Annotated in this window: 90 protein-coding genes, 1 tRNA gene and 5 pseudogenes (2 of these 96 running past the window's edge); 37 read left to right on the top strand and 59 right to left on the bottom strand. The window is 40.1% G+C overall.

Going from position 1 to position 115343, the window contains the following annotated elements; translation table 11 throughout:
- The 3 genes in view from CLIN57ABFB40_RS09960 to CLIN57ABFB40_RS09970 are tightly spaced (at most 4 nt apart) and all read right to left on the bottom strand, a layout consistent with a single transcriptional unit that may run on beyond the window.
- A protein-coding gene (locus tag CLIN57ABFB40_RS09960; RefSeq protein WP_175629918.1) for a type IA DNA topoisomerase crosses the window boundary here: on the bottom strand, window positions 1-1344 show its 5' portion. Its footprint begins 744 nt before the window's first position; only the first 1344 of its 2088 coding nucleotides appear in the window; its start codon is at window positions 1342-1344; the stop codon falls past the left edge of the window.
- On the bottom strand, window positions 1341-1535 hold the full coding sequence (locus CLIN57ABFB40_RS09965; protein ID WP_123486797.1) for a hypothetical protein: 195 nt from the start codon (window positions 1533-1535) through the stop codon (window positions 1341-1343). The genes CLIN57ABFB40_RS09960 and CLIN57ABFB40_RS09965 overlap by 4 nt, the downstream gene beginning before the upstream one ends.
- 4 nt (window positions 1536-1539) lie before the next feature.
- Window positions 1540-2850, bottom strand: a complete 1311-nt coding sequence (locus CLIN57ABFB40_RS09970) for a DUF4099 domain-containing protein (RefSeq protein WP_175629919.1) — start codon at window positions 2848-2850, stop codon at window positions 1540-1542.
- 248 nt (window positions 2851-3098) lie between these two features.
- On the opposite strand from CLIN57ABFB40_RS09970, the gene CLIN57ABFB40_RS09975 reads away from it, so the two are divergent.
- Window positions 3099-3800 (top strand): DUF6088 family protein, encoded by a 702-nt coding sequence (locus tag CLIN57ABFB40_RS09975; RefSeq protein WP_175629920.1) that lies wholly within the window; start codon window positions 3099-3101, stop codon window positions 3798-3800.
- Window positions 3801-3809: 9 nt separating this feature from the next.
- Complete coding sequence (locus CLIN57ABFB40_RS09980; protein WP_175629921.1) at window positions 3810-4808, top strand: nucleotidyl transferase AbiEii/AbiGii toxin family protein; 999 nt, start codon at window positions 3810-3812, stop codon at window positions 4806-4808.
- A gap of 161 nt (window positions 4809-4969) precedes the next feature.
- Here the strand turns inward: CLIN57ABFB40_RS09980 and istB are convergent, their stop codons facing one another.
- The 3 genes and pseudogenes from istB to CLIN57ABFB40_RS09995 form a co-directional block, all read right to left on the bottom strand.
- Entirely contained in the window at window positions 4970-5743 is a 774-nt protein-coding gene (gene istB, locus CLIN57ABFB40_RS09985; protein WP_065539093.1) for an IS21-like element helper ATPase IstB, read from the bottom strand.
- Window positions 5733-7298: an IS21 family transposase gene (istA, locus tag CLIN57ABFB40_RS09990; RefSeq protein WP_175628403.1), complete on the bottom strand. Its 1566-nt coding sequence runs from the start codon at window positions 7296-7298 to the stop codon at window positions 5733-5735. Before istA ends, istB begins: the two co-directional genes overlap by 11 nt.
- A gap of 183 nt (window positions 7299-7481) precedes the next feature.
- Window positions 7482-7862 (bottom strand): annotated as a pseudogene (locus CLIN57ABFB40_RS09995) (antirestriction protein ArdA); the annotation flags it as partial.
- A gap of 418 nt (window positions 7863-8280) precedes the next feature.
- Between CLIN57ABFB40_RS09995 and CLIN57ABFB40_RS10000 the strand changes: the two are divergent.
- A complete protein-coding gene (locus tag CLIN57ABFB40_RS10000) occupies window positions 8281-8469 on the top strand; it encodes a hypothetical protein (RefSeq protein WP_175629922.1) in 189 nt (62 codons plus the stop codon).
- Window positions 8470-8496: 27 nt separating this feature from the next.
- Here the strand turns inward: CLIN57ABFB40_RS10000 and CLIN57ABFB40_RS10005 are convergent, their stop codons facing one another.
- The 3 genes from CLIN57ABFB40_RS10005 to CLIN57ABFB40_RS10015 all read right to left on the bottom strand — a co-directional run bounded on the left by CLIN57ABFB40_RS10005 (window position 8497) and on the right by CLIN57ABFB40_RS10015 (window position 10705).
- A complete protein-coding gene (locus CLIN57ABFB40_RS10005; RefSeq protein ID WP_007566738.1) occupies window positions 8497-9027 on the bottom strand; it encodes an ORF6N domain-containing protein in 531 nt (176 codons plus the stop codon).
- An 84-nt stretch (window positions 9028-9111) separates the two neighbouring features.
- Window positions 9112-10347 (bottom strand): site-specific integrase, encoded by a 1236-nt coding sequence (locus CLIN57ABFB40_RS10010; protein ID WP_175629923.1) that lies wholly within the window; start codon window positions 10345-10347, stop codon window positions 9112-9114.
- A gap of 273 nt (window positions 10348-10620) precedes the next feature.
- Window positions 10621-10705, bottom strand: a tRNA-Ser gene (locus tag CLIN57ABFB40_RS10015).
- A 133-nt stretch (window positions 10706-10838) separates the two neighbouring features.
- Between CLIN57ABFB40_RS10015 and CLIN57ABFB40_RS10020 the strand changes: the two genes are divergently transcribed.
- The 3 genes from CLIN57ABFB40_RS10020 to CLIN57ABFB40_RS10030 all read left to right on the top strand — a co-directional run bounded on the left by CLIN57ABFB40_RS10020 (window position 10839) and on the right by CLIN57ABFB40_RS10030 (window position 15708).
- Entirely contained in the window at window positions 10839-13340 is a 2502-nt protein-coding gene (locus CLIN57ABFB40_RS10020) for an endonuclease MutS2 (protein ID WP_175629924.1), read from the top strand.
- 86 nt (window positions 13341-13426) lie between these two features.
- Window positions 13427-14479: a magnesium/cobalt transporter CorA gene (gene corA / locus CLIN57ABFB40_RS10025; protein WP_175629925.1), complete on the top strand. Its 1053-nt coding sequence runs from the start codon at window positions 13427-13429 to the stop codon at window positions 14477-14479.
- A gap of 20 nt (window positions 14480-14499) precedes the next feature.
- Window positions 14500-15708: an L-serine ammonia-lyase gene (locus tag CLIN57ABFB40_RS10030; RefSeq protein ID WP_175629926.1), complete on the top strand. Its 1209-nt coding sequence runs from the start codon at window positions 14500-14502 to the stop codon at window positions 15706-15708.
- A gap of 78 nt (window positions 15709-15786) precedes the next feature.
- Here CLIN57ABFB40_RS10030 and CLIN57ABFB40_RS10035 read toward each other — a convergent pair whose 3' ends face one another.
- From CLIN57ABFB40_RS10035 to CLIN57ABFB40_RS10210, 36 genes and pseudogenes are all read right to left on the bottom strand, one after another.
- Complete coding sequence (locus tag CLIN57ABFB40_RS10035) at window positions 15787-16290, bottom strand: PepSY-like domain-containing protein (RefSeq protein WP_175629927.1); 504 nt, start codon at window positions 16288-16290, stop codon at window positions 15787-15789.
- A 41-nt stretch (window positions 16291-16331) separates the two neighbouring features.
- A complete protein-coding gene (locus tag CLIN57ABFB40_RS10040) occupies window positions 16332-16778 on the bottom strand; it encodes a PepSY-like domain-containing protein (protein ID WP_175629928.1) in 447 nt (148 codons plus the stop codon).
- Between the two features lie 155 nt (window positions 16779-16933).
- Window positions 16934-18106, bottom strand: a complete 1173-nt coding sequence (locus CLIN57ABFB40_RS10045; RefSeq protein ID WP_175629929.1) for an acyltransferase family protein — start codon at window positions 18104-18106, stop codon at window positions 16934-16936.
- A 96-nt stretch (window positions 18107-18202) separates the two neighbouring features.
- Window positions 18203-18766, bottom strand: a complete 564-nt coding sequence (locus tag CLIN57ABFB40_RS10050) for a Crp/Fnr family transcriptional regulator (RefSeq protein ID WP_175629930.1) — start codon at window positions 18764-18766, stop codon at window positions 18203-18205.
- A gap of 19 nt (window positions 18767-18785) precedes the next feature.
- Window positions 18786-20351: an ATP-binding protein gene (locus CLIN57ABFB40_RS10055; protein ID WP_175629931.1), complete on the bottom strand. Its 1566-nt coding sequence runs from the start codon at window positions 20349-20351 to the stop codon at window positions 18786-18788.
- 840 nt (window positions 20352-21191) lie between these two features.
- Window positions 21192-21587, bottom strand: a complete 396-nt coding sequence (locus tag CLIN57ABFB40_RS10060; RefSeq protein WP_175630366.1) for a WbuC family cupin fold metalloprotein — start codon at window positions 21585-21587, stop codon at window positions 21192-21194.
- Window positions 21577-22566: an MraY family glycosyltransferase gene (locus CLIN57ABFB40_RS10065; RefSeq protein WP_175629932.1), complete on the bottom strand. Its 990-nt coding sequence runs from the start codon at window positions 22564-22566 to the stop codon at window positions 21577-21579. Before CLIN57ABFB40_RS10065 ends, CLIN57ABFB40_RS10060 begins: the two co-directional genes overlap by 11 nt.
- A 340-nt stretch (window positions 22567-22906) precedes the next feature.
- Window positions 22907-23899, bottom strand: a complete 993-nt coding sequence (locus CLIN57ABFB40_RS10070) for an acyltransferase family protein (RefSeq protein WP_175629933.1) — start codon at window positions 23897-23899, stop codon at window positions 22907-22909.
- 90 nt (window positions 23900-23989) lie between these two features.
- Window positions 23990-24310 (bottom strand): annotated as a pseudogene (locus CLIN57ABFB40_RS10075) (IS66 family transposase); the annotation flags it as partial.
- 21 nt (window positions 24311-24331) lie between these two features.
- Window positions 24332-25417 (bottom strand): glycosyltransferase, encoded by a 1086-nt coding sequence (locus CLIN57ABFB40_RS10080; protein WP_175629934.1) that lies wholly within the window; start codon window positions 25415-25417, stop codon window positions 24332-24334.
- Window positions 25414-26304: a glycosyltransferase family 2 protein gene (locus CLIN57ABFB40_RS10085; protein WP_175629935.1), complete on the bottom strand. Its 891-nt coding sequence runs from the start codon at window positions 26302-26304 to the stop codon at window positions 25414-25416. Before CLIN57ABFB40_RS10085 ends, CLIN57ABFB40_RS10080 begins: the two co-directional genes overlap by 4 nt.
- Before the next feature lie 264 nt (window positions 26305-26568).
- On the bottom strand, window positions 26569-27534 hold the full coding sequence (locus CLIN57ABFB40_RS10090) for a glycosyltransferase family 2 protein (protein WP_175629936.1): 966 nt from the start codon (window positions 27532-27534) through the stop codon (window positions 26569-26571).
- 12 nt (window positions 27535-27546) lie between these two features.
- On the bottom strand, window positions 27547-28512 hold the full coding sequence (locus tag CLIN57ABFB40_RS10095) for a glycosyltransferase family 2 protein (RefSeq protein ID WP_175629937.1): 966 nt from the start codon (window positions 28510-28512) through the stop codon (window positions 27547-27549).
- Between the two features lie 12 nt (window positions 28513-28524).
- Window positions 28525-29652 (bottom strand): polysaccharide pyruvyl transferase family protein, encoded by a 1128-nt coding sequence (locus CLIN57ABFB40_RS10100; RefSeq protein ID WP_175629938.1) that lies wholly within the window; start codon window positions 29650-29652, stop codon window positions 28525-28527.
- 5 nt (window positions 29653-29657) lie between these two features.
- Window positions 29658-30611, bottom strand: coding sequence for a Coenzyme F420 hydrogenase/dehydrogenase, beta subunit C-terminal domain (locus CLIN57ABFB40_RS10105; protein WP_175628354.1), 954 nt, complete (start codon window positions 30609-30611; stop codon window positions 29658-29660).
- A 54-nt stretch (window positions 30612-30665) separates the two neighbouring features.
- A pseudogene (locus tag CLIN57ABFB40_RS20605) lies at window positions 30666-30827 on the bottom strand (4Fe-4S binding protein); the annotation flags it as partial.
- 4 nt (window positions 30828-30831) lie between these two features.
- Window positions 30832-32403, bottom strand: a complete 1572-nt coding sequence (locus CLIN57ABFB40_RS10115; protein ID WP_175629939.1) for a DUF1919 domain-containing protein — start codon at window positions 32401-32403, stop codon at window positions 30832-30834.
- 16 nt (window positions 32404-32419) lie between these two features.
- Window positions 32420-32974, bottom strand: a complete 555-nt coding sequence (locus CLIN57ABFB40_RS20255) for a serine acetyltransferase (protein WP_254871734.1) — start codon at window positions 32972-32974, stop codon at window positions 32420-32422.
- Window positions 32975-32980: 6 nt separating this feature from the next.
- A complete protein-coding gene (locus CLIN57ABFB40_RS10125) occupies window positions 32981-33964 on the bottom strand; it encodes a glycosyltransferase family 2 protein (RefSeq protein WP_175629940.1) in 984 nt (327 codons plus the stop codon).
- Window positions 33951-35132, bottom strand: a complete 1182-nt coding sequence (locus CLIN57ABFB40_RS10130; RefSeq protein ID WP_175629941.1) for a Coenzyme F420 hydrogenase/dehydrogenase, beta subunit C-terminal domain — start codon at window positions 35130-35132, stop codon at window positions 33951-33953. The genes CLIN57ABFB40_RS10125 and CLIN57ABFB40_RS10130 overlap by 14 nt, the downstream gene beginning before the upstream one ends.
- Window positions 35133-35143: 11 nt before the next feature.
- Window positions 35144-36199 carry an acyltransferase gene (locus CLIN57ABFB40_RS10135; RefSeq protein WP_175629942.1) on the bottom strand — a complete coding sequence of 352 codons (1056 nt, stop codon included), beginning with the start codon at window positions 36197-36199 and terminating at the stop codon, window positions 35144-35146.
- 7 nt (window positions 36200-36206) lie between these two features.
- A complete protein-coding gene (locus tag CLIN57ABFB40_RS20510) occupies window positions 36207-36875 on the bottom strand; it encodes an acyltransferase (RefSeq protein WP_303876446.1) in 669 nt (222 codons plus the stop codon).
- 6 nt (window positions 36876-36881) lie between these two features.
- Window positions 36882-38402 (bottom strand): oligosaccharide flippase family protein, encoded by a 1521-nt coding sequence (locus CLIN57ABFB40_RS10145; RefSeq protein WP_175629943.1) that lies wholly within the window; start codon window positions 38400-38402, stop codon window positions 36882-36884.
- The gene (locus tag CLIN57ABFB40_RS10150; protein ID WP_175629944.1) at window positions 38399-39571 is read right to left on the bottom strand and encodes a polysaccharide pyruvyl transferase family protein; all 1173 of its coding nucleotides are present in this window, start codon (window positions 39569-39571) and stop codon (window positions 38399-38401) included. Before CLIN57ABFB40_RS10150 ends, CLIN57ABFB40_RS10145 begins: the two co-directional genes overlap by 4 nt.
- Window positions 39572-39592: 21 nt before the next feature.
- Window positions 39593-40585: a glycosyltransferase family 2 protein gene (locus CLIN57ABFB40_RS10155; RefSeq protein WP_175629945.1), complete on the bottom strand. Its 993-nt coding sequence runs from the start codon at window positions 40583-40585 to the stop codon at window positions 39593-39595.
- A gap of 2 nt (window positions 40586-40587) precedes the next feature.
- On the bottom strand, window positions 40588-41163 hold the full coding sequence (locus CLIN57ABFB40_RS10160; RefSeq protein WP_175629946.1) for a serine O-acetyltransferase: 576 nt from the start codon (window positions 41161-41163) through the stop codon (window positions 40588-40590).
- On the bottom strand, window positions 41151-42272 hold the full coding sequence (locus CLIN57ABFB40_RS10165; RefSeq protein ID WP_175629947.1) for a glycosyltransferase: 1122 nt from the start codon (window positions 42270-42272) through the stop codon (window positions 41151-41153). The genes CLIN57ABFB40_RS10160 and CLIN57ABFB40_RS10165 overlap by 13 nt, the downstream gene beginning before the upstream one ends.
- 1 nt (window position 42273) lies before the next feature.
- Complete coding sequence (locus CLIN57ABFB40_RS10170; RefSeq protein ID WP_175629948.1) at window positions 42274-43329, bottom strand: EpsG family protein; 1056 nt, start codon at window positions 43327-43329, stop codon at window positions 42274-42276.
- Between the two features lie 42 nt (window positions 43330-43371).
- The gene (locus CLIN57ABFB40_RS10175; RefSeq protein WP_175629949.1) at window positions 43372-44463 is read right to left on the bottom strand and encodes a glycosyltransferase family 4 protein; all 1092 of its coding nucleotides are present in this window, start codon (window positions 44461-44463) and stop codon (window positions 43372-43374) included.
- Window positions 44464-44506: 43 nt separating this feature from the next.
- Window positions 44507-46438: a polysaccharide biosynthesis protein gene (locus CLIN57ABFB40_RS10180; RefSeq protein WP_175629950.1), complete on the bottom strand. Its 1932-nt coding sequence runs from the start codon at window positions 46436-46438 to the stop codon at window positions 44507-44509.
- Window positions 46439-46443: 5 nt separating this feature from the next.
- Window positions 46444-48768 (bottom strand): GumC family protein, encoded by a 2325-nt coding sequence (locus CLIN57ABFB40_RS10185; protein ID WP_175629951.1) that lies wholly within the window; start codon window positions 48766-48768, stop codon window positions 46444-46446.
- A gap of 4 nt (window positions 48769-48772) precedes the next feature.
- Complete coding sequence (locus CLIN57ABFB40_RS10190) at window positions 48773-49573, bottom strand: polysaccharide biosynthesis/export family protein (protein ID WP_175629952.1); 801 nt, start codon at window positions 49571-49573, stop codon at window positions 48773-48775.
- 39 nt (window positions 49574-49612) lie between these two features.
- Window positions 49613-50191, bottom strand: a complete 579-nt coding sequence (locus CLIN57ABFB40_RS10195) for a UpxY family transcription antiterminator (protein WP_175629953.1) — start codon at window positions 50189-50191, stop codon at window positions 49613-49615.
- 343 nt (window positions 50192-50534) lie between these two features.
- Window positions 50535-51482, bottom strand: a complete 948-nt coding sequence (locus CLIN57ABFB40_RS10200; protein WP_175629954.1) for a tyrosine-type DNA invertase cluster 3b — start codon at window positions 51480-51482, stop codon at window positions 50535-50537.
- Window positions 51483-51682: 200 nt separating this feature from the next.
- The gene (locus tag CLIN57ABFB40_RS10205) at window positions 51683-52861 is read right to left on the bottom strand and encodes a heparin lyase I family protein (protein WP_175629955.1); all 1179 of its coding nucleotides are present in this window, start codon (window positions 52859-52861) and stop codon (window positions 51683-51685) included.
- A 123-nt stretch (window positions 52862-52984) separates the two neighbouring features.
- Window positions 52985-53536: a DUF4738 domain-containing protein gene (locus CLIN57ABFB40_RS10210; protein WP_175629956.1), complete on the bottom strand. Its 552-nt coding sequence runs from the start codon at window positions 53534-53536 to the stop codon at window positions 52985-52987.
- Between the two features lie 143 nt (window positions 53537-53679).
- Between CLIN57ABFB40_RS10210 and CLIN57ABFB40_RS10215 the strand changes: the two genes are divergently transcribed.
- From CLIN57ABFB40_RS10215 to galB, 3 genes are all read left to right on the top strand, one after another.
- Window positions 53680-54984, top strand: coding sequence for an AAA family ATPase (locus CLIN57ABFB40_RS10215; protein ID WP_175629957.1), 1305 nt, complete (start codon window positions 53680-53682; stop codon window positions 54982-54984).
- A gap of 6 nt (window positions 54985-54990) precedes the next feature.
- Window positions 54991-55812, top strand: a complete 822-nt coding sequence (locus tag CLIN57ABFB40_RS10220; protein ID WP_175629958.1) for a hypothetical protein — start codon at window positions 54991-54993, stop codon at window positions 55810-55812.
- A gap of 218 nt (window positions 55813-56030) precedes the next feature.
- Complete coding sequence (gene galB / locus CLIN57ABFB40_RS10225) at window positions 56031-58478, top strand: beta-galactosidase GalB (RefSeq protein WP_410489593.1); 2448 nt, start codon at window positions 56031-56033, stop codon at window positions 58476-58478.
- 233 nt (window positions 58479-58711) lie between these two features.
- Here galB and CLIN57ABFB40_RS10230 read toward each other — a convergent pair whose 3' ends face one another.
- Window positions 58712-59398, bottom strand: a complete 687-nt coding sequence (locus CLIN57ABFB40_RS10230; RefSeq protein ID WP_175629960.1) for a potassium channel family protein — start codon at window positions 59396-59398, stop codon at window positions 58712-58714.
- Window positions 59399-59402: 4 nt separating this feature from the next.
- On the bottom strand, window positions 59403-61232 hold the full coding sequence (locus tag CLIN57ABFB40_RS10235) for a TrkH family potassium uptake protein (RefSeq protein WP_175629961.1): 1830 nt from the start codon (window positions 61230-61232) through the stop codon (window positions 59403-59405).
- A 133-nt stretch (window positions 61233-61365) separates the two neighbouring features.
- On the opposite strand from CLIN57ABFB40_RS10235, the gene CLIN57ABFB40_RS10240 reads away from it, so the two are divergent.
- From CLIN57ABFB40_RS10240 to nfo, 15 genes are all read left to right on the top strand, one after another.
- The gene (locus CLIN57ABFB40_RS10240; protein ID WP_175629962.1) at window positions 61366-62736 is read left to right on the top strand and encodes a TrpB-like pyridoxal phosphate-dependent enzyme; all 1371 of its coding nucleotides are present in this window, start codon (window positions 61366-61368) and stop codon (window positions 62734-62736) included.
- Window positions 62737-62870: 134 nt separating this feature from the next.
- Window positions 62871-66932 (top strand): two-component regulator propeller domain-containing protein, encoded by a 4062-nt coding sequence (locus CLIN57ABFB40_RS10245; protein ID WP_175629963.1) that lies wholly within the window; start codon window positions 62871-62873, stop codon window positions 66930-66932.
- 591 nt (window positions 66933-67523) lie between these two features.
- On the top strand, window positions 67524-69659 hold the full coding sequence (hepC, locus tag CLIN57ABFB40_RS10250; RefSeq protein WP_175629964.1) for a heparin-sulfate lyase HepC: 2136 nt from the start codon (window positions 67524-67526) through the stop codon (window positions 69657-69659).
- Between the two features lie 423 nt (window positions 69660-70082).
- The gene (gene hepC / locus CLIN57ABFB40_RS10255; RefSeq protein WP_175629965.1) at window positions 70083-72179 is read left to right on the top strand and encodes a heparin-sulfate lyase HepC; all 2097 of its coding nucleotides are present in this window, start codon (window positions 70083-70085) and stop codon (window positions 72177-72179) included.
- Between the two features lie 32 nt (window positions 72180-72211).
- Window positions 72212-74491, top strand: a complete 2280-nt coding sequence (locus CLIN57ABFB40_RS10260) for a surface glycan-binding family protein (RefSeq protein WP_175629966.1) — start codon at window positions 72212-72214, stop codon at window positions 74489-74491.
- 15 nt (window positions 74492-74506) lie between these two features.
- Window positions 74507-77656, top strand: a complete 3150-nt coding sequence (locus tag CLIN57ABFB40_RS10265; RefSeq protein WP_175629967.1) for a SusC/RagA family TonB-linked outer membrane protein — start codon at window positions 74507-74509, stop codon at window positions 77654-77656.
- Between the two features lie 14 nt (window positions 77657-77670).
- A complete protein-coding gene (locus CLIN57ABFB40_RS10270; protein WP_175629968.1) occupies window positions 77671-79371 on the top strand; it encodes a RagB/SusD family nutrient uptake outer membrane protein in 1701 nt (566 codons plus the stop codon).
- 187 nt (window positions 79372-79558) lie between these two features.
- Window positions 79559-80845, top strand: coding sequence for a DUF4995 domain-containing protein (locus CLIN57ABFB40_RS10275; RefSeq protein WP_175629969.1), 1287 nt, complete (start codon window positions 79559-79561; stop codon window positions 80843-80845).
- 28 nt (window positions 80846-80873) lie between these two features.
- Window positions 80874-82874, top strand: a complete 2001-nt coding sequence (gene hepC / locus CLIN57ABFB40_RS10280) for a heparin-sulfate lyase HepC (protein ID WP_175629970.1) — start codon at window positions 80874-80876, stop codon at window positions 82872-82874.
- Window positions 82875-82976: 102 nt separating this feature from the next.
- Window positions 82977-84587, top strand: a complete 1611-nt coding sequence (locus CLIN57ABFB40_RS10285) for a sulfatase (protein WP_175629971.1) — start codon at window positions 82977-82979, stop codon at window positions 84585-84587.
- A 24-nt stretch (window positions 84588-84611) separates the two neighbouring features.
- Window positions 84612-86240 (top strand): Tat pathway signal sequence, encoded by a 1629-nt coding sequence (locus CLIN57ABFB40_RS10290; protein ID WP_175629972.1) that lies wholly within the window; start codon window positions 84612-84614, stop codon window positions 86238-86240.
- A gap of 44 nt (window positions 86241-86284) precedes the next feature.
- Window positions 86285-87256, top strand: a complete 972-nt coding sequence (locus tag CLIN57ABFB40_RS10295) for an ROK family protein (protein WP_175629973.1) — start codon at window positions 86285-86287, stop codon at window positions 87254-87256.
- Window positions 87253-88521 (top strand): sugar MFS transporter, encoded by a 1269-nt coding sequence (locus CLIN57ABFB40_RS10300; RefSeq protein ID WP_175629974.1) that lies wholly within the window; start codon window positions 87253-87255, stop codon window positions 88519-88521. The genes CLIN57ABFB40_RS10295 and CLIN57ABFB40_RS10300 overlap by 4 nt, the downstream gene beginning before the upstream one ends.
- Before the next feature lie 41 nt (window positions 88522-88562).
- On the top strand, window positions 88563-91184 hold the full coding sequence (locus CLIN57ABFB40_RS10305; RefSeq protein WP_175629975.1) for a DUF4962 domain-containing protein: 2622 nt from the start codon (window positions 88563-88565) through the stop codon (window positions 91182-91184).
- Between the two features lie 82 nt (window positions 91185-91266).
- The gene (gene nfo / locus CLIN57ABFB40_RS10310) at window positions 91267-92100 is read left to right on the top strand and encodes a deoxyribonuclease IV (protein WP_175629976.1); all 834 of its coding nucleotides are present in this window, start codon (window positions 91267-91269) and stop codon (window positions 92098-92100) included.
- 281 nt (window positions 92101-92381) lie between these two features.
- Here nfo and CLIN57ABFB40_RS10315 read toward each other — a convergent pair whose 3' ends face one another.
- The 6 genes from CLIN57ABFB40_RS10315 to CLIN57ABFB40_RS10340 form a co-directional block, all read right to left on the bottom strand.
- Window positions 92382-93953, bottom strand: coding sequence for a ClC family H(+)/Cl(-) exchange transporter (locus CLIN57ABFB40_RS10315; RefSeq protein ID WP_175629977.1), 1572 nt, complete (start codon window positions 93951-93953; stop codon window positions 92382-92384).
- Between the two features lie 89 nt (window positions 93954-94042).
- A complete protein-coding gene (locus tag CLIN57ABFB40_RS10320; protein WP_410489594.1) occupies window positions 94043-94312 on the bottom strand; it encodes a hypothetical protein in 270 nt (89 codons plus the stop codon).
- A gap of 32 nt (window positions 94313-94344) precedes the next feature.
- A complete protein-coding gene (locus CLIN57ABFB40_RS10325) occupies window positions 94345-94908 on the bottom strand; it encodes a hypothetical protein (RefSeq protein WP_175629978.1) in 564 nt (187 codons plus the stop codon).
- A 33-nt stretch (window positions 94909-94941) separates the two neighbouring features.
- Window positions 94942-95286: a hypothetical protein gene (locus CLIN57ABFB40_RS10330; protein ID WP_175629979.1), complete on the bottom strand. Its 345-nt coding sequence runs from the start codon at window positions 95284-95286 to the stop codon at window positions 94942-94944.
- 4 nt (window positions 95287-95290) lie between these two features.
- Complete coding sequence (locus CLIN57ABFB40_RS10335; RefSeq protein ID WP_060451175.1) at window positions 95291-95830, bottom strand: RNA polymerase sigma factor; 540 nt, start codon at window positions 95828-95830, stop codon at window positions 95291-95293.
- A gap of 302 nt (window positions 95831-96132) precedes the next feature.
- On the bottom strand, window positions 96133-96309 hold the full coding sequence (locus CLIN57ABFB40_RS10340) for a DUF4250 domain-containing protein (RefSeq protein WP_004316890.1): 177 nt from the start codon (window positions 96307-96309) through the stop codon (window positions 96133-96135).
- A gap of 291 nt (window positions 96310-96600) precedes the next feature.
- Between CLIN57ABFB40_RS10340 and CLIN57ABFB40_RS10345 the strand changes: the two genes are divergently transcribed.
- From CLIN57ABFB40_RS10345 to CLIN57ABFB40_RS20265, 3 genes and pseudogenes are all read left to right on the top strand, one after another.
- Window positions 96601-97248 carry a DUF47 domain-containing protein gene (locus CLIN57ABFB40_RS10345; protein ID WP_175629980.1) on the top strand — a complete coding sequence of 216 codons (648 nt, stop codon included), beginning with the start codon at window positions 96601-96603 and terminating at the stop codon, window positions 97246-97248.
- A gap of 15 nt (window positions 97249-97263) precedes the next feature.
- A complete protein-coding gene (locus tag CLIN57ABFB40_RS10350; protein WP_175629981.1) occupies window positions 97264-98280 on the top strand; it encodes an inorganic phosphate transporter in 1017 nt (338 codons plus the stop codon).
- 105 nt (window positions 98281-98385) lie between these two features.
- Window positions 98386-98988, top strand: a pseudogene (locus CLIN57ABFB40_RS20265) (sodium:proton antiporter); the annotation flags it as partial.
- A gap of 375 nt (window positions 98989-99363) precedes the next feature.
- On the opposite strand, the gene CLIN57ABFB40_RS10355 reads toward CLIN57ABFB40_RS20265, so the two are convergent.
- On the bottom strand, window positions 99364-101046 hold the full coding sequence (locus CLIN57ABFB40_RS10355; protein ID WP_175629982.1) for a hypothetical protein: 1683 nt from the start codon (window positions 101044-101046) through the stop codon (window positions 99364-99366).
- Between the two features lie 327 nt (window positions 101047-101373).
- Window positions 101374-102217: pseudogene (locus CLIN57ABFB40_RS10360) on the bottom strand (phage integrase SAM-like domain-containing protein); the annotation flags it as partial.
- Window positions 102218-102531: 314 nt separating this feature from the next.
- Between CLIN57ABFB40_RS10360 and CLIN57ABFB40_RS10365 the strand changes: the two are divergent.
- The 10 genes from CLIN57ABFB40_RS10365 to CLIN57ABFB40_RS10410 all read left to right on the top strand — a co-directional run bounded on the left by CLIN57ABFB40_RS10365 (window position 102532) and on the right by CLIN57ABFB40_RS10410 (window position 112619).
- Window positions 102532-104031, top strand: coding sequence for an RNA-binding domain-containing protein (locus CLIN57ABFB40_RS10365; protein ID WP_032595111.1), 1500 nt, complete (start codon window positions 102532-102534; stop codon window positions 104029-104031).
- 4 nt (window positions 104032-104035) lie between these two features.
- Complete coding sequence (locus CLIN57ABFB40_RS10370; RefSeq protein ID WP_099146268.1) at window positions 104036-104743, top strand: hypothetical protein; 708 nt, start codon at window positions 104036-104038, stop codon at window positions 104741-104743.
- 138 nt (window positions 104744-104881) lie between these two features.
- Window positions 104882-105088 carry a helix-turn-helix transcriptional regulator gene (locus CLIN57ABFB40_RS10375; RefSeq protein ID WP_032595260.1) on the top strand — a complete coding sequence of 69 codons (207 nt, stop codon included), beginning with the start codon at window positions 104882-104884 and terminating at the stop codon, window positions 105086-105088.
- Window positions 105089-105096: 8 nt separating this feature from the next.
- Complete coding sequence (locus tag CLIN57ABFB40_RS10380; RefSeq protein ID WP_175629983.1) at window positions 105097-106221, top strand: DNA cytosine methyltransferase; 1125 nt, start codon at window positions 105097-105099, stop codon at window positions 106219-106221.
- A 3-nt stretch (window positions 106222-106224) separates the two neighbouring features.
- Entirely contained in the window at window positions 106225-107802 is a 1578-nt protein-coding gene (locus CLIN57ABFB40_RS10385) for an McrB family protein (protein WP_254871735.1), read from the top strand.
- 26 nt (window positions 107803-107828) lie between these two features.
- The gene (locus CLIN57ABFB40_RS10390; protein ID WP_175629984.1) at window positions 107829-110027 is read left to right on the top strand and encodes a DUF2357 domain-containing protein; all 2199 of its coding nucleotides are present in this window, start codon (window positions 107829-107831) and stop codon (window positions 110025-110027) included.
- A gap of 33 nt (window positions 110028-110060) precedes the next feature.
- Window positions 110061-111164 (top strand): hypothetical protein, encoded by a 1104-nt coding sequence (locus CLIN57ABFB40_RS10395; protein ID WP_175629985.1) that lies wholly within the window; start codon window positions 110061-110063, stop codon window positions 111162-111164.
- Between the two features lie 7 nt (window positions 111165-111171).
- The gene (locus tag CLIN57ABFB40_RS10400; RefSeq protein WP_175629986.1) at window positions 111172-111510 is read left to right on the top strand and encodes an STAS-like domain-containing protein; all 339 of its coding nucleotides are present in this window, start codon (window positions 111172-111174) and stop codon (window positions 111508-111510) included.
- The gene (locus CLIN57ABFB40_RS10405) at window positions 111488-112093 is read left to right on the top strand and encodes a hypothetical protein (RefSeq protein ID WP_254871736.1); all 606 of its coding nucleotides are present in this window, start codon (window positions 111488-111490) and stop codon (window positions 112091-112093) included. The genes CLIN57ABFB40_RS10400 and CLIN57ABFB40_RS10405 overlap by 23 nt, the downstream gene beginning before the upstream one ends.
- A gap of 7 nt (window positions 112094-112100) precedes the next feature.
- Window positions 112101-112619 (top strand): very short patch repair endonuclease, encoded by a 519-nt coding sequence (locus tag CLIN57ABFB40_RS10410; RefSeq protein ID WP_175629987.1) that lies wholly within the window; start codon window positions 112101-112103, stop codon window positions 112617-112619.
- Window positions 112620-112646: 27 nt separating this feature from the next.
- Here CLIN57ABFB40_RS10410 and CLIN57ABFB40_RS10415 read toward each other — a convergent pair whose 3' ends face one another.
- From CLIN57ABFB40_RS10415 to CLIN57ABFB40_RS10430, 4 genes are all read right to left on the bottom strand, one after another.
- Complete coding sequence (locus tag CLIN57ABFB40_RS10415; RefSeq protein WP_175629988.1) at window positions 112647-113300, bottom strand: hypothetical protein; 654 nt, start codon at window positions 113298-113300, stop codon at window positions 112647-112649.
- Complete coding sequence (locus CLIN57ABFB40_RS10420; RefSeq protein ID WP_175629989.1) at window positions 113300-114199, bottom strand: relaxase/mobilization nuclease domain-containing protein; 900 nt, start codon at window positions 114197-114199, stop codon at window positions 113300-113302. Before CLIN57ABFB40_RS10420 ends, CLIN57ABFB40_RS10415 begins: the two co-directional genes overlap by 1 nt.
- Window positions 114189-114551 (bottom strand): MobC family plasmid mobilization relaxosome protein, encoded by a 363-nt coding sequence (locus CLIN57ABFB40_RS10425; protein ID WP_175629990.1) that lies wholly within the window; start codon window positions 114549-114551, stop codon window positions 114189-114191. Before CLIN57ABFB40_RS10425 ends, CLIN57ABFB40_RS10420 begins: the two co-directional genes overlap by 11 nt.
- A gap of 101 nt (window positions 114552-114652) precedes the next feature.
- Window positions 114653-115343, bottom strand: partial view of a DUF3987 domain-containing protein gene (locus CLIN57ABFB40_RS10430; protein WP_175630370.1) — the 3' end only. 1115 nt of this gene lie beyond the right edge of the window; the window shows 691 of its 1806 coding nt (coding positions 1116-1806); the start codon falls outside the window, past its right edge — the gene reads right to left on this strand; the stop codon is at window positions 114653-114655.

Genomic DNA, 115343 nt, shown 5'->3' on the forward strand with positions numbered 1-115343 from the left:
GGTGGCTTCTTCGTCCCCGTCCGTTTCCTGCTCGCCGAACACGGCACGCCACCCGGCTTCTTTCATCACAGACCCTTTCACCGTGAAGTCGGTATCTCCAGCCGACAATATGGCGGTGGTAACGTCTTTCACGCACTTGCCCGAAAAGGCTTCCAGCATACGCCCGGCTACCAGCTCGTAAACCGCCCGCTCGTCTTTGGAGAGTTCGCCGGGCAGGTTCTCGGTAATGATTAAGGCATGGTGGTCGGTCACTTTGCCGTCATTCACGCTGCGGCGGTTCAGGGGTGTGCCGTCCAGCCCGGCGGCATACCCGGCGAAGCGGGGGTATTGCCCTAACAGGGCGACACGCTCCGGCATTTCATCGAAAACGTCTTCCGATATATAGCGGCTTCCGGTTCTCGGGTAGGACATCACTTTCTTTTCATACAGGCTTTGCGCTATGGAAAGCGTCTTGTCAGCCGAGTAATTCAGCTTAGTGTTCGCTTCCTTTTGCAGCGTGGTAAGGTCGTACAAAAGGGGCGGTTCTTGGCAGGCTTCTTTCCTCTCAACGGATTTAACGGCAAGTTGTCCGGCATCCTTAACCCGTTGCAGGACGGCTATGGCTTCGGGCTGCTGTTCCCACTTGGCGGTCGATTGGGCGGTGAAACTTATTCCCCCGCTGGCGGTCGCCGCTTTGAGTTGCCAAAACTTGGCGGGTACGAAATTCTTGTTCTCCAAATAGCGGCTGCATATCATCACGAGCGTGGGTGTCTGCACCCTGCCCAGCGAGAACACGCCCTGCCCGGCGGCTACGCTCAACGCTTGGGTGGCGTTTATCCCTATCAGCCAGTCCGCTTCGCTGCGGGACTTGGCAGAGAGGTAGAGGTTATCGTAACGCTCTCCCGGCTGCAAGTTATCCAGCCCCTCCCGGATTGCCTTGTCGGTAAGGCTGCTTATCCACAGGCGCACGAAAGGCTTGCGGCAGTTCAGGTAATGGAAGATATAGCGGAAGATTAACTCACCCTCACGTCCGGCATCGGTGGCGACAATAATCCGGTCGCACTGGTCGAACACTTCCTTTATCACTTTCAACTGTTTCAGCACACCGGGGTCTGCCTTGTAGCCTTTCTCCGCTTTCACCTGACGGAGGATTAGCTGGAAATCGGGCGGCAGTATGGGCAGGCTCTCCCTGCAGAAGTTCGCCACGCCATAGGCTTCCGGCATGGCAAGCTGGATTAAGTGGCCGAACGCCCATGTCACCATATACCCGTTGCCGGAAAGATAACCGTCATTACGCTGGGTCGCACCGATGATGCGGGCGATGTCCTTTGCCACGCTGGGCTTTTCTGCTATCAATGCAATCATGTTGTTTCTTTTTTATGGTTTGTTACAGACTTGATTTCCCGTAAAATTTTACGGTCATAATAAATATGGTAGCCGCCCACGTAATACTGGCGGTTGTGCTTGTCTATTTCTTTCCAGTCGGTTTTTAAAGAAAGGACTATGAAGAAAATCAGGACGACAAGCGGAATAGCTATAATATAGATTAGCTGCATACCTTTATAATTTCATTCCTTTGGACTTCTTGGGTTTATCCGCTTTCAGGCTCTTATCCTGCTTCTCTTTCTGCTTGGCGGTGGGCTTGTCCTGACCCTGTTTCAACGATTCTTTGCCCTGTTTGGTGGCTTCGTTGGTTTTGCCCTCGGAATTGACTGCTACCTGTGTCCGGTTCTCGGCGGCGGGGGTAACGTCTTTCGGCTGTACCTTGTCGGGGGATTTGCCTTGTGCGCCGGGCTGCACATGACCGTTGAACTCAACGCCCTTTCCGTCCTTTAACCCAGCTACCTGCTGTTCTACGGGCTGCTGCCCCTGCTGCAAGAACTGGACGGCAGACCTCGGCAGGAACTCCAAGCCACGCTCCACTGCGCTGACCTGCAAATAGGCACTGCGCTTCGTGCCGTCCCTGAATTGCAGGTTTCCCATTTTCACCGCTTGTCCGGCTTCAAAGGCGGCTTTCTGCTCCGGGCTGACTTTCACGCCACAAATGGTATCGGGGCATTTCCACTTGTCAGCCCGCATATACTCCAGTTCGTGCGTGTACCTGTCCCGGCTGACGAACACGGGGATTTGCTCGCCGCTTTTCGGGTCTTTGATTTCAGCAATGCCGCCCAAGTTGCCAGTGCCTTGCAAGTTGCCCTGTTCCTGCTTGGTGAACCCGTGTTCATGGAACGGGCGTTGCAACAGTTTCTCGTCCTGCTGCACGCCGTGCAGCTTGGGTACTACCGTGCCGTCCTTTGCCTGATAGAAAGAGAGCTTGACATCGGTAGGTTTGAGGTAGAAGCCGCCCACCGTCCCCGAAACGGTGTAGGTGTTGCGGGACTTGTAGCCACGCATCACCCGGTCGAAGTCCTTCGTGTTTTTCAGTGTGTCGGCGGTGATGCCGACTTTCTTCAGGTTCTCCCAGTCGATTTTTGCCGGGTCGAAGCGGTAGCCCTGCTTGAACTCGTGGAAGTCAGGCTTCGGAACTCTTAACATTTCAACCCGCTTGTCGCCCTCCGGCATAGGGTTGCGGTGGTTGTTCTCGATTGCCTTTGCGTTCTGCTCCGCTTGGGAAGCCTTTACGCTGAACAATTCCAGCCCGGAAGTGTCCTGAAACTTGCGGAAGAAATTGGAAATGAAGTTGCTGAACACATCGCTGTTCTTGTCCACCTGCATGAACTCGCCGCCATGTCCGGTAGTGGGTAGTACGGTCTGCAAATTGCCCTCCTTGTCAATACCTTTAACGGCACTCACCTTTCCCTGCTGTTTATCCAAGACCAGCAGCACGTCTTTTTCCTGCCCCTCTGCGGGTGGGGTCATTCTGTTTGCCATAAATAATTGGAATTTTAGTGGTTACGGGAATAGTCCCGCTCAAAGGTAGCGACTAAATATGCTATATTTGGACGGGCGGCAAGGGCTGTCCGAATTTGTCCTGCGCTGTCCCGATTTGTCCGTGGCAGATGAAAATATCCAACCAACAGTTGGAGAAATAAAAACATCTTTGGCAAAATATTTGTTATGTTTTTGCAGGTGATTACATAATATACTATCTTTGCAGTATAGAAACAAAGTACATAAATATGGCTTCATTCAGGAAAGAGATACTTGGGCAGATTGAACGGATAGATACCGGGCGTATATTCACGTTCCGGGATTTGTCGTTTGAAACGGAAAAGACCGCCAATGTTGCGGTGCTGCTCTCCGAACAGAGCCGCAAAGGGGTACTGGTACGGGTTGAAAAAGGGGCGTACTACCGCCCCAAGAAATCGGTCTTAGGATTGGGGAAGCTGCCCGTCTATCAGGATGAACAGTTTCGTTATCTTACCGAAAAACTGAATGGCTATATCACGGGGGCTTACGTCTATAATAAAATGGGGCTGACCGAACAGGTCGCTACAACCATAACGATAGCCACTCCAAACCCGGTTCGCCGTTTCCGTTTCAAGAACTTGGATATAGAGTGCGTGAAAACCTACTGTATGGACTATCCGGATGAAAGCCTTGTCCCGTACTTGCGGCTGCTCGATGCGATAAAGGACATGAAGCGCATACCCGGAACAACCGGACAGGACATCTACAACCGGGTCAAAAGCCAATATTTCAACGGGTACAGCCTGCCGGAACTGGAAAAAATCGTATCTTTGGCGAAAAGTTACCCGCCACGTGTCAGAAAGGTGGTGGCAGACATACTGGGCGACATCAGACAAACCGTATTGCAAACGGAAATGGCAAAGACCATTCTTCCCACGACACGGTTCAACTTGGATTATAAAACGGCATAGGACAGAAATATGAATTTACATTCGGACAAGGAAGCGTTCAAGGAAATCATCGCACTGGCGGCTGAACATTTCGGCTACGAGCAGTCGCACGTGGAAAAGGATTACTGGGTATCGAAGATACTGCGGGATATTTCCATGTCCGAATATGCGGATAAGACCTACTTCAAAGGCGGAACTTCACTTTCCAAAGCCTACGGGCTGATAGAACGCTTCTCGGAAGATTTGGACTTGTTCGTGTTCACGGGAGATAAAGGTGCGTCCAAGCAGGCGGAAAAGACTTTGAACAAGAAACTTTCCAAATACATAGCCGAACTCAACAGTGACATATACAAGGAAGATTTGTCGGAAACGGGCGGTAATTACCGCAAACTGTATTTTTCTTATGACAATGTATTTCAGGGTGTGGGACTGAAAGAACATTTGGAAGTAGAAATAAAGTCTTGTGACCTGCCGGACAAAAAACTAATGTTCTATCCGGCAGACAAGCGGGTTATCAAATCGATTGTGACCGCCTTTCTTGAAAGTATCGGGCAAGAGGAACTGATAAGCACCTACGGGTTGGGAAGTTTTGAAACGCAGTGCATCAACCCCCGAAAGACTATCTGCGACAAGGTTTCAAGGCTGGTAAAGCTGTCTTACAATGAGGATGCAGCCGCACTGCTGGCAAAGCATATCCGTGACGTTTACGACTTGTCGGCACTCTACCACAATCAGGAATATAACGATTACCTACATTCGGAAGATTTCTTGGATGCCATGTACCGGGTGACGATAGAGGACGGGCTAAACAAAAACTCCTGTTCGCACTTGTCGCTGGCTGATGCACCGATATTCAAGGATGCCGAAGCGGTCATGGCGTTACCCGAAGTGGCTACGGCGTACATTACCGATTTGAAGAAACTGACCTTTGACAAAAGCAAGATGCCGCCGATAGGCAAGGCTGTGGAAGCATTGAAGAACTTGCACGAAATACTGGTTAAATTTGAAATTTATCGGAATAGTATATAATTATGGCAATTGTGAAAAGAAGATGTTTTACCTGGAAAATTTAAAGTCGATTGACCCACTATTATACTCTAAATTGACCCATCAAAAAAATATTAGATTTAAATAAAGAAAAATGCATTTTAACCCGGGTCATTTTCAATTATAATAATCTACAATATATACTATTTCTTTTTAGCATTAATCTTTCTTACAGAATCCCCGGTAAGTTCAATCTTGTGTGCTGTATGTACAATTCTGTCCAGGATTGCGTCAGCTACTGTAGGATCACCAATTGCATCATACCAGCTTTCGACAGGAAGTTGTGATGTTATTATGATTGATTTTAATCCGTGTCTGTCTTCTATTATTTCCATAAGGATTGACCTTTCCCTGGCATCCAGTCCTATAAGAAACAGATCGTCAAGAATCAGCAGTTGACACTTTTCTATTTTTTTCATCTCAGATTCTATAGTGCCCTTGTTTTTGGCAATTTTAAGCTGTCCCATAAGCTTTGACGCATTTGAATACAAAGTCTTTATTCCATTCTTACATGCCTCATATCCTATGGCTGAAGCTATATAGCTTTTACCTGTACCGGAGCTTCCCGTGATGAAAACATTCTGTCCGTCTCTTATAAAATCAAGAGATGCAAGTCTCTCAAGCTGGTTACGGTCAAGGTTACGTTTTATGGTATAGTCTATTTTTTCCATATATGCCTTATATCTGAAGTTTGCAGACTTTATCAGTCTCTCAATGCTTACATTGCGTCTGTAATCATATTCGCTTTCAAGAAGCCATTTAAGAAACTCATCGTTTGTCATACCATCAGAGGATGTGGTCCTGCAGTCATTTCTATATGTTTCAAGCATGCCGTAAAAACGTAACTTGGAGAGTAGTTCCATTATTCTGTCCATATTTTTTCCGACAGTTCTGCTTGTTTTATTATTACTTGTCATTTTTATCCATGTTTTTAGAGTTAAAATAATCCTTGCCTCTGAGATTTCTGTGTTTGGGGGTAAGTTCGGGAGCCTGTCCCTCCATCTGTACATGATACTTCTCATCTTCCCTGTTTACCAGAATACTTTCAAGTTCGTTGTACCCGAACATACCGAATTCCATTGCCACCTGGCATGAAAGAACCACCCTGTCATGTCCGAAACGCTCCACAAGACTTAATATACCATCGGCTGAACGTACGGCCTGGACCGGATATTTCTTGGCAACGGCCACACGCTTTATGTACTCTTCCAATACCGGATCAATTTCACATGCCTTGCGGTATATATCATCCATTCTGATTCTGTATTCATGTAGCACTCCCGAAAGTTTGTGGGACGGTTTTTCTGAATAAGTGAAAGGTGTATCATCCCTGCGATGTGTCGTTATGTGTCTGAACTTATGATATATCTCCACTGTGTCCCCATCATACAGTAATTCTACAGTATCGCCGATATACTCTTTAGGAACACTGTAATAGTGATTGTTAAGCGATACATAACTGTTTCTCATGACAGTTGCCGTTTTCCGGCTTTTTGATATAAATTTTGTTGCCGGCAATGTATGCAGCCTGTCTTTCTCGACTTCGAGGAAACGTTCCCGACGGCTGTAGTTGCGATTGTACATCTTTCGGCTGTTCAACGCATCCGTATGCTTCATTATTTCTATGTTCAAGGCTTCAAGATCATTGAATTTCAATCCCGTCATCTTTGAATACACCTCCCTGTAGAGCAGTCTTACAGCATTCTCAACCAGAGCTTTGTCTTTAGGCTTTCGTACTCTTGCCGGGAAGACAACACATCCATAATGGTCTGCAAATGCAGCAAAGTCGTCATTGATTACAGGTTCAACACCTCCAGGCTTTGTTACGGCTGATTTCAGGTTGTCTGGAACTATGGCATTGGGGACACCTCCAAAATAATGGAAAGCATTTTCACATGCCTGGATAAGGTGTTCTTTCTTTTGTGATGGTACAGCCTCGTAATAAGTAATCTGGCTGCATGGAAGTATAGCGGCAAATACTTCTACGGGAACCTTATTGCCTGTTTTTTCGTATGAGAGATAAAGTTTGTCGCCGGCAAAATCCACATACATCTGATCACCGGCTATATGATCTATGCGTCCAACAGGAATCTTTACTTCCCTTTCTCGTCTGATATATAAACAAAAAGAACAGTAGCTGTAACCTTGTGGACGATTTTTAAGATATTCCTCATACAAAGACCTTCTTGTTGTCCCACGGACCTTAAGTCGTTTCATGTAATCAGGTATACGTTCTTGAAGATACTTATACTCTGCAGAGCCAGACGATTCTTTGTCAGTCTCCGTACCGAAAAGCTCATGCAGATGCTGCTCGTCCATTTTCAACAGACGCTCAAGTTCTATACCCATATCTTCGTATATACGGATATAACGTTTGACTGTATTACGTGAAACAAGGAGAGAAGAACTGATACCGCGGATACTCATTCCTGACTGATAACACCGCAGTATGTGCTTGATTCTTATTTTCATTCTTTAAAATTTTATTCAGTTAATAATACCGGGTTAAAATGCTTTGTAAAGTACGAAAACAAGACTGAAATATGGTAATTATACAGGGGCAATTTTTATTATAATCACAGCGGATCAGTTTCGGTTATAAAGGTGGGTCAGAAGACTTTTATAATAGTGGGTCAATCGACTTTAAATTTTCCAATATTCCCCCTGATACTCGTCCCGGAAATCACGTACAAGGTCGTCCGCATCTTCCTCGCTCAAATCATGGCTTTTGTAGTTGCACCACACGAAAAAGGCTTCCTGCTCGGTGTCGCTCAAATCCTCCACCGCATCACGCAAGGAAAAGAAGTTTTCAGAAATCCAGCTTTCGGAAATCAGGGCTTCCGGGATATTCTCGTAATCCTGAAACATATATTCCGCATCTTCCTCGTCCTTGTGAAGTTCCCGGCAGGCTTCGTAAAATTCTTCCTTGTCCGAATAGTCCGACAAGTCGAGCCATGCCCCAAACAAAGAACCGTTGTTGTACTTGGCGTAAGTGCCTACATAAACTCTTGCTTCCGATAATACCTTTGATTCCATATTGCTGCAATTTTTAAGTTTTTATTTTTATGCGGATTTGAGAGGTGAGGGAGTTGAAGTTTCACTGAACTTTTTTCCTGTTTCCCGTAAATCCGACTTTTTTTTTTATGCGTCTTCCGGTCGGGTCGGTCGTTTTCGTTTCACATAGGCGTAAAAGGGTAGTGTTTAGAGTTTGCAAGGTTTTGGGCAAAAAATACCTCGCAGGGCAGGGAAGATTTTTTCGCCAAACCGGAACGGCTCGACCTTGCAAAATCGTGAAGAACACGTAACTACCTTTGCCTATTGAAATGATAAAAACGGCTGTCCCGGCTGGGGGACTGCATAATGAGGAAGATTTACAGATAGGGAAACAGGGAAAAAGTGCTTGTTCCCTTTCATCCTTTAGGGAACACTCCATGCGGGCGGGAAAGGCAAGGGTATGGCAAGTTCATCTTGCGGTACGCTTGTGCGGGTTTCCAACGGCTCTTTTCACGAAATACAGTCAGCCATGCCACGCACGGCTGGCGTTTCGGGGAATGTGCCAGTTGGAAAAGGATATAAAAATGCGGGTAGTCGGTGGACTGCCCGCAAGTTGGAAGGTGTATTTTATTGGGATATAGTTTGTTAGGTGGAAAATCGTTACCGAAATCGTTACCTATTCGTCTTTGTCACGGTTATAGGTAACGAAACCTACCGGACGGCGTTCTTTCTGTTGCTTCGACTGGCTTAGAAGTTGGGTAAGGGCTTGATATAGCTCGTTAAACTGTGCATCGGTGCTTACCTCCAGTTCCTCGATGCGCCTTAATAGTTCCTCGTAGCCGATTACCATTTGGCGCATGAGGACAAAAGCCCGCATGATTGAAATGTTCACCTCTATGGCTATTTTGGAACGGAGCACCGAAGAAAGCATGGCTACGCCCTGTTCGGTGAAAGCCATAGGCATGGCTACACCGAAGTTATAATCAGGAGGTATCACATTTTGTGATACCCCTATGGACAACAATAAGTTAGCTTCCTCTTTGGTGAGAACAAACATAAAATCACTGGGAAAACGCTCGATATTGCGCTTGACCGCCTGCTTCAAGGCTCGTGTTTCCACTTGGTAGAGTTCTGCCAAATGATAATCGAGCATCACCCGGCAACCTCTGACTTCAAAAATTTTGTTTTGGATAATCTGTAAGTCCATAATCGTATATTTTAGGAGATTTAGTAATGTTGGAATAATAGTAAGGACTGGTCACAAATTGTGACCAGTTACCAACAATCAAGATTACATAGCGACTTCCTTGTAAATCTTCTCGATGCCGACAAACTTCTTGTCAAGCCCCTGCATATCACTACCTATCTTGCTGTTAGTGATGCGGGCATAGATTTGGGTCGTTTCAATGTTCGTGTGTCCCAACATTTTAGACACCGTTTCAATGGGTACGCCCTTTGACAGCGTGGTAGTCGTTGCGAACGTGTGGCGGGCAAGGTGAAATGTCAAGTTCTTTTTAATACCGCATATATCGGCAATCTCTTTCAAGTAGGCGTTTAGCTTCTGATTGCTGATTACGGGAAGTATCTTGCCATTCGGTAACTTGCCCTTGTACTTCTTCAAAATCATCTTGGGAATATCCAGCAGAGGAACATTAACATCCGTATTCGTCTTTTGCCGCTTTGTCATTATCCAAAGGTTGCCGTCAAAAGATTTGCGAATGTTGTCTTGCGTAAGCCCGGCTACATCTATATAGGCAAGCCCGGTGAAGCAGGCAAAGATGAACAAGTCCCTGACGTGTTCCAGCCGCTCGGAAACCATTTTCTTTTTGAGGATGATTTTAATCTCGTCCTCTGTCAGATACCCCCTGTCCACTTTCTCCAGCCGGATTTTGTAACTGGCGAACGGGTCGTTCACCAGTATGCCATTGTTGCGGGCAATGATGATGATACGCTTGAAGAACTGCATGAACTTGGCGGTGGTGTTGTAGCCGCACTTGCAGGCGGTACGCAAATACAATTCAAAATCGGTAATGAACATAGGGGTAATCTCCTTAATGGATATGTCCGATACGTTGTACTTGCTGCGGATGAACTCGGCGAGGTGGCGGCGGGTAACTTCATACTTTCGGTATGTCGCTATCGTCTTGGATATGCCGACCAACTGCTTCACATCGTCATTGTGCTTTTGGAACAGGGTAAGGACTGTTTCGTGGCTCTCGCTATGACCTAAAAACTCGTTCTTCACTTTCTCGGCGGTCACGTAATTGTCACGCCGCTGCATTTCGTGGTAAATGGTGTTCAAGGATGCGTTTATATCATCCAGCATACGGTTTATGCGGCTGGCTTCCGAAGTACGTCCGGTAGCCTTGCCCATTTTGCCGTCCCAAATAGAGGGTAGCACGTCCAGCTTGGTGTTAAAACGGCTTGCCACGCCGTCCACTGTGATACGGGCGAAAAGGGGGTACGCACCGTTGGCTTTCTGCTTGTCTTTCTTTGCGTAAAAGCAAATGTTGAATGTCGATTTCATAACTCACTTTTTAAGTTGCAAAACTATTGTAATTCTCTAAAAATGAGCTCCATGCAGACAAGCCAAATAACGACAGGACTTCGCCAATTTCGGACAATCTGTACCCCCTTTCCGTTTTTGTTTGTCGGGGGTACGAGTTAGGTTACGAACTTTGTCTTTTAGGGGCGAAAAGGTGTACTTTAAGGCAGACATAAGGGGATAAAAAAAGTCCCACAAATCATTGAATTTGTGGGACTTGTCTGCTTACTGTCCGGTATTGTCCGGTTAGTTCAGCGGAGAGACAGGGATTCGAACCCCGGGTACCTCGCAGTACAACGGTTTTCAAGACCGCCGCAATCGACCACTCTGCCACCTCTCCAAAACTCCTTTATCAGAAGTGCTTTCCGTTGAAAGCGGTGCAAAGGTACGAATCATTTTTAAATCTGCAAACATTCTGATAATTTTTTCGCGAATAAATCGTATTTTTGCAGTCCATTAGTAAGAACAAAGATATGATATACCCTCAAAATTTTGAGCAAAAGATAGGATTCGACCAGATAAGACAATTACTAAAAGATAAGTGTCTCAGTACTTTAGGTGAAGAGCGGGTCATGGATATGAGCTTTTCCGAACAATATGAAGAAGTGGAAGAGAAATTAAACCAAATAACTGAGTTTATTCGCATCATTCAGGAAGAGGACGGATTTCCCGACCAATTCTTTTTTGATGTCCGTCCTTCACTGAAACGAGTGCGGATAGAAGGCATGTATCTAGACGAACAAGAACTGTTCGACCTGCGCCGTTCGTTAGAAACAATCCGCGACATCGTTCGCTTCCTGCACCGGAACGAGGATGAAGAGGAAAACGACGCTCCCTACCCCAGCCTGAAAAGACTGGCGGGAGATATAGCCGTATTCCCGCAACTGATTGGGAAAATAGACGGTATCCTCAACAAATATGGAAAAATCAAGGATAATGCCTCTACCGAATTATCCCGCATACGTCGTGAGCTTGCCAGTACGATGGGAAGTATTTCACGCTCTTTGAACAGTATTCTGCGCAATGCGCAGTCCGAAGGATATGTGGACAAAGACGTAGCACCCACTATGCGCGACGGTCGCCTGGTAATCCCCGTTCCACCGGGATTGAAACGAAAAATAAAAGGAATCGTACACGATGAATCCGCCAGCGGAAAGACCGTATTTATAGAGCCTGCCGAAGTGGTGGAAGCGAATAACCGTATCCGAGAACTCGAAGGAGACGAACGGCGCGAGATTATCCGTATCCTCACTGAGTTTTCAAACATACTTCGTCCATCTATCCCGGAAATCCTTCAGTCGTACGAGTTTTTGGCAGAGGTGGACTTTATCCGTGCGAAAAGTTATTTTGCGATACAAACGAATAGTTTGAAACCTGCCGTAGAAAACGAACAACTGTTGGACTGGACGATGGCGGTTCATCCCTTGTTGCAACTTTCATTAGCCAAACATGGAAAGAAAGTCGTACCGCTGGATATGGAACTTAACCAGAAACAACGCATCCTTATTATTTCCGGCCCGAATGCCGGTGGTAAATCAGTCTGTCTGAAAACAGTCGGGTTGCTGCAATATATGCTGCAATGTGGTATGTTGATTCCCTTGCATGAGCGTAGCCATGCAGGTATATTCAGCAGTATCTTTATTGATATCGGCGACGAACAGTCTATCGAAGATGACCTGAGTACCTACTCTTCCCATCTGACCAATATGAAGATTATGATGAAGAACTGTAATGAACGCAGCCTCATCCTGATTGACGAGTTTGGCGGTGGTACGGAACCGCAGATTGGCGGTGCCATTGCCGAAGCTGTATTGAAACGCTTCAATCAAAAGCAGACATTCGGAGTAATCACCACCCACTACCAAAATCTGAAACATTTTGCCGAAGACCATGAAGGAGTGGTAAATGGAGCCATGCTTTACGACCGCCATCTGATGCAGGCACTCTTCCAATTGCAAATCGGTAATCCGGGAAGTTCATTCGCCGTAGAAATTGCCCGTAAAATCGGATTACCGGAAGATGTCATTGCCGATGCTTCGGAAATCGTAGGAAGCGAGTATATCAATGCCGACAAATATCTACAGGATATTGTCCGCGACAAGCGTTACTGGGAAGGCAAACGCCAAACGATCCGCCAGCGGGAAAAGCATATGGAAGAGACTATCGCCCGTTATCAGTCGGAAATGGAAGAATTGCAGAAATCGCGGAAGGAGATTATCAAACAGGCGAAAGAAGAGGCAGAGCGAATGTTGCAAGAATCAAACGCCCGTATCGAGAATACGATTCGTACCATCAAGGAAGCACAGGCGGAAAAAGAAAAGACACGCTTGGCACGTCAGGAACTGACCGACTTCCGCACTTCTCTGGACGCACTGGCTTCCAAAGAGCAGGAAGAGAAGATAGCACGTAAAATGGAGAAACTGAAAGAGAAGCAGGAACGGAAGAAGAACAAGAAAAACGAACCGAAAACCGCCGCTGCCACTCCTCCAACCACACCCAAAGTCACTCCTATCGCAGTCGGCGACAATGTAAAAATTAAAGGGCAGACCAGTGTCGGACAGGTGATGGAAATCAATGGTAAAAACGCGACTGTCGCTTTCGGAAGTATTAAGACGACCGTAAAACTAGACCGGCTTGAACGTAGCAACGCTGTTCAAAAGACGGAAGGAATTGCTAAAAGCACTTTTGTCAGCAGCCAGACGCATGACCAGATGTATGAAAAGAAACTGAATTTCAAACAGGACATCGACGTCCGCGGAATGCGTGGAGACGAAGCGCTGCAAGCGGTCACTTATTTCGTCGACGACGCTATATTGGTCGGCATGAATCGTGTACGTATCCTTCACGGCACAGGAACCGGAATACTCCGTACACTTATCCGCCAATATCTGTCCACCGTGCCGGGAGTCAGACATTATGCCGACGAGCATGTGCAGTTCGGCGGTGCCGGCATCACGGTAGTCGATTTTGACTAATCTGTAAACAAAACATCCGAAGAACTTGTTCTCATTTAGAAAACCACTACCTTTGCTACGGTGGTTTTCTAAAACGAGAATAAAGCATGAAAAATAATCTATTAAGCGAAAAACTCATTTACACAGGAGACAGCCAAACTCCTACCCATATCCATCTTTGTACGTACAATACAACCGAGATGCAGGAGAAGTCCGGCAACACATTCCAATCCGTCAAAGACACATTGGATAACGCACGAATCAACTGGCTGCAAGTGCATGGGCTGAAAGATACGGAAGCAATCCGCGAAATCTGCAGTCATTTTGAAATAGACTTCCTTGTATTGCAGGATATTCTGAATGCCAAACACCCCACCAAAATCGAAGAGCACGACAAATATATAGTCTTGATTTTGAAATTATTCTACCCGAATGCACATAAGGAAGAGGACGAATTGGACGAACTGCTCCAACAGCAAGTATGCATTATCCTCGGTAGTAATTATGTACTGACTTTCCTCGAAAAGGAAACCGACTTCTTCGACGATGTCAATGCGGCCTTGCGCAACGATGTGCTGAAAATACGCAGCCGGCAGACAGATTATCTGCTCAGCGTATTATTGAACAGCGTAATGGCGAACTACATCTCGACTATCTCCTCTATCGATGATGCTCTTGAAGACCTGGAAGAGGAACTGCTCACCATCACGGAAGGCAACGACATCGGTGTTCAGATTCAGGCACTCCGGCGCCAGTATATGTTGATGAAAAAATCAATCCTTCCGCTGAAAGAACAGTACGTGAAACTGCTGCGTGCTGAAAACCTGCTTATCCATAAAGTGAACCGCGCTTTCTTTAATGATGTGAACGACCACCTGCAGTTCGTACTGCAAACCATCGAAATCTGCCGGGAAACGCTTTCTTCATTGGTCGACCTTTATATCTCCAACAACGATTTACGGATGAACAACATCATGAAACGGCTGACTATCGTATCCACTATTTTCATTCCTCTGACCTTCCTGGCCGGAGTATGGGGAATGAACTATAAATGGATGCCCGAATTAGATTGGCGATATGGTTATTTATTTGCCTGGTTTGTGATGGGAATTATCGGTATTATCGTATATTTGTTCTTCAAAAAGAAAAATTGGTATTAACGAAAACCACACTTTCAGTCATGAAATCAATCAAAGAGCTATACAGGATAGGCACAGGCCCTTCCAGTAGCCACACAATGGGACCACGTAAAGCTGCTGAAATGTTTCTAGAGCGTCATCCGGATGCCGCTTCTTTTAAAGTCACCCTCTATGGCAGTTTGGCCGCTACGGGAAAAGGGCACATGACAGATGTAGCCATCATAAACACTCTGCAACCTGCCGCTCCGGTAGAAATCGTATGGCAGCCCAAAGTATTCCTGCCTTTCCACCCTAATGGAATGACATTTGCAGCCTTTGACGCTAATAATAAAGTTACCGAGAACTGGACTGTTTACAGCATAGGCGGTGGCGCATTGGCAGAAAACAACGACACCCCGACAATCGAAAGCCCAGAAGTATACGGCATGAACAACATGACCGAGATACTGCAATGGTGCGAACGTACCGGGAAAAGTTATTGGGAATACGTGAAGGAATGTGAGAACGAAGATATATGGGACTATCTGGCAGAGGTATGGAGCACAATGAAAGACGCCATCCACCGCGGACTGGAAGCGGAAGGCGTACTGCCCGGTCCATTAAACCTCAGACGAAAAGCCTCTACCTATTATATACGTGCCACCGGTTATAAGCAATCTCTCCAATCCAGAGGGCTTGTCTTTTCTTACGCTTTGGCGGTAAGTGAAGAGAACGCTTCCGGCGGAAAGATTGTGACTGCACCAACCTGCGGTTCGTGCGGTGTGATGCCTGCCGTGCTTTATCATTTACAGAAAAGCCGCGACTTCAGCGATATGCGTATCTTGCGGGCATTGGCTACTGCTGGTTTAATCGGAAACATCGTCAAGTTCAACGCTTCTATCTCCGGCGCGGAAGTAGGGTGTCAGGGAGAAGTAGGCGTTGCCTGTGCCATGGCTTCGGCTGCCGCCAACCAGCTATTCGGTGGTAGTCCGGCACAAATCGAGTATGCTGCCGAGATGGGACTTGAGCACCACTTGGGAATGACCTGCGACCCCGTATGCGGATTGGTACAAATCCCCTGCATCGAACGTAACGCCTACGCCGCTGCCCGTGCACTGGATGCCAATCTTTACTCAGCCTTTACAGACGGGATGCACCGTGTTTCTTTCGACAAAGTGGTGCAAGTAATGAAACAGACCGGACACGACCTGCCGTCACTCTACAAAGAAACAAGCGAAGGCGGACTGGCAAAAGATTATCAGCAGATGTAATTATAAAAAGCAAGCGGGTGTCAAAAGGTCATGTATTTACTTCCTTTTGACACCCGTTCCTGTTTCTATGAGTTAAAACTATTCAGTCGGCGGCCAATTCGTATCATCTCCGTTACTGATATCTTTCTTATGCAACAATCCGCCTTCCTGTGAAAAATAAAGCGAATAACGCTGGCTGCCTTGTTTCACCTGAATAACAGATTCCGTCGAATTCAGTGGAAACGTCAATACATAGACATCCGTCACTACCCACGTATTATATTCTGAATTCTGAAAAGCCGTATAAACAGCAGGCACTAACTGGTCAATGCTTTCCAGTTCATTTTCCGTCATCACCCAATTCGCATTGGCGTCAAACCAGACATCCAGCTCATCATCGGTCACCCAGCAGTCGGCCACATAATAATCTCCTTTCATTTCCCATTCTATATTTTGAGCAGCTGGATACAGTTGCTTCAAAGCCTCGGTAATGTTACTGGGCGGCACCAAAGCAGGGTCGTCGTCATCGTCACTACATGCGCCGAACGAAAGGGCGGTCACCAGCAACACTACCGCCCACGCGCCAAACTTAAATCTCCACATAGCTATCTTCTTGTTTAGGTTTATTCTTTACTATTACTCTATCAATCATCCGCTTTCAGAAACTTTCCTTTCTTATCAAATTTGAAAGAGACTCCGGTAGTCAGCTCCACCTCATACCCTTTACGGTCACGTTCTACTTTCGTCACGCCCTCGCTTACAAAATTGTGCACTTTCAGATAATCGACAGCAAATCCGGGTATTACACTTGCAGGGACAGACTGCCCTTTCTTTGCGCTTACCTCTTCCCAGTTTCCCTTGCTATCAAAGTCAATCTCCGTGCCGTCCGTCAACAGCACTTCGTACTTGGTAGCTTCCATCAAATCCTTATCAATCTTAATCTGAGCCACCTCAGGCTTCGTAAAATGACGATTGATAAAATTACGCGCTGGAAGGGGCAATTGATTCATGTCTTTTGTTATCACATCAGTTGCAAACGAGAACTGTACGGCTACAATAGCCAACACAAGCAAAGATAGAATTTTCTTCATAATCGTTATTTTTTAGCATTCATACTATACTTTATTCATACTGCAAATAACGATACAGATTCCGGAAAGATTTAGGAATACTATGAGTTTGCTCATTTTTTGTATTCTTTAACCATCCCTCCTATCCTTTGCATTATCAAAAACCAGACTATGAATTACTGCTTTTTATGCAGAAAGCGTTTAGCCAGATATTTTCGTACGGGCTCATCATAAAACTTCAGGCACAGATAAGCCAACACAATACTCAATGCATAAACACACAAAGCTACTTGCCAGGTTTCTCCCAAAGTGTAAAGCTTATTTTTAATCAACCATGCATAGAACAAATACATAAGCGGATAATGAATCACATAAATCGGATAAGATATATCTCCCAGGAACTTACATATCGCGGTCGACTTCTTATCTGTAGTGGTTCCCGACGCTCCCAGCCAAACAAGAATAGGGAAAGCTATGATAACACAAAATGCTTCATAAGCACCATTTACGCAAAGTGGCTCTGCACCTTCCAGATAAGGTACTGAAAACAAAGCAATCAAGACAATGGCGCATATCCAGAATGCACCTTTCAGCTTAACGGGTTTGAAGTTACGCGACAACAGCATACCCAAAGAGAAAGGGAAAAGCATCCGCAATGAGCCGCCTAAGAAGTTCACGCCGTCCAATGTCCATCCCACTCCGATACTCCCATAACCTGAAACATTGAAGACTGCGAATAATGCCAACGCAATTCCCAACAAGACTACAAGTACCGTCAACGCCTTGTTCGACAAGCGACGGATAAACAGGGCATAAAGGATATTACCTATATATTCAAAGAACAATGACCAGCAAGGCCCGTTCAACGGGAACATTTCACCATTTCCACGGACTTCATAACCTACACCCGGCATCGCAGGAATAAAGAATATCGTGCAGAGAAGAGACAGCATAACCATTGATATGGCAACGTGTGTTCCATCCCATTGCACACATCCCTGAAGATAAAATGTGACAGCACCCAGAACAGCCCCCATGATTACCATAGGATGAAGACGTATCAAACGGCGTTTGAAGAAATTTTTCATTGTCATACTCTTACCCCAACGGTCATCATAAGCATAACCGATAACAAAACCTGAAAGGATAAAGAAAAAATCGACGGCCAAATATCCGTGATTGAAAGTCTCAATCATACCACTACCAGCGGAATTACTGACTTCCGCAAAAGCATAGCCTTCAAATATATGATACCATATAACCATGAGGGCTGCCACGCCACGAAGTCCGTCAAGAAGATCATAATGTGCTTTAGTGTCTGCAAAAGCTGAAGAAGAAACGTTCGACATCTGTTTTTTATTATTTAATTAATATTTTCAGATGGCAAAGATACAGCTTGCCGAACGAAGTTCTTTTGCTCAAAAGCAAAAAAGACCGGCTAATTGCTATTTTATAGCACGTACCCGGCTAAGCGTATAAATGGAAATGCCCAGAAAAGCGGCTACATACTTCAACTTTACCCGATTTATCAGTCCGGGATAGCGTCGGTTAAACTGTTCGTAACGTTCCTTGGGCGAGAGCTGGAGCCTTTCCACAAACATATGGCTGAGTTCCTTATTCACATCCTGGTGCAGGATTCTTCCCCAGTTAGCTATATCAATATATGTTTCATAAAGGGCGTTCAGCTTATCTATATGGATAACATAGATTTGGCAATCCGTAAGAGTTTCAATGCTCTCTATCGACGGCTGTTTGTAGTATAACGAATCCATACCGAAAGTCACGTCACCTTCCTGGCTGAACCAGGTAGTAGTGTCCTGCCCATTATGATGAAACACGGAACGTGCAACACCTTCTTCTATAAAATAAACCAAACGGTCTGTTACGCCCGATTGAACGATATAAGTGTTTTTGGGATAATAACGAAGCTGCATATTCTCCTGTAATGCCTGAAGAGCTTCGTCGGAAACCGGATAAATTTGCCTGATTTTGCTAACGATATTTTTCATTGAAGAGGAGTCCATATATTTATTCTCTTTCTATCCTCCACTCCCCTATTGTACAACGTTCACTATCAAAATTGACAGCCACCTTCACGACAGGCAGTCCACACAAAACAAAACGTTCCGGATAATTCTTCAAATCAATCTGTCCCATCGCCATATCCGCATTCTTATCCAGTTTCAGTTCCATCACATACAATGTAGTCTTTGTGCGCAGCACCATATCCACCCGTCCCCGGGGAATACGGACTTCCACGTCTACATAGAAATTCAACAAACTGAATATAACATAAAACATTTGCTGATAATGACCTTCATACTTCGTATTGTCACATTGGGGAATAGTAGACAAGAATGTCTGCAAACGATGCAATGCGGCATCCATATCACCATTCCGGATATCACGCGAAAGATAAGCCACCATAGTATTGGCTTCCTCTGCATTATTGGCAACATAATGAGGAAGAAGGCTCTCCATCAATCCTAACCGCACTTCTTTATTGGGAATATCAAGCGTATAGATATCCAATTCCTTATCATAATCTTTAATAGTGATATAACCACTCTGATACAACAATGGAGTAATAGCAGTCATCGTTTCGGTAGGAGCATCGAAAGCAGAAGCTTTTGCCTGCTTACGTCCTATTTCAGAAGGTTCCACGTTAAACTTATCCAACATCTTTAACAGATAGGTAGGTGTGCCGCTTCCAAACCAGTAAGAATTAAATTTTCCATCTGCAAAAGCATTAAGCAAACTAAATGGATTATAGACATCAGGAGATGGATAGGTGAAATGATATCCGTCGTAGTTTTCTTTCAACTTCACAACTACTTCTTCAAACCCGACATCCATTTTTCTCGCCAACTGCTCTATATCATCTTTCATTTGGGTAAGCATCTCATCTTGCATAATGCCACAAATAGCGGCATAAGGCTCATCCATACTGACATTCTTAATGTTATTCAATTCGCTAAAGATGCTAAGCTGGGAGAATTTAGTAATACCAGTCAGGAATACATAGCGAAGATAGGGGTCGCAAGCCTTCAAAGGACTATAAAAATTGCGCATTATATTACGCAACACACTGAGATTCTCTCGTTCATGCATCACATCAAGCAAAGGAGCATCGTATTCGTCAATAAGGACAACTACTTTTTTGCCAGTCTGTTTGTAAGCACGCTTGATTAACCCCATCAGACGTTGATTAGGATTAACTTCCTCCTCATCCTTTCCATAGAAGGACTCATAATTAGCAAGTTTCAGATTTAATTCTTGCAGCAGTTGCTCCTTATCTACATGCTTGGCCGTACTCATATCAAAATGCAATACCGGATATTCCGTCCATTCTTTCTCCAATTTCTCTATAGCCAGCCCATGGAAAAGTTCTTTACGACCGGAAAAATAGCTATGCAATGTAGAAGTCAACAGTGACTTACCGAAACGTCGCGGACGACTCAAGAAGATATATTTAGAAGAGAAGTGTGTCATCCGGTAAACATACTCCGTCTTATCAATATAAAGATAATTTTCTTCCCGTATTTCTGAAAATGTCTGTATCCCGATGGGATATAATCTTTGCAAATCTTCCATATCAGTAATCTTTGTCACAAAGCTACGAAAAAATATCGAATTCTACGATATCCCCCTAAAACTAATATATCAACTATCTTCACAGACAGTTGATATATTTCACATACAAACACATATCGGTTTTTACACCAATATGAGGGGATAAGTCAGGAATATACCGCTGTATTCTTCCCAACTCATATAATGCAGGGAATTCATGAATATATCATGAGTTCAGGGACCTACATATTTCTTCAATATTCCTTTAAATAGTTTGTAATTCCTTCCAGCAATATATTAGTGACATACCACTTCTCTTGTTCCGAAATAAGGAATTCACCATCATCCTTATTATCCTAAAAGAAATTCTCGACCAGCACTGCCGAACAATTCGTTTTCTGACAGATATAAAAATTGGCAGTCCAATAAAGATCCTGTGGAGACGGACGGCGGATTTTCACTTTCCTGTTCAAGGCAGTTTACGACAGTTACCGGGCAATCCGTTTGCTATTCATTGAAGCATTGTTACCAACAAATACGCTCATCCATTTGCGGACATCCATTCAGCACCATTCCCCATCGCATTACAGTGGATTGATACCAATATAACATTCTTTGCCGAATGCATTGACACACTTCACATGTTCAGATAACGCCACATCATTTTCTTCCGGCACAATACGTGTAGTATCAACGCCTTCATTTTGTAATTCAGTACCACCCGATCTGCGATATCACAAGTATATGCATTCTCCTTCAAACGACTGTCAGACGAACATTTACCGAGAGTTTATTTCCATGTCCATTATCTATTAATATTTTCATATGTAAACAATTATTTACTTTATCTCCAATATTGCCTTATTCGTATTGCCAAATATCATCCATGGTAATGGGCACATAGGCACCATCTTTCATTTCTATGATAACAGAAGGTTCATGCACAACAAGAGTATGCCACATTCCAACGGGGACTTGAACACCATAAACACCTTTCGCGGGATTCAAATCATAACGACCGCATTCAACCCCTTTTTCATTATAGAAAAGTTCGGTGACATGCCCTCTAAGCAGAATTACAGTTTCACTAGTCGTTGTGTGACGATGAATGGGAACATGCGTTCCCGGTTGCAAGGCATTGAGCATACGTTGGGAAGTGTCTCCATCGCCATTACGCAAATCAAGATTGACACGACGTCTCTCATTAGTCTCAGCCTGAGACAACAACTCATCAAGTAATTGGTCATTAATTTCCATCATTCCTTTCGTTAGCTTTAGCACGAAGATACTCTTCGTGCAAATGATAATACTTCTTTTTGAACAATATATAGGCTACACAAAGCAATGCCAATACCACCACAAGATACAGATACTTGTTCACCGGCAGATAGATGGCACCCAAAGAAATTACCAACTGCAAAGCCATATAAATGGTGGACACTGTCACATGCTTAATATGCAGCTCATTAGCCATCAGTTGATAAGCATGTTTGCGATGGGGTTTACCAATATTCTCGTGCAGCATGATGCGGTGACAGATAGTAAGCACACTGTCCACACCATATACCATCAACAGCACTATAGCCCAATAGTTTCCACTCTGCAAAATATAAGAGCCCAGGAAATAGAGCAAAATAAATGCGATGGAGACACTACCTACATCACCGGCAAAGCATTTTGCCTTGGTACGGAAGTTGAACAGGCAGAACACCAATACACTCAACAAAGTCACAATAATGAAATTATTATCGGTGTATTCGTCCTCCATATTCAAGAGCAACAAGGGAATCAATACCGCCAATGAATAACCACCGGTGATACCATTTATACCGTCCATGAAGTTATACGCATTGATAATGCCGGTGCATACTATAAGTGCAATGATAACCACCCACCAATACTCAGGCAGTAAAATTCCCCACTGATAAAACATGAGTGTCATAGCAGCGAAATGTACAATCAGTCGAAATTTATTGGGTACCGAATGAATATCATCGGCAAAGCTGATGCCACCCAACATGGTGAGCCCCAACAGGAACCACGGACATGTGAAACCATAAAAGGCGGCATAAAGCCAGGCGCCAAACAAGAAAATAATACCACCGCCACGCAGCACTATAGAACTGTGCGACGAACGTAAATTAGGTTTATCTATAATGTTACACTTATCGGCAACCTTGAAATATGCCAATTCAAGAACAAGCAATAATACTGCTATCAACAGATATACGACCATATTTATATTTACAATAAGCACTCAATTTAAGGAATTCCCTATAATTAAAGGTTAAGGCACTATACTGCATCTCAAATCGAGTTATGTTAATAAATTAGTTTTGAAGTCAACATTAGTTCTTTTACCAAAGTAATGTATTTAGCGAAAAGAAAATAATAATAAAAATGATATAAGACTCAAGTTAACATTTGTCATTTTTTATAATTGCAATGCGTTTCTGTAAAAACTTAATTATATATAACCAAACAGATGAAGTCCTCAATGCATTAATTCTAAAACACAAATCGATTATCCACAAAATACAGAAAACACCCACATATTCTAAAAGTATTCCACATCTCTAAGATTTGAAATTTATAAGTTTCTGAATTTTATTATTTAAATAATCAATTACAAGAGCGGAAATATAACTACAAACCAATAAGACTGTAAAAATGAGTAACGGATTTTTAAAATTATAAATGAAATCATGAAATAAATAATAACAGAAATAAGTATGTACAAACCACATACTCGTTGACCGCCTTCCCATTTCATACAAAAAGCAATCCAACCATTTACCTCTACCTAGGCTCATAAATAATATGATAAAGATAGCTGCAAAAAATACATGGAAAAAACTAGTCGCAATGCACATGCGCATCAACATGAGCAATACAATGAGAGCCAATGCCACCTCTTTTTTTATTTTACATTTGTTGATAATATTATATTTCATCATTATTCCACCTAACAAAAAAGGAAAAAGAAGATTGAAATAAAGCACCAATATATAGCCCCCTTGATGTGTGTACAAATAAGAATCCCCCCAAAAATAGACCAATACATAGGTAAAAAAGTAAAGACTTCCTGCCAATAAAAAGAATGGAATCAATTTCACTTTATCCATCCAACGAAATAATTGAACAGAAGTCAATACCAACAACATATAAGGAAAAAGAAACCAAATCTCCCCATTATACCCAGTATACCATCCTGATACATTCTCTAAAATTTGTTTCCAACTACCTGGGTACACCTCGCTTCCATGTATCCACCAACCCAAAGGAACGAAAATGAGCAAAGTAAGCCAATAATGTACATACAACTTCCCTATTCTTCTCATAGAATCACGTTTCCCTAATTTATATGATGCATAGAGTCCGTAGCCACTCAACAATAAGAAAAAAGCGACTGGATTAGTGCAACGGGTAAACAAATAGACTAAAGGAGTATTTCCTACAGATAAATGGGTAACACACAAATCCACATTGCCTATTTGATTAAATAAATGCAGGTAAAGCATAAATAAAATAGCAATACCTTTCAAAATAGTTGTATCACGAACAGACATAACTTGTAAGCACTCAATTTAGGGCATTCCCTTTGAAAGAGCACATTACTGTGCCCTAAACCGAATTTTGTTAATTAATTAGTTTTGAATTTAACATTGGCTGGTAGCCAAAATGATTTTACCGGGAACCATGTTAACATAATCCCTGCACCCGTTAAAGATATTTTTGAAAAAAGTTCCGATGAAGTTCCAGATAGAACTGCCATGAAGCTTTACCGTTCCTATCACACTGTGATATGTTGCAGCCATCTCAGCACCGGCATCACTGCCATAATAAAGTGAATTGTTACACTGGGTAGTCAGCTTTCGAATGGTTCGCTCTGCCAAATTGTTGTCTATCGGGAGTTCACTGCCATCCAAGTAAGCAAAGATCTCTTTCCAGAACCGATTCAGATAATTAAGAGCCTTTTTTTTGACTGTTTACTACTTGCATCATATTATTTTAATGAGACTCTTATAAATCCTTTCATACCCATTCACCATATTGAGTATATCATATTTTTTTGCTCGTTCCATACATTGCCCTGCTATTTGATTATAGTAACTCTTATTTTCCATCAAGTATTTAATTTCTTTTGCCAACTGTTGTGCATTTCCATGTGAAAATAAAACTCCAGCACCATCTACTATTTCTCTCAGCCCATCTACATTACTAGCTATAAAAGGTCTTCCGACAGCCATTCCTTCAATACTAGATAAAGATAGACCTTCAAAATGAGAAGACATAACAACTATATCTGCCGTTTTTAAAATTTGAGGAATGTCGTTTCTCAGTCCTAAAAAACGAACATTATCTTTCAAATTCTTTTCTTCAACCAACTGTTCCAAAATTTGTCTTCGCTCTCCATCTCCCACCAGCCATAATTCATATGTATCTTTGGGCAAATATTGAAAAGATTTGATCAAAGTATCTTGATCTTTTTGATAACGAAATCCAGCCACCATTACTACTATAAACTTTCCGTCAGATTGTTGTTTCAAAGCAAATTCTGGCTTTGCATCCATAAAATTACGGATATTAACTCCATTATAAACAGTTGTTATATCAGTGCGATAATATTCTAAATACTTCTTCAAATTATTTTCCGCTGCATCAGAAATACAGATAACTGTCCGATATCGATTATACATCCAACGGTCTACTAATCGATACCATCTCCAATTGCGCCTGCGATTGGAGGTGTTATGTTCGGTGGTGACAAGCACCACCGAACATAACACACTTCCTATCGCTGCAAATAATTGCGGTGCAGTATTATGCGTATGAACAATATCATATTTCTTCAGAAAAGGAACCAATCTTAATATATGCAATGGATTATACACCGAATTACCTTTACCAAATTCATAGACACATATTCCATTATCCAACAAATTCTGTTTAAAAGCAGTTTCTACCCCATCAAACAAGAGTACATCTACTTGGTGACCTTTCTGTTGCAATAAGGGAGTAATTTCTATTATCAATTTTTCCGCCCCTCCAATATGCATGGAAGTTATAACCTGAAGTATCTTCATTTATCTAAACTTACTTTTCTTTTTATCATTCTATATAATAAATACCCAAATGGAATAGCCAATATAGTCATCCACGGCATTGGACTTTCTTTTATAAAATTTCTATTTTTACTAATTATAGAACTAGATACATAATGCACACATACTACAAACTTTCTCTTTAAGCTATGTGTTACCCGCATTTCAGTTTTTCTGAAAAAAGAAAATCCTTTGGGATTATGCCAGTAATGCTTATACATGTTAGCACTAGAACCATCATTTTGATAATCCACTATAACTAAAGCTTCATTCATTGTCAACAATTTATAGTCTAAATCTATTAACATGTATTTGTAAGCCAATCCGACATACTTTTCCCCCTCAAAAATCGGATATTCCGGGTACTTCCTTATCACTTCCGTACGATATACCAACTTTTTATCCCCCTTTCCTCCCAACTGATAAAAGTCTGAAAGAGTAACCGTTTTCATATCTACGGGAAAACTCGTTCCGATAATTCCTCCCTTATCTGCCTTATCTAGTCCTATAATCCCAGCATATTCATCCGAACCATATTTCCTCCAAAAAGCAACAATCTTTTCCACTGCGTCATTTGGCATATAATCATCCGAATCTATGCATGTATTCAATTCAGTATTCATATTTCGATATGCAGTATTGTGTGCTCCATGCATACCTTGATTCTGTTGGTAAATATAACGGATAGATATTTTATTTTCTTTTATCCATCCTTCCACCAATTCACAGGTATTATCTGTTGAACCATCATCAATTATCAACCAACAAAAATCCCTTGACGTCTGTCTACACAAACTTTCATACGTGCGCCCAATGGTATGTGCACGATTATAAGCAGGAGTAAATATTGTTAAAGTGACCGTTTCCATTCATTATCTACTGTTATACAATTATCAAAATCCAACGAAATTGTTTATTTTTCCCCATTTATCTTCTTTTACACCCTTCCAATTGTGCCAAGACCGAATTACACTAAAACCCGTTCTTTTATTTCTTAACTGTCAATTTTTCATACAATAGTCTCATTATAGACCTTATCCTTCCAAACAGTTTTTTCCAACAGGGTATATTATTTTTCTTTCTCAATATATATTTATAATAATCATAAAAAGCACCATAAATCTCATCTTCCTTTACATTACCCCCCCATTTTGTATTCTTTTTTCATAAACATTCTTTGGTGTAATACCCTTAATCCACCCTACTATTACCGAATCATTTAATGCCTGGTCAACCACATTCCGGCAAGCCTCCCCCTCTTGCTCTATTGCTTCAAAAATCAACCGACAGATTATATCAAAATAATACCGATTGGAATAAAATGAGCTCAATTCAAATTTCTCACCAAAGCAATCTTCCATTGCCCTATATATTTGAGGAACTATCAACATAGTTTCAGCTATATATTTAGTCGATAAACGTTCTTTCTCTGCATTCACATAATGATATAATGGAGTATGTATAAACATAATATTTCTTGCCTTGCTCATATATCGCATTAAAAAATCTTTATCTTCCCATTTTCTATATTTCTCATTAAGACGAATACCATACTTTTCTATTATCTCCCGTTTATAAAGTTTATTCCACAAAAACGGCAAAATGTCTTTATTACTTTTAGGACACAAATTCAACATTTCCGGGAAAATTTCTTTTTCTATATAGTTTTCGTCCAATACTATATATTGTGGATGTCCAACCGGCCACCAAGAATGTCCTGTTCCACTATACAAACCATAACAAATAACATCTACTCCTCCTGAAACTGTTTCAATTTGACACTTTAGCAGAGACAAGGCATCTCTCTCATAAAAATCGTCTGAATCACAAAATAGAAGATATTCTCCAGTTGCATAATGAATGCCAACATTTCTAGCAGCGGCTACCCCTCTGTTTTCTTGATGAATAGTTTGAATACGAGCATCCTGAGTACTATAAAGATCACACAACGCTCCTGAATTATCCGAAGACCCATCATCAACCAGTACCAATTGCCATGACTCATAACTTTGTCCTATAATACTTTCTATCGCTTTCTTCAAATACCCTTCGGCATTATACACAGGTATAATAATAGAAAAAGTCACTTGTTTACTCATATATCTTTTTAATTAAAACCCTCTTCCCAACCAATTCCTTATCTTGCAGATCAGCCAAAAGTTCCAATTACTTAAAATAAACCACAACCTTTCATTGCTAGACAACAACTTGATTTCTTTATTTGACAGTTTGTTAGATGCTACTACTTTATAAATATTTTCTTTCGCCCTTTTCCTTTCATCACCAAATAAAAATTTCAAAGTCATTTGTCCATTATATATACAAGAAGCAAATAGATTTTTTTTTGCTATGAAAGATAAAACTGGAAAATTCAGTTGGATGTAAAGTTGTCTCTGTTGTTTCGCCTCCAATGCATCCAACCGTTTAATATTATATCCTACTCCCATAATACTACTTTTTCTTTGGAAATAGAAGTACAAAGCAATCCCAAGTTTTGTAATATGTTTTGCCCGCCCAAATACTTGATAAGTCCAAAACTCATCTTCATTGGTTCTCCCTTTTTCAAAATAAATATCAGATATGCAATTTCGTTTATAAAGTTTATTCCATACATATTGATGAAACACCTTATCTTGAATCAATAATCCCAGTGCTTCTTGTGTATGATAACATATAGTCGTATTTTCGCATTCGCAAAATTCAACATTTCCAGTTGTTCGAATAATCTCACATTCGCAAATATCGCTTCCGGTATTTATCAATGCAAGATACAATTTTTCCAAATAATCTTTTGCCACCCAATCGTCACTATCCACAAAGGCAACATATTCCCCTGTCGCAATTTGCAATCCAGCATTTCTTGCATCAGAAAGCCCCCCATTCTGTTTGTGTACCACTCGAACACGACTATCGCACTTCTTATATTCATCACAAATTTCCCCACATCGATCTGGCGATCCATCATCCACCAAAATCACCTCTAAATCCTTATAAGTCTGAGACAATATCGAATCTACACATCGTCGCAAATACTTTTCTACCTTATATATAGGCACAATAACGCTAATTATTACCATTCCTATTCTATATTATCCAAGCAGATGATTATACAAATATGACAAAGAAGATTCTCTTTCTTTCGCCAATATATCCCGAATATTTGTTAGATCCATTTTAGCTTCCAATATTTCAGGCAACTTACTCAAACATGTCACCTTCCTTTCTGTCAACTGAAAAAGTTCTAACAAATCACCTAATTTCTGTTTATTACTTTCTCTAATTATAGTAGCAAAAGGTATCTGATATTTAATGGAAAATACCGTTCCATGAAATGTATCAGTCACTACATAAGCTGCATTTTTCACATAAGCCAACACTTCCAAAGGTTTAGCTAATATGTATTCGTCACAAAAGGGCTGATAAAATCCCAATGCTATCACTTTCAAATTCTTACTCTTCGCAAAAGCACGAATTTCCTTAGCCTCTTCTTTGGTTATACGATCTGCATATGCATATACAATAAGGTAATCTTTTCGATCTACAACCATTGTATCCACTTCCCCAAAGTCATATAGCAACACCGGATCAATATGACGACAAGGTATTTGTCCACATAAAGCTGCCACCACGTTTTGTGAATTTGTATCTCTTACAGATAAAGCATCAAAACATGAGAGATCACCCGCAATATCATTAATAATATGATATTTTTCCAATTTCTCTAACGTTGTTGTACCAAACGAAGCTGCATAACTTATAAGTTTTTTTGCACGATTGTCTTTGCCAAACAATTGTCTGCTATACCCTACCAGCGTTCCTTTTTGGGTACAATTAAAAACCTCATCGCTACCAATAACCAACACATCCAATTCAGGACAATATACTTTTGCCTTTTTTACTCCGATAGTAGGCAAAAAAGTTTCATTATAAGCCTTACTAAATTCTGAAAATGTTCGGTTAAGTAACTTTTGTTGATTACGATATCGTCTGTACTTAGGAGATAACATCTTTAAAATTTTAAGTAAATACATTTTTACATTAAAATCCATCTTTTTTTCATCATTTTTAATCAATGAAGGCTCTATCTCATAATCAACAAATTCAACCTGCCGGTTCTCTCCTTGCAAAACATCCTCAATTTGTCGCTTTAATGCATATGCTTGAAGAAATGAACCATAATTCACAACCCGCTGCATCGACATAATTCCTATTTTCATAATTCCTATCTTCTATATTTTTTAATGAATATTCCAACAACGCCTCGTACCATTCTTCTTAACCGCCTTTTTAGCAACCTCCTACTCTCTTTCTTCATTTCTTCATTCAAACATCTTTTCACTGCCACCTCAAAGCCATGTGTTTTATAGAGACTTTCAAACGCCTTCCTTTTAGGATGAATCTCTGTAGGAGCCTTCAATTGCGCATTTCCTTTAACAGCCTCCCATACAGGACGCTCTTCCATAAACAATCGCCTTTTACACTTCTCTACAAAACTTCTTCCATACTCTGTATTTACCAATACTGCTGATACAGCTCCCATATAAGGATGATCGAAAGGTAATTCCAATCCCAATCCCCAAAAGTCACAAATTGTAATATCCGACACTCTTTCCGGCTTCGCATAACTACAATAATAACAAGAATCACGATAGTTTAACCCCTCTAAAAAAGCAGCTAAATAAGTATCCTCACGCCCTATCCTCCGATAAATATCAGTCCCTGCAGCATCACTCAAATCAAACAAAAACTCATTTTCCATCCTAAATTTTAACTTTGAGGCTTTATTCTCCTTATCTATGCTAAAAATATGATTTCGCAAATTCTCATGCGAAGGGGTACCGTGACAAACAATATCCACTGTAAGTAGATTACAATAATGCTTTCCCAAAAATCCCAATAATCCAGCCACTTTACAAGGTAAAGAAATAAAAAGAACTTTCTTGTTACACTTTAAGAGCTTTTCAATTTCAGCATAAACCGTCCCCATCTCAGAATACACATACTTAGACTGCTTAAAACGACTAACAGCCGCCATCGAATCCGTCAATGTATGGACTACGTGAAAATCCTCACGATATTCAACACCGCAAATCCAAAAATCATCATGTAAAGCTTGATAATAAAATTCAGCAGCTGCCCCACCTGACGCACTAGATTTATGATTTTCCTTATCCATACTCCACGCTGCATAGGATTTGCTAACAGAATGAAATGTTAACGGTACAATTTCCGGACATGTTCGTCTGCATTTTCCACACTCGATACATTGTTCCCCAATAATCTTCGGATACAAATGTCCCAACTTTCCTTTGACAATATCAATACATTGTCGAGGACAAGCAGATACACATGCCATACATCCTGTGCAATTTAATTTATCCACCAACTCCATACTGTCATTTTATTTCGGAAAAACTATTAGCTGCAAACAACAATTCCCCATCCTTATATATCTCTCTTTGAGGTATTAAATCCGGTACACAACCATCAGCTGCATATTGTGAATACACAACTGTTCCGCTGATATCATTATATTTTTTATGAACAGTAAACAGCACCTTAGGATAAGGTATTGTTTTCCAAGCTTCAAACACGGAATCATCAAATCCATTTCGATCTGTAGAAAGTACCAAGACTCTATCATAATTTATCCGAGCTTTACGTCTATTCCATGCCTCTTTAGCTTCACTACATGAACGATAATGCATAAAATCAATCCGGATATCTCCTCCTAAAATTCCAATTGGATATTCTTCTCCCCATGACATTACCAATTCCGCAGCCATATATTTCTCCAAATTCAACACTAACTTAACAAAATCTGGTTGACGTATAAACAAATTAATGGTTGGAGAAAGAAATTCCATATTCATGTCATGATAAAAAGTACCACCAATACAATTCTGTGATATAATCGTGATATTTTTAGCACGACATTTCTTACGCAATGACTGTATATTACGTTCCAATCCCATCCGTTGCAATCTACCTCTCAAACGTGGAAGCAATTGCCCCCATTTACGTTTCATTTCTATCACTCGTTCTTTAAACAATATTATTTGTTGTTTCCTATAATACAGTTTCGCTTTCCCATCCTGCATTACATATTCAATCCTCCTGATTTTCTCCGCAACACCTATATTCCTATTATGACATACTTGATATACAAAATTATTTTTAGTAGCTTGTACAGTATTTTTATATTGTTCACAAACCCGTAAATTATTTTCTCCGCTTATTTTCAATAGTTTTTCAAAACGTTTATATTCATACCCCTCCTGTGAGGCACCAAAATTGCTCATCAATGATATGCTATGTGCTCGAATGTAATAATAAAGCGGTTCATTTATAACTACACACTGTTTACATTTCATAGCCTCCATATAATCCAGTACAAACTGGAAGTCCTCTCCCATACTCTGTTTTTCGTCAAAACGAAGCTGATTTTTTTCTATTATATCTCTACGAAAAATCTTATTCCAAAGTTGTTGAAGATGGAACTTTTTGAGCAATTCAAAAAAAGATTCTCCATCAACAAAAGAAATCTGACCTTCCTCCACATTCCACAAATAATCCTTACGACAATTATTCACTTCATCACGAAATTGTAATCCGCATATTGCCAATGCTTCCGGATACTTCTCAGCAATATACAATAACTTTGTCACATATTCTTTTGATACCCAATCATCGCTATCTACAAACATTACATATTTGCTTTCTATTTCCGCGATTCCGCGATTCCTTGTAAAAGAGACTCCAGCATTTTCCTTATTCCGGAAACTACGAACATTTTTATATTGCCGAGAAAGTTTTTGACACACATTCCAACTATTATCTTTTGAGCAATCATCAACCAAGATAATATTTATATTATCCAAAGCTCCATAAAGAATTGATTCAACACATCTTACAATCGTTTTCTCTGCATTATACACAGGAATGACAATACTAACCAAGCTATTCATCACAATTTTATTTATCTCACTTTAATTTACGAGCTGGCACACCCCCTACAACAGCTCCATTTTCTACATCCCTAATCACAACAGCATTGGCTGCTATTACTACATTATTGCCAATCTTAATACTTCCCAAAACTTTAGCTCCACAAGTAATCATTACATTATCACCTATAATAGGCGGTCGGCCACTTCCATTAAAACCTATTGTAACTTGCTGATTTATCCAACAGTTTTCTCCTATAGACTCTGCTGAAATCATCGTTGAAAAGCCATGCTGAATATACAATCCTCCCCCTATTTCCTTTGCTTGAATATACAATGTATCAACAGGACGATACCATAGCATCACCCAAATACAAAATATACGTCTAAATCTATTTCGATAAATAAAAAGATTTCTATACTCTTGCCATTCACCTAATAATTGAGCTAAAACTATCCAATCACTTCCATCGATATGACAAATATATTTCCATCTTTTTAAATCGGCCATAAAAAGTTTATCCGACCATTTTACTATTGGTAAAATAGGTAATATTCTTATTGCACAAAAAAACAATTTTATCTTTTTCATCAATAATCACTCAAAATAAGACTCATAATCTTTATCTGATATATCCATCTGCTTTTTCTTCAATATCTTCTTAGATTTTTTATACATCAAACCAATCAATTGAATCCATAAATTCAATCCTATCTTGCATTTCTTTCCTTTTCGAAAATACTCTCGTAACAAATATTTAGTATACTCTATACTTTCATACGTAGCTGAATGATCTTTAGAAAGAATAATCAACATATTTAAAAAATGAAAATCAAAATCATGCTTTAATTCCGGAAACTTAGCTATAATCTTCATTCTGCGTTTTTGCAAATAATCCAATTTATCCAGCACAATCTGTTGTTGTGAACTCTCCGCAAGCATAACACTGGATTTTCTTTTACGATAGTTATACATAACTTTTGGAGAAACTACAATCCTATGAGCGTTCATCATTCCTTGATAAGTAAAATACTCATCATCTATTTTATGTCCTTCCTCAAATAAAATATTATTAAACAATCTACGTTCATAAAGTTTGTTCCATAGCAAACCGCAAGTCCAATCTATTGTAAATCTTCTAAGATATTCTACTGTAGAATATATCCTCCGGTCAGAGTCATTATTAGGTATTTCAGAAAATCCGACATAAACATTTCGAAAATTACACTGAATAACATCTGCATCACAGCTTTCTAACTGCGAAACCATATATGCATATGCATCCGGTTCAAGATAATCATCACTATCTACAAATGTGAGATATTTCCCCCTTGCCAACCGCAACCCTGCATTCTTAGCACTTGCAGCTCCACTATTTTTCTGATGAATGACTATAATACGATTGTCATATTGAGCATATTGTTCACAAATGTCACCGGAAGCATCTGTTGATCCGTCATCAACCAGAATAATCTCCAAATCTCTATATGTTTGTTCTAATATACTTTCCAAACATTGTGGTAAATATCGCTCAATATTATATACAGGTACTATAATTGAAATTATTTTATTTTCCTGCATACTTCAAAATAAATATTTTCACATTGTGCATAAATTCCAACATTCTTTCTCCAATAGAAAGATGTAATGCCTTATGATCTATCTTTTCAATCAATTTATCAAAAGGCATATGTTCTAAATGTTTAAAAAAATAGGATCTAAATTCGCCTATTTCAGCAGAATTCATCAAGCAATAATTCCCTTTCAACACCTCTTTCAATTCTCTTTGTTCTATATAGAGTTTATCAGACATCCAACTAAGCAGCTCTCTACCTTTATTCGAATTTACCAATAAAACAGATGTCCCCATATCATTATCAAGTTCTTTTTTATAATTTCCAATTCCCCAGAAATCCCCTAAGGATATATCTGATAAACGTGGAATTTTCTTAAAATGGCATTCATGACATGAAGGTCGCAAATACAGATTATGTTTTAAATAACCTCGCATATAATAATCATCATAGCGATCTTTCTGATACATATTTCCATTAGCGAACAAAAGGTGTGTACTAAATCGATTCCAGCCGTAAGTTTTATTTTTAAAATGCACTTTAACCACTGATGTTCCATTTATCTCAGCCATATCTTTCAAAAATTTGCGATAAACTTTTGGACTTATAACTCCTCGGCAAATAAAATCACAACAATAAAGATTCTCATATTGATTACCTAAATAATTTTGCAATCCGGACGATTGACAAGGAGTTCCACAGAACAACACTTTTTTTCCAGTTCGCAAAATATCTTTTATTCTTCTAAATATATTATCCAAGTTACTTTGTGCATACTTAGACTGCCTTAGTCGTACAATATCCCGTTCTTCATTAATTATCACATGACGAATCTCAAAATCGTCACCATATTCCGCTCCTACAACAACTCCTCCATGTTTAAGGAAAGTTTCCGCCAATGCAGAAAATATCCCTCCAGAAGTACTATCAATTCTTACTTTTTGATCAAGATTCCATGCAGAGTAAACAACCGGATTATTATATAAATTTATTTTTCCCTCAGAAAGCACAGGACAAACCTTTATGCATTTTCCACACTGTATACACTGTGCATAATCAACCACCGGATAAGAAAAACCTTCATTATCTGCTTCCATACTTATCACAGATTTTGGACACACACATTTACAAGCTGTACAACCGGTACAATGACTTCCTATTTTTTTATCTATCATATCAATTTCTCTTACGCCCAATACGTTCCAACCACAGGCACTTTTCTTAACAACCAAACAATTCCTGCCCCAATCACAAATACAAGTATCGCCACTACTGGCACTGATATAATTGGATGCGTCAATTGTATATTAATTCCCAATGAATACAACACCTTTAATAATAAAACGTGAATTAAATAAATACCAAAAGTAAGCTTAGACAAGTTGACTATAATTTTTTCATATCTAAAAATGAAAGGCATTTTTGAAATTTTCTCTTTAAAAAAGAAAAGAACGCCAACACTCATTAACACGATGTTTGGATATTCATATGGTAACACTCCCAATGAAGTCCCATGCTGCCAACTATAAACAATTGTTCCATAAAGAGTAAATATAAAGCTCAAAATTGAGCTAAAATATATAATTTTCTTTCTCTTCGACAAACAATCACATTGTTGAATATAAAATCCTAATATGAAATAAAGTGTCCACCCACCAAAAAATTGCAAATCCATATAGCTATAAATACTTTCAACAATCGTAGAAATAAATTTAATATTCAATTTCACGATAAAAGGTATAATAGAGGTAAATAGAAACAACACATTCAACCAATAAACAATCCACTTTTTATCCGCTTTCTTGATCACAATAGCCAACAATGGCGATGCAAGATAAAGTCCTGACAACATTAAAAGATACCACATATGCAATTCCCCACTAAAACATCCGTCTATAAATGTCTTCAATTTTGTTGGTGCATAAACAATATCTAAAAAATAAACATTATAAAATGAATATACACATGACCAGGCAATATATGCCCCTAACATCCGCAATACACGATGTTTTAACAATTTTGAAATTGAGATTTCATCGCCATGAGGCAAAATCATCATTCCACTTAGCATTACAAATGTTGGAACTGCCCATCTGGACATTACTCCCCAAAAGTTTATAGCTTGAAACTCAAAAGTAGTATGTGACCATAATTTCCCTTGGTCAAACACAGCCACATGAATCATTATAACACCCAAACATGCGACAATTCGCATTAAATCATATTCTATATACCTTTTCATACTTTTTTTACTTCCAATGAATACCCTCTTTAAGTACTATTGCCGGCACACCAGCCACAACTGTATTTGATGGTACATCTTTAGTCACAACAGCCCCTGCTCCAATTACTGCATTATCTCCAATTGATACTCCTTTCAATATCATAGCATTAGCTCCAATCCATACATGATTGCCTATTATGACTGGGGAAGTTATCGTGTTTTTTTTTCCATCATTATAAAACAGTTCATGGGCATCATAATCCATAATTATAACATTACGTCCTATGGCACATTGATTTCCAATTGAAATATGATTCATACAACGAATCTGTGCTCCAGCATTTATATATCCATATCCCAATTCCAATTTTGCATTTTGATAAACACAAACCTCTGCTCCATAATAGACTTTGAAATGTCCAACTAATGATAGCTTTGATTTTTTTTCCAAAATAAGCACCGACTTTTTACCAGAATTTCTTGGATATCCCTCATTTAAAGTCATCGTTCCTTCAAGTTTTATAACCGCAGATTTATCAATATGGACAGCAGGTGAAAACAGATTACGAATTCTACTTTGATATGATACAAATTGATTTTCTTTTCGTAACCAATTTATTTGTATATACTTTAAAGTTCCACAAACTATCAAATCATTATAAAGTGCTCGCAAATAATTTACAAGTTCTCTCATCGTTTGTTATTTTTTAAACATCTTCTCTTTTATCTGTCCAATCGGTTTTCCCAACAATTGTTTTTCATAAGAATTCATACTGAAATTCCATATTGAAATACCAAAAACAACCAAAATAATAACTGCTGCTCCCGAAATTTCAAAATAAGAATCCAATCTCCAAAATCTATTAATTATTATCCCACCAAAAACAGGAAGAACATATCCCGGCAATATACTATATATAGACTTCCAAAAACCTCTAATATCCAAATGAATATATTTAGCATAGTAGAAATTCATAAAAAGAACTGTACCCAAAAACATACAAATTGTTGTTGCAAATGCAGCTCCAATCCCTCCCCACTTAATACTGCAAGGAATTGTAATAATCACATTAACCAAAGCTATCAGAAAATAAACTATACTCCGTGCTTTATGCATATTTTTTGCTTTTTGTATTTCAAGCCCTATATTTTGAATAGCTGGAACAAATACAGCAAGAATCAATAAAAGTCCAATATAAAATGCATCTTTATAATCATATCCTGCCCAAATACAAACAAAATCATATCCAACAAAAATATATTCAATCAACACGAGTGAAACTATATAAAATTGAATACGACCAATACGAATAAATATCATATCAAGTTCTGATATATTACCATTATTTGCTACTATATCATTAATTTGCGGAGCAAATACATTTGCAATAGAAGATGAGATTTGCTGGAAATAGCCTTTAAAACTTGAACCGATAGTGTAAACAGCAACAACCGTCGTTCCTCCAACAGCACTTAACACCAAATTATCTGTTGAAAAAGTTATTTGGTCAGTTATCGAATTCAAAAACAAAAAACCTGAAAAAACAAATAGTTCTTTCATTACTTGTTTATCAAATCCCTTAAACGAAAATTGTAAAGCTATTGCCCTTCTGGCATAAATATAAAAAATGATATATGAAAGTAAACTAATAAAAAAAGATATTTCAGAAATAACAACAGCACGTCCTCCCATATTTAACGTAATCACATTAGCAATAGGAGTAATGATACCTGCTATCAATAAAACAATTCGTATAAAAAAGAAACGTTCATATGCCTGTAAAGACATCATGACCACATTAAAAATAAAAGAAACCATCATGTTCAATGTGAGAATAAACATTATAATACGCAAATCAGACGATTCTTGTAAAGTAAAGGTACTCTCCACCAACTTTTCTGACAAAGCTATAAAAATCAAACCTCCAATAAAAACCAATAATGATAACACTGAAAAAATAGTCAAAAACATACCGTTGAGTTTTTTTTCCGCCTCTCTATCATGTTTAGCTCTACATTGAAAATTAAAACGGATATAAGCTCCACCTATACCTAAACTTAATATAGAAAGATATGATATAAATGAATTTGCCGTTCCATAAAGCCCATACTGACTTTGCCCCATCATGCGAAGCATATATGGTGTATAGACTAATGCAATTACATTAATGACAACCACATATATATTAGACAATATTGCACCCGCTTTTCTTTGATTCATTTACGTCCTCTTATATCATTATTCATTAACTGCATCAATTCCACTCCCCCACTTTTTGCCTCATTCAAATAGTCAGGAATTCTACGTTTCAATATTTCATTTTGCTCCTGTTCATAGTTCATTAACCAAACAAAACGTGACATTAACTCATTTTCTGTTTTCAAATCTTGCACAGGCAACACATAATTTTCTTCCGTTCCGAATAAATCTTGGGCAATACCTCGAGACTTTACCGAATAACCAACTACCAACGTCGGCACAAAACTGGAATATGCCGCAATCGTCGCATGAGTTCTAGCACCAACAAAAAATCTACATCTAGCAATATACCCTTTCAACTCCATACAATTAGCATCCTCTATTTTACAAACACGATTAGTGTTCTCGAACAATTCATAAAGGATATTGATAGGTTTCAAATCATCATTATAATTCCAAACAACATGAGGAATGAAACAAATATTCATATCTGTTTCATCCAGAATATACTGAATCATTTTCTCATAATTGCGCAAAATAATATCACCATCCGGTCCATATTTCATAATCAAAGGACTGACATTTATTCCAACTGTATTACCTTCTACAAAATTTTTGGGTAATGGTAGCTCTTTTCTATCTAGCAAAAACGCCGGATCCGCAACTTTTACTGTATATGGATTTATACTCTTCAGTAATTTGTAGGTTATCGGTTCACGAGCAGTGATTAAGTCATATTTAGCCAAATCTTCTGCAACTGCGGAAGTGATTGCTTCTGGATCAATCGAACATCCCCACAATACAGAATATTTACAATATTTTCGGATTTCTTTATTCAGTTCAACTGCCTGCTTTGCAGACCACTCATAACAATAATTATCACCACCAATTGAAATAGCGACTCTATCTTTAAAAATTTTTCTCAGAAACACTTGCATATTTGCTTGCTGGTTATGCAACAATCGCCTTTTAAGAAGAGCCTCAAAATAATCTATGCTATATTTCTTTAGCTGTTCTGACTCCAGCACTGCTTCAACAGACTTGGCAGTCCCATATTTCAAATCTTCCGATTTAGTTAATGACCACAAAAGTACATTCTCAGGACCTCCCAACATCTTTGCAGAAGTTCGCACTATAGCTTCGCAACCATGATTGCCACTACCAGTATGCATATATAAAACCTTCTTCATACCTCTTTTCTATTTTGTAAATCAATTATATTTTTTCTTTTGCAGACATACTACATAAATCGGATATAATATGTCAAAAAGTCGTGGTATCTTTATTATACATTGCGCAAGGACTCTCGTTCTTTTTGGCAGTCTTTCAACATAAGAAAAATATTGTTCAATCAACTCCCTTATATCACTTTGTTCTTTTATATAGCCTTTTTTTTCTAAAACAAGTGTGCAATACCCATAAACACATGTAGTTAACAATGCTTTTACTGCAGCTTCCTTCATATTATCATCACAGTAAGCTAAAATGATTTGTTTAACCCGAATTGGATCATATATCTTATGTTCATTGAGTTTTTGACGTGATGCAGAAGTTGCACGTACGATATAATGATAAGGACAACGATCTTCAAAAACAGATTTATTTGCTCGTCTAAACAGATGAAAATTCATCAACAAATCTTCATTTATTCTAATAGACATATCCATCACGCCTGTATCTAACAAACAGTCAAACAATTCTCTCCTATATAATTTATTACATAAACCAGGTTCAATTACAACCCCACTCAACAGGTCTTTTAATCCAGTCAGTTTGTCTTGCTCCACCAAACGTTTTGTATTATAAAAATAATGAACACGACCATCAGCAAAAACCATCTGGTAACCACAATGAGAAATATCTGCCTGATATTTAATGGCATTCGCCAATAATACTTCATACATATTTGCTTCTATTTCATCATCCCCATCAACAAAACCAATATAATCCCCTGTCGCTTGTTTAATTCCCTCCATACGAGCGGATGTAACTCCTCCATTTTTTTTATAGATCGGTATAATTCTCTTATCACTCTCTACCAACCGACGGATTACCTCACAAGTATTATCATTTGACCCATCATCTACTAAAATTATTTCTATATTTTTGTGAGTCTGTTTTTTTATACTATCTACACAACGCGGTAACTCATCTTGCAGGTTATATATAGGTATAACTATTGATATTTTAAACTTTTCATTCATTTTTATTCTTGTTTAATCATCCGAATTGTACCCCCTACAACTGTTGTATTTTCCGGAACATCCTTGACAACAACTGCACCAGCACCTATTTTTACATTATCGCCAATATGCACCCCACCTATCACAATTGCTCCTGCATAAATCGTCACATTATCGCCAATAATAGGGACATCAATACCATTAATTTTTTTTCCACGTCCAATGGTTACATTTTGATATACCGTACAATTTTTCCCCATAGAATGGCAAAAAATAATCGTAGAATACCCGTGCATCACCATTAGTCCCCTACCTATCAACCCAGTAGTCGAACTAATTTCCAAACTATCCAAGGGACGATAACACCATCTTGCCATACGATACTTTATAACCGATTCTGTAATTATTCTCACATAAAACAACCTACGAAAAACCGGATTATTCAAAAGTAACTCATGAAGAGAAAGGATCGTATCTTTCTTCCCATATCTGTTGATATCTCCTTGTATCAATAATTTAGTATCCGCATTCAATGACCAATAAATCAAAAAGCATGGAAATGAACGCATTAAAAAAAATATACACCTTATAACTTCCATAACATTTCTTCAACAGCATTAACCGTAGTCTTCATATTAAAAAACTTACCACGTTCTATTGCCTTCTTTTTATAATAAGCTAATACTTCAGAGTCACCTATCATATGTAAAATACCTTGATACAAAGCCCCTTCATCATTGTCTGTCACAATACCATATTCATTCTGACAACCAAGCATTTCATTCATACCTGACACATTGACAGTACATACTGGTACACCAACAATCAAAGCTTCGGTAGTCGCTGTAGAAAAACCTTCTGCAAAACTAGCACAAACAAATAAATCGCATTTTGCCACATATTTATATGGATTCGTCTGATATCCTAACAAATCCACATATTTGTCCAAACCATTCAAAGTAACATATTTCTTCAGATTCTGTTCTTCCGGTCCAATACCCAATATGTATGTATGTACAGGAAAGCCCTCTTCACGCAATCGTTTCGTTATTCTCAAGATACGATCAAATCCCTTACTAGATAACAACTTACCTACGCCTACTAACTTTATTTCATTCTCCAAAAACAAAACATCATCAACAGATTCTTTTGATGTACAGACTATTTTCTGAGTTTCATTTGTATTATATAAAACACAGACAGGGGCTGATATCGAAAGTACTGACGTAAAATCATTTTTCACCGCAGCTGATACACAAACTATCTGATGAAAGCGATTATAACATTTTTGAGCCTCTTCTATATTTCTGAAAGACGCCGCTGCTCTTTCAGAAGTAGATTGTTCTATATGAACCCATGATACTAATTTTGTATCCATATCATGACATCCACTAATAATTCTCGCACATGGTCCCTCCAAATATGCTACCTCAATATCATAATGTTCCTTTATAAAAAGCCTATGTAACATCTTGGGAGAAAACAGCTTCATTACATGAGAATTACCCTTAAATACTCTACTAAAAATAGAACGATATCTTATTCTCTTACTAAGGAATTGACGGTTTATTCCCACATCAAATAAAGTCATCACTGTAATATCAAACTTTGTATCATCCATATTGTTAACAAGATTGACCAAAACCTTTTCCGCACCACCTTGTCCTAAATCATGAATTAAAAACAAAATTTTCTTTTTTATTCCCATCCTAAAACATCTCCCATACTTTCATCTGAACATAATAAAACAATGAATATACAACTATCAAGCCTCCAATAGCAAACTGTATCATCTCTTTTCTAAAACAATGATGTATTTCCCATGCCAACAGGATATATCCATATAAACTTACATAAATTGGTAGCCTTCCTATAAAAACTCCACTAGTAAACATCGAAATGACATATAATCCCATTGAAATAATAGACATATTTGTACAAAAATTAACTAACGGGTCCCGCACTTTCTGAATCTTCTTCCGCCAAATAAAAGAAAGAATAGCAGGAATAGAATAAAAGACAACCCTTAAAAAAGAAGTACCATCATCATTCCATGATTTATAATCACTTACTACATTAACGTATTGAGTCTCTTTCAACGCACTATCCAGCAAACTTGTAAATGTACCAATAAAAGCTACAGACAATAATATAACAGCTATAAACACTAGTGTTTTCTTATTCCATGCATTTCCTTGAGCTATCAATACACAAGGTATCATTAAAAGAGCTGTTTTATGAAAAGAAGAAGCTAATAAAATGACTCCCAATAAAGGTAAATACTTTTTTTTTAGCATAAATATCGTAGCTGAAAACACTATTGTTACAGCCATAAACTGCCGTATTCCATTAAACATCCATGAAAGATAGTCGGTAGATGCTACAAACAAAAAAACAACCATTATATAATAAGGAGTATATTTTCTAAACACTGTTATCAATAAGACAGCTTGCACAAATGCAACCACTGCAAAATAACACACTGTATTATTACCCACTATCTGTTTCACAAAAAAAGCAAAGACCGAATACCCTTTATCTTTTTCCACTGACTTTAAGTATTCAGCAAATTCCAAAAAACTATCTGGCATTTTCAAATAAGTAATCTGATACATAAATGTATCACCAAAATACCCTCGTGTAGCCGCCATCCAAATAATAGGAAAAAAAACGAACAAAGAAAACCACCATGGATATCGCATCACACGCTCTCCACAAACGAATTCTAAACGTTTAAGCTGTATTTGAGAGGCAATCCCTCCCATAAAGCCAAGCCACACCAAAATGAATATATATTGCAACATTTCTTACTTAAGTCCTAAAGTCATAAGGGTTTCTTTCACCACCACACCTTTATCAAACTCACGCTGCATCTTATATCTTCCTGTTTTACCCATTTTCTCCCGTTTGCCAGCATCAAGAGCCACAAAACATTCCATACAGTATAACAAGCTTTCTACATCCATTTTTTTGCATAAAAAGCCATTTACGCCATTATCTATAGCTTCCCTACACCCCGGAATATCACTAGCTATCAAAGCACGTCCAGTAGCTGCCCCTTCCAACAAAACATTACACATACCTTCATGATAACTTGGTACTACCACACAATGAGCAGATGCATAATAAGGTCGTGGATCAACTTGAAAACCATGAAAACAGACAACATTGTCCGCAATTAATTCTTCAACTTTTCCCTTATACTCATCTTCAAAGAAGCCAACCAAATCAAAAACCACCTTATTACCATATTTTTCTTTCATGATTCGAGCCACAGCAAATAATTCATCTACCCCTTTCTCTTTCATGATACGTCCCAAAAATAGAAAATGAATTCCATTCTCTTCCTTAGGATATGGTTGTGTTGGATAATAGTCTAAATTAACTCCTGCACCATGAAGGACCGTCTTGTTTTTTTTCTTGATTATCTTACGATTGACAAATTCATCTGCATTTGCGTCATTCTCAAATAAGCATGTTCTTGCCCCACCCAAAGCTATTTTATACATAAACGTAACAACTTGAGATATCACACTTTTTTGAAAAGCGGTCCCTAATCCCTGCACATTCACCACATATGGAATGTTAAGAGAGCGGCATGCATACCCTGCATAGATATTGGGTTTAATAGAATAGGTTATGACCATATCGGGACGTTCTCTCTTCAGCAACTTTCGATATAACCAATACAGTTTAAAATCCTTTAACGGATTAATTCCTCTTCTATCAATCTCTGTAGGGATACAACGACACCCCATAGCAATGAAATCATCTTCATGCCCCACAAAAGGAGTACTGATAACAACCTCTCCCTGTTTAAGTAGTTCTACAATCAATTCTCGGCGAAATTGCCATAACATATATGAATGATTGGTGACAATCAAAAATTTCTTTTTCATGCTATTACTGTAAATTAACCCTCTTTGGGGAATATAGATGTTCTCATAAAGAATTGGTATCCAACTCCTCAAACCTCGAATTCTTCGACTTAAACTCCGGCACCGTCCTTTTCATCAGTTTCACCGTATCCCAAATCTTCACAGAACGAGACAATTTCTCAAACTCATCGTATGTTCCTACAATATCCTCATACTCATATCTCCGAACCTTAGCTATCTTTATCTTTTTATGATGAGTAGGAATCGTATTCTCCTCGTTACTCAAAACTTCCTCATACAATTTCTCTCCCGGACGAAGACCCGTAAATTGAATCTTAATATCCTCTCCCGGTTTATATCCCGCCAGTTCTATCATACGGGTAGCCAAGTCCACAATCTTCACAGGTTTGCCCATTTCGAATACAAAGATTTCATTTCCTTCCCCCATAGTAGCGGCCTCCATCACCAAGCGACACGCCTCGGGGATAGTCATGAAATAGCGTATGATATCAGGATGTGTCACGGTGACGGGACCGCCATTTTCTATTTGTTCTTTGAAACGGGGAATCACCGAACCATTACTGCCCAAGACATTGCCGAAACGGGTAGTGATAAATTTGGTTTTACCCTCTATCTTACCTTCTTTAATGGCATAACTCAAACTCTGCACATAGATTTCCGCCAACCGTTTGGAGCATCCCATCACATTGGTAGGATTGACAGCCTTGTCCGTGGAAACCATTACCATCTTCTCCGCACCATACTTCACTGCCATATCGGCTACCTGACGGCTACCTGTGACATTCACCAATACAGCCTCGCAAGGATTTTCTTCCATCAGCGGGACATGCTTATAGGCCGCTGCATGAAATATGATTTGAGGATGATAAATGTCAAATACCATACGCAGGCGGTCTATCACACGGACATCTCCTATCACCGGAACAAAATCAAGGTTAGGGTACTTCCGCTCACACTCAAGACGGATGTTATGCAAAGGAGTCTCGGCTGAATCGAACATAACCAGTTTACTGATATTCATCTGCGCCAATTGACGGCAAAGTTCACTACCGATACTACCGGCAGCTCCTGTAACCATGACCACCTTTCCACTGAATTCATCTGCGACCTCACCCATATTGATATTAATCTCAGGGCGTCCCAGTAAGTCTTCGATTTTTACCGGACGTACCCATTGATGAAAATTCCCGTCTTCGTCAGCCTCACTGATAGAAGGAGCAATGAGTGTCTTTATATGGTTATCCTTGCAGTATTGAAGCAAACGGGTCTCTTCCGCACGGGTCGACTCATTGTGAGCAAACAGGATACCTTGAATATGGCGTTTATGGACCAGTTGCTGGAAAGTCTGCTCGTTCGTAAAATAATAGATAGGCAATTCGGCCAGACGACGATGCTTATAGATAGTGCCATAACAATAAAAGCCTACTACTTTATAATGAGAGCTATGCAACAAACGAGTCTTTAAGGCTACGCTCTGATCGTCCGTTCCATAAATCAAGATACGCATATTCTCCTTGTTCATCATATCTATCAAGGCCTCGTAGATAATAACCATTACCATTCGGGATGTAGCAAATGCAATGATAGTCAACATTCCATCAAATAGGATAAACAGAAGTTTCTGATTGACCGATAAGCCGACAGAAGTCAGGAATGTAAAGACAGCGATTCCTATACATGCCATCTTAAATGACGAGCTACAGATGAGCGGCCATAAACAACGCAGTTGAGAATAACGTACAGTATTACGGTATGTGTGAAACAGATAGGAAGCTATCGTAGTGGCAACCGCTGCTAAAGCTCCGACCTGAATCATTCCCCAACCATTCAGTGATGCGCCCGTAAGATAATGTATCCACCAATAAGTGAAACAGGTGGAAGTCACCGAAATGACTAAGTCAATTCCCCATATTATCCAGTAACTAAAATAAGTCCTGCTTATATACCGGATAAATTTTTCCAAATTTTGTTTCATCTCTATTATTTATATTCCCCATATTTATAACCATACCCGTAGCCATAACCATATCCGTAACCGTACCCATACTTTTTCTTTTCAATATGGCTGTCATTCAATACAATACACAAATGATTAAACTTACCTTCCTTGTGCAGTCGTTCCAATTCCGGAAGATAACGTCGGTCAAGCTGTCCGTCACGGATGACATACAAAGTCAGTTCCGCTACACGATTCACAATGGCGGCATCTGCCACGACTTGCGCCGGAACATTATCCAATATGATATAGTCATAGCGTTTCTTCAGCTCCTCTATTAAATTCTCCAACCGATCACTCATCAATAGTTCGGAAGGATTAGGCGGAATAGGACCAACAAACAGGGAGTCGACAGACGGATGAATCATTCCTTTATCCAAGATGCTGCCAACATCATTATGTTGTCCTGACAGGTATGTGCTCAGCCCGTCTTTATGTTTAACTCCCGCCAATTTACTTTGCGTCCTCTTACGCATATCAGTATCAACCAATACCACTTTTTTCCCGGCAATAGCGATTGCCACCGCCAGATTGCGGGATACAAACGACTTTCCTTCTCCCGGCATAGTGGAAGTGAACATGAGAACACGCGCATCCTTCGCCACAAAGTTTATATTGGCACGAAGCAGACGGAACGATTCGGAAATAAGATCATTCTTCTTATCGTCTACCACAATGGCATCGTCTGCCATATTTTCTTTACGGGAAGGAATCTCACCTAAAAGCGGAATGGTGGTATAATCTTCAATATCCTTTCTACCGCGGACAGACGTATTCCATAACATAGTTAATATCTGGATTCCCAACGGAATAGCCAGTCCTACAACTAAAGCTGCCAGCAGAAAAGTTGTAGAATGGGGAGCGATAGGGGCATTGGAACCAAATGGAGATTCCACTACACGGATATTCGCTTCCGTTACGGCAAGTTGCAGTGCGTTTTCTTCACGCTTGTTTAACAGGAAAGTATATAACGCCTCTTTAATGGATTGCTGACGGATAATGCTTAATGCCATCTTCTCCTGCTTCGGAACAGCTTGGATTTCAGAGTTGATCTGACGTTCTACCGCACGAGTCTTTTCCAGTCGCAGACGAAGGTTCTTGATATAGTTATCCATGGAACCGGAAATTACCGTACGCATCTCTGCCAGGTTCTTATCTGCAGTCTGTACAACGGGATTCTTTGCACCGGATTCAGCCAACAGATGGTTACGCCGAAGCATCAGTTCGTTGTATGCGGTTATCTGGTTTTGAACGCTTGCATCCCCGACACCGGATACATTGGGTATCAGCTGATTGTTTCGGGTAGCATCCAATAAATAGCTTTTAATGGATTGGGCAATGGACAATTCAGTTTCCATCTGAAGGTTTTCTGTCTTCATGCGGCTGCTTTCCGCAAGAAATTGCATCCCGTTTCCTTCCGAGCCTACAATCCGGTTACGCTGCTTGAAGTCTGTCAGTTCTTCTTCCACATCGCCCAATTCTTTACCGATTACCGCAATTCGTTCATCTATGAACTTGGCGGTGTTTACCGCGATACGGTTCTTGTCTTCGATGATGGTTTCATTATAAACATTAATCAAGGCATTCAAAATCGCATCGGCACGAGATATATTATCTCCGGTGCAAGTAATCTGCACCATAGTAGTACCTTTGCCTGCAAGTGAAGTCGAGATACCACCTTTATATATAGCTGCCGCCGTTTCGGGGCTTATTCGTGTCACCGAAACTGGCTTGCCTATATAAGCGCTTAAATTTTCCGGTTTCAAATTCACAACCATTCTTCCCGCTTCTGTCTGGATAGTATCCCCATAAGCATATTTTTTATCTGAAATGGTGTAGTTCTTTACATCCAACGGAGTAACCTTCGTACGGTAATACTCATGATACGGATCTATGAAATTCACTTCAACCGGAGATTCCGCATATAAAGAGGTATTACGGAAAAAGCCTTCTTTCTCATATGAAACATCCAAATGCAGCCGATTGACAACCTCTCGTACCAGTTGATGGGAACGGAGTATGAACATTTCATTTTCAACGCCACTACCGGTAATCCCGCCTTGCAACTCCAGCATAGCCGAGATATCGGAATTCGCATTCTTTCCTCCCGTCTTTACCAGCATTACAGCCTGGCGTTGATAAACAGGGACTAAGGTACGGGTATACAGATAAGCCGCACTCACACAAATAAACACTGAAAGAGCAAACCAGTACCAATTAGCAATGATCAATTCTACAATATCACGCAAGTTAATATTGAATCCGCTTTCCTTGACCGTTTTCTCATTATTTTCCTGTGTATATTCCATCTTATTATTTCGTAAGAATAAATACTAATGACAATATAGAAGCTAATACGCCGATAATACTACTACCAGCAGACAGGTAGGTAAGTGCGGAACTTCCTTTCACATTTATAGCCTTGTTGGGTTCCACATAGACCACATCATTCTGCTGGAGATAAAAAACCGGTGAGTTCAGGATATCTTCTCCGGAAGTAAGATTGACGCTATAACTCTTACGTTCACCATTTTCCTCCCGGATAACCAGAATATTCTCCCGATGGGCTGTCGGCGGTAAATCACCTGCCAAGCCGATAGCTTCGAGTATGGTAACACGTTCACCGGGCAAGTCTTTTACTCCGGGAATACCCACTTCACCGAGCACCACTATCTTTGCACCTTTAAAGCGTACTGATACGGTAGGATCCTTGATATACTCACCTTCAATAAGTTTGTTTTTAATCGCATCCGCCAATTCCTGGCGTGTCAACCCTGCCGCCTGCATCTCGCCCAAAACAGGAATTTCTATTTTACCACTTTGGCTGACTAAAAGACCTGTTGCCTCCTGTATATTCGTAGATGAACTTGAGCCTAATACCTGACTGTTCGCGAAAGGAGTCAATAACTCAGGAGCCTTACTATTAATCGTAATCAGAAGCTGGTCATCCGGTTTGATACGCAATTCATAATTACTTTCTATTTTCTGTGGATTCTCATGCAACTTATCAGCGCCTTGCAGATAAAGCATTTTTTTGGATGACACACAAGAAGTCATCCCACCCAAAACACATGCCAACAGCATAAAAAGAAAAGAAACTTTACAGCTTTTCATATTCATTACAAATTGAAGATAAAATTAAAGAGAGGGGAATTAGTTTTTCGCGCTGATTGCCTCTACATAACCAATAGGCATATCAACACAAGCACAACCAAGCATATTCAAGCGAACGGCAATCTTACTTTTACCGTCAACATTGACCAACTCACCGACAAGTCCGGTCAAAGAGCCTTTGACAACACGGACTTTTTCACCACGTGCCAAAGGAGAACTGTTCATACAGATTGCTTCTTCGGAATAATCAAGCATAAAACGGAAACGAGCCATCTGATCATCAGGAATCACCGCCGGTGTACTCTCACCCCGCATCACCATATAGCGGCTCACTGTAGAAAAACTCAAAACTTCCATGCGCTCTTTCGGGTCAACATGGACAAAAACCATCATTGGGAGCAGGACTGCCTCGACCATTTTACGGCGGTCACTCCATTGATGAATTTCTTGTTGGACAGGAACAAAATTCTCAATCCCCATTCTGTCCAAACGCTCGGCAACCTTCTTTTCGTGATGCATACGAACCAAAGCTACATACCAGCGTTTAGAGTGTGCTACGCCTTCCCCTGTCCCATTGCTAGGCCCAGCAATTACTGATTTTCTCTTTGCTAAAATCATGTTTTTTTACCCCATATTTATCCGTTACTTCTTAGGTAACGGACTAAGCACACACAACAATGAAAAAGGGAAATTATGCACATAGACAGGGCACAAAAAAGAGAAAAGCCTAATAATCAGCGAGAAATTTTATGATTTTAGGCAATAAAAAGTTAGAGCATGAAAAATCTATTATTTCATGTTCGGATCGTTTTTTACCCTTTGTTTCAGATAAAACTAAAAAAAGTGAAGAAATATTTGTGTGCTATCTATGTTTTTGTCTATCTTTGTCCCGAATTTAAATCCGTTACCTAAGAAGTAACGGGCGATTATTATCACTGATTACCAATACATTATACTATAATCATCTGCTAGCGCAGTAATTCTTTACGTAAGATAAATTCCCTTTATTCACCTCCGTACGTTCTTTAAGCCCGAAGCCCTTCAAATAGATTTGTGTGGTTTTTATAGATTTATGCCCCAATGATTCGCTAATCATCTCAATTGAAACTCCCCGATATTTGGCGGTAGTAGCCCAGGAGTGACGGAACGTGTAGGAAGAAACCGGAGATTTCAGATGCAACGCTCTTGCCAAATCTTTCAGGCTATTATTAAACCGACGAAGGGCGGACTGATATTCACGGTAAGCGCGTTCGTCTTTCCGTTTCTTGTCACCACGGAGAATATCGAATAGATAATTAGGACAATCGGGCAAAGAATCCTGCTTGTTCCGTAATTGGTCAATCATTTCCTTTGCACTGTCCAACACCTCCACACTCATGGGAGTTTTGGTTTTGATACGGCTATAACGCAGCACATTGCTTTCCAAAGCCGATTTCTCCAGGTGAGCCAAATCAGCGAATGACATTCCACAAAACTGGAACATCAAAGCGGCAATAGATTGTGTACGGCGCAAACGCTCTGACTTCGGGTCTTCATAAAGAAGCCTGTGCAGTTCGGCAGCGGACAAAGCTTTTTTCTGACGGACATCCACGCCCGTATAGACATCACTGAACAATCGAGGCACGTAAGAGGCATTCCCCGCTTCCACTCCCCGATTGTAAATGCTACGGAGCATGCGCATATACGTAGAAACCGTATTGGGCTTCAACCCACACTCATAAAGATACTGCCCGTAAAGTCGTAGACGCTCACGGGTGACTTGCCTGAACGACACATTAGATATACCGCAGAATTTGCAGAAAGAAAAGAGGGCGTTCTTGTAGACGTGCGCCGTAGAGTGGCGTCCCTCTTTTCGCAAACGACCGATGTAGAGTTCTCCACACCGGCTAAATCCATTTTTACTCATCATTTACATCACTAGTTATTTTATACATATATACCATTTGGCAGGCGGCAAAAGAACGAATCTTTTTGCACAACTGGAACGTATATGCCAAACGACACGTGATTATTGACATTTTTTAATATTGCCAGATTCACATAAAAAAATATCCGGATGCCCACTGAAGAACATCCGGATATAACTCTCTCTTTACCTTTTTAACTAATTTACCTTTCTGAATAGTTTGCCAAATTGTAACATACCGGCTTCGTGCTATTACCCACACGGTAAATACCGAATTTAAAATAGTAGCCGTCTTTGTCGTTACGTCCAATAAGGATTTTCTCATTATCCACAATATGTCTACTAACCTTTTTCCCCTTTTCCTGATAGTCCATCTGCACATCGAGCATACCCGGCTTCACGATTGTTTCGGCTTCTTTCCCATAGACCGTCCAGTCGATATGGATGCGGAATGTAATCCAACAATCCTTTGGAAAGTCTGCGAAAGGCATTTTGTAAGCGATGGTAGATGCTTTATATTCAGATGTCACAGGTTTCATAATTTGAGTTCTCTCTACATTTGCGTTGCAACGGTCATCTTTGTCCGTCAACCACCTACGATCAGAGTTTGCTTTGATATAAAACCAGCCTCCGGAGAATCCGAACGCCAGTGGCGGGTATCCTCCCTGTTCAACCAGCCATCCGTTGGCTTTACCGGCTACATACACCGGATTGCCTTGTTTGTCTTTAACCGGATTGCCCTGCTTATCCAGTTTGACTTTTTTCTCGTGTCCTATGTTTTTCTTGAAGATAGTAGACTTATCCAGTTCGATGAATTCGTCAACTGTCAGCGTCTTCACTTCGCCCTGCGGAGTCTGCACCAAAGTACGGTCGGGCATCCCGTGCCATTGGGCGAAAATTGTCGAGACATCACTGCCCAGTGTAGAAGGGATATATACCGAGAACTCATAGTCGCGGGAAGAACCTTGCGGACAAGCCCCTTTGCCATGATGATATACAGTTTTCATTATTTGTGCCTTTTTATACGTATCGGCCGGTTTCCCTTTGAAATCATCGGAAGTCGCATAGCAATAAGAAAATTCCGCACGCCCTTTTGTTTCCCCTTTTGCATAACCCGACAACGTGTTATCATCTTCTTTCAGTTCAAAACGATAAGAAGGTTTGCCGTTGAACATACGGGTGAAGTCGCGTTGAATGGCATGTGGCTTTTTTGTTCCAACCGCTACCCAGCAGTCGTCTATTATCTGGTCGACACGTGCCGAATCTGCCTGTACGTTTACACGCTCGGTCAGAGGAACCAGTGCTTGTGTATTATTAGTCTGAGCAGTCAGTACCGTGCATCCCGCTGCTACCACACAGATAGCTAAAATGTTTTTCTTCATCCTATTTGGTATTAAGTTTGTTGACGGTGCAAAAATACGAAAGGCAACCTCTTCGGCTGCCTTTCTTTTGTCTCAAATGTTTTCACATTTGTGTAATTCTGCTGTCAATACCCGCTCACAGGCTCAATTGGACGATTCGTCATTGTATTCTTCTTCAAGCATATCCACTTTTTGTATGCTCATTTTTCCATCGGCTGTGATAGTGATAGAAAGCGGCATATACAAATCTGTCTGCGGATAACAAACACTGGCGGCATATACTATTCCCTGCGGAGTAGTCTTGTCATACACGATTCCTTCCAGGACGGAATTCGACAGGAATTTAGCATCTACTACGGATGAAAAATCATTCTTGGTAAATGTTTTATCAAACACTTTCTCGCTGCCACGTGTCAGGCGCAACACGATTTTATTATCGACATAGGTATCTCCCATTTCGTTGGTGATATGAGGCAGACTTTCGTCCGGCGTGCGCGAAACCATGGAATGATAGTCTTTTCCTTTAAACTTAAAGTCAGTTTCGCTTTTGGAAGTTTGCATACGTTGCAGTCCTTGAGCATCCACACTGTCCATTGTTGCCAACGTTGATTCATTATTTGAAGTTCCTTTTTTACCACCACAAGCAGTCACAGCCACTGCCAATGGCAACAAAAGCAAATAAATTAGTTTTCTCATACGTAAGTTTTCTGTTTATAAATAGGTAACAAAGGAACAAAAAGAGCGGGATATTTACAAGTGTAACCGACATTTTTCCTACATTTGCGGAATAAATATAGAAGTCGACTGATACAAAACGTTATATTGGAGAACAATTAAATATGAAACTGAAAAAAGTACATTTAAGAAATTACCGTAACTTCAAAGACTATCAAATAGTATTCGGAGCAGGAACAACCATCCTCATCGGTAAAAATGGTATGGGCAAAACCAATATTATATCGGCTTTAAAGCAGTCATTAAGTTTTATTTTCTCCAAAAAGAAAAACGAACCCCAATATGAATTAATTGCCAGTTCAAAACAATTGGTGAAAGGATTTGCCATAACTGATGCCAGATATAGCAACGAGGGAGAATATGGATATGACTACAAATATCCGGTATCAATAGAGACTACCGCTTCAGTAGATACAAGAGCCATCAATTGGTCTTTTTATAGTGAATATGCGAAATCAGGGGTGAATAAAAAGTTATTTCAAGAAGCGAAAACAACATTTTGGAATTACTATTTATCAGAAGTTTCAGAATTTCCTGTACTAGCATTCTTTTCAGATTCTTATCCTCATGTCAAAACAAGTATCGGAAAAGATATACAAAAGATGCTTGATTCCTCTAAAGAATTACCTAAAAATATAGCCTTCTTTAATTGGGATGAAGAAAAAAACTGCACAGAAATATGGGTACAGTATTTCACCATGCAATGGAAAAATCATAAATTTAAGGAAGACCCCAAAAAAGAAGACTATATAGATGCCATTATTCAAAAAATGGTGCAATTCTCGTCTCCAATAAATGAAGACCTATCGGTACCTGAACTAGAATTGGAAACTATGGAAATAGAAGCGCGCGGTAAAAATGATGTACTGATTATGTCTTTTAAAAACGGAGATCGCATTCCATTTCATCAATTGCCACAAGGATACAAACGTATCTTCTCCATTGTTTTTGATATAGCTAACAGAAGTTACATTCTAAACCAGAACTGTAATCCTTCAGGCATTGTCTTTATTGATGAACTTGAACTGCATCTGCATCCTTCGATAGCACAGGAAATATTGGAACGTTTACAAAACTCTTTCCCAAACATACAGTTTATTGTATCAACTCATTCGCCATTAATAATTACCAACTTCAAACAGGACAATGAGAACATACTTTATAAATTGTATAAAGACGGTGAAGATTACAAGAATGAACGTGTAGATAATTTATATGGTGTAGACTATAATTCCGGACTACGCTACTCGATGGATACCCCCGAACGTGAAACATTGGTACGTGACCTTATTGAAGCTTATGAATATTGGAAAGAGGTGGACAATCAGGATATGACGAACAAATTGAAAGAGAAAATCAAGGAGGCAGTTGGTGTCTCAAGCCATCTTTATCAGTCACTTTTTGAATGATACATCATGGAGTATATTGATAAAACAACGACAGGGACTGCGGGGGAAGCTATTATTGACGCTTTCTTAAAACGACTGCAAGAAGCAGGAAAATATCCTAATGATCTGTACGAAGCATTCAAAAGTGATAAAGACGAAAATGGCAATTATTCTAAAGATAAGCTAATAAAGACTTTATTGGCAGAACAAGAAAATCGTTGTTGTTACTGTATGAAAAAGCTCGATCAGAATGAAGATGAGATAACGTTGGAACATCTGATTCTAAACAGTATTACGGAACGTGAAAAATACAATGATTATTTAAAAAGAGAGACAGTCTTGAGCCATAAAGTCTGCCTGGCTAAAGAATTTATCGATAAAAATGAAGTAAATACTCCACCTTATCCGCATACTGTAGCCTATGAGAATTTGACCGCCTCATGTAATGGGAAATTCTTTTCGAGATCTGAAAGTGTTCACTGTTGCAATCTAAAGAGAGGTAATAAATATATCAGGCCGATCGTTCTGTATAGCACAATTCATGACGAGTTTGAGTATAAAAATAATGGTTACGCAATTTGGAAGAATGAAACAGATACATTGCCACTCACTTCTACATTAGGATTGAACGATCCTATTTTAAGAATGATAAGAAGAATATGGTTACATGTAAAGACCAATCAAATAGATTTGGAAAAGACAGAAAGGCAAAATGTATTAAATGGAGTTTTAGGTCAATTCACAAATGAAGAGTTTTCTGATATTAATAATTTTAATATTCTATATAATTTCCAGAATGACGGATATTGGAATTTATTTCTAAAGTATAGTTATTTTTATTCAGCCTGAATTTAGAAGTAAATTATCAGCAATTCGATAATATTCATCTTGGCGCTATTCACTTGGGAACCTCAATGTTACGGGAATTGGAAAGGTTATAGTAAAGGCATGTCTGACGACAGCGGCAAACCCACTCATTCATTTAATACCTTTAAGAGATAAATTTATTGGAAGCTTTTTTATATCTTTACCCCGAATCCAAAATTATTTATACTTGAAAAGAAAAAATGAACATGAAACACCAAAAACAGTTAGTAACTGTACTTTTGTTGGGAGCCGCTTGCAGCCTGCAAGCGCAGCGCAGCGAGACGCTGCTCGAGAAGAACTGGAAGTTCAGTAAAGGAGATTTTAAAGAGGCTAGTCAGCCGGGGTTTAATGACACAAAATGGGAATCGGTCGTCATTCCGCACGACTGGGCTATTTTCGGTCCTTTCGACATGAACAATGACCTTCAAAATGTTGCCATCACACAGAACTTCGAGAAAAAGGCATCCTTGAAAACAGGACGAACCGGGGGACTGCCTTATGTAGGCTCCGGTTGGTATCGCACCAGTTTTGATACTCCTGCCGACAAAGAAGTAACTTTGCTCTTCGACGGCGCTATGAGTGAAGCCCGTGTCTATGTGAATGGAAAAGAGGCTTGTTTCTGGCCTTTTGGCTACAATTCTTTCCATTGCAACGTCACTCCTCTCCTGAATAAAGACGGAAAGAGTAATATACTGGCTGTACGGCTGGAAAACCGTCCGCAGTCTTCGCGCTGGTATCCGGGAGCGGGCTTGTATCGCAACGTGCACCTGATTGTTACTGATAAAGTCCATGTGCCTGTATGGGGAACACAGATTACAACTCCTCATGTGAGCAAGGAATTTGCAGCCGTGCGCCTGCAAACAAAGATAGACAATGCCGGTGAGAAAACACAAATCCGCATAGAGACGGATATTCTTTCTCCGGACGGAAAAGTAGTTACCCGTAAAGAGAATACAAGCCGTATCAATCACGGACAGCCGTTCGAACAGAATTTCATTGTAAATGCACCAGAACTCTGGTCACCGGAAAGCCCGTCACTCTACAAAGCGGTTTCCAAAATCTATGCAGACAACAAGCTGGTAGATATTTACACCACCCGCTTTGGTATCCGTAGCATCGAGTACATCGCCGATAAAGGTTTCTACCTGAATGGAAAACACCGGAAATTCCAAGGAGTATGTAATCATCACGATTTAGGCCCGTTGGGAGCCGCCATCAATGTAGCGGCACTCCGCCACCAACTTACTCTTTTGAAAGATATGGGTTGTGACGCTATCCGTACATCGCATAATATGCCGGCTCCAGAACTCGTTGAGTTATGTGACGAAATGGGATTTATGATGATGATTGAACCGTTCGACGAATGGGATATTGCCAAATGTACCAACGGTTATCACCGTTATTTCGATGAATGGGCGGAACGCGACATGGTGAATATGCTTCACAACTACCGCAATAACCCTTGTGTAGTAATGTGGAGTATTGGTAATGAAGTGCCTACTCAGTGTAGCCCCGTCGGTTATAAAGTGGCTAAATTCCTGCAAGACATCTGCCACCGTGAAGACCCGACCCGTCCTGTGACTTGCGGAATGGACCAGGTAACTTGCGTGCTTGCCAACGGCTTTGCGGCTATGATTGACATACCGGGACTTAACTATCGCACACAACGTTATAAAGAATCTTATGACCAGCTTCCACAGAACTTGATTTTGGGTAGCGAGACAGCTTCTACCGTCAGCTCACGCGGAGTCTATAAATTCCCGGTAGAAGATAAAAAAGGAGCTAAATATGAAGACCACCAATGTTCTTCGTATGATGTGGAAGTATGTCCGTGGTCAAATACCCCGGATGAAGATTTCGCTTTAGCCGATGATAACCACTGGACTATTGGGCAGTTCGTATGGACAGGATTCGATTACTTGGGCGAACCTTCGCCTTATGATGTCGATTCATGGCCGAATCATAGTTCTATGTTTGGCATTATCGACCTTGCCAGTATTCCTAAAGACCGTTACTATCTCTACCGTAGCGTATGGAACAAAAATGCAGAGACGTTGCATATCCTTCCTCATTGGACTTGGCCGGAACGTGAAGGTGAAGTAACTCCGGTATTCGTATATACCAACTACCCGACAGCCGAACTGTTTATCAATGGAAAAAGCTACGGCAAACAAAGCAAAAACAACAGTTCCTTGAAGAGCCGTTACCGCTTGATGTGGATGGATGCCGTATATGAGCCGGGCGAAGTTAAAGTAGTAGCTTATAACAAAGACGGAAAAGTTGCAGCAGAAAAAACAGTCCGCACTGCCGGTAAGCCTCATCATATCGAACTGGTGAGCAACCGCAACGAACTGACTGCTGACGGAAAAGACTTGGCTTATGTCACTGTGAAAATAGTAGACAAGGACGGTAACCTTTGCCCAGCAGATAGCCGCCTGATAAACTTCTCCGTAAAAGGAGCCGGGAAATTCCGGGCAGTAGCCAACGGAGACCCCACCAATCTGGAACAATTCCATCTCCCGAAGATGCACGCTTTCTACGGGATGTTGACCGCTATTGTACAGACAGATGAAATAGCCGGAGAAATCATACTGACTGCCAAAGCAAGCGGTGTGAAAGCCGGAACAGTCCGTCTTCAGTCAAAATAATTAATGTCAGTTCGATATAACTTTGTCCGCATGGTTTCCCCTCCTTCGGGAAGGAGGGGAAACCATGCGGACGGGGTGGTAGGATAAACGAGGTTCTTTATATCTTATTGTAAATAACAGACTTATGTACTTACCTACCACCTCCCCCTACGGGGACTCCTCCTTCCCGAAGGAGGAGAATCAGAATAGTACAAGTTTATATCGAACTCTGGTTAAGTTAACATAAATAATCATCAAATAGCCTTCCAAAAAGACTGAAAATCCCGGTATTTACCATAGCAAACCAGTTCATCCCCCTCTTCTACTTTCTCATTTTCCGGCAGTTCGTTCTTCACATGAAGTTCCGTCAGGGAAATCCCCAGGCAATTGGTTACTTTATCCGCACGCTTCAGTCCGATGAGTTTCAGGTGGAATTCTTCATACAAGTTCAGCTCATTGACAAAGTATCCCACAAACTTTCTCGGTACAGTGAACTTTACGACATAGTATTCCGAATCAATGCGGAAAGCTTCCATGTTTGTCCCGAAATCAAGTAATTGTACCAGACTACGGGCTGCGTCCTCTTCCGGTGTCAATATTTTCTCCAGGCTGAAAGCTTCCAGCACAGCTTTATGAACTCCATCAATTGCACGGGCATAAATACGAGTCACCTTTTTCTGTTTCAACAAAGCTACTACCCGCACAGACGCACCGAAATTCTCGCCAATCGCGACAATCACTACATCCACACTATTCAGCGGAAGAACCGCTAAAGACTGTTCATCCGTCGCATCAATCACAAATGCAGTGGCAATCTTGTCTTTGATGCTGTCCACACGGCTCTCACTAATATCCGCACCAATAATCTCGTGTCCCAATGCAGACAATTCTTCGGCCAGCACATAGCCGTAATTTCCTAAACCGATAATAATATACTTCATATCTTTAGTTTATGATTATGTTATCACTCGGATAACGGTATTTTGTATTCTTTTTCTGTTTCACAATTCCGAGCATCAACGTAATCAGACCCACACGCCCGATAAACATCAATAATGCCACCAATAATTTACTTGCGTCACATAACTTCGGAGTCAGATTCAAGCTGGAACCTACCGTACTAAGTGCCGACACACATTCGAAAGTCAATGCCATCAAGGATACCTGAGGTTCAAGGATGCTCAATATAAAGACAAAGAGGAACAGCACTCCCAATGACATGACTACCGTAGCATTGGAACGCCGGATAGAATCGTGCGAAAGCTCCCTGCCGAATACCTCCACACGCTCCGTTCCACGCAGCACAGCTACAAGGTTCAGGACAACTACTGCAAAAGCATTTACCTTCACACCACCGGCAGTAGACTGGGCGCCACCACCAACCCACATCAAGACTAAATAAACCAATAAAGTCTGTACACTCAACGAAGCCAGGTCGACACTATTAAAACCTGCTGTTCGCGGACAAGTGGCATTAAAGAAAGCCTGCGTCCATTTATCTGCCACGGGCATTCCTGCAAATGAAGCGTTCCATTCAAAAGCGGCAATCGCCAACGTGCCGATAACCAACAGCAGGAAAGTCATTATCAGTACAATCTTCGTATTCAGATTATAGAGATGAAGCATACGGTGCTTTTCCAGTTTGCGGGTACGTACAAACTTCCAGAAATGACGCAAATGATACAATACAATATCTTTGAAATTGACCAGGATAGGAAAACCGATACCGCCCAAAATAATCAGAAAAGAAACAGAGATAAACAACCAATTATGATTAGTCATCACCATCGGATTGCCCAAATTGCCGGAAAGCGTGGAGAATCCGGCATTACAGAAAGCAGAAATGGAATGGAAAGCAGAAAAAGCCAGCTCACTCTCCAGACTCATTCCCAATGTGCCGTGAATGCTGAACCAGATAGAAACCATACCGATGCCTTCAATCACCAAGGTAAATCCAAGTATATATAATAAGGTGGACAGCAACGAACCTAACGAATCGGAACTGACCATATCGCGTACCACCAACTGGTTATAAAGAGAAGTATTTCCCATAAAGAACATCGCAAAGAAGCTGGTCAAGGTCATCACTCCCAATCCGCCTATCTGAATCAGCAGGATAATGACAACAAGACCACCGGTAGTAAACGTAGTCGATACATCGACCGGGACTAATCCCGTGACACATACCGCACTCGTAGCCGTGAACAACGAATCAACCCATGTGATGCCGTTCACCGTACATCGTGGCAACATCAGCAGCCCTGTGCCAATCAGAATAATAGCAAGAAAGCTGACTGCCAGTATCAAAGACGGATTGGTACGGCGTCCCAACAGGCGCACCAGGCCGTTGGACAAATTCAAGAAAGAGAAAACCAGCAATAATACCAAATGATAGAACTTTCCATGCAGGAACTCCCAAAACTGCAGAATAGCCCCTTCCTCCTCCGGTTGATGAAAAATAACAGGTATCAAAGTGAGATATAACAAGACACTTAGTATCCATGCCAACCTTCGATATTGCTTCTTGGTACTTCGGTATTCAAGGGAGATGTGCAGGGTGACATCAATCAGAAAGATAACCCATACGGCTTTATACAGGACTTGTATTTTCGCTATTTCATCCACCGACAGCGGAAAGCCATGTTCGTAAATAACCCCGACAATCAGCGCAAGAGACGCTAAATAAGTCAATGCTTCTACCAAGCCTAGTATAATACGTATATAAGGTTTCAGTAGTTTGTTTTGGTATAACAAGAATTTATGATAAATCTTCATATCATATTTTTTATAGAATCGTGCAAACTTAACTAAAATAACAATCGAAACCGATTCTTTGTTGACAAAATTATCCGAATATTATTTTTTTTTGTCTACATTTGGCAGCAGAAAAATTAAAAACCACAATATTATGAGTGACAAAAGAAAACGGTATATCCTACCGGAAGAAGAAATTCCACACTACTGGTACAACATTCAGGCCGATATGGTAAACAAACCGATGCCGCCGTTGCATCCGGGAACCAAGCAACCTTTGAAAGCAGAAGACCTGTTTCCTATTTTTGCAGAAGAACTATGCCGCCAGGAACTGAATCAGACTGACGCATGGATTGAAATACCCGAAGAAGTACGCGAAATGTACAAGTATTACCGCAGTACTCCGTTGGTACGCGCTTACGGATTGGAAAAAGCACTCGGTACTCCGGCACATATCTATTTCAAGAATGAAAGTGTCAGTCCTATCGGTTCCCACAAACTGAACTCCGCTTTGGCGCAGGCTTATTATTGCAAGCAGGAAGGCGTTACCAATATCACCACCGAAACCGGTGCCGGACAATGGGGAGCCGCTCTTTCTTACGCAGCTAAAGTATTCGGCTTGGAAGCAGCCGTTTATCAGGTAAAAATCAGCTACGAGCAGAAACCTTACCGCCGCAGCATCATGCAGACTTTCGGAGCACAAGTCACTCCTTCTCCATCCATGTCTACCCGCGCAGGTAAAGATATCCTGACCGCGCATCCCAATTACCAGGGTTCGTTGGGTACAGCTATCTCGGAAGCTATCGAGCTGGCACAAATGACTCCTAATTGTAAATACACACTCGGTTCGGTACTTAGCCACGTAGCTCTGCACCAGACAATTATCGGTCTGGAAGCTGAAAAGCAAATGGAAATGGCGGGCGAATATCCCGATGTAGTTATCGGTTGCTTCGGTGGCGGTTCCAACTTTGGCGGTATCTCTTTCCCATTCATGCGACATAACATTCTGGAAGGAAAGAAAACCCGTTTCGTTGCTGCCGAGCCCGCTTCTTGTCCGAAACTGACACGCGGCAAATTCCAATATGACTTCAGCGACGAGGCAGGATATACTCCGCTGCTTCCGATGTTTACATTGGGACACAATTTTGCTCCGGCCCATATTCATGCCGGTGGTCTTCGTTATCATGGTGCAGGCGTTATCGTTTCCCAGTTACTCAAAGACGGTCTGATGGAAGCGGTGGATATCCAGCAATTGGAATCATTCGAAACCGGTTGCCTGTTTGCACAAATGGAAGGTATTATCCCGGCTCCGGAATCCTGCCATGCTATCGCTGCCGCTGTCCGCGAAGCCAACAAGTGCAAGGAAACAGGAGAAGAGAAAGTAATCCTGTTCAACCTGTCCGGTCATGGGTTAATCGACATGGCTTCTTATGATAAATATCTGGCCGGTGATTTGGTCAACTATTCATTGACAGATGAAGATATCCAGAAGAATCTGGATGAGATAGGTGATTTAGCTAAATAATCTTTCTGATTTTTAAATCAAGTAATATAAGAGGGCCCGGAACTATTTCCGGGCTTATTTTTTCTATTCTTCATTATACTGTATAGAAAAGATTTTATTACCTTTGGCGCCACTATTAATCTTATGACCTAATAATGAGCTATCTAAAGAATATAATAATCTGTCTGTTCTTTCTATGCATAGGAACAAATTCTGCTTTTTCCGAGATTCCGGAACAAATAAATTTCTCCTATATTTCTATTAATGAAGGATTGTCTCAAAGTACCGTATTCGCCATTGACCAGGATAAACGGGGCAATATGTGGTTTGCGACCTATGATGGAGTGAACAAATATGACGGGTATGCCTTCACGGTCTATCAGCACAATGAGGATGACCCTAACAGCATAGCCAATGATATTTCACGAATTGTAAAAACAGATAGCCAGGGACGGGTTTGGATAGGCACACGGGACGGGCTGTCATGCTACGATGAAGAAAAAGACCTGTTCAACAACTTTTTCTACGAGAAGAAAGGGAAACGGCAGCAAATCAACGGCATTGCCGAAATTTCACCGGAACAATTGCTTATAAGCACACCAGAAGGGCTTATCATGTTCGACATAAAAGAATCCAAATTTGTGGACGATTCTTTCAGCACAGCCATGCATAAGATTATAGCTGCCGCTCTTTACAGGCATGGAGATGTAATCTATATCGGTACAATGGAGAACGGGCTTTATAGCTACTCTATCCCACAGAAAAGCCTGGAAAAGGTGACTCCTATATCAGGCACCAAACGGATTCAATCTATCTTGCAGCAATCTCCTACCCGCATATGGATAGCTACCGAAGGAGCCGGCCTGCTTCTGTTCAACCCGAAAACCAACGAAGTTAAGACATACCTCCATTCCTCTTCCAATCCTAAAAGTATCAGCTCCAATTATATCCGTTCGTTGGCACTGGATTCACAAAACCGTTTATGGATAGGTACATTCAATGATTTGAATATTTATCATGAGGCAAGTGACTCATTTATTTCATATAGTAGCAGTCCGGTAGAAAAAGGCAGCCTGTCGCAACGTTCGGTACGCAGTATCTTTATGGATTCTCAGGGGGGCATGTGGCTGGGAACTTATTTCGGCGGATTAAACTATTACCATCCCATCCGGAACCGGTTCAAGACCATACAGCGTATTCCTTATAAGAACTCATTGAGTGACAATGTAGTAAGTTGTATTGTAGAAGATAAGGACAAGAATCTTTGGATAGGAACTAATGATGGCGGACTGAACCTATACAACACCAAGACACAACAGTTTACACATTATGCATTGCAGGAAAGCGAACGGGAAATAGGAATTGGTTCCAATAACATCAAAGCTGTATATGTAGACGAGCAGAAGTCACTGGTATATATCGGTACTCATGCCGGCGGGCTGACTGTCCTTCACCGCAACAGCGGACGAATGGAAAGTTTTAACCAGACTAACAGCCAGTTGGTGAATGAAAACGTTTACGCTATTATCCCCGATGAGGGTGGCAATCTACTGCTAGGAACATTGAGTGCCTTAGTCAGTTTCAATCCCGCCACACAAAGTTTTACAACCATAGATAAAGAGAAAGACGGTACTCCGTTCACGCCCCAGCAGATTACGACTCTGTTCAGGGATTCACATAATCGGCTTTGGGTCGGCGGTGAAGAAGGGGTATCAGTTTTCCAGCAACAAGGATTGGATATACAAAAGGCTTCTATTCTTCCGTTGTCTTCCGTTACGAAAATGTTCACCAACTGCATTTACGAAGCAAATAACGGTGTCATTTGGATAGGTACGCGTGAGGGGGTCTATTGCTTTAATGAGAAAGAAAAGAAAATCAAACGATATACTACTACCAATGGTTTGCCTAATAATGTAGTCTATGGTATCCTGGAAGATACTTTCGGACGACTTTGGCTGAGTACCAACCGGGGTATTTCCTGCTTTAACCCGGAAACTGAAAAGTTCCGTAACTTTACCGAATCGGACGGTCTGCAAAGCAACCAGTTCAATACTTCCTCGTATTGCCGCACTTCCAGCGGACAAATGTATTTCGGGGGTATCAACGGTATCACAACTTTCCGTCCGGAATTACTGCTGGACAACCCTTATACCCCACCTGTAGTAATAACCAAACTGCAACTGTTCAATAAAACAGTCCGCCCCGATGACGAGACTGGCATCCTGACCAAGAATATCAATGAAACGGAAAGTATCACATTGAAATCATGGCAAACGGCTTTTACCATCGAGTTTGTGGTATCCAACTATATTTCGGGACAGCACAATACATTTGCCTATAAGCTGGAAGGTTATGACAAAGAGTGGTATTATCTGACAGACAAACGTTCTGTCTCCTACTCCAACCTGCCGCAAGGTACTTATCATTTCCTCGTAAAGGCTGCCAATAGCGACGGAAAATGGAATATGACTCCCACCGTACTCGAAATCATAGTCCTGCCCATATGGTACAAGACTTGGTGGGCGATACTTCTTTTCCTCGCCACTTTCATCGGTTTCATCACTTTCGTATTCCGTTTCTTCTGGATGCGGAAAAGCATGGAAGCGGAACTGGAAATAGAACGCAGGGACAAGGAACACCAGGAAGAAATCAACCAGATGAAGATGCGTTTCTTCATCAATATTTCTCATGAGTTGCGTACTCCGCTGACCCTTATCTTAGCTCCTTTACAGGAAATTATCAACAAGATAAGCGACCGCTGGACACGGAACCAACTGGAGTATATCCAGCGAAATGCCAATCGCCTGTTGCATTTGGTCAATCAGTTGATGGATTACCGCCGGGCCGAACTTGGAGTATTTGAATTAAAGGTAAAAAAAGAAAATGCCCACCAGTTGATACATGACAATTTCCTATTCTATGATAAACTGGCGCGTCATAAAAAGATTACCTATACGCTTCACTCGGAATTGGAAGACAAAGAGGTACTTTTCGACCCCAATTACCTGGAACTGATAGTCAACAATCTGCTTTCAAATGCTTTCAAATATACAGAAAGCGGACAAAGCATTACCGTGACTCTGAAAGAGGAAAATAATTACCTGATACTGCAAGTCAGTGATACAGGTATCGGCATTCCTATCAACAAACAAGGCAAGATATTCGAACGATTCTATCAGATTGAAAGCGAGCACGTGGGAAGCGGTATCGGTCTTTCATTGGTACAACGCTTGATTGAATTACATCACGGCCGCATTGAACTGGATAGCGAAGAGGGTAAAGGCAGTACGTTCTCTGTATATCTTCCGCAGGATATAAATACCTACAAGCCATCCGAATTAGCTTCCAATGATAGCAAAAACGAAGAAGAACAGGTATATTCTACCAATTCCAAAGAGATGTATTTCATTGATACGGAAAAGGTGGAAAATGAAGCCATAGAATCAGGTGACAAGAAACGGGGAACCATTCTTATCGTAGAAGACAATAACGAAATCCGCCATTATCTCAGCAGCGGACTTTCCGAACTATTCAATACACTGGAAGCCGGTAACGGTGAAGAGGCTTTGGAGAAACTGAAAGACAATGAAGTCGACATTATTGTTACGGATGTGATGATGCCCGTAATGGACGGTATCAAACTATGTAAGAATGTGAAACAGAATATCCGTACCTGCCATATCCCGGTTATTATCCTGTCAGCCAAAAGCGAGATTAAAGACCAGATGGAAGGTCTGCAAATGGGTGCGGATGATTATATCCCCAAACCATTCTCTCTTGCCATACTGACTACGAAGATACAGAACATGATGCGTACCCGCAGACGTATGCTCGAACGCTATTCCAAATCTCTGGAAGTGGAACCGGAAAAAATTACGTTCAATGCCATGGATGAAGCGTTACTGAAACGCGCCGTAACCATTGTAGAAAAGAATATGGACAACATCGAATTCTCTACAGACGAGTTTGCCAGAGAAATGAATATGAGCCGCTCCAATCTGCACCTGAAATTAAAAGCTATCACAGGTGAATCGACTATCGACTTTATTCGCAAGATTCGCTTTAATGAGGCTGCCAAATTACTGAAGGACGGACGTTATACAGTAGCGGAAGTAAGTACGATGGTAGGATTCAATACGCCGTCTTACTTTGCTACAAGCTTCAAGAAGTATTTCGGATGTTTGCCTACGGAGTATATCAAGAAGGCTAAAGGATAATTCCAAGAACTAATAATTCCATTCCCTGCCACATTTTTGTATTTATTCTAAGTTTTATAAGGGGAAATACAAAAATGTCGCAGAGTTCATAATCAACACTTTAAGTCCAAAAACAGGGCTAAATCAAGATTAGTTTACAAAAAACAATAGGATGATTTTGCTTTTTTCAGACGGAAAACTGCATTTTTATCATAATATCCTATTTGTCAACACATTATCTACAATTACCGTCTATTTTTTACCATTAGTGAATTGCAGTTGTGCAATCGTCAAGTTACACTTGTCCTTCCAAGCAGATACACAAGTGTAACTCATGAGTTACTCAACTGCAACAGATTAACTCTATTAGAAGAAATCACTAAAAGGATAGCATGATTTATACAATTCAATTAGATGAAATCATTAAAACTTCCGCATAAATTGGAGAAAGAATACGGTCCTTTATACATATCAAACAGTATCATTACACAAATTTGATATACTATTCGATAAAACTATTAACAACAAAGCTACTTTCTCCCATATATTTGCATAGAGTTAGTAACCATCTCAAATATAAAATCAAAATCTATCCAAACTAAAGTTTATACTATGAATTGCAAAAACAGATTCCGAATTAATATATGGCTGTTTCTTATCATTACACTCGCAGGATGTACAGATAATGATATTCCACAAAAAGAAAATAACGACATTCCACCGAAAGAGGAACCGACACCCCCAAAAGAGGATACTGAAGAATCCTTATTTGATATTCTCAATCTTGATTATTCCGGATTAGAAGAAGTGAAGGCTTTGTATAAAGCCGGTGATAACAATGCAGCCATGCAAAAACTGCTTACCTATTACCAAAACAGAACTGAGATTCTAAATCCGAATCTATCTGCCACCCTTAATGAAACAGAACAGGGTTATGCTGACTATGCGATAAACGAATATCGTTTTTATGTCAATGACAATTATCTGGAAGATAAAACCAGAAAGATTCCTTATTCATTGCAAAACAACGATAAAACAATCAATTGGGAATTCTCTCCAAAGGGTGCTGATAATGAATATCAGAAACAATTACATCGTCACAATTGGATGCCTCTTCAAGGGAAAGCCTATCAAAACTCGCACGATGAGAAATACATACTCTCATGGAAAGAGGTATATACCGACTGGATTGCCAAGCACCCCAAACCGGATGGAAAACCGGACAAATTCAAATGGTATCAACTCCAAGTATCCACACGCATCATGGGACAAACAGAGTCATTTGAGTATTTCAAGTCCTCTCCCAACTTCACTTCTGAATGGCTTTCTTTTTTCCTCATACACTTTGCAGAGCACGCTGATTATTTGTCTATGTACAAATATGCCGGAGAAAACAATATTCTACTGAGCCAGGCAGTAGCATTAGTATTTGCAGGTACTCTATTCCCTGAACTTAAAAATGCCCCACAATGGCAAAAAACGGGATGCGACATCATCAATGAACAGACCACAAAGTTATTTTTAAAAGATGGAATGACGAATGACCTCTCACTCCATTATCATATAGGCATAGTGGACGGCCTATACGATTTAAAAAGACTCATCCAATTGAACAAGCTACCGGACAATCTGCTTTCTCCGGAACTGGACAACGCCTTACTGAAAGCGACTAAAGTCGTCATGCATTTTACATATCCCAGTTACTTCACAAAAGGAAGTAAGAATTGCAGTCCCGCATTCAATGATTCGTGGATAAAAACACGAAGTGTCTTGAATAAGAATTTCGTAAAATACGCTGAAATGTACCCGGATGATTCAGAACTTAACTACATGAAAACTTATGGACAAGGAACTCCGCCCGATAATAAAATCAAAACATTCGAATATTCGGGATTTTATGTACTACGCAATGGCTGGACTCCCCAATCGACGATGTTGATACACAGTAACAATATATCTTCCAAGTTAGAAGACTCAAGCCACAACCAGCTCGATAACGGAACATTCGAACTATATCACAACGGTCGTAATTTCTTTCCGGATTCCGGTGTTTGCTCTTATATGAAAGAAAATGATACGGAAGTAATGGAATTACGCAGATGGTTTCGCCAAACCAAGGCACACAACACTATGGTTCTGGGACAATCGAAAGAGCATGAAGCTACCGGAAGCGAAAATATCAACAAGGCACAAGGCAAATTATTATTATCGGAAGAAAACGATAACCACCAACTAATAGTAACGGAAAACCAAGGATATAGCAACTTCAAACATCGACGTGCCATCTTCTATATAAAAAAGCCTGTCGAATTCTTCGCTTTCGTAGATGAAGGATTCGGAACAGCTAGCGGATATTCCAAATTATATTTCCACCTTTGTGATGAGACATCAATCAACAATGTGAACTTGGATATTCAAGAGGCAGGTGCGCACACCACTTTTGAAGATAACAACAACCTGATTATCCGCAGTTTTGGGAATCAGGACATTACATTAAAACCTTTTGAGGGACGAATCTCTTATCAGACAGATAGAAAATTCTCCGTCAGAAAAGCTTATTCACTTGTCATGGAAAAGAAGAAAAATGTTCCCGTACGATATATAACTATATTGTATCCGGTAACTACAGACGCTAATCACAAGATTAATGCTACATTTACAGACAATCCTTCTAATTCAGATAATGTCTCCATTGAGGTGACTATTGATAATGAAACATACAACCTGGATTACCAACTCAAGAATTAATATAAAAACAACATGGCCACCAGAACAAAAATGAGGTATTCGGAATTCCCTGACTACCGACTGGATACTTTGCCCTACATCCCAAAGGAGAAATTATCAGTGGCAAAATGTGCTTCAACCTTTGGTTCAGGAATAGGAGTCGCATCATATTTGGATTAAAAATCATCTAATAAGACATCTAAGAATGTACAATAGCAATCTTGTAAGTATAATAGGCATAGATTACATTATGGTACATAACAAGCCTGTTATCAGAGCTATAGCAGTTTTTTTAAACAGAAGTAATATATAATTCAACAAATTTAATATCAAAAAAATCATTTTTAAACAAAGCTTGAACAAGACAGCTTATTGATTAGAAATAAACAGATTACATTTGCGAACAGTAAAATATAACTTTTAATAATTAAAACCTAATAAAGCATGAAGAACATCTTCTTTATTTGCGTGTTCTCACTGATTGCATTTACAGGATGCACAGATGATGACGAACTCTACAAAAACAGTGGTGGAAACTCTACAGAAGAAGAGTCAACACTACCTAATGAAGACATTGATCAAAATCTATTTGAAGCCCTTAATCTAGATTATCCAGGATTAGAGCAAGTGAAAGCTTGGTATGAATCAGGAAATTACTATTCGGCTGCAAAAGCTCTGCTAGACTATTACAAAGGTAGAATTGGAATAACCAATCCCAATGTATCATTAATGAATCCTACCATTACAGAAGACGAGCAGTTATTTGCTGACTATGCAATGGATAAATATCGCTTTTACGTCAACAAGAACTATTTCCAAAACGAGGCAAAAAAGCAACCTTGGTCATTGCAAAACGAAGACAAGACCATAAATTGGCAATTCAAACCGGAAGGAGCCGATGCAGAGTACCAAAAACAACTTCATCGCCACTATTGGATGCCTTACCAAGGAAAAGCATATTTAGTTTCTAAAGATGAAAAATATATTTCATCTTGGAAAGAAGTATATACAGATTGGATTAAACAAAATCCCAAACCTGAAACTCCCAACACTACTACTTGGTGGCAATTACAAGTATCGACCCGCATCATGGGACAAACGGAGTTATTCGAATACTTCAAATTCTCTCAAAATTTCACTCCCGAATGGCTTTCATTCTTTTTAGCGCACTTTGCAGAACATGCTGACTATTTAGCAGCTTTCCGCTATCAAGATGAAAACAATATTTTATTAAGCCAAGGTACAGCCTTAGCTTTTGCAGGAACACTATTCCCTGAGTTCAAAAATGCCTCTAAATGGCAAGAAATGGGATTTGATATTCTCAATAAACAAGTAAAAAAACAATGCTTGACAGACGGAATGTTCAATGACCTTTCATTGCACTATCATATAGGTAGCCTAAATGAATTTTACAATCTAAGAAAATTAGTAGCCCAGAATAGGCTTCCAGACAACATATTCGATCCAGAAGTCGATAAGATTCTCGAAAAAGCAGCTGAGTTAGTAATGCATTTCACTTACCCTAGTTATTTCAAGCCTAAATCAAATGAATTCTGCACATCAGCTCTTAATGATTCATGGATAAAGCAAAGAAGTACATTAGAAAAGAACTTCAAAAACTATGCTGAGATGTTCCCAAACAGACAAGATTTCCGTTTTATGGCAACCATTGGCGCAGAAGGTACGGCTCCTAGTACAGAAATGAAAACATTTGAAACCTCAGGACATTATATATTACGTAACGGTTGGGGAGATCATGATACTTATAATAAAACAACAGTTCTAATTCATAGCAATAATTACTCAAGCGACAATATGGATATCTGGAGTCACAACCAACCAGATAATGGAACATTCGAGTTATATTACAACGGACGTAATTTCTTTCCAGACTCAGGTGTTTGTTCATATGTCGGCAACAGTGAGGCCAATACAATAAGAAATTGGTTTCGCCAAACTAAAGTTCACAATACTTTAACATTAAATGAAGAAAACATTTCTACAGCACAAGGAAAGTTGCTCACAAAAGTAGAAGGTAATACAGAAATTATTGTCACTGAAAACCAAGGATATAGTAACTTCAAACATCGTCGTGCTATATTCTTTGTGAACAAAAAATTCTTTGTATTTGTAGATGAAGGATTTGGAAATGCTACAGGAGTAGCTAATTTATGTTTCCATCTTTGTGAAGGAGATGAAGTTAAATTAGACGCAGACAAATATGGAGCTCATACAGAGTTTTCAGATAAAAGCAATATCCTTGTACGTAGCTTTGGTGAAGGTATTACTTATGATCCATTTGAAGGTCGCATAGCATACAATACAGATGGAAAGTTTAACTCCCGCAAAGCCTACTTCCTAAATATGAATAAAGCTGCGGATACGCCTGTTCGTTACATTACTGTAATATATCCCACAGAGGATGCTACTACCCATACAATTAACGCTCAATTTACCGATGCAGACAAAGACCATACTAAAGGTGTAGCAATCGAAGTTGAAGTAGACGGCAAAACATATAAATTGAGCTACAATTTATAATCAATTCAATTAATAACTAATATCTATATACAATGAGTCTAAAAAAAATAACATCAAGTTTTTGGGCGATTTTGGCAGTAGTATCATTGAGCTTGCTCAATATTTCTTGCTCCGACACAGAGACTACTGACTCGACCAATTTCGTAATTTATTATACCGGTATGACGGATATAGGTCCGTCTATGGTAGGCACTATTAGCCAACCTACATATAAAGGTAATACTCCCTCGGATTTTGCAATCTCTAGTATTACTTTGAATGGTGAGCCATATTCCGGAGACTGTTTCGAGATTGATTCTGAGACAGGAAAGATTTCAGTACAAAACACCAAAAATGCCAGTACCGGACGTTACAGCATTTCTATTTCATGTGTATCCGGTGGAAAAACATATAATTTCCCGGACATTGTAGTCGTTAAACTATTAGCAGCTGCTCCGGAAGGCGTAGTTGTAACTCCCAATTTGTTGAAAGCAGATTACGGTGATATTATAGATATCAATAGTATTGCAGATATGCCAACCGCAATGGTAACTACAGAAGGAGAGCATATCTCTATCACAAGTTACAAAATCGGTGCAGTGGAATTAGTCACAAATGAAGAAGGAGCATCTGCCCCTTCTTATCAACCATTAGACGAGGAGTATAACAAATGTTTTACAATTTCTACTGATGGAGAATTTTCGATAGCACAAGGTGAAGTTTCGGAGAAACTAGAACCTGCCATTTATAGCATTTCACTTATCTTAGGTACAAAGGTAGAGGAAACTATGTTGGAAAGAGCCGTTATGTTTCAAGTTACTTCCAAACCATTAGAACTTATATATTCTAATAACTACGGTAAAATAGAAGAAAAAACCAATGAAGATCCTACTACTTTCAAATCTGTAGTTCCATCATTTAAAGGTTCTACAGACGGATTAACGTTTAGTATCTATAGTGTATCCCCTTCTACCGACAAGATTAAGATTAATGAAAAGAATGGTCAAATATATGTAGAAGACGGACATGGATTTAAAAAAGGAGAAATATATACTATCAGTGTATGTGCAAGAAATATGTATAATACAGAGGAAGAAGTAGGTAAAATCTTCAATGATATATATACTTTGGAAACTGTTGACTTTATCAAACCAATTACTAAATTCAGTTACACAGAAGATGGTAATAATAAGATTAAAAAGGTAGAACTTGCACGATATACTATTGTACCGGAAATAGAAGGAGATGAGGTTTTATATAAATTCTCCAATGTACCTGATGAGCTTAAAAATAGTGGAGTAACATTCAATGAAAATGATGGTTCAATATCTGCAATCAAAGGTAATAAGGTAGCCAAAGGAACATATACTTTCTCTGTAACGGCTGAAAACACCAAAGGACCAAAAACAATTGAAGTTACACTTGAAATTATAGATAATCCAAACAAGTTCACTTATATTCATTATGGAAATAACTTAGGTGCAGATGGTGCAGAATTAGAAGGAGACATATATCAAAATCAATTCAGATTCTACAGTAATCAATTCAGTTCATATTTCCCTACTCCTACAACAGATTATAACGGAGATGCTACCGACCTAAAATGGAGTGCTGAAATGATTAGATTCCTAGAGCCAGCAGGTGGATATCCAAAAGCAAATGGTCAGATTAGATTCAAAAATTGGAAAGACAATCAAGTTGGTATCTTGCTTGTAACAGCAACTGCCGGTGATGACCCCGACACTCAAGTTACTGTTAGTGTTCCTGTATTTGTTCATATGCTTAAATCGCCAGTTTATCAAATTGAATATACACCTTTTGTTTTGCATGTGAATCCCAAAGTTGGTGGAACTTCTACATCGCCCAAAATTACAACAAAAGGAGCTGACTTAACAGAAGAGCAACGTTCTATGTTTTTATTAGACTATAGACGTACATTCCTTTATTATAATTTTGGAGGTAAACGTTCAGATGGAACATTCCATGAAGATGGAAGACCTGATGCAGATCCTATATCTCCATTCATGCAAAATCTATGGGATAAGTGTGGTGCCGGCTTCGGAACTAAAACGCCATTATCATATTACAATGGAACAACAGCAAAAACAGACTGGTCAAAGACTTTAGGGTATGTAGACAATAGTAATGACAAGAATAAACGACATACTGTTAATATTCTAGCTAACCAATGGAATGATGACGGTTGGGCAAACGGTTTCCTTGTGGGAGCTATGACTTATACGGAAACAGGAGACATTAGCAAATTGAATGGTGGAACAGAAATAGCCCCATTCATTGTATGGTTTGATGAAAACTATGAAGAACAAAAATAAATTAATATGATCATTATGCACAATATAATAACAAAAACAATCAGTCAAAGAGGGTTTATTACCCTCTTGGCTCTGATCATGTCAATCAGCTTATATGCTCAGAATATGGTCAAGGGAACAGTGGTTGATGAAACAGATATTCCCCTTATCGGTGCCACCATTATGGTAAAAGGAAATACAGGGGGAACTATTACCGATATTGATGGTAATTTTTCAATCAATGCTAAAAAAGGGGCAGTTATTACAGTTTCTTACATTGGCTATAGGACACATGAAGTAAAATACGAAGGCCAACAAAAACTCAAGATTAAGATGGTGCCTGACAGCAAGGCATTGGACGAAGTTGTAGTTGTAGGTTATGGTTCTATGAAACGTAGCGACCTGACAGGTTCGGTTGCCTCTGTAGCAGCTAAAGATGTAGAAGGATTCCAAAGTAGCTCTGTTCTTGGAGCATTAGGTGGACAGATTGCCGGCGTACAAATTACACAATCAGACGGTGGTCCGGGCTCCGGGTTTAATATCAATATTCGTGGTGTCGGCACCATGACAGGAGATGCATCTCCTCTTTATATCGTTGACGGCTTCGAGGTAGACAATATCGAAAATATTGCAAACTCCGATATTGAATCAATGGAGTTTTTAAAAGATGCATCTTCCTCAGCGATCTACGGTGCACGTGCTGCCAATGGTGTAGTTATGATCACCACTAAATCAGGAAAAGCAGGAAAACCAACAATAACCTATAATGGTTCTGCTAGTTACCGTAAAATTACTAAAAAACTAGATTTGCTTAATCCTTATGAATTTGTAAAACTGCAAAGTGATATTGATCCGAAATATACTGATACATACTATAAGACAGGAAATGATGATAATGGTAATCCACATCGTTTTCAATCATTAGATGAATACATCGGACAAAAAGGTGTAGACTGGCAAGATGAGACATTTAACCCTACATGGTCACAAGATCACAATCTATCTGTCACAGGAGGAAGTGATCAGACAACATACTCTTTCTTGCTTACACGTTACAATGAAAATGGCATCTTCAACAACAGCGGATTCGATAGAACAACCGCCAAGTTCCGTATTAAACAAAAAGTAACAAAAGACATTTCATTTGATGCCACCGTTAACTATGCTCAAACCAACAAAAAGGGTGTGGGTACAACAGCCGACTCCGGTCGTTTCAATATGCTGGCACAAATTTTAAGTGCACGTCCTACCGGCGGTTTAAAACTCACAGACGAAGAGTTACTGGCTTCTGCCATTGACCCGGTAATGTTGGAAGATGGAAGTAGCTTGGCACAAGTGAATCCTGTTAGACAGACAGAATCCGTGACCAATAAAAAAAGATCTGAAATGTGGTCGACTAACGTATCTCTTAACTGGCAAATTATAAAAGGACTAACTTTTAGAACAGCTGCAACCTATAACACAACCAACAGTCGTACTGATAAGTTCTACAAAGATGGTTCCAAAGAAGCTTTCCGTAATGGGCAACAACCTTATGGAGATACACAGATGGGACGTGAATTACGTTGGACGAATTCAAACAACTTGACCTGGAAACAAAAAATCAATAAAAAGAACAGCTACGATGTTATGTTAGGACATGAAATTTCGTATCGTAGTTCTGAATATCTATTGGGACAAGCAATGGACTTCCCATTCGACCATTTAGGTAATAATAATCTAGGATTAGGTGCCACCCCAAGTAAAGTTGCCACTGACTTCGGTGACAAGAAATTACTTTCTTTCTTTGCACGTGGTAACTACAACTATGACAACCGCTATTTATTGACTGCTACAGTACGTGCTGATGGCTCTACAGTATTCTCTAAAAAGAACAAATGGGGTTTTTTCCCTTCTTTCTCAGCAGCTTGGCGTGTGTCGGAAGAAGCATTTATGAAAGATATCGACTATGTCTCTAATTTCAAAGTTCGCTTTGGATGGGGTATCGTAGGAAATGACCGTATCTCCAATTATCTGTCACTAGACTTATACCAAAGTAATAAGTATGGAGTTGGTAATAGTCTGACAACAGTACTTACCCCAAAACAGATCAAGAATCAAAACTTGAAATGGGAAGGTTCTTCCAGTGTCAATCTTGGTATTGATTTAGGTTTCTTTGCTAATCGGCTGAATTTTACAGCAGACTTCTTTATCAAAGATACTAAAGACTTACTATTAGCCCAAGAGTTAGCTCATGTCACAGGCTTCAGCACTCAATATCAAAATATCGGTAAAATCAGAAACAGTGGTATCGAGTTAAGTTTGAGTACAACCAACATTCAAACAAAATCATTCACATGGAATACTAATTTCAATATTTCATTTATCCGTAATGAACTTAGAGCTTTGGAATCAGGAGCTAATTACAAAACAACCCGTTCCGGTTTCGACAGTAACTTCACACAGGATGACTATATTGCAATGGTAGGTTCATCTTTAGGACTGATTTACGGTTATGAGTTCGATGGTATTTATCAAAGTTCAGACTTTTACATCACTCCTGATAATAAATATGTATTGAAAGAAGGTATTGTAAACAACACACGTTATACAGATGCTGACGGATTGAAACCTGGTGTTGTAAAATACAAAGACCAAAATGGTGATGGCATTATCACTACTGCCGACCGTACAGTGATTGGTAATGCAATTCCGAAGTGGTATGGTGGTATTACTAATACTTTCAACTACAAAAATATTGATTTAAGCTTCATGTTACAGTTCAACTATGGTAACGACATTTACAACGCAACGCGATTGTACGCTACACAAACCAGAAGTGGACGTAGAAATATGATGGCAGAAGTTGCTGATCGTTGGACTGAAACCAATGCTTCCAATAAAGTACCTTCAGCCAAAGGTTATGTGACAAATGATGTTTACTCTCGCTTCGTAGAAGATGGTTCTTTCCTTCGTTTAAAAAATATCACACTGGGATATACCCTTCCTCAGAAGTGGACAAAGAAGGCGTATATATCCAGACTGCGTGTTTATGCTAGCGGACAAAATCTATTCTGTGTAAGTGGATATAGCGGATATGATCCTGAAGTTAGTACAGCAGGAAACAACCCGATGACACCTGGCTTAGACTGGGGAGCTTATCCTAAGAGCCGTGTATTTACATTTGGTATTGATCTTCAATTCTAATAAAAATGAACGCAATGAAAAAGATTTTCTATTATATATTACTATCAGCGATGTGCATATTACCTTTTTCGTGCTCGCTTGATGAAGAATCTAGAACAGAAATTGATAAAACTAGATTCATGATGAACGCCCAAGAAGCAGAAACAGTTCTGCTAGGTGTGTATCAAAGTTTAGTTAGTGATGCTATGTATGGCTATAACCTTTCTATCCTGTTCAATCTGGCAACGGATTGCGAACAAGTGGAAGGTAATACAACCGAAAACTACCGTATCATTCCCAGCAATGCATTCAATTCCAGTCAGGCAGAGGTACAAGCAACATGGGCCGCCCTATACAAAGCTATCTATAATGCGAATGATTTTATCGAAATCATACAACAACGTATGAAGATATATACAGAAACGGATAGACAATTGGCTTATTTTTATATTGCAGAAGCAAGAGCTATCCGAGGCATGTGTTATTTCGAATTGGTACGGAGATTTGGCAATGTGCCACTGATGACTAGTACTGCAATGTCAGAACAAGCTCCTAGTACATTTGTACAAGAAAAACCGGAAGTAATTTACGAGTATATTGAGAAAGATTTGATACACGCATCTCAAACTCTTCCGTATGCATCCGAAAATAGCGATAACAAATTCCGTATAACGAAAGGCGCAGCTTTAGGACTACTGACAAAAGTATATGCAACTTGGGCAGGTTATCCTGTAAAAGACGAATCTAAATGGGAAGAAGCTGCTAAGACAGCTAAAGTTTTGGTAGAATCAAAGCAACATAGTTTATTGAATGATTATGAACAGCTATGGATAAATACTTGTAATGGCGTTTGGGATCCGACAGAAAGCCTGATTGAAATCAGTTTCTATAGTCCGACAGCTTCCGGTGGTGCCAGTGATCCCTGTGGACGTATAGGAAAATGGAATGGCGTAAAAACAACAGTAATAGCAGGAGAACGTGGTAGCTGTGCCGGTAACGTAAAAGTTATCCATCCCTTTGTTTTGAAATGGAGAACAAAAGATTTAGCGGAAGGAGAAGAATATAATGAAGAAACAGTAAAAGACAAACGCCTCAATCTTTCTGTTGCAAATTACCAGTACAATCCTACTAAGACTTTATATGCAAAAGGAAAAAGTGATACAGAAGCTAAAGCGATAGAGAATGATCGTAAACCTGATATGAAAAATAAGGAAAAGCAGAATTACACTCCGGCTAAATGGGATATTGAGAAGTATGTACAAAACAAATTAATCAATAACGACAAGTCGAATGTCAACTGGTATTTCTTACGTTATGCCGATGTCTTATTACTATACGCAGAAGCACTGAATGAATGGAAAGGAAGTCCTACACCAGAAGCATATGCTGCGATAAATGAAGTTCGGCGACGTGCTTTTGGAAATAACGACCATGATTTGAAAGGTCTTTCTCCTGAAGAATTCAGACAGGCAGTTCAAGATGAACGTGCTTATGAATTAGCATTTGAAGGACATCGCCGTATGGACTTAGTACGCTGGGGAATTTACTACAAAACAGTAAAAACAACATCAAATGCCATTAATCTTTGGTTTCAAGATAATGACCCTGAAAAAAACAAGCCATATAACACGGCAGGCAGATATACCAAACTAGGTAAACATGAACTTTATCCTATCCCACAACGTGATATGGACTTATGTGAACAATTTGTCCAAAATCCAAATTGGGAACAATAAAAGACTATTAATATCCTCTCCAATATGCCCTATCCAAGGCATATTGGAGAATTTTAAAACCTTTTTCAACAAAATCGAAACTGAAAAAGCAGGGATCAAACACCTTTTGGACAATCCTGCAACGCAAAGTTAAGCCTTTCCGCTACTTTTGTATCAGTTACAAAACTTCTAAAAACAATCACTTAAAATGAATAACATGAAAAAGAAACTTGTTCTCTTTGCTTCGGTTACTATCGCACTTGCATCGTGCCAGACAGCCCCAAAGGAAGACTACAGTTGGATAAAAAAAGGACTGGACGTAGCTTCCGCACAATTACAACTTTCGGCAGAAGAAATTGACGGTACAGGTCAGCTCCCACGTTCTATCCGCACAGGTTATGATATGAATTTCCTTTGCCGCCAGTTGGAAAGAGACTCATTGACTTTCAAAGATTCACTCCGTGCACAACCGACACCCGAACAATTAGGTCAACGCCGTCTTTGCGGTGTTTATGACTGGACAAGCGGTTTCTTCCCCGGTTCTTTGTGGTACGCATACGAACTGACAGGAAATGATACTCTGAAAGCAGAAGCTATCCAATATACCAACCTTCTGAATCCGGTACGCTATTATAAAGGTACACACGACTTGGGATTCATGGTTAATTGCAGCTACGGTAATGCAGAGCGTCTAGCGCCCAATGATACTATCGCAGCAGTAATGAGAGAAACTGCCGATAATCTTTGCGGACGTTTCAACGATTCTATCGGTGCTATCCGTTCATGGGATTTCGGAACATGGAACTTCCCGGTAATCATCGACAACATGATGAACCTCGATCTTCTGTTCAACGTAGCCAAAGCGACAGGTGACAGCAAATACAAAGATATCGCCATCAAGCATGCCATGACTACCATGCACAACCATTTCCGTCCCGACTATACTTGCTGGCATGTAATAAGCTATAACAATGACGGAACTGTTGAACGCAAACAGACTCACCAAGGCAAAAACGATGATTCTTCATGGGCACGCGGACAGGCATGGGCTGTATATGGTTACACAGCTTGCTACCGTGAAACAAATGACAGTACTTTCCTGAACTTCGCTGTTAAAGTGGCGGATATGATTATGGACCGCGTAAAAACAGACGACGCTATTCCTTATTGGGATTACAATGCTCCCGTGACAGAAGAAACTCCACGTGATGCTTCCGCAGCTTCCGTTACCGCTTCTGCCTTGATTGAGCTAAGCACAATGGTTCCTGACGGAAAGAAATACTTGGATTATGCAGAAAAGATACTGAAGAGCTTGTCAAGTGATGCATACTTGGCAAAAGTCGGTGACAACCAGGGATTCATCCTGATGCACTCTGTAGGTTCATTGCCCAACGGTTCTGAAATTGATACTCCGCTGAATTATGCAGACTACTACTATCTGGAAGCATTAAAGAGATTCATGGACTTGAAAGGCATCAACTACAAAAATATCTAAGACATAAAATCATAATACCGAATCTATCATGAATAAAACTTTAAAGTTTATCGTCCTGCTGGCAATCGCTTGTTTTGTAGGCAGAGCTAGCGCTCAAGAGTTGAAAAGCGAAGTATTTTCACTTCTCAACCTCGACTACCCGGGACTGGAAAAAGTAAAAGCCTTACATCAGGAAGGTAAAGACGAAGACGCTGCAAAAGCATTGCTCGACTATTATCGTGCGCGCACTAACGTGAAAACACCGGATATTAACCTGAAAAAAGTTACTATCGGTAAAGAAGAACAGCAATGGGCAGACGACGCATTAAAACATACTTTTTTTGTTCACAAAGGCTATCAACCTTCATACAATTATGGAGAAGATATCAACTGGCAGTACTGGCCGGTGAAAGATAACGAACTGCGTTGGCAGCTTCACCGTCATAAATGGTTCACTCCGATGGGTAAGGCTTATCGTGTATCCGGTGACGAAAAATATGCGAAAGAATGGGCACACCAATACATCGACTGGATTAAAAAGAATCCATTGGTGAAAATGGACAAGAAAGAATATGAAATGGTCAGTGATGGAAAAATCAAAGGCGAATGGGAAAACGTGCGTTTCGCATGGCGTCCTCTGGAAGTGAGCAACCGTCTGCAAGACCAGACTTCACAATTCCAGTTGTTCTTGCCTTCTCCTTCTTTCACTCCGGACTTCCTGACCGAATTCCTTGTGAATTATCATAAGCATGCAGTACATATCTTAGGTAACTACTCCGACAAGGGTAATCACCTGTTGTTTGAAGCTCAGCGTATGATTTATGCAGGTGCTTTCTTCCCTGAATTCAAAGATGCTCCGGCTTGGAGAAAAAGTGGTATTGACATCCTGAACCGCGAAATTCATGTACAGGTATATGAAGACGGCGGACAGTTCGAACTTGACCCTCACTATCACCTTGCTTCAATCAACATTTTCTGCAAGGCATTAGGAATAGCAGATATTAACGGATTCCGCAAGGAATTCCCACAGGATTATCTGGATACTATCGAAAGTATGATTATGTTCTACGCAAACATCTCTTTCCCGGATTACACCAATCCATGTTTCAGCGATGCCAAGTTGACAACAAAGAAAGAAATGGTAAAGAACTACAAGTCATGGAGCAAACTGTTCCCGAAAAACCAGGCTATCAAATACTTTGCAACAGAAGGCAAAGAAGGTGCATTGCCGGATTATATGTCTAAGGGATTCTTGAAATCAGGTTTCTTCGTATTCCGTAATTCTTGGGGAATGGATGCTACCCAAATGGTAGTAAAAGCCGGTCCGAAAGCATTCTGGCACTGCCAGCCGGACAACGGTACTTTCGAACTTTGGTTCAACGGTAAAAACTTGTTCCCGGATTCAGGCTCATATGTATATGCAGGCGAGGGTGAAGTTATGGAGCAACGCAACTGGCATCGTCAGACTTGTGTGCACAATACTGTAACTCTGAACAATAAGAATCTGGATGTTACACAGTCTGTTACTAAACTCTGGCAGCCGGAAGGAGCAATCCAAACTTTGGTTACTGAAAACCCAAGTTACAAAAACCTGAAACACCGCCGTTCTGTATTCTTCGTTGACAACACTTACTTTGTAATTGTAGACGAAATGACAGGCAGCGCCAAAGGTTCTATCAACCTTCACTATCAAATGCCGAAGGGGGAAATCGCCAACAGCCGCGAAGACATGACATTCCTTACTCAGTTTGAGGATGGAAGCAACATGAAACTGCAATGTTTCGGTCCTGACGGCATGAGTATGAAAAAAGAACCCGGATGGTGTTCAACAGCTTATCGCAAACGTTACAAACGTATGAACGTATCGTTCAACGTAAGAAAAGACGGTGAAGAAGCTGTACGTTATATCACTGTTATCTACCCGGTTAAGAAGAGCGCAGATGCCCCTAAGTTTGCTGCTAAATTCAAGAACAAAGCGTTCGACGAAAACGGACTGGAAGTAGAAGTGAAAGTGAACGGAAAGAAACAGTCATTAAAATATAAACTCTGATAAAAAGGCATTTATCATCAATGCCGTTCGGAGCATAAGCAAAGAATCTCTTCTCTTTATACATAGAGAGGAGATTCTTCTCCCTAAAAAAATACCCTTATTATGAGAAACAATCCCTCTACCCTACTCCTTCCATTGGCTGCATTAAGCCTCGCTTCCTGCGGCAATTCAAAGAAAGAAGAAACTAAACGCCCGAACATCATCTTTATGATGACGGACGACCATACCACCCAAGCGATGTCCTGCTATGGTGGAAACTTAATCCAGACTCCTAACATGGACCGGATTGCTAACGAAGGTATCCGTTTTGACAACTGTTATGCAGTCAACGCCCTCTCCGGCCCTTCACGCGCTTGTATCCTCACCGGCAAATTCAGCCACGAAAACGGTTTTACTGATAACGCAAGTACATTCAACGGTGACCAGCAGACATTCCCCAAACTTCTCCAACAAGCCGGATACCAGACCGCAATGATTGGTAAATGGCATCTTATCAGCGAACCGCAAGGTTTCGACCATTGGAGCATCCTCAGCGGTCAGCATGAACAAGGCGACTACTACGACCCCGACTTTTGGGAAGACGGCAAGCATATCGTAGAAAAGGGATATGCAACGGATATTATCACTGACAAAGCTATCAAGTTCCTCGAAGGCCGCGATAAAAATAAACCGTTCTGCATGATGTATCATCAGAAAGCACCGCACCGCAACTGGATGCCTGCTCCCCGTTATCTCGGCATCTTCAACAATACCACTTTCCCGGAACCCGCCAATCTGTTCGACGATTACGAAGGTCGTGGAAGGGCAGCCCGTGAACAAGACCTGTCTATCGAGCACACACTGACGAATGACTGGGACCTCAAACTACTGACCCGCGAAGAGATGCTGAAAGATACGACAAACCGCCTTTACAGCGTGTATAAACGTATGCCTCTCGAAGTACAGGATAAATGGGATTCTGTATATGCACAGCGCATCGCAGAATATCGTAAAGGCGACTTGAAGGGCAAAGCATTAATCAGTTGGAAGTATCAACAGTATATGCGCGACTATCTGGCTACCACATTAGCGGTAGATGAAAATATCGGTCGCCTGATGAATTACCTCGAAAAAATCGGCGAACTGGACAATACTATTATCGTCTACACTTCCGACCAGGGTTTCTTCCTTGGCGAACACGGTTGGTTTGACAAACGCTTCATGTACGAAGAGTGTCAACGCATGCCGCTTATTATCCGCTATCCGAAAGCTATCAAAGCAGGAAGCACCAGCAACGCCATCAGCATGAACGTAGACTTCGCCCCTACTTTCCTCGACTTTGCCGGAGTGGAAATCCCGTCTGATATCCAAGGCGCATCCTTGAAACCGATATTGACAAGCGAAGGCAAAACTCCTGCCGACTGGCGTAAAGCCGCTTATTACCATTACTACGAATACCCTGCCGAACATTCTGTAAAACGCCACTACGGTATCCGTACACAAGATTTCAAACTCATTCATTTCTATAACGACATCGACGAATGGGAAATGTATGATATGAAAGCTGACCCAAAAGAAATGAACAATGTCTTCGGCAAACCGGAATATGCTGAAAAACAAAAAGAGCTGATGCAACTGCTTCAGGAAACTCAAAAACAGTATAAAGATACGGACCCGGATGAAAAGGAAAAGGTTCTTTTCAAAGGTGACAGAAGACTGATGAAGAATAGATAAAGATTAACCAAAAACAATTATATCATGGACAGAAGAAGTTTTTTAAAAAACACAGGATGGTCTTTCCTCGGATTGGCCGCTTCGGGCAGTTTACTGGGAGCTTGCGCACCGGGAAGCAAGGATGCCAAGAAAATCATGCCTTCAGCAAGCAACCTCAAAATGTATTGGGGCGACTTACATAACCACTGTAACATCACATACGGACACGGCGACATGCGCGACGCTTTCGAAGCGGCGAAAGGACAATTGGATTTTGTCAGTGTAACCCCTCATGCCATGTGGCCGGATATTCCTGGCACGGACGACCCTCGTCTGAAATGGGTAATCGACTACCACACAGGTGCTTTCAAACGTTTACGTGAAGGCGGTTACGAGAAATATGTAAAAATGACGAATGAGTACAACAAGGAAGGTGAATTCCTTACTTTCGTAGGATACGAAGCTCATAGCATGGAACACGGGGATCATGTTGCACTGAACTATGATTTGGATGCACCGCTTGTAGAATGTACTTCAATCGAGGACTGGAAAGAAAAGGCTAAAGGACATAAGGTATTCGTTACTCCGCACCACATGGGATACCAGGGCGGCTACCGCGGTTACAACTGGAAATGTTTTACCGAAGGTGATATTACTCCGTTCGTAGAAATGTACTCCCGCCACGGTTTGGCAGAAAGCGACCAGGGCGATTACCCTTATCTGCACGATATGGGACCACGCCAATGGGAAGGAACCATCCAATATGGTCTTGAATTAGGTAATAAATTCGGTATCATGGCTTCCACCGACCAACACTCCGGTTATCCGGGAAGTTATGGCGACGGACGTATCGGCGTACTGGCTCCGTCACTGACTCGTGACGCTATCTGGGAAGCGCTCCGCACCCGTCACGTATGCGCTGCGACAGGTGATAAGATTCTTATAGATTTCCGTTTGAACGATGCTCTTATGGGAGATGTAGTCCGTGGCAACAGCCGTCGCATCTATCTGAACGTAACGGGCGAAAGCTGTATCGACTATGTAGATATTGTAAAGAACGGCCAGATTCTGGCTCGCATGAACGGTCCGTTGACTCCGGTTGCCCCGGAAGGCGATACGGTACGTTGCAAAGTGAAAGTAGATTTCGGTTGGAACCGTGAAGAGCAATACGTACATTGGCAAGGCAAATTGTCATTAGACAAAGGACAGCTCCATAGCGTCACTCCTTGTTTCCGCGGCGCAGCCTTCACTTCTCCGCAAGAAGGTGAAACTGAGTTCCACACACATGTCAACCGCATCGTATCTGTCGGCAATAAAGAAACCGAACTGGATATGTATAGCAGCAAAAACCCGAACACGACGACTGCGGCCATGCAAGCTGTAATCCTTGATGTTGAGATGCCGAAAGACGGTAAGATTATCGCAGAGTTCAACGGCAAGAAGTTTGAGCATACATTGGGCGAATTGCTCGAAGGCTCACGTTCGCACTTCATGATTGGCTGGTTGAGCGAAGCAATCCTCTTCAACCGTGCAATGCCGGAAAGCTGCTTCACAGTAGAGCACTACATGGAAGACAAGGAGCCTCAACGCGATACGGATTATTACTATGTACGCGTCCGCCAACGTGACGGACAATGGGCTTGGAGTTCACCCATCTGGGCAGAAAGAGTGTGATTTTCAAGTATTAAGAAATAAGTATCAAGCATTACTTTGCAGATATGGAAAAAGAATACGCTATAGGGATAGACCTTGGCGGAACTTCTGTGAAATACGCCCTTATTGATAATGAAGGCGTATTTCATTTTCAAGGGAAGTTGCCGTCGAAAGCTGATGTATCAGCAGAAGCTGTCATCGGGCAGTTGATTACCGCCATCAATGAAGTGAAGGCTTTTGCAGAAAAGCAAGGAGTCAAGGTGGACGGTATAGGAATCGGAACACCGGGAATCGTGGACTGTACGAACCGTATTGTTCTGGGTGGCGCGGAAAATATCAAAGGCTGGGAAAACCTGCACTTGGCAGACCGCATTGAATCGGAAACCGATATTCCGGCTTTATTGGGAAATGACGCAAACCTGATGGGATTGGGAGAAACGATGTACGGAGCCGGTCAAGGCTCGACTCACGTTGTGTTCTTAACGGTAGGAACCGGCATCGGCGGTGCGGTAGTCATTGACGGCAAACTGTTCAATGGTTATGCCAACCGCGGAACGGAATTGGGACATGTACCTTTAATTGCCAATGGCGAGCCTTGCGCCTGTGGTTCTGTCGGCTGCCTGGAACATTATGCTTCCACTTCAGCTTTGGTGAGACGTTTCAGCCAACGGATAGCGGAAGCCGGCATTTCTTATCCGGGTGAAGAAATCAACGGAGAATTGATTGTACGTCTTTACAAGGAAGGCGACAGGATTGCGACTGAATCTCTCGAAGAACATTGTGACTTCCTGGGACATGGTATTGCCGGATTTATCAATATCTTCAGCCCGCAAAAGGTTGTAATCGGCGGCGGACTTTCTGAAGCCGGAGACTTCTATATCCGGAAAGTCAGTGAGAAAGCTCACCGCTATGCCATCTCCGACTGTGCCGTGAATACGGAAATCATGGCTGCCGCATTAGGCAACAAAGCCGGAAGTATCGGCGCCGCCTCACTTGTATTTACTCAATTTTCCGCTCCCAATCTAATTAAATTATGAAAAGAAATTTAGGAATGCTGGCGCTGATTATGGCGTTCTGGTTCACCATCTCATTTATCACTAATATCCTGGGACCACTCATTCCGGACATTATTCACAATTTCAACCTGAGCGACCTGGCGATGGCGGGATTTATCCCGACTTCTTTCTTCCTGGCTTACGCCATCATGTCCATCCCTACCGGACTGCTTATCGACCGCTTCGGTGAAAAGCCGGTACTATTCGGTGGATTCCTGATGCCGTTTATCGGAACAATCCTGTTTGCCTGCATGCACACCTATCCGATGTTGCTGGCTTCTTCTTTCATTATCGGACTGGGAATGGCCATGTTGCAAACTGTATTGAATCCGCTTCAACGCACCGTAGGCGGCGAAGAAAACTATGCTTTTGTTGCCGAACTGGCACAATTCATGTTTGGAATCGCTTCTTTCCTGAGCCCATTGGTATATACGTACCTGATTCGGGAACTCGACCCTGTGACTTATACAGCCGGAAAAGGTTTCTTTATTGATTTACTGGCAGACGTAACCCCACGTGAAATGCCTTGGGTATCTCTTTACTGGGTATTCGCATTGATTCTGCTGGTAATGTTGATTGCTGTCAGTGTATCCCGTTTCCCGAAAATCGAATTGAAAGAAGACGAGAAAAGCGGTTCCAAGGACTCATACCTGGCTTTATTCAAACAGAAATATGTCTGGTTGTTTTTCCTGGGAATCTTCTGCTATGTAAGTACGGAACAGGGAACTTCTATCTTTATGAGCACGTTCCTTGAACAGTATCATGGAGTAAATCCGCAGACTGACGGTGCACAAGCCGTAAGCTACTTTTGGGGATTGATGACTGCCGGCTGTCTGGTAGGCATGGTGTTATTGAAGCTGATTGACAGCAAACGATTGTTGCAGCTCTCAGGGGTATTGACGATTGTATTGTTGCTCGCTGCACTGTTCGGAAACAAAGAAGTATCGTTGATTGCCTTCCCTGCTATCGGATTTAGCATTTCGATGATGTATTCCATCGTATTCTCATTGGCACTGAATTCCGCCTCACAACATCATGGTTCTTTTGCCGGTATCTTGTGTTCGGCAATCGTAGGCGGAGCCGGTGGCCCGATGATTGTCAGTACAATAGCGGATGCGACATCACTTCGCACAGGTATGCTGTTTATCCTCGTTTTTGTAGGATACATCACCTTTATCGGTTTCTGGGCTCGCCCACTGATTAATAACAAGACCGTTCGTCTGAAAGACTTGTTCAAACAACGTTGAACGCTGAACAACAAACGACGAATAAAAAAATGCAAAGTTATATGATGAAACAACGAATATCTATTTTTCTCTTGTTCACCATTCTGCTATCCGCCAACGGGTATGCGCAGAAAGGCATCATGCATCTGAGTCAGCAGACACTGATGCACGAAGTTCGCGAAACGTCTTCCCCATTGGACGGACAGCATATAGCAGTCAATCCGCCACGTTTCATGTGGCCGGACAAGTTTCCTCATCTCGGCGCTGTTCTCGATGGTGTGGAAGAAGAGGATTACAAGCCGGAAGTGACTTACCGTATCCGCATTGCACGCGATCCGGAATTCAAGTCGGAGGTAATCACTGCGGAAAGGAAGTGGGCTTTCTTCAATCCTTTCAAATTATTCGAAAAAGGGAAATGGTATTGGCAACACGCTTATGTAGATAAAGACGGAAAGGAAGAATGGTCGCCTGTTTATCATTTTTATGTAGACAACAAGACACGCACGTTCAATCCGCCTTCATTGCAGGAAGTATTGGCTAAATTGCCCCAAAAACATCCCCGCATCCTGCTCGATGCCAACGACTGGGACAACATCATCGAACGGAACAAGAATAATCCGAAAGCACAGGCGTACATCACGAAAGCCAATAAATGCCTCAACCACCCGTTGAAGCATTTGGAAGAAGAGATTGATACGACGCAAGTTGTCAAGTTGACCAATATAGTGCAATATCGTTCCGCTCTGATTCGGGAAAGTCGTAAGATTGTAGACCGTGAAGAAGCGAATATCGAAGCGATGGTACGTGCCTATCTGCTGACTAAAGATGACGTGTATTATAAAGAAGGTATCAAACGCCTTTCCGAAATTCTTTCCTGGAAAAACAGCAAATATTTTGCAGGAGACTTCAATCGTTCCACTATCCTGTCCATGAGCACTTCGGCTTATGACGCATGGTACAATCTGCTGACACCGGAAGAGAAGAAGTTGCTTTTGAAAACTATCCGTGACAACGGCAAGAAGTTCTATCACGAATACGTCAACCATCTCGAAAACCGTATTGCCGACAACCACGTTTGGCAAATGACATTCCGTATTCTGAATATGGCAGCCTTTGCTACGTATGGCGAACTCCCGATGGCTTCCACTTGGGTGGACTATTGCTACAACGAGTGGGTATCCCGTCTGCCGGGACTGAACACCGACGGCGGATGGCACAACGGCGATTCTTATTTTCATGTCAATCTCCGTACATTGATCGAAGTCCCCGCTTTCTACTCCCGTATCAGCGGATTCGACTTCTTTGCCGACCCTTGGTATAACAATAACGCACTTTACGTTATTTACCAGCAACCGCCATTCTCGAAATCTGCCGGACAAGGCAATTCACATGAAACGAAGATGAAACCGAACGGTACACGGGTAGGTTATGCGGACGCATTGGCACGCGAATGTAACAACCCTTGGGCAGCCGCTTATGTACGCACTATTTTGCAGAAAGAACCGGATATTATGAAGAAAACATTCTTAGGAAAATCCGGTGACTTGACTTGGTATCGTTGTACGACAAGGAAATCCTTACCGAAAGAGGAACACTCATTGGCAGAACTTCCCATGACAAAGGTATTCAACGAAACAGGAATAGCAACGATGCATACTTCTTTGGGAGACATAGACAAGAATGCAATGTTGTCATTCCGTTCCAGTCCTTATGGTTCCACTTCCCATGCACTTGCCAATCAGAATGCTTTCAATACTTTCTATGGCGGCAAAGCTATTTTCTACAGTAGCGGACACCGTACGGGATTCACAGACGACCATTGCATGTATTCGTACCGTAATACACGTGCACATAATAGCATGCTGGTCAACGGAATGACCCAGAAGATAGGAACGGAAGGATACGGATGGATTCCACGCTGGTATGAAGGGGAAAAGATTTCGTACATGGTTGGCGATGCTTCCAATGCTTATGGCAAAGTGACCTCTCCCCTATGGTTGAAACGCGGTGAATTGTCCGGCACTCAATACACGCCTGCGAAAGGTTGGGACGAGAACAAAGTAGATATGTTCCGTCGCCACATCATTCAATTGGGAACTACCGGAGTTTTTGTGATTTATGATGAATTGGAAGGAAAAGAAGCCGTCACATGGAGTTATCTTTTACATACCGTAGAACTGCCTATGGAAATACAGGAACTGACGAATGAAGTGAAAGTTATTGGTAAGAATAAAGCCGGAGGTGTCTCTGTTGCCCATCTTTTCAGTTCGGCAAAAACGGAACAAGCGATGGTAGATACTTTCTTCTGTGCGCCAACCAACTGGAAAAATGTGACGAACGCACAAGGGAAAGCGTTGAAATATCCTAATCACTGGCATTTCTCTTCTACAACAGTTCCGTGTAAAACCGCCCGTTTCCTGACAGTGATGGATACGCATGGAAAGAACCGCCCGGATATGCAGGTAGTTCGCAAAGGTAATACCATTCAGGTAGGCGACTGGACTATTACTTGTAACCTGACTGAAAAAGGGAAAGCCGCCATCTATGTAAGCAATAAAACGGAAAAAGTTTCTTTAAACTATGATGCCGGTAAAAAGGAAGGTGCAACGATAGTCACAGATCAGGTAAAAGGCAAACAGGTTAACAAAGTCCTGACAGACTATTTACCGGATTTTGAGATTTAATTTCTCCCCGCTTTAGATGAAGAAACATATACTCCTATAAAAACGTTATATTTGCAGAGTAAAATTAAATAAAGAAGTAACCATGAAATATATCGGAGCACATGTAAGCGCATCCGGGGGCGTAGAGTTCGCCCCCGTTAATGCGCATGAAATAGGAGCAAATGCTTTTGCGTTATTCACCAAGAATCAACGCCAATGGGTAAGCAAACCTTTAACAGAAGAAAGTATCAGCCTCTTTAAAGAGAATTGCGAGAAATACGGTTTTCAGCTGGAATATATCCTGCCACATGACAGTTATCTTATCAACCTGGGACACCCGGAAGAAGAGGGACTTCAAAAAAGCCGTGCCGCTTTTCTGGATGAAATGCAACGTTGCGAACTGCTTGGATTGAAACTTTTAAATTTCCATCCAGGCAGTTCTCTCAACAAAATTTCAATAGAGGATTGCTTGTCGCTCATCGCAGAAAGTATTAATATCGCTTTAGAAAAAACAAAAGGCGTAACAGCCGTTATCGAGAACACTGCCGGACAAGGAAGTAATCTAGGTAGCGAATTCTGGCAACTGAAATATATCATCGACCGGGTAAACGACAAGAGCCGGGTGGGTGTTTGCCTCGATACCTGCCATACTTATACGGCTGGTTATGATATTGTCAATGAATACGATAAGGTATTTGATGAGTTTGACAAGGAAGTGGGATTCAATTACCTTCGAGGTATGCACTTGAATGATTCAAAAAAAGCACTGGGCACCCATGTAGACCGTCACGATAGTATTGGTGAAGGGTTGATCGGAAAAGCATTTTTTGAAAGATTGATGCAAGATTCGAGATTCGATAATATGCCGTTGATACTCGAAACACCGGATGAAAGTAAATGGAAAGAAGAAATTGCATGGCTAAAGAGCATGGAATAATTATGGTATTGCCTACTAATTAATTAGAAGTTCGACCCATTAACGGAATTAACTTATTATTGCACGGTCATGAACTGTTTTAGCCTATTCTGACAAGGGTATATTCTCACTGCTATGAGAACTTTTTCTCATTGCAGTGAGTATTTTTTCTCATTACTATGAGTATTTTTTCTCATAGGAATAAGTATAGTTGAGAATATTTACGGAAGTTTTTTTTTGAACTATAATTGTATGAGTTTACCTCATTTCCGCATCGAAATGAATTTATTCTGCCAACACGCTCAATAAATATTCGCCATACTCACTAAAGGTTCATACAGTTTCTCTATATCCTGTGAGTCCATTTCTATTTGAACCTGATCTCCAGGCATTAATTTCTGTCCTTTGGGAGACCAATTCTTACGGTCACGATGCACATTTATAATTACGCAACGTTCCGGTAAACGAAGTTCATCCACCATCTTGCCATCTAAATAAGACCCGCTCATTACTTCTACAGACAATGTATAACGGGGCTCTTCCTTAAAGGCAGGTGAATGAATCATATCTTCATATAAAATAACATTGAACGGTTTTATCTGAAGCATTTCCGTAAAGTAATAGGTTAATCCACCTACAACAATGGAAGGATAAAAGACTTCCAAATGTCCCGTAATCTCGGTTATTAAGACAATAGCCGTCAGAGGTGTACGAATGACTGCTACAAGAAATGCCGACATACAAATCAACATGATATAACTGATATTCTCATAAGCAATCATACCCTGTTGAACCATAATCAATCCGACGATTTGCCCCAAAAGTCCTCCCGTCACCAGCGTAGGGATAAAACTTCCTCCCGGTAAACCCGAAGAAAAAGAAAAGGTGCTAAAAACGAAATGCAGCAACATCATGCCGACAATCCAAAGAATATGTGTATCCGGATGCATGGCCTGTGATAGCAAGAACTGTTCCCCTCCTCCCGTCAGATTAAACTCGGCCATAGAAATCAAAAAAGCAATAAAAAGCAAATACAGCATCTTCACGTATTCAGGATGCTTAATAGCGGGATAAATACGTTTCATCTGAAGAGTAGTGACAGAAAAGAATTTTTCAAAAACAGAAACTACTGCCGCCAACAAAAGAAACAGTTTCACCTGCCCCCAAAAAGTCATTCCAGGCACAATGGCATCAATATGATAATAAGGATTGATAGGGAAAATCCAACTGGCAACCCCGCCTGCCACAACTCCTGCCAAAAGCGTGGTAATGGCTGTTTTAGGTGCATCGAACCGCTCGATAGATTCGATAACCAACAATGAGGAAGCTAATGGGGCAGCAAAAGCAGCCGCCAATCCGGCGCCGGCACCGGCAGACAATAATTGTTTCCGTTCGCCACTAAGCACCCTCCCCCATTTTGATACCAAATATCCGACATACGAACCTATCTGTACGGAAGGTCCTTCACGCCCCAAAGACAATCCGGTACTTAATGCAAGTATCCCACCCACAAACTTCGCAACCAATTCCAGAAAAGGATGCTTATAATCAATCCTCCCATTAATAACTCCACGTGTTTGCGGAATCCCCCCGCCGGTAATAAGCGGCATTTTCTTCACCAACCAGGATACGAATACAAGTATTCCCCACATCAACAGGAAAAGAGGGATATACCAATACCACTTGGGATGAGAATCAAAAAAATCATGGCGGAGATTAAAGAAGAACTGTAACAGGTAATGATAAGGCACGGCAACAAGCCCCGTCAGTAATCCTACGAAGATACTGACAAAGTAAAGTCGTGCATCAATCAACTTCAGTTTAAAAATGCGCCAATGGTCCTTATCTTTTATCTTTTTTATCAGTCGAAACATTCAGCCAGCCTTACATTGTTTTATACGTAGGACATACAACAATCAAAACCTAGCTGCGGTTTTCAAACTCATGAAGATTTAATTTCTAATTATCTTCCCATCATATTCAGACGAAGTATAGCGTGTACCATAAAGTCAGAACCTAGTGCATTATAATCCGTGTCACGAATGGCACTATCCGGTAAAGCCAAAAGCCGGACCGTAGCAAACGGTACCGGCTGATTGGTTTCAGTATCAATCACACGACCGGAAAAACGCTCTTTGCCGGACTGAGCAAAAACAGTCAAACTTATCAGTAACAAGACATAACAAGTAATCAAACGGTACTGAAAAGAATAAATATGGCTGCCTATGTTCAAATTGTGTTGATTTAGTAAAATAAAACTAATCTTTATTTCGGGGCTTGACGCGGAGCACGATCTTTTTGTCCCTGACGGTGTCCCTGTCCCGGTTTCTGACCTTTTCTGCGATCAAATTCTTTTCTGAATTTATTAGCATTCATCTTTTCCTGCTGATAAATCTTCAAAATCTGCTTCTGCGAAAGTATCTTGCTGAATTCATTGTAATACTTTTCACGAATATCCAGTATTTTACGACTTTGAGTAAACTGGTTCCGCAACATGGTAGCAATCTCATCGTCAGTCATGGACGGACGTTCTTTCTTTGCATTAGCGTCTGTGCCTTGTGCTTTAGTTTTCTCTGTTCTCGCCTTATGAGTCATCACACGACATTCACGCAATTCTTTCAGATACTTCTCGTATACCGGAGTAAATTTAGCTGCCGTTGCATCATCCAACATCAACGTATTTACTATTTGTTTAGTCTGCATCTGCACCATTTGTTCTGGTGTAGGGCGCTGTTTTTTTTGTTTGTTATCCGTATTCTGTGCAGACAAAGTCATCTGGCTTCCCATCAGGAGAACAGTCATAATTACATAAATAAATTTAGTCTTCATAATCTTCACGTTTAAAATAATTAATTGAGTTACTTAATTCAAAAATATATCATTTTCAGAGAAGCTGACGAGCTCTTCCAACTCCTCATCTGATAGTTCTTTAATCCATTTATCTACCGGTTCTGTACCATTGGCTAATACTTTCGAAGAAGATGTTGTCACCTCATCTGACTGTCGCAAAGACGGAACAAACAGAAATCCGACCCATACGGCTGCTATGGTAATCACCGTAGAAATAATCAGCTTCGCATGAGACTTCCGCTGTTGCTTCACTCCGGCACGTTCCATCACCTTTCGTTGCACGTCCTCGAAGAATCCATCGGGGGTACGGTAAGGTGTCCGCTTTCCAATATCGTCAAAATCAAAATCCTTTTTCATCGTTCTATCTGTTTAATATATATTCCTTTATCTTCTCTTTCGCATAGTGGTAATTCACTTTTAGTGTATCCACTTTACTATCCAGTACACGGGCGATCTCTTCATATTCAAGTTCATCGTAATAACGCAAGTTGAATACCAGCCGTTGCTTTTCCGGCAGACTTAAAATAGCTTCCTGAAACTTTACTGCCAGTTCATTCTCATAATCAATGTAATCGGAAGCCTTCAACTTGCCCATCAACTCTTCCTGAACATCTTCCGCGGAAACAACTCCTTCATCTTTACGTCCGTTGAGCAAGCGTAAACTCTCATTCGTCGCAATCCGGTAAATCCAGGTTGACAGTGAACTTTCTTCGCGAAACTGATCGATATGCCGGAATATCCGGATAAAGACTTCCTGAAGCACATCTTCCGCATCTTCATGAGATACAACTAGTCTACGGATATAATTATATATCGGCACCTGAAAAGAGTCCATCAGCATCTTGAATCCCCGTTCGCGATTCGAAGCACAAGCTTCACGAATTTTATTCTCGTTTATCATCAATTCTTTTTCTAAGCTTTATTAGTTAGAACGCGGAAGGCAGGTGAAGTTAAATATGTGATTTGGTATTTTGCTTTTATTAACAAGAGAGGGAGAACTGGCGGAAATCATTGTTGGTATATACAATAGGTATAAACACATGATTCCTGATGACGTTTTGATGAAGGTAGAAAGTTATAGTGACGGTATCCGGCAAAGATGGTGACGGTATCGTTGTCCTATACCGTCACCATCCCGAGCATATACCGTCACTATGTTTTTAGTAGAAATATTTTATTTATAAGTTGTAAACAAGGAAATGATTACCAGAACTTATTGTGTTCCGCACTATATTCAAAACCTGCGGCTTTCAACTGATTCACTAATTCATCTTTGTTCACATTCATATCTTCACAAAGTTCGTCAAGTGAAGAATAGCAATCGCGTAACTTCATATTGATGACGCTGAACAACATCATCGGATCTTTCGGTAATTCCATAACATACAATCTTTTAAACCGAGTGCAAAGATACAGCAATCTCGTTGAATGGCAAAACAATTCCATCAGATTTCCGACGAAGTACAGGTGGCATACGATAGTACCAGTATACAAACCTATACCAATTCATACACCTCCAAAACCAACATCATACAGCTGGATAAAGAACAGAAACTAGTCAAAACAAAAGGATACGCCCAAACTAAAGTCTTAAAACACCAAACTATAATCTGTATTCATTTGTTACTAATATAAATATAGAAGAAAAAACAATTTAAAGTTTTTACACTTATGAAAAATTCTTTTTTTAGCCGGTTTACTCCAAAGGAACCCAAATTTTTCCCATTACTGAAACAACTTTCAGAAGTGCTTTGTGAGGCATCCGTTGTTTTAACAGAAAGCTTGCAACATGACTCACCAACAGAACGTGCAGATTACTACAAGAAAATCAAAGAGCTGGAACGTGAAGGGGACAAACTAACGCATCGAATTTTTGATGAATTGGGCACCACATTCATCACTCCTTTCGACCGTGAAGATATTCATGACTTAGCTTCCTGTATGGATGATGTTATCGACGGAATAAATAGTTGCGCCAAACGAATCTCTATTTACAATCCCCGTCCTATCTTAGAAAATGGCAAAGAATTGAGCCGTTTAATTCAGGAAGAAGCGGTCTACATCCGTAAAGCCATGGACGAACTTGAAACATTCCGCAAGAAACCGACTCTCCTCCGGGAATATTGCTCAAGATTACATGAAATCGAGAATCAGGCAGATGACGTATATGAATTCTTTATCACCAGGCTATTTGAAGAAGAAAAAGACTGCATTGAACTGATAAAGATCAAGGAAATCATGCATGAACTGGAGAAAACGATCGATGCCGCAGAACGTGTAGGCAAGATTCTGAAAAACCTGATTGTAAAGTATGCATAAAGTAAGCCGGAACACATGGAACTATTAGTGACTATCATTATTCTGGCTCTGATATTTGATTATATCAACGGCTTTCACGATGCAGCAAATTCAATAGCTACAATCGTATCTACCAGGGTGCTTACCCCCTTTCAAGCTGTACTATGGGCTGCTTTCTTCAATTTCGTTGCTTTTTTCATTGCCAAATACATCATAGGCGGATTCGGTATTGCCAATACAGTATCCAAAACGGTGGTAGAACAATATATCACTTTACCCATTATATTGGCAGGAGTCATAGCAGCCATCACCTGGAACCTGGTAACATGGTGGAAAGGTATCCCGTCTTCATCTTCACATACGCTTATCGGAGGATTTGCAGGAGCTGCTATTATGGCAAACGGGGTTGAAGCAATTCAACTTAATATCATTCTTAAAATTGCAGCTTTCATCTTTCTGGCTCCTTTTATCGGAATGGTGATTGCCTTCGTTTTCACTCTGTTTGTGCTTTATATCTGCCGACGCGCACATCCTCATACAGCTGAAGTCTGGTTTAAGAGGTTACAGCTCGTTTCTTCCGCCCTCTTCAGCGTAGGACATGGTTTGAATGATTCACAAAAAGTAATGGGTATTATTGCCGCTGCCATGATAGCCGCTCATTCTATGGGATTGGGCATGGGTATCAACAGCATCAATGACCTTCCCGACTGGGTCGCTTTTTCGTGCTTCACCGCCATCTCACTCGGCACCATGTCCGGAGGTTGGAAAATAGTAAAGACAATGGGAACCAAAATCACCAAAGTAACCCCATTGGAAGGAGTAATTGCCGAAACAGCCGGTGCTTTCACTCTCTACATTACGGAAATGCTGAAAATCCCCGTTAGTACCACGCATACTATCACAGGTGCAATCATCGGAGTAGGTGCAACCAAACGCCTCTCTGCCGTTCGCTGGGGAATAACAAAAAGTCTCATGACTGCCTGGATTCTTACAATTCCGGTCAGTGGACTCTTAGCAGCAGCTATCTATTATATTGTTTCCCTCTTTTTGTAGAGGAAAACAATATAATGAACAATTGACTGCCGACACTCTCGCAAAAGAAAAGAGCTGAACATCCATGTCCCCTTGGCTCTTTTCTGTCTAACTATCAGGACTATAATTATCACTACTTTCACGACTCCTTATTTTATCCGTTTGACCAATCCTTTTGTCAAATGGCTTTACAAAATATTACCCACTAAAGTACGGGAGACGTTAGATCGTTATGCTTCCGGCAAGAAGACCGTGAACCACGATAGTGACTGGAAGAAATTACTAAAAAACATGATTGGCAGGGTTATTATTTATAGCGTACTGCTCACTGCTATCTGACTGCTGTCTATACAAATCATTTATCCCGCCATCAGTGAAATGTTTGCTCCTGCTACCTTATGGATTAAGCCAGTGATGTGTCTGAGTACCCTTTTGCTTATGACTCCTTCTTTGTGAGCACTCACCTCCAACAAATATAACTCTTCCGAATTATCCCTGAAGCTATGAAGAGATGAGAATTACAATCACGGACGACTGGTTTCTCTCGCCCTAGACCGGGTATCTATTGCTCTTTTTACCACTAGCGTAGTTATCAGCTATTTCAAGCTAAACTGGGGAATAAGTGTGATTATTGCCATAACTGCTGTGGCATTGATTCTTATTCTTAGAGAAGACCTCACGCAATATTCACGATTGGAAACGAGATTCCTAGTCAATCTTAACCGACGAATAGCTTCGAGGTTATAATGCCACATACTGTAACAAAGTCAGGGGTCGGTCGAATAAAACACATTACATATAAAACAAAAGAGAGCTGTAAACATTTAAGCTACAGCTCTCTTATTTTGATTTATTGTATATTTAGCGATCTTTACTTCACTTCCTCAAAATCAACGTGATATATCTATCAGCGACTTGCGTACACGTGTTGCAAATATAACGCAAATCTGAAAATAAGCATTCATAAGCAACAACAGCTCTTGCTCACAAAAGTACGATTTTTATCCATAAATAACGAGATGTAAACGCATAAAAATCAAAAAAGAACAGAAAACTATCCCCTTTATTCTATTTGTGAATGATGTATTATGACAAGCTTGCTATTTATAAATCTAAAATCTCCAAAAGACTAATTCGTCCAAAATAAAATGTTCGTCCCTCCTCTCTTTTATGGCAATAAGCTCGAATATAGTTTTCGCCCCAACCTTCAGTATCAAGTTGTATATCACTGATAGTACGAATACTGGTTTCAGCTTTTGTTTGCATTTGAATCAACTTGTTTGTTTCAGGATCCATAGTAACAAAACTTCGAGCTGGTTTCGTATATTCCATTCTGACATATTTATGATTAGGGATTATAATATTCATCATATTAGCCACGGTCTGAATTCCTAATTCACTAGCTGACAACCTTAATGTGTAATATCTGCTTTTCAGATGAATATCTTCCATCTTTGATATATCAAAACTACGAATCATATTTTTTACATAACAATATCCAGCAATAGCATTTTCTTTGTATTTGGTAGGTTTGACTATAGTCTTATCTTTTTCATATTGGAATACAATATATTTATTTGTTCGAATTGCTATATCTATAATATTTTGTGAAAGCGTAGAAATGCTATTTTTTTCTGACAAAGCAATAGGTTTATCATCAACAACCTCTTTTTCGACCTCTTCGTCTTGGATAAGTGCAAAATCAGTTTCTTGTATTATCGGTATATAACCAAACTGTCCAATACCCAAATATTGTTCTCTGTAGTTTTGAGCTGACCAATTTAAAGCAAGTTCTTTTGTCCATTGCAGAACTGGTTCTATACGTTTAGTCACCACTAGGCCTAAAGGTATATTAAATTGTGGATAAATGCTTTTAATGACATCTGCGATAAAACGGCAACATCCATCTGGATTTTGATGTATTTGTATTTCTGCAAAACGTATGACAATCCATCCTCTATTTTTAAATTCATTATTTCGATTTATATCAGCAAATCGAAAATGCGTTGGTTTCCTATTTTTTATATCATTGATTCCCTCATAAGGTTCATCTATCTCTATATCAAGAAAAATATTGATCCCGTCTTTTTCATTCAAAAGCGAAATATCAGGTTCATATCGATTCTTTTTAGTTAGTACATATCGGTCATCATAAATTTTAAAAGTTTCCTTAAAATATTTTCGTATGTATTGCAAGAAATCATCTTCTTTATATCCTTTTCTACCAGTCCTTCCTTTTTGAGGAAATTTGATTACGCAGCCAGATTTTGAAGGCATTATGACATACGGATAGTTTAAAGGTTCTGTTTGCGTAAATATATTTATAGGATTGTAACCTATATATTTAGGTTTTGAAAATTTAGAGTAATCTTCTTTTGCAATAAGCTCAAGAGCCATTGAAGACATTATCGATGGGGCATTTACATCCTTCTCTTTTACAATTGAAAATGATGTTTCTCTTGAATTATTTTTTAATTCATTAGCAGACGGAATAATTTCCGATTTAACAATTTCTTTCGACTTTTTAATTTGAGATGATAATTGTACTAAATCTTCACTTAATTTGTTACCGAGACAAGGTTTTGGAACAGATATCTGTATCGGTTTTTCTTTTGACACATTTGAGGATGATTGAATAATCCCATCACCTTCTACCTTATTTCTTCTCTCCTTGATTATTTTAAGCAGAAAAAGTATGATAATAAATATAAAAACTACAGCAATTATTATCCAAGTAACAAATTGTTCATTACCTGTTTGATTTATTCCTACTGATATAGTATCCATAATGAATGATTGATATGTTTGTTTGCAAAGATAATTATTTTCAATAAACAACATTGCTATATATTTAAGTAATTGAGTTTTTAGCTCACATATCATTCTTATAAGAATATTTTTACCAAAGCAATTTTTTTAAATGTTTTTAGATATTCCCTCTAAAAAATGATTTTCTTTATTTTATTGAAACGACACACACTTTTTTAGTAAATCTGCAATACACAAGAATGATGCACCAATCAGGAAATCCATCTACCCCATCGTTGTACTTCCAAAACCGAATGTTGAGTTTTACAGGCTTGATTTCCACACTTATGCAAAATCCGTTCATTGTCGGTTGCCAACTATCCATTTCTCGCCGTTCACCTCTATGATTTCATCCGTTGTCAGTTCCTTCATATCCACGAAACTGAGTGCAGTGAAGCAGGCAAACACGAATAAGTCTCGAACAAATGCAAGCGATGGATTTCAAACTCATGTGTCATGATGACCTTTATCTCATCTTCTGTCAGATACTCACGTTCTTTTACGTTCAGACTGATATGGAACTCTGCAAACGGATTTCTCGGTATCAGCCCGTTATAATGCGCACGCATCACCACACTTTTCAGCCACATATAGTTGAGCCATATCGTGGCGTTCTTCAAATTATGTTCGGTTGTAAGATAAGCAGCAAACTCCTTGATAAAGTCAGGCGTAAGTTCCAACATGACCATATCATTTCGCTTATAGAATGCCTTGATGAAAGCTGCGACATTATTTCTTGCCCTTAGCATTACCTTGTACATTCTAATGGTGCGGTCTTTACCCGCTCGTTTCATGAAGTTGGCGCAATCTTTATCGAAGGCTTTGAGCAGTGTTTCATAGTCGCTACCCATACCTTGATAGGCATTGCCCATTTCTGAGGTTATATACGCTTCACGGTCGGATATGCACTAGTAGTGCTTGATGATTTGTGCCTTGATATTATCCAAGACAAGATTAATCTCTCTGGCTTCCTTGCATTTCCCTTTAGCCTTGTTCCCTTTAGCATCCCAAAGTTCTTTCGGGATGTTACATTGCAACTGAACTGCGATACAGTTCCATTAATTGTTACCCTTCTTATGATAGGGACAATTCCTTTTTTCTCTTTGCTGCCGTTCGCATAGAACAGTACCTTGAATGTGCTTCTGCTCATACTCGTTTTCTATTTCAAAACTAATAATCAACGAGTTAGTCCTTAATAGACAAACCTAAGCGAGGCGGAGCAATCGTCACAGTAACTGTTAAAACTGCCCTTCGGGCGGGTAATGATTTGAAAACCTAACTGCTTCTGTATTCCACTTTTCTTTGCGTTTTACCTTTTTCTCCGTGGCTTCGTCTGTCACCGCAAACGCTTTATTAATAAGCCATTCAGTGCCATTTCTCCCTTTTTATTCATTTATTCCTGAGATTTTTCGTATGTTTGTACATCATATTGGGAGATTATACCCAAACTACAATAAGGAAACTATGCAGATACATACCAATACATTGATAGCGGAATGCTCAGCTTACGATTTCAAAGAAATGTTGGAACGCAAGAAAGTAAAGTCGTGGCTCAAATCCGTGTCGGCTTTTGCCAATACGGATGGTGGCAGTTTGTTCTATGGAGTGAACGATGACGGAGTAATTGTTGGTTTGGAGAATCCACAAGCCGATGCTGATTTTATCAGTGAAATGATAAAGGCGCGACTTGACCCTGTGCCGGAAGTTCAACTTATTCCGATAGAGCACGAAGGACATACCTTACTTGAAGTGAAAGTAAAAGCTGGAACACTTACACCTTATTATTACTATCAAGATGGAACACGTACCGCATATGTACGAGTTGGCAATGAAAGCGTGGAGTGCAATTCGCAACAACTTCTTTCATTGGTGTTGAAAGGCACACACATGACATGGGATTCATTGCCTACCCAAGTGAATGCCAGCAAACATTCTTTCATCATCCTTGCCAATACTTTCCATGAGCAAACTCATCAGGAATGGAATGACAAATATTTGGAATCATTCGGACTGGTTACTCCTGACGGTAAACTAACCAATGCCGGACTATTGTTTGTAGATAATTGCACCGTATTCCAATCTCGCATCTTCTGTACCCGTTGGACGGGACTCTACAAGGATGATGCTATCAGTTCCGTGGAACATCGGGCTAATCTTGTGTTGCTCTTAAAATATGGTATGGACTTCTTCAAGAACTATACTATGAGTGGCTGGGTGAAGATGCCCAACTATCGCCTTAATCTACCCGACTACTCTGACCGTGCTATCTTTGAAGGATTGGTAAATCACCTTATTCATAGAGATTATACCGTTATGGGTGGTGAAGTACACATTGACATCTATGATGACCGAGTAGAATTAGTATCACCCGGTGCGATGCTTGACGGTACGCAAATCCAAGACCGTGACATATACAAAGTGCCGTCCATGCGTCGTAACCCTGTTATTGCGGATATGTTTACGCAATTGGACTATATGGAGAAACGTGGCTCTGGTTTACGAAAAATGCGGGAACTCACAGAGAAACTGCCCAATTTCCTGCCTGGCAAAGAACCACAATATCAAACGGAAGCGACTTCTTTCTACACCACGTTCTATAATTTGAACTGGGGTGAGAACGGAAAAATACCTGTTGAGGAAGTAGCCGACAGAGTAAATGGTTCGGTCGAAAAGTTCGGTGTAAACGAAGAAAGTTCGGTCGAAAAGTTCGGTGTAAATGCAGATAAGTTAGGAAACACATCGAAAACGCCGAAGAAGATCAATAAAACCGCACAAAAAATTATTGATCTTGTTATTTCCGACCCATCAATCACAGCCGATAATATGGCTAATAAGGTTGGTGTAACTAAACGCGCTATAGAGAAAAACATCAAGAGCCTTAGGGATATGGGAATTTTGGCTCATGAAGGTTCTGATAAGGCTGGCTATTGGCGTATTGTTATTAATCCTCAAACTGAGCAATAAACCTATGGGAACACCTTTCATACCACTCGGTGCAATAATTGCCGTTTTGATTATCGCCTTTTTGTTTGCCTCTTTACCGCAGGTAAACCATAAAACACGATACAGAGTACTTTATGCAATAGCCATTATTATGCTATTAGCTGTTATCCCTATTAGTGAGTATATGGCTGGTGACACACAAAACTCAAGTAACAATTATCTGCTTGTCCTAATATTCGATATTGCAGTAGGATATTTCTGTATGTACATTGCTGCTTTGCTGAAATTCAACGTTCTTAAACGAAAAAACCAGGCACTGGAAAATGCCTTAACAGAAAAAGAACAAGAAAAAGTATCTATTTTACTGGAACACCAAAATGAAAAACAACAAGCACTTCAAAGAGAAGAACTTGAATGGTTAGCTGAAAAAATCAAAATGTTCACTGAAGAAGAACAGAAATCCATTCTTGCAAGCGCTTACGCATTTGCAGAACATGACCTAATAGTAGCTCCTTCAATAGTCATACAACAAGACACTTGTAGCCAACAAGAGCTTATGTATTTTATCTGCTCTGCTTTTTTCAACATGGGCAAGAAGCGCAATGACATTGTCAGTTTCTTATTTCAAGTCTTTCCTCTCTATTTTCCTGCTGGGGAAAGTGCATTGGCTAAAAAGATGCCGGGATTGGAAAAAGTTAAGGAAAGAAGGGAAAAGGAAAATCAATCTAAGTAAATTTTCCAACATACATCATTGAAGTATATTCCAATATAAAGTTGCTTTTCAACACATATTTGTTAGAAAACTATTATGAATAGAAAAAAGTCTCGATTATAATGATTACCTTTGTATTTAAAACATGTCATAGAACGTATGAATAAAGACATAAATCGTTTAAAGGTGGTTCTTGCAGAAAAGAAACGCACCAATAAATGGCTAGCAGAGCAGTTGGGAAAAGATCCGGGGACTGTTTCGAAATGGTGTACTAACACCATGCAGCCGAACTTGGAAACATTGGTCAAGATTGCTGAATGTTTAGATGTAGATGTGAAAGATTTACTTTGGTCAATAAAAGAATAAAATAACTAATGAACATATTTTCATTTTTTGCAGGTGCTGGTTTTTTGGATTTAGGATTCGAATTACAAGGTGATTATAATATTGTTTTCGTAAATGAATTTCACGAAGCTTTTGATCGTATTTATCGTTATGCAAGACAAAATATGGGATTGCAGGAACCCAAATACGGTCATCATATAGAAGATATAACTGAATATATTAATGGAGAGCATGGAGACAGGCTTCAAAGACTTATAGATTGGGTAGAAGAATCGAAAGAAGAAGAACTTACCGGTTTTATTGGAGGCCCTCCATGTCCCGATTTTTCTGTAGCAGGAAAAAATAGAGGACGTGATGGAGAAAATGGTAAGCTATCTGGAACGTATGCGCAACTAATTTGTACAGCACTCCCGGATTTTTTCCTTTTTGAAAATGTTAAAGGACTATATAGAACTGCAAGACATAGACAGTTTTTTGAAGAATTGAAACAGCAATTTAGAGCACATGGATATTCTCTAACAGAACAACTTGTCAACTCCTTGGAATTTGGAGCGGCACAAGATAGAGATAGAATTATATTAATAGGATTTCACCAAGACGCTGTTAATAGGCTACATCTTCAAGCGGATAACGGGGTCTTAATGAATTTTCCTTGGGAAGCGCATAAAAGATATAACTTGAAAGAAATAAAGAATCTTCCCTGGCCCAATAAATCTCCCTATCAAGAAAATACTCCTATGCTTATGCCTAATGGTATTATAGAAGACTTGACCATACAACATTGGTGGACGGAAAATGATGTGACACATCATCCCAATGCCAATATGTATTTCCAACCACGTGCGGGAATCGTAAGATTTAGGACAAAAGAAGAAGGCGATGTGGAAAAGAAATGTTATAAACGCCTACACAGATGGCGATATTCACCAACAGCCGCTTATGGGAATAATGAGGTTCATATACATCCTTTCCTGCCTCGAAGAATATCTGTAGCGGAATCATTGGCTATTCAATCATTGCCCGCAAATTTTATTCTACCACAAGATGTATCACTAACAGATGCCTTTAAAACAGTTGGGAACGGAGTTCCTTTCGTTTTAGCTAACGGCATAGCAAACTCTATTAATGACTATATTAATCACATAAATAATTAGTTTATGGCTTTGACTTTAGAACACTTCTTAAACTTAATCGATGAATTACCCAAAGGGGTTAATTTGGATTATGTAAAAGCTGGAACAAACAAAATCCAGCTTGACAGTGTTGATCATGTTGAAAAATACATATCAGCAACAAAAGTTGATACGGAAAAAGGTTCTACAAAAAGTGCCAATATAACAACGGAAAATCTCCGCATGTTTGTAAATAAGGTTGTTGAAAACAAGCCTTTACATATAGAATCTGTTTGGAATGGTTCAGGAAGTGCCCGTTCTGCATGGGAGGGCTTATTTGCTCACACATCGGAATTTTATACTCATTTTTCCAAAGGAAGAAAACATTTGGTATGGATTCCGACACATCCTCACACAGCAGGAGAAATAACACCTTTAACAAAAGAATTACTTGAATATCTATCTACCAATAAGAGTTCAACAGACGAGCGAGTATATAAATATATAGACATCATTACCGCCATCAAGACCAAGCCTTTCCTTTTGTTAGCTGGCATATCCGGTACAGGTAAAAGCCGTATTGTCCGTGAACTAGCCCGTGCATATTGGTACGAAAATTCCGCTGAATACAAGGCTCAGAAGCCAAAAAACTTTGAGATGATTCAGGTAAAACCTAATTGGCATGACTCTACGGAATTAATGGGATATGTGAGTCGTGTCAGCGGAAGTCCCATATATGTAATTGGCGATTTCTTAAGATTCATCACACGGGCTTGGGAAAACCTGGACACTCCTTATTTCCTTTGCTTGGATGAGATGAACCTTGCTCCTGTGGAACAATACTTTGCGGAATTTCTCAGCATAATAGAATCTCGTAAAAGCAGTGAAGACGGTACGATTGTAACAGACCCTATACTGAAGAAAAGCACAGAAGATTGGTATCGAGTATTGACTGCCGAACTGACAGGAGATAATGAAGCATTAAGGAATCGCTTTTTGGAAGAAGGCATCACCATTCCACAAAATCTAATTGTAGTGGGTACGGTAAATATGGATGAAACAACCTTCTCTTTTTCCCGTAAGGTACTTGACCGTGCCATGACTATAGAAATGAATGAAGTGGATTTGTATGCCGGATTGGACAGCAAATATGAACGTATTGGTAAGCTGAATAGCGATATGCTTATCGGTACAGCTGTAGAAGGTGTGGATGTATATGCAGATAACGAGGATGTTTGTAATAAGGTATTGACCTATTTGCAAGCTGTGAATGATGTCCTTAACGGCACTCCGTTCAAAGTTGCCTACCGCACGCGAAACGAATTCCTGCTTTATGTGGTAAACAATTTGCCTTACAATATGGATGAAAACGGACACGAGTTCAGTGAAGATGAGGTCATAGCAACCGCATTGGATGAGATAACAAGCATGAAAATCTTGTCACGAATAGAAGGTGATGATACAAAAGTCAAGCATTCACTTCTTGAAAGACTGATTACTACTATCGAAGCGCAGTTGTTGGCATTGACCGGAGAAGATAAGAAAATAGAATCCGTTTCCATAGCCAAGTTGAAAGAAATGCAAGAACGGTTGTCATCCGGCTATACAAGTTTCTGGAGCTAAAAACAATCAGATATTTGCAAAGGACAATGGAACTGCTCACCATAAAGCATCAGGATTTTGAAATGATTGTCGAATGCGCAAAATTCGATGACATTTGGTATAAAGCCAAGAGTAATATTGGAGAAGAATGCTTACACTCCACTTATTCTTGGTCAGAAGGCGTATCATCTGTTATCCTGAGCAACTATATTGGAGAAGAAATTACGATTGAAAACAGCCAACAAGCTCCTGCCATATTTTTCGACAACACCGATTATCCTATTTGGGTGGAATTCAAGAACTATGTGAAAAAGGCTAAGTTTGGCTCCACTCTCCAGAGTGAAAATGAAAAATTCACTTTTCGCAGACAGATATTGGCAGGTTTCTTGAATTATGGCAATGAGGTTGGTCGCAGCGAAATACAACTCATGTATCAAGTGGGAGCAGAAACCCGCAGTTTTGTCTTCTCTTTTGAAGTGTTGAGCACAAAGCTCAACTATCACGAGCATTGGAAAGCCATTATAGAGGATATTGAACAAGAGTACAGAATGCTTTCGCTCGACTATATGCGAAGAACCTTTCATGGCTTTTCGCCCGATGCAAGCGGAGAGACCCCGGAAATAATCTGGTGGAGCGTATTTGCCAATGAGCAAAAGAAATTCATCAAGGCCTGCAAAAACATCATTGACCGCCCAAGACATCAGTTACACGGAAAAGAGACTTACAAACGTGCCGATAAACTGACATTTGTCCCCTCTTGCATAGAAAACGAATTGGCAGAACACAGACAGGACAGCTCTCACTTATATCGTGTAGAAGAACGCGTCCGAACAAATGACACGCAGGAAAACAGGTTCTTGAAATTCGCTCTTGGACAAATTACGGATAAATACGCAGTCTTGAAGAAGCGCATAGAAGCGGTAAAGAATGCTTCGGATGTGATGAAGGATGACATGCAAGCCACATTGGCTACATTGAAACACTTGCAGCGAAATCCCTTCTTCCGTACAGTAGGAAATTACAAAGGAATGAATCAGGAAAGTTTGGTTTTGCAGAAAGCTACCAGCTACAGTCAGGTATATCGCACGTGGAGCCTGCTTCGCCGCTCCTATTCTCTGAATGATGGCATATACCGTTTGCAAACCAAAGATATAGCGACACTCTACGAGATATGGTGTTTCATAGAAGTGAGCCACATAGTAAAAGAAAAACTGCATTTGTCCGATGAAGATATAGACCATAAAAACCGTATGGAAATGAATGGCCTATTTACATGGGATTTGGGCAAAGGAGAACATTCCCGTATCCTTTTCAAGAAAGATAATGTGGAACTGGCTGAATTAGTCTATAATCCAAAGAACACAGACAAGGGGAATAGTGACATTGGAATGAAAGATCTTGTGGTACGCACAGTGCCACAAAAGCCGGACATAGTCCTGCAACTGACTAAGAACGATTTGCAAGAAGGAATGAAAATGACTTATCTGTTTGATGCGAAATATCGTATTGATGGAAAGGATAAAAATGGTGTGGACGTTCCACCGGAAGACGCCATCAACCAGATGCACAGATACCGAGATGCCATCTATTATAAAGACTATCAATCGAATACTTTGAAAAAGGAAGTGATAGGTGGTTATATTTTGTTCCCGGGTGATGGCGAGCCAACCGATGTTGCTGTATCGAAGTTCCGTAAGACTATAGACGAAGTGAATATCGGTGCATTCCCACTTCGCCCAAAAGACACTTATAACCGAATGCTTTTGGAGCAATTTATCGAAGAACTTATTCGGAATAAATCTTATGAAACCATATCGAATGTAATACCGCAGAAAGGCGCATTATTGCAAGTGCCCAATCGCCTTCTTGTTGGTTTAGTAGGCAACAGTTCACGTCCTGGATATACACAAAGCTTCCTTGACGGTAATGCCACCTTATACTATACAGGACCTAAATTTCCTACAACTATATCTCTGCACAATCTTCACTACTTTATTCCTTATATAAAAGGAGAAGGTGTTCGCGATATCTATGAGATTGTCCGTATAAGGACTATAACAGGGAAAGAGGCAAAACAAATAGAAGGCGAAAATGCTACAGATGATATGCGTTTAGCATTTGAATTGCATTTCAGCCGTAAGTTGTTTGAGGATTATCGACAGATAGATATTCATAAAATGATTAATTATATTTTTATTGATACCTCATTTGAAAAAATAGATGAGTGGGTGAAAAATAGGACTTGATATAGTATTAATTATTCAATCATTAGTAAGCAGATGAAAACCAAAGGGAAAAAAGATATCAAAAAACGCATTTTGCAGAATCATGCAAAAAAAATGGCTAAATTAAAAAAAAGATTTAGAGATATTCGTAGGCGTAAAAATAAAGCACGCAATGGAAAAAATAAAGCCCAACAAATGTCTGATCGAATAAATAGACAATTTGAAGGATATAAAAAAATTGTGGCACCAGAAAATTTTTCATTGACTGAAAATACCGAAGAATCATTGCTCTTCATTGCAAAACTAGAGGAATGTCTAGAAGCCCAAAAGAAAGTTTTTGTGAATCTTGCCAAGGTAGAACAAATAGCCCAAGGTGCTATTGTTGTTCTTCTGTCTATAATGATAAAATTTAAATCGGCTCACGTAGATTTCAATGGAAATTTTCCTAAAAATCAAAGCGCAAATAAACGCCTAGTTGACTCTGGCTTTTTCCATGAATTATACAGAAAGAATATTAACTTAGGAACAAGATACGAAATATGCAGAAATAAAGTTCTTACACATGCCAATAAAATTGTAGATACGGCACTTTCGGACAATATTATTTCGGAAATATCTTCTTTAATTTGGGGAGAAGAAAGAAGATGCCCAGGCTTACAAAGGGTATTTATAGAACTCATGCAAAATACGAATAATCACGCTTCATATAAAAATAAAGGAGAACATCATTGGTGGACAACAGTCCAATATGATAAAGAAAACAAAAAAGCATATTTTTCCTTTATTGATTATGGAGTGGGAATTATAAATAGTTTAACTAATGATCAGAGAGGAAAATTTTTCAATATAATTCCACGTATAAAACAAATCTTTAGTCCTGAAAACAACTCGGATTTGCTAATGTTACTTTTAAATGGAAACATACATGAAACCTCAAGTAAAATACAAAATACTTCTACAAAAAAGTATTATCGCGGGAAAGGACTTCCGTGTCTTTTCAATGCCTGTAGAGAGAATAAAATTTCTAGAGTTGTTGTAATTACAAATAATGCAAAAGTAGAATATGAAAATCAAAGAAAGACCAATCTGAATACATCATTCAAGGGCACGTTCATTTATTGGGAGTTAAATTACAATAATATACATTTAAATAAATAATTTAGATATGAAAATTAAAATAGCAACAGATTTTAGTAGAATTCCGGGAGCAAGATATCCTATTGAAGGTGATTTTTCAGGACAAGAATTCAGGAAAAGAGTATTGTTACCTAAGTTGAAGGAAGCTATAAACAAGCATGAGACACTTACGGTAGATCTTGATGGAACAGCAGGTTTAGGAACCTCATTTTTGGAAGAATCATTTGGGGGATTAATCCGAGAAGACCATATTGAATATGAAAATATTAAGCAAACTCTTAGGCTTATATCTATAGAAGAACCGGATTATATCGAAGAAATAATGTTATATATTAATGATGCGTATGAACAAGAGAAACATTGCTAAATATATTTTATGGATTACAATTTTCAGCGTTGGGGTTTGCTTTGGCAAATTCCTAAATTGGGGGTATTTTGTTTTATCAAAAGAAATATCAATCATTGACGCTATTTCCCTGTTTGTGACAGTTGGATGCGCTATATTTATAGCCAAAGTATTAGAAAAAGAAGTACAAGATGACCGAATTGAAAAAGATTTATTTTTGAATCAAATAAATCAACTTGAAACTTTTTTAACAGGGATAGAAAAAGACATTGAGTCTTCCGGAACTTTATATGTAAGTATTGTAAACTCTTATTCCAACGCAAATAAAACAAGATATAAATTTTTCAAGAGAATTGACGAACATAGTATTCATCTAAGTAAAAATTCTACGCTAAAAAAGACAGAAAAAGATTTGGAGATCAGCTTTAAATCTCTAAAGCCATTATTAACAGAAACACCAGTTGTTCAAACCGAAACTCCAGACATTATAGTTAAATCAGGAAAAATCAGATATAGCGAATCACGTTTAACCGAAATTAAAAATGAAATTACCAATATATATGACAACCTTTTCAAAATAAAAATTATTATAAACAGGAGTTAGGTTAATAATGGATAAATTGACTAAAGAGCAACGCCATCGTTGTATGTCCGCTATAAAAGGAAGGAATACGAAACCCGAAATGCTGGTGCGAAAATTCCTTTTTAGCCGTGGCTTCCGCTATCGGCTAAATCATCCTCGTCTTCCCGGTCATCCCGATTTGGTACTTCGCAAATACCGGACGGTCATTTTTGTGAACGGCTGCTTTTGGCATGGTCATGATAATTGCAAATATTTCCGCTTACCTAAAACCAATATTGAATTTTGGTCAAACAAGATAGAAAGGAATAAAGAACGAGATAAAAAAGAACAATGCCAGCTTGCTGCCATGGGCTGGCATTGTATCACGATTTGGGAGTGCCAACTAAAACCAAAAGTCCAGATACAAACACTTGAATCGTTAGCTTATACATTGAACCATATTTTTCTTGAAGACAGGAAAATAAAAACATACGAGTTACCTGATACTGACAGTACACTTGTGGCAGCAGAACCAGAAGTGACTTATGGAAGAAATAAGCAACAATAAAGAACTATTGCTTATTTTCTCCGATGACTATTCCATATTTCTTTTTAACTCTATTCCTACTTTTTCTATCAAGTACTGATACTGTTCCTTCACCGCCCGATACATCGAATAATGTGCAAAGGATTCTTCCTTATACTTCACGCTACTAACCGACGCAGTAACAGCCCACGTAACAATGATGACAATAAAGACTACAACATATCGGAGCTTTATATGATAGCCACGTATAAACATCCCATTGATATTGGGTGGAATAACCGTTACTGGATTTTTCAACTCATTGATTTTGGCAAATATCTCATCCTGCCGTTTTAATATGCTTTCGGTATTTGCCTCAATAGCCATACGATTGAGATTGTAATCGCAAACGTGTCTATAAAGGTATTCAAGAAATTTAGACTTCTGCTTGAATAATTCAATGAGTTTCGGGAACCACAGTGAAAATGGTAAAGTGTCCGGTTGCTGTTTCCAGACATGTTGTTTTACCACAGACAAGGCTTCATTCCAGCAAGCACAGAAACTTTTGGCGACTCCATTATAAATGGTCTTTTCATCAAAGTCCACTTTTACAGATTGCTCTAGTTTAGGGGCTGTAGTATTCTGTTTTTCAATACACTCTTTAAGCTCGTTAATACTTTGGCGCAAATTTGCAAGATTTGCTGCTACTACATCTTCTTTCATTATCTTCTACGTTTTGAGGGTTTATAAAAAGGGGCGTTTCTTTGGTTATCCTTATTTTTATCGTCTCGCCATCCCAGTTTATTACTTGTTCCTCCACCTCCACCGGAAGTTATGGCTTGATGAGGTTGAACAACCAGTTCCGCTGCCACATTGCCCAATGTAGCACAAAGACTGTTAAAACTTAAATCACGGTCAAGTTTAGAACCGGCTATACTATATTCATTTTGACAGAATGATATGCCACGAATTTTATCAGGGTTATCTGTATGATTAAAGCGTATATCTATACCCTGACCTTTGAGAATGCCAAGAAAATCATTCCATGAACGAGATACAGCCAGTGCATCAAGAGTTGCAGAACGTAGATTATACTTCCGTAATTGATAAGGGCGCAAACGGCTCTTGTTTCGGGCTTTACTATTTTTAGGAGCAAAGTATAGTCCATACTCTTTTGTCAAAGTTCGACATACTTTGGCATTGTGTATTCTTTCATTGCTGTCAGAAATGAGATTGCCATCATTGTCTATCCGGTTAAATACCAAATGACAATGAGGATGTTTCGTGTCGTGATGTCGGGCTATGATATATTGAGTATTGCGAATCCCCATTTGTTCCATCCATTTCTTGGCAATCTCTGCCATCAGCGCATCTCCTTCTTCGTTATCGGGGAAACGGTTAATGTCCTGCGAAGAGAAAGCAAGTGATACGTGTTTCACCGGACTTTTTACTTTCGGGCGCATGGACGCTTGTATCTGAAAAGAATCAGCTATGGTTTTATTACTGATGACACAGACACCTTCGTGTGCTAAAAGTATGGCACATTTCTTCTTGTTCTTTTGGTCATTGGCATAATTCACTATTCCTCCGAAATCCGCTCTTGTTTTAATCTTAGCTATCATGGCTATTGTTCTTTACTTGAGTGATAATTCTACTGACTTCTGATATGATTGAGAAGCATTGTTGTTTGACTGCTTCCAAACCATAAGTGTGCATCTGATGGGCAATCTGATTGACATTATTGGCGATACCGGAAAGGTCACGAATAGCCGATACCATTTCAGGGCTGATGCGCTGACAGACTTGACAATCCATTGCTGCCTGATGGCAAAATTCATTGACAGACAATCCAGCCTGTTCCGCTTTGGATTGGATATAAATGTAGTCGTTTTCGGTAAACATTACCCGAAAACATTTGGTACGTTTCTGATAGTTCGCCAACTTAGGGCGACCACCAAGTTTCTTCTCCTTCATATTTATCTTAACTTTCAATGTTCATGAATTGATTTTTTGAGAGTGGCAGTTTATCCGCTTGCCGCATAGGTTTTAGTGGCACTAAAACACAAACTTGCCACTCAAAAAATCTTCCTATATTTCCCTTGCTCTATTCGGCATAGCTTACCATCTTTGACAAAGGCTTCTATCCACTTGTTTGCAGTACTTCCATTTTCATTCAAAACTGAAACCGCCATATCATAATCCTTCTTCGTGAATGTTTCAGGCAGCATATTATAAAGGGTATTCCTTCGTGCATAAATGCCAGTTTCTTGCGAAGCGGAATTAAATCGTTTGAACTGATTTCCTGACAAATTCCGATAAATGAATACGGCATGATAAAGTAAGGTTTCGCAAATATTCATGGCTGTAGAATAGTCAAACTCATGGCAGACCAGTTGCTCTGTCTTATCATGTGAGGAAGAATTGCGATGTACATTCTCCAAATGCCTGACAGCGGTCAGCACCATCATTATACGATAAGCAATCAATCCCATCCGTCTGACCACTCCTTGCATCTTGTTATCCACTTCGTCACAACACTCCTCATTCACACGACTGAGGTATTCTATAAAGTGTTCTTGCAAATCAGAGGGAAGGGAAAAAGAATAATTCCCCTGCCGTACAAATTCTTCATGCAGATGACAGAAATTATCTCCCAATACTTTAAATATGGCATTCTTGGATTGAGAAATATCGCTTGTGGCAAACACGTTTCTTATTCCTCTTTTGAAGCGGATAATATAGAAACAAAAGCGGCTCATCAACCCG

The organism is Bacteroides acidifaciens, assembly GCF_903181435.1.
In the GTDB taxonomy this organism is placed as follows: Bacteria; Bacteroidota; Bacteroidia; order Bacteroidales; family Bacteroidaceae; genus Bacteroides.

Bases quoted from the DNA above. Each gene is read 5' to 3' on its own strand.
- CLIN57ABFB40_RS10190 (WP_175629952.1), bottom strand. From the start codon at position 49,573: ATGAAAAGCTGTAAAGTTTCTTTTCTTTTTATGCTGTTGGCATGTGTT.
- CLIN57ABFB40_RS10240 (WP_175629962.1), top strand. From the start codon at position 61,366: ATGAGTGACAAAAGAAAACGGTATATCCTACCGGAAGAAGAAATTCCA.
- CLIN57ABFB40_RS20510 (WP_303876446.1), bottom strand. From the start codon at position 36,875: ATGAGAGAACTTGTAAATTATTTGCGAGCACTTTATAATGATTTGATA.
- CLIN57ABFB40_RS10100 (WP_175629938.1), bottom strand. From the start codon at position 29,652: ATGAAAATAGGAATTATGTCGATGCAGCGGGTTGTGAATTATGGTTCA.
- CLIN57ABFB40_RS10020 (WP_175629924.1), top strand. From the start codon at position 10,839: ATGATATACCCTCAAAATTTTGAGCAAAAGATAGGATTCGACCAGATA.
- CLIN57ABFB40_RS10330 (WP_175629979.1), bottom strand. From the start codon at position 95,286: ATGAAAAAGGATTTTGATTTTGACGATATTGGAAAGCGGACACCTTAC.
- CLIN57ABFB40_RS10220 (WP_175629958.1), top strand. From the start codon at position 54,991: ATGGAGTATATTGATAAAACAACGACAGGGACTGCGGGGGAAGCTATT.
- galB (WP_410489593.1), top strand. From the start codon at position 56,031: ATGAACATGAAACACCAAAAACAGTTAGTAACTGTACTTTTGTTGGGA.
- CLIN57ABFB40_RS10385 (WP_254871735.1), top strand. From the start codon at position 106,225: ATGGCTTTGACTTTAGAACACTTCTTAAACTTAATCGATGAATTACCC.
- CLIN57ABFB40_RS10030 (WP_175629926.1), top strand. From the start codon at position 14,500: ATGAAATCAATCAAAGAGCTATACAGGATAGGCACAGGCCCTTCCAGT.
- corA (WP_175629925.1), top strand. From the start codon at position 13,427: ATGAAAAATAATCTATTAAGCGAAAAACTCATTTACACAGGAGACAGC.
- CLIN57ABFB40_RS10315 (WP_175629977.1), bottom strand. From the start codon at position 93,953: ATGTTTCGACTGATAAAAAAGATAAAAGATAAGGACCATTGGCGCATT.
- CLIN57ABFB40_RS10355 (WP_175629982.1), bottom strand. From the start codon at position 101,046: ATGGATACTATATCAGTAGGAATAAATCAAACAGGTAATGAACAATTT.
- istB (WP_065539093.1), bottom strand. From the start codon at position 5,743: ATGACAAGTAATAATAAAACAAGCAGAACTGTCGGAAAAAATATGGAC.
- CLIN57ABFB40_RS10400 (WP_175629986.1), top strand. From the start codon at position 111,172: ATGAAAATTAAAATAGCAACAGATTTTAGTAGAATTCCGGGAGCAAGA.
- CLIN57ABFB40_RS10420 (WP_175629989.1), bottom strand. From the start codon at position 114,199: ATGATAGCTAAGATTAAAACAAGAGCGGATTTCGGAGGAATAGTGAAT.
- CLIN57ABFB40_RS10265 (WP_175629967.1), top strand. From the start codon at position 74,507: ATGCACAATATAATAACAAAAACAATCAGTCAAAGAGGGTTTATTACC.
- CLIN57ABFB40_RS10115 (WP_175629939.1), bottom strand. From the start codon at position 32,403: ATGAATAGCTTGGTTAGTATTGTCATTCCTGTGTATAATGCAGAGAAA.
- CLIN57ABFB40_RS10040 (WP_175629928.1), bottom strand. From the start codon at position 16,778: ATGAAGAAAATTCTATCTTTGCTTGTGTTGGCTATTGTAGCCGTACAG.
- CLIN57ABFB40_RS10125 (WP_175629940.1), bottom strand. From the start codon at position 33,964: ATGCAGGAAAATAAAATAATTTCAATTATAGTACCTGTATATAATATT.
- CLIN57ABFB40_RS10335 (WP_060451175.1), bottom strand. From the start codon at position 95,830: ATGATAAACGAGAATAAAATTCGTGAAGCTTGTGCTTCGAATCGCGAA.
- hepC (WP_175629965.1), top strand. From the start codon at position 70,083: ATGAAGAACATCTTCTTTATTTGCGTGTTCTCACTGATTGCATTTACA.
- CLIN57ABFB40_RS10425 (WP_175629990.1), bottom strand. From the start codon at position 114,551: ATGAAGGAGAAGAAACTTGGTGGTCGCCCTAAGTTGGCGAACTATCAG.
- CLIN57ABFB40_RS10065 (WP_175629932.1), bottom strand. From the start codon at position 22,566: ATGGTCGTATATCTGTTGATAGCAGTATTATTGCTTGTTCTTGAATTG.
- CLIN57ABFB40_RS10175 (WP_175629949.1), bottom strand. From the start codon at position 44,463: ATGAAAAAGAAATTTTTGATTGTCACCAATCATTCATATATGTTATGG.
- CLIN57ABFB40_RS10285 (WP_175629971.1), top strand. From the start codon at position 82,977: ATGAGAAACAATCCCTCTACCCTACTCCTTCCATTGGCTGCATTAAGC.
- CLIN57ABFB40_RS09975 (WP_175629920.1), top strand. From the start codon at position 3,099: ATGGCTTCATTCAGGAAAGAGATACTTGGGCAGATTGAACGGATAGAT.
- CLIN57ABFB40_RS10260 (WP_175629966.1), top strand. From the start codon at position 72,212: ATGAGTCTAAAAAAAATAACATCAAGTTTTTGGGCGATTTTGGCAGTA.
- CLIN57ABFB40_RS10185 (WP_175629951.1), bottom strand. From the start codon at position 48,768: ATGGAATATACACAGGAAAATAATGAGAAAACGGTCAAGGAAAGCGGA.
- CLIN57ABFB40_RS10150 (WP_175629944.1), bottom strand. From the start codon at position 39,571: ATGAAGAAGGTTTTATATATGCATACTGGTAGTGGCAATCATGGTTGC.
- CLIN57ABFB40_RS10340 (WP_004316890.1), bottom strand. From the start codon at position 96,309: ATGGAATTACCGAAAGATCCGATGATGTTGTTCAGCGTCATCAATATG.
- CLIN57ABFB40_RS10200 (WP_175629954.1), bottom strand. From the start codon at position 51,482: ATGATGAGTAAAAATGGATTTAGCCGGTGTGGAGAACTCTACATCGGT.
- CLIN57ABFB40_RS10160 (WP_175629946.1), bottom strand. From the start codon at position 41,163: ATGGAAGTTATAAGGTGTATATTTTTTTTAATGCGTTCATTTCCATGC.
- CLIN57ABFB40_RS10215 (WP_175629957.1), top strand. From the start codon at position 53,680: ATGAAACTGAAAAAAGTACATTTAAGAAATTACCGTAACTTCAAAGAC.
- CLIN57ABFB40_RS10245 (WP_175629963.1), top strand. From the start codon at position 62,871: ATGAGCTATCTAAAGAATATAATAATCTGTCTGTTCTTTCTATGCATA.
- CLIN57ABFB40_RS10410 (WP_175629987.1), top strand. From the start codon at position 112,101: ATGGATAAATTGACTAAAGAGCAACGCCATCGTTGTATGTCCGCTATA.
- CLIN57ABFB40_RS10000 (WP_175629922.1), top strand. From the start codon at position 8,281: ATGGCAAGTTCATCTTGCGGTACGCTTGTGCGGGTTTCCAACGGCTCT.
- CLIN57ABFB40_RS10275 (WP_175629969.1), top strand. From the start codon at position 79,559: ATGAATAACATGAAAAAGAAACTTGTTCTCTTTGCTTCGGTTACTATC.
- CLIN57ABFB40_RS10055 (WP_175629931.1), bottom strand. From the start codon at position 20,351: ATGGAAGATTTGCAAAGATTATATCCCATCGGGATACAGACATTTTCA.
- CLIN57ABFB40_RS10405 (WP_254871736.1), top strand. From the start codon at position 111,488: ATGAACAAGAGAAACATTGCTAAATATATTTTATGGATTACAATTTTC.
- CLIN57ABFB40_RS10050 (WP_175629930.1), bottom strand. From the start codon at position 18,766: ATGAAAAATATCGTTAGCAAAATCAGGCAAATTTATCCGGTTTCCGAC.
- CLIN57ABFB40_RS10145 (WP_175629943.1), bottom strand. From the start codon at position 38,402: ATGAATCAAAGAAAAGCGGGTGCAATATTGTCTAATATATATGTGGTT.
- CLIN57ABFB40_RS20255 (WP_254871734.1), bottom strand. From the start codon at position 32,974: ATGAAAAAGATAAAATTGTTTTTTTGTGCAATAAGAATATTACCTATT.
- CLIN57ABFB40_RS09970 (WP_175629919.1), bottom strand. From the start codon at position 2,850: ATGGCAAACAGAATGACCCCACCCGCAGAGGGGCAGGAAAAAGACGTG.
- CLIN57ABFB40_RS10060 (WP_175630366.1), bottom strand. From the start codon at position 21,587: ATGGAAATTAATGACCAATTACTTGATGAGTTGTTGTCTCAGGCTGAG.
- CLIN57ABFB40_RS10365 (WP_032595111.1), top strand. From the start codon at position 102,532: ATGCAGATACATACCAATACATTGATAGCGGAATGCTCAGCTTACGAT.
- CLIN57ABFB40_RS10045 (WP_175629929.1), bottom strand. From the start codon at position 18,106: ATGTCGAACGTTTCTTCTTCAGCTTTTGCAGACACTAAAGCACATTAT.
- CLIN57ABFB40_RS10375 (WP_032595260.1), top strand. From the start codon at position 104,882: ATGAATAAAGACATAAATCGTTTAAAGGTGGTTCTTGCAGAAAAGAAA.
- CLIN57ABFB40_RS10095 (WP_175629937.1), bottom strand. From the start codon at position 28,512: ATGGTAATAATTAGCGTTATTGTGCCTATATATAAGGTAGAAAAGTAT.
- CLIN57ABFB40_RS10105 (WP_175628354.1), bottom strand. From the start codon at position 30,611: ATGGATAAGGAAAATCATAAATCTAGTGCGTCAGGTGGGGCAGCTGCT.
- CLIN57ABFB40_RS10230 (WP_175629960.1), bottom strand. From the start codon at position 59,398: ATGAAGTATATTATTATCGGTTTAGGAAATTACGGCTATGTGCTGGCC.
- CLIN57ABFB40_RS10395 (WP_175629985.1), top strand. From the start codon at position 110,061: ATGAAAACCAAAGGGAAAAAAGATATCAAAAAACGCATTTTGCAGAAT.
- CLIN57ABFB40_RS10135 (WP_175629942.1), bottom strand. From the start codon at position 36,199: ATGAAAAGGTATATAGAATATGATTTAATGCGAATTGTCGCATGTTTG.
- CLIN57ABFB40_RS09980 (WP_175629921.1), top strand. From the start codon at position 3,810: ATGAATTTACATTCGGACAAGGAAGCGTTCAAGGAAATCATCGCACTG.
- CLIN57ABFB40_RS10130 (WP_175629941.1), bottom strand. From the start codon at position 35,132: ATGATAGATAAAAAAATAGGAAGTCATTGTACCGGTTGTACAGCTTGT.
- CLIN57ABFB40_RS10380 (WP_175629983.1), top strand. From the start codon at position 105,097: ATGAACATATTTTCATTTTTTGCAGGTGCTGGTTTTTTGGATTTAGGA.
- CLIN57ABFB40_RS10210 (WP_175629956.1), bottom strand. From the start codon at position 53,536: ATGAGAAAACTAATTTATTTGCTTTTGTTGCCATTGGCAGTGGCTGTG.
- CLIN57ABFB40_RS10180 (WP_175629950.1), bottom strand. From the start codon at position 46,438: ATGAAACAAAATTTGGAAAAATTTATCCGGTATATAAGCAGGACTTAT.
- CLIN57ABFB40_RS10415 (WP_175629988.1), bottom strand. From the start codon at position 113,300: ATGAAAGAAGATGTAGTAGCAGCAAATCTTGCAAATTTGCGCCAAAGT.
- CLIN57ABFB40_RS10295 (WP_175629973.1), top strand. From the start codon at position 86,285: ATGGAAAAAGAATACGCTATAGGGATAGACCTTGGCGGAACTTCTGTG.
- CLIN57ABFB40_RS10345 (WP_175629980.1), top strand. From the start codon at position 96,601: ATGAAAAATTCTTTTTTTAGCCGGTTTACTCCAAAGGAACCCAAATTT.
- CLIN57ABFB40_RS09965 (WP_123486797.1), bottom strand. From the start codon at position 1,535: ATGCAGCTAATCTATATTATAGCTATTCCGCTTGTCGTCCTGATTTTC.
- CLIN57ABFB40_RS10305 (WP_175629975.1), top strand. From the start codon at position 88,563: ATGATGAAACAACGAATATCTATTTTTCTCTTGTTCACCATTCTGCTA.
- CLIN57ABFB40_RS10090 (WP_175629936.1), bottom strand. From the start codon at position 27,534: ATGAGTAAACAAGTGACTTTTTCTATTATTATACCTGTGTATAATGCC.
- CLIN57ABFB40_RS10010 (WP_175629923.1), bottom strand. From the start codon at position 10,347: ATGAAATCGACATTCAACATTTGCTTTTACGCAAAGAAAGACAAGCAG.
- CLIN57ABFB40_RS10350 (WP_175629981.1), top strand. From the start codon at position 97,264: ATGGAACTATTAGTGACTATCATTATTCTGGCTCTGATATTTGATTAT.
- CLIN57ABFB40_RS10035 (WP_175629927.1), bottom strand. From the start codon at position 16,290: ATGTGGAGATTTAAGTTTGGCGCGTGGGCGGTAGTGTTGCTGGTGACC.
- CLIN57ABFB40_RS10085 (WP_175629935.1), bottom strand. From the start codon at position 26,304: ATGGAAACGGTCACTTTAACAATATTTACTCCTGCTTATAATCGTGCA.
- CLIN57ABFB40_RS10300 (WP_175629974.1), top strand. From the start codon at position 87,253: ATGAAAAGAAATTTAGGAATGCTGGCGCTGATTATGGCGTTCTGGTTC.
- CLIN57ABFB40_RS10155 (WP_175629945.1), bottom strand. From the start codon at position 40,585: ATGAATGAAAAGTTTAAAATATCAATAGTTATACCTATATATAACCTG.
- CLIN57ABFB40_RS10390 (WP_175629984.1), top strand. From the start codon at position 107,829: ATGGAACTGCTCACCATAAAGCATCAGGATTTTGAAATGATTGTCGAA.
- CLIN57ABFB40_RS10290 (WP_175629972.1), top strand. From the start codon at position 84,612: ATGGACAGAAGAAGTTTTTTAAAAAACACAGGATGGTCTTTCCTCGGA.
- CLIN57ABFB40_RS10205 (WP_175629955.1), bottom strand. From the start codon at position 52,861: ATGAAGAAAAACATTTTAGCTATCTGTGTGGTAGCAGCGGGATGCACG.
- hepC (WP_175629964.1), top strand. From the start codon at position 67,524: ATGAATTGCAAAAACAGATTCCGAATTAATATATGGCTGTTTCTTATC.
- CLIN57ABFB40_RS10370 (WP_099146268.1), top strand. From the start codon at position 104,036: ATGGGAACACCTTTCATACCACTCGGTGCAATAATTGCCGTTTTGATT.
- CLIN57ABFB40_RS10165 (WP_175629947.1), bottom strand. From the start codon at position 42,272: ATGGGAATAAAAAAGAAAATTTTGTTTTTAATTCATGATTTAGGACAA.
- CLIN57ABFB40_RS10325 (WP_175629978.1), bottom strand. From the start codon at position 94,908: ATGAAGACTAAATTTATTTATGTAATTATGACTGTTCTCCTGATGGGA.
- istA (WP_175628403.1), bottom strand. From the start codon at position 7,298: ATGAAAATAAGAATCAAGCACATACTGCGGTGTTATCAGTCAGGAATG.
- CLIN57ABFB40_RS10005 (WP_007566738.1), bottom strand. From the start codon at position 9,027: ATGGACTTACAGATTATCCAAAACAAAATTTTTGAAGTCAGAGGTTGC.
- nfo (WP_175629976.1), top strand. From the start codon at position 91,267: ATGAAATATATCGGAGCACATGTAAGCGCATCCGGGGGCGTAGAGTTC.
- CLIN57ABFB40_RS10080 (WP_175629934.1), bottom strand. From the start codon at position 25,417: ATGAAGATACTTCAGGTTATAACTTCCATGCATATTGGAGGGGCGGAA.
- CLIN57ABFB40_RS10270 (WP_175629968.1), top strand. From the start codon at position 77,671: ATGAAAAAGATTTTCTATTATATATTACTATCAGCGATGTGCATATTA.
- CLIN57ABFB40_RS10070 (WP_175629933.1), bottom strand. From the start codon at position 23,899: ATGTCTGTTCGTGATACAACTATTTTGAAAGGTATTGCTATTTTATTT.
- CLIN57ABFB40_RS10195 (WP_175629953.1), bottom strand. From the start codon at position 50,191: ATGATTTTAGCAAAGAGAAAATCAGTAATTGCTGGGCCTAGCAATGGG.
- CLIN57ABFB40_RS10170 (WP_175629948.1), bottom strand. From the start codon at position 43,329: ATGGGAGGGATTGCCTCTCAAATACAGCTTAAACGTTTAGAATTCGTT.
- CLIN57ABFB40_RS10235 (WP_175629961.1), bottom strand. From the start codon at position 61,232: ATGAAGATTTATCATAAATTCTTGTTATACCAAAACAAACTACTGAAA.
- hepC (WP_175629970.1), top strand. From the start codon at position 80,874: ATGAATAAAACTTTAAAGTTTATCGTCCTGCTGGCAATCGCTTGTTTT.